This window comes from Paenibacillus lautus NBRC 15380 (assembly GCF_004000945.1).
GTDB classification, from domain to species: domain Bacteria; phylum Bacillota; class Bacilli; order Paenibacillales; family Paenibacillaceae; genus Paenibacillus_AQ; species Paenibacillus_AQ lautus.
Genome location: NZ_BIMF01000013.1, coordinates 1 through 115,343 on the forward strand (window position 1 = coordinate 1; position 115,343 = coordinate 115,343).

Below are 115,343 nucleotides of genomic sequence, written 5' to 3' on the forward strand. Positions count from 1 at the left end.
GCTCCATACATAAGCAGGACATCACCGTGTGTGATGTTTTTTTACATATTCACACGACTACCCTGCGAAGTGTTAATGTGCTAAAGAACATAGTTGGATCAAGGTTTATAGGACTAATGTCCATGGTATATGGGTATATCAATATCATGAGTTTTGTCGATTTGGCTAATTTTTTCGCCTGAAAAATGCAGATTTTCATGCGCTTTTATTGTATGATGTTAGGAAGGCGTTACGTCCTATAGACAAACTGCTGAAACGGGTGAGATGGGAGGAGTAGCATGACTGAACTTACAGTAACCGCAAAGAGCAATTCCAACAATCTGCTGCGGCGAGATGTACGGTTCCTTGGCAATATTCTTGGAGAAGTTCTTGTCCACCAAGGTGGCAATGAGCTTTTAGATATAGTTGAGAAAATTCGTGAAACGAGTAAATCGTTGCGATCCGTATTCCTGCCAGAATTGTTTGCAGATTTCAAAAGGATCATCAGCACATTGGAGCCCGACATTCGTCATCAGGTGATTCGCGCGTTTGCCATTTATTTTCAATTGGTTAATATCGCGGAGCAGAATCATCGCATTCGCCGCAAACGCGATTACGAGCGTTCCGCCGGAGAGAGTGTTCAACCAGGTTCCATTGAAAGTGCAGTCCAGGATTTGAAGGAGCGCAATATTACGTTTGAAGAAGTTCAAGAAATTCTCGAAAGTCTATCCCTTGAGCTGGTAATGACAGCTCATCCAACAGAAGCGATGCGTCGGGCTATTCTGGATATTCATAAACGGATAGCGGACGATGTGATGCACCTGGACAATCCGACCCTAACATTCCGCGAACGAGAGCAGCTTCGGGAGAAACTACTGAATGAAGTGATTACGCTATGGCAAACCGATGAGCTTCGTGACCGTAAGCCTACTGTCCTGGATGAAGTCAGAAACGGTATGTATTATTTTCACGAGACCCTGTTTCACATTCTGCCAGAGGTTTATCAAGAACTGGAGCGCTGCCTAAGTAAATATTATCCGGGTCACCATTGGCACGTTCCAACCTATTTGCGTTTCGGTTCGTGGATCGGTGGCGATCGGGACGGAAATCCTTCAGTGACGGCGGACGTAACATGGAGAACGCTTGAAATGCAGCGGAAGCTGGCGATTCGTGAATACCAACGGATTTTGCGTGAATTCATGAAATACCTGAGCTTCAGCTCGTCGATCGTGAGCGTTTCGGATGAATTGATTCAATCCATTGAAAAAGACCGCGAGCATGTAACACTGAAGAAGATGGAAATTTGGCACAATGAGAAAGAGCCTTATCGTGTTAAGCTGGTATATATGCTGGCTAAAATGAGTCATATTCTCGATGAGAACATGACTGGCAGCGAGCGTTATCAGTCCCCTGAGGAATTTATCGAGGACTTGAATATCATTGATCGAAGCTTGCGTTTCCATTTTGCTGACTATGTTGCAGATACGTATATTCAAAAACTGATTCGTCAGGCGGAGTTGTTTGGCTTCCATACAGCAACGCTGGATATCAGACAGCATAGCCAAGAGCATGAAAATGCCATGGCCGAAATTCTCCGTAAAATGAACGTGACTCAGGATTACGCCCAATTAAGCGAAGACGAGAAGATCGAGCTGCTTAACAACCTGCTTAACGATCCTCGTCCATTGACTACGCCTTATCAAGAGTACAGCGACAGCACCGAAGAATGCCTTGAAGTATACCGTACGGTATTTCGTGCCCAGCAGGAGTTCGGCGTGAAGTGTATTTCAAGTTATTTGATCAGTATGTCCGAGGGCGCAAGCGACGTTCTGGAAGTGATGGTATTTGCCAAAGAAGTCGGACTCTTCCGCAAGGACAATGATGGTTCTGTCATAGCTACTTTGCAGGCAGCGCCATTGTTTGAGACGATTGAGGATCTTCATGCCGCACCTAATATTATGCGTAAGCTCTTTAGCCTACCGATCTACCGGGAAGCGGTTAGCGCCATGAATGAGCTTCAGGAAATCATGCTGGGTTATTCTGACAGCAACAAGGACGGCGGAGCCATTACAGCCAACTGGGAGCTCCAGGTAGCACTCAAAGATATTACGGCTGCAGCCAATGAGTATGGCATTAAGGTGAAATACTTCCACGGACGCGGCGGATCGCTTGGACGCGGCGGGATGCCTCTGAACCGCAGCATTTTGGCTCAACCGGCATCAACGATTGCGGGCGGCATCAAAATCACGGAGCAAGGCGAGGTCATTTCTTCCCGTTATTCCTTGAAGGGAATTGCCTACCGCAGTTTGGACCAGGCGACTTCAGCACTTATAACGGCTTCTCTTAATGCCCGTTACCCTGAAAAAGAATCGACCGAAAAAGAGTGGGAAGAGATTTCCTCGAGCATATCGGCCGCTTCGCAGAAGAAATATCAGGATCTGATCTTCCGTGATCCGGATTTCCTGAGCTTCTTCAAGGAATCCACGCCGCTTCCTGAGGTGGGAGAGCTGAATATCGGTTCCCGACCATCCAAGCGTAAGAACAGTGACCGTTTTGAGGACCTCAGAGCCATTCCTTGGGTGTTTGCGTGGACCCAGAGCCGTTACCTGCTTCCGGCATGGTACGCGGCTGGTACGGGCTTACAGAGCTTCTACCAGGGCAAGGAAGAGAATATGAAGGTGCTACAGAAGATGTACACGAGCTATCCGTTCTTTACGTCGCTGATCGATACCCTTCAGATGGCTCTTGCCAAGGCTGATCTGATCATCGCCAAGGAGTATTCTCTGATGACGAAGGATGATCAAGCCCGCGAGCGTATCTTCGGTCTGATCCAAGATGAGTTTAACCTTACGAAAGAGCTTGTTCTTAAGATTACGGGACAACAGGATATTCTGGATAACCAGCCGGTCCTGCAGGAATCAATTCGACTCCGTAACCCTTACGTGGATCCGCTTAGCTATTTGCAGGTTCAATTGCTTAACGAGCTGCGCGAGCTGAGGGAGCAGGAGCAGGACGATCCGGATCTGCTTCGGGAAGTACTGCTGACCATCAACGGCATTGCGGCGGGGCTTCGTAATACAGGTTGATCCTTACAGGATGACAAAGCGGTTTGAAAGGGATAGTATAAGGCGAGGTTCCCTAGAGGGACCTCGTTTTTTCATCTATGAAGCAGCATAACCTCTGATGATTAGAGTATCGGCTGCAATATGATCGTCTTTGATAGGGAATAGGGATTCTTTTTGAATTATTGTTGATTTTTAGAAACAGTTGAATTACGATTTGAATGATGCTTTTTTAGACGTTACCCATCAGACCATTCTGGGGGAATTATGGTGGACAATTTGGATGTAAGACTGGCGAAGCTGGCCCGAAAAGGGGACCAGAGAGCTTTTGCCGAAATCGTAGAGCTTTATAAAGACAAAATTTTTCATTTGGCTTACCGGATGCTGAGTAACCGCCATGAGGCCGAGGATGTCGTACAAGAGACTTTTTTGCGTGTATATAAAAACCTTGATCGATACGACGAGAATCAGAAGTTCTCAACTTGGATATACCGAATCGGTACAAATCTTAGCATTGATCGGCTGCGCAAGCGCAAGCCGTCTTTCTCGCTGGACGCCGACCTGAATGAAAGCGAAGGTATGGACGGCTATTCCCTGATCCCGAGCGATAACCGTACACCTGAGAGTGAAATGCTGCTATCGGAGACACAGCGCATCATTCATCAGGCGATTGACGGACTTCCTGCCAAGTACAAGACGATCATGATTCTAAGGTACATTCAGGATTTATCCCTGCAAGAGATCAGCGAGATTTTGGACTTGCCTGTAACAACGATCAAAACACGAGTTCATCGTGGACGCGAATTTTTGCGTAAAAAATTAGAGTACAAATTGTAATGAAAAAAACGCCTATCGCCGTTCTTTGAGGAAGAGAGACCGCGTTTAAGGGCGCTTTTTTCTTGCGATGCCAGAAAGTCCGTATCCGCTATTTTTTTTCTGATTTTCTTTTGAAAAAATTGAAACATCCCCGATTCCGGCACGTATGAACAATAAGCAAGTCTTATGCCCCTACGGGGGAAGGGACCCAGCAAAGAGATTGAATGAAAGGATTGGCTCACAAATGGATTGCAAATTAGCCGTCTCTTTGATGCATGATTATCTGGATAATGACTTGTCCGACCCACAACAGCTGGAATTGCAAGAGCATTTGCTGGATTGTGCTGACTGTCGGAATTACTTCGAGAAGCTGGAGCATACCGATATGCTTCTTTATTCCTTAACTCATCATGCGACCAAGCCATCCGATGATTTAACGGAACGTATAATGGGTATGCTGCCGCAGCCCAAGAAACAAAAAGCTTGGGTCAAATGGGTTAGGAATCATCCTGCGCTCACGGCTGCAGCTTTGTTTTTGGTTGTCATGCTCTTCAGCACAATCAGTTTTTGGAGTCAGGATACTCAGCTGGTTGTAAAGAGTGATGAGTTCGAAAAGCTGGTGATTGAAGGAGATACCGTCATTATTCCTCCGGATCAAATCATCACGGGAGATATTACAGTCGAGAATGGAAAGACTAAGGTTTACGGTCAAGTGAATGGCAATGTGACCGTCATTGACGGAGAATTATTTCAGGCTTCCACCTCACATATAGCAGGTCAAGTGAAGGACATAGATCGGGCGATGGACTGGATCTGGTACAAGATCTCCACTCTGTTTACAGATGCCGCTTACCGCTAGGTGTAACCTGAAGCCTACTGAATAAAAGCGCCTCTTTTCAGTGAAAAGACGGCGCTTCTTTTGTTGATTTTATGATCTTTTTCATGAAAAGCGGAGGGCGTCCGCTTGCATCGGAAAGATTAACGTTATAACCTAGAGAGTGTAGAGTACATACTACATATATAAGTCTCATGCGTTATTAAAAAGGAAGTTCAAAAAGTCCCCGTGTGATCAGATGGAAAATGGAGAGCTGGTTCGGTCATTCGAATCTTAGCGTTCATTTTCGAGGAACCGGATTTTTTGGGCCCGCACTTTAAAGGAAATGACGGGGGTTGCTGTATGGAGTATTTCACAGATATGACCTGGGGTGAAACCATTAAAGATATCATCGATATCCTTATCGTTACTTATATAATATACCAGATGATACTGCTCGTCCGCGGTACGCGGGCGGTCCAGCTGCTCAAAGGGATTTTGGTGCTTGTGGTCATCTGGGCGCTCAGCACCTGGTTTGATCTGTACACGCTGAAGTGGCTGATGAATCAGATCTTTACATTTGGGGTGCTGGCGATCTTCATCATCTTCCAGCCTGAGCTCAGACGTGGTCTGGAGCAGCTCGGACGAGGCAAGCTGTTCGGGCGGACGGCGGATATTGACGAGGAGACCAATAAGTTAATCAGCGAAACCATTAAGGCGGTTAATTATTTGTCGCGGCGCAAAATAGGGGCTCTGATCGTCTTTGAGAGGACGACGGGCCTGAATGAGTATGTAGAATCAGGAATTCCGATGAGATCGGTGATCAGCTCGGAATTGTTTATTAACATTTTTATACCGAACACACCTCTCCATGACGGAGCCGTCATTATTCAGAACGGTCAAATTGCGGCCGCTGGCTGTTATTTGCCGCTATCGGAGAATCCTTTTATCAGTAAGGAACTGGGAACAAGGCACCGTGCCGCTATCGGAATCAGTGAGGTGGGGGATGCGATTTCGGTTGTCGTATCCGAGGAGACTGGGCAAGTATCGCTGGCCTTGAATGGACAAGTGGTTCGAGATATTAAGGAAGAGTCCCTTATCTCCAAATTGTATGAGGAGCTCAGGCCTGCCGCGTCCATTAAGGAGAAACGCACGTTCTTCTGGAAACGGAAGGGGGACGGCAGCAATGGATAAATGGATCAAGAATAACACGGCAAGCAAGCTCATTGCACTCGCTGTCAGTATTTTATTGTGGGCGATGGTTCATATGGACAGCGGAACGCCTGCACCGCCAACAACTTTTTATGATACCAAAGTCATTGAAGGCGTTAAGATTCAGACGTATGGATTTGATGACAGCGAATATGCGTTAACGGGTATCGATAAGGACCGCGTAAATCTCCAAGTTCGGGGAAAGAAATCCAATATCTCGCTTTTGACCGACGACTATAAGGTGAAGCTTGATTTGAGCAACGTCAGAGAACCGGGTACGCACACGCTTCCGCTAACCCCCTCCATCCCGAGTGGCGTGGAGATGATATCGATGGAGCCATCCACTGTTACGGTGACGGTAGAGCCGAGAGTGTCGAAATCCGTGACGGTAAGTATTGGAACCAAAGGCGAGCCTGCTAAAGATTACCGGGCCGGAACACCCGTGCTGATTGACCCAAGGCAAGTCACGGTTACCCTGCCTGAATCGTCCATGGCGAATCTGGGGCAGGTCAAAGGTAATGTGGAGCTTGATGGTGCCAAAGAGAAGATTACGGAGAAACGAGTCAAGCTAACAGCATATGATAAAGAAGGCAACGCGATGGAAGATGCGGTCATTGAGCCTGCTGCAGTAGCAGCTGAAGTGCCGATTGAACCTGCATTTGTCACCCTCCCACTGGAGATACAATATACCGGACGGCTGCCGGAAGGGTTTGTCCTATCCAAGGTGGACCAGAAGGTAAAAGAAGTGAAGCTGTTTGGCAGTAAAGAGGCGCTGGCAGGAGCTGAGACCTATGTCGAAGCTACGATCAATCTGGGAGAAGTTAGAAATTCGGGAACAACAGTGCTTACGGCCGACTTGACGCCGCCCGAAGGTTTTGAGAAAATCGAGCCGAGCTCTGTAACGGTGGATGTTACGGCTGTATCGCATGGTGAACGGGTGATTACGGGGATTCCGATAACGTTAAAAGGGGTTGCCTCCGGCCTGGATGCTGTCATTACAGATCCAAAAACGAAGACCATATCTTTAACGCTCACCGGAGCGCCTGACTTGCTCAATAGTCTGGAGCCGACAGATATCGGAGCTGAAGCGAACGCAACCGGGTTGAAAGCCGGCGTTCACGAAATTCCGCTGCAGATCACGCTGCCTAATTTTATTAACCGTACGGATTCGGAACGTCCTGTGATTAAGGTAGAGCTCAAGGATAACTCCAAACCCGTGACAACGGAGCCGGACACCTCGAAGAATGAGGGAACAGACAAAGACAAGCCTGTTTCACCAGGGACGGGAACGGGATCAGGAACAGGAACAGGCAATGATCAGGGGGAGAATACGGAGACGCCTCCTACTGATGAAGATACGGATAACTCCGGATCAGGAGAAAGCCCATCACATCCGCCGGGAGACGGATCGAGTGATGGAACAACGGGATCAGAAACGTCCAATGATGGATAATAACGAAGAGTAGATAAAGGAGTATATAAAACATGGGGAAATATTTTGGTACAGATGGAGTAAGGGGAGTTGCAAATCAAGAACTGACAGCGGAAATGGCTTACAGCATCGGTCGCTGCGGAGGCTATGTGCTTACTGGCGATAAAGAGAAGCCAACCGTCATCATCGGTATGGATACCCGGGTATCCGGGGCTATGCTGGAGTCGGCTTTGGTTGCAGGTCTGCTGTCCATCGGTGCACACGTCATTCGTCTGGGTGTCGTGAGTACACCAGCAGTGGCGTATATCACAAGACTTTTGAAGGCTGATGCGGGTGTTATGATCTCGGCTTCACATAATCCGGTACAAGATAACGGCATCAAGTTCTTCGGTGGAGACGGCTTCAAGCTGTCGGATGAGACAGAGCTTAAGATTGAAGAGCTGATGGATGCGGAAACAGATAATCTGCCGCGACCAATCGGGGCTGATTTAGGTGAATTGCTGGTTGATAACGAATCTAAATATAAATACCTTGAATATTTGAAAACGACGGTCAATAACCGGTTTGACGGTCTGAAAATCGTTCTGGACTGTGCTAATGGCGCAGCTTATGAGCTGGCTCCGAAGCTTTTCCGTGAATTGGGTGCGGAAGTGATCGCCATCGGTGCTGAGCCGAATGGCCTGAATATTAATGATCACTGTGGATCGACTCATCCGGAGAAACTCGTCGAGGCCGTACTCCAGCATGGCGCTGACCTCGGTCTGGCTTTTGATGGCGATGCGGATCGCCTGATTGCCATTGACGCAAAAGGCGAGGAAGTGGACGGCGATTTCATTCTGTGCATTTGCGGTGATGCCATGAACCGTGCCGGCAAGCTGAAAGAAGGTACCATCGTTTCGACTGTTATGAGCAACATCGGTTTCTATAAAGCATGTGACAGCTTGAAGCTGAAGACGGCCAAAACCGCAGTCGGCGACCGCTACGTCATGGAAGAAATGCGCCGCGGCGGATATAACCTGGGTGGAGAGCAGTCAGGACACGTGATTTTCCTGGATCACAACACCACAGGGGATGGCATCCTGACTGGAATTCAATTGGTGGATACGTTGGTGGCCTCCGGCAAGCCACTGCATGAGCTGAAGAGCAGCATGCGCAAGTATCCGCAAGTGCTGGTTAATGTTCGTGTCGGCGATAAGAGCAAGTACCAAGGCAATACCGTTATTGAGTCTGCGATTGCTGAAGTTGAAGGCATTCTGGGTGATAACGGCCGTGTCCTGGTTCGCCCATCGGGAACGGAATCCCTCATTCGCGTCATGGCGGAAGGCCCGGATAAAGAAGAGCTCGACCGTTATGTAACGCAGATTGCTGATGTGGTGAAGCGGGAATTGGCGTAAGACTAAGGGTGTATTTTTCAAGGAAAGCAGACTAATTTTTGTCAGGGCCAGTGAACTATGAGGTTTCTGTTCACTGGCCCGCTGTTTTCCATAATACCGGTCGAATGAAAGCGCAACACCTCTTGTCCTGCCTGCAAAGAGGTTCGTGTGCGGCATCGCTTGAGAAAATAGGTCATTCGGTGTCATTCATGTGGTTAATTATACGCAGAGCTTGGAGCTCCTAGGAAGCAGCAGAGTTGCCAAAGTCAGAACGCATGAATATAATAAAGGATGTCATTCAAGAATAGAAAGCGAGGATTGTGAGGTTACATCAAGCTTCATAAGCGCCAGAGCTTGTACCTGCGCGGGGATTGGTTATTGCTACGATAGGGATGACCAAACGGCAGAACGCAAGTTGACGAGGTAGAGGTGTTCGGATTGTTCGGCGGGGACCTCTCGGTAATGCACCAACCGTAAGCGAATCACGGAAAAGGAATGGGCGACCGTTCTTACAACGTATCCGCAGGTGCTAATTATCACTAATATACAAAACATGAATGTGCGATTTAGAATGCGACAGCGCGGTGGAAGAAGAGTGCATTCATGTCTGTTCAACTTTAGCAGCCTATATCTTGCTGGATATTTTGAACGTTGATAATTGAATAGATCATTCTTCTTTCCTCATACCGCACAGATGCTGCCGTGTTCTATTTCCGCCTACTATTATAGGGAAATTGAACGGAGGAATCATACTATGTGTGGTATTGTCGGATATATTGGAAATCAGAAAACGCAAGCGGTGTTGATCGAGGGATTGAGAAAGCTGGAGTATCGCGGATACGATTCAGCAGGGATTGCCGTCTTTACGAATGAAGGGCTGCGTGTAGCCAAGGCGCAAGGGCGTCTTGCCAATCTGGAGGAGAGACTGGAGTCTGCCCCACTCGTGGGAACTGCAGGTATCGGTCATACCCGCTGGGCTACGCATGGTCGGCCGTCGGACGTGAATTCGCATCCGCATACGGACGAAAGCCAGAAGTTCTCCGTTGTTCATAACGGGATCGTTGAGAACTATCTGGAGCTGAAGGAAGAGCTGATCAGCCAAGGACATCACTTTGTTTCGGAGACCGATACGGAAGTTATCTCCCATCTCATCGCCCGTGAATATGACGGGGATATCGTTAAGGCCGTGCAGAAGGCGATCTCTTACATGAGAGGCGCATTTGCCCTTGGCGTCTTGACCGAGTATGAGCCGGATCGATTGGTGGCTGTACGTCAAGCAAGTCCACTTATTATCGGTCTTGGCGAAGGAGAGAACTTCATCGGTTCTGATATTCCGGCTATTTTGAAATATACGCGGAACGTATATATTCTCAACGATGGAGAGATGGCTCTGCTGACAGCAGATGCTGTCGAATTAATGACCATTGAGGGGAACTTTATTTCTCGGGAAATGATTCGTGTCGATTGGGATGCCGTTACAGCGGAAAAAGGCGGATTCGATCACTTCATGCTGAAGGAGATCCACGAGCAGCCAAAAGCATACCGGGATACGATGCTGGGCCGTGTGGATGAGAGCGGACGTAAAGTCGTTCTGCCGGAGCTGAAGCTGACACAGGAACAGATTAAGAGCATTCGCAATGTGCAGATTGTCGCCTGCGGTACGGCTTACCATGCCGGACTTGTGGGACGCAGCGTGATCGAAGAGATGGTACGCATTCCGGTTGAAAATGATGTGGCTTCCGAGTACCGTTACCGTTCGCCGATCGTTACGCCGGAGACGCTTGTCATCGTGGTAAGCCAATCCGGCGAAACGGCAGACACCTTGGCTGCGCTTCGTGAAGCCCAGAGCCATGGCGCTCATGTCTTGGCCATCACGAACGTGGTAGGCAGCTCGATTGCCCGTGAAGCCAACGATGTGCTAGGCACACTGGCTGGCCCAGAGATCGCCGTAGCATCCACGAAAGCCTATACCTCTCAGTTGATTGCGTTCTATCTGTTTGGTCTGTACCTGGCTCAAGTACGCGGTACGATGACCGAAGACGCCGTTGCTGAAGTGATTGCAGCGATGGAAGCACTGCCTGAACAGGTAGAGTCCATGCTGACCAACGCAGAATCGATCAAGGGATATGCCGAGCAAATTGCGAAGCATGAGAACCTGTTCTTCATCGGTCGTGGTCAAGACTACGCCGTAGCACAAGAAGGCTCCCTGAAGCTCAAGGAGATCTCTTACATTCACTCCGAGGCTTACGCTGCCGGCGAATTGAAGCATGGTACGCTGGCCCTGATTGAAGAGGGAATTCCGGTCATTGCCTTGGCAACCCAGGAAGCGGTTCTGGAGAAAACGGTGAGCAACATCAAGGAAGTGAAGGCACGTGGTGCAGAAGTAATGGCGATTACGCATGAAGAGCATGTGGCCGGCCTGCTGAAATCCGTAGATCAAGCCTTCGCCATTCCGAAGACCCTGCCGATCTTGACGGCAGCCTTGTCTGTCGTACCGCTGCAGCTGCTTGCCTACTACGCATCGCTTGCCCGTGGAAACGACGTGGATAAGCCGCGTAACCTGGCGAAGAGCGTGACGGTGGAGTAAGATAGAGAGCGGGGAAATACTCGTTGTTCAGTGATAAAAAAGTGTGAAACCAGTAAAAAAACTGTGAAACCAGTAAAAAATGTGTGAAACCAGTACGTAGGATGATTATGCATCTAGAGGGTAGCCTGAAGAAGTCATTTCGGGTTGCCCTTTTTTATTTAGTGATCGTTAATTTCATTGAGTGGCGGTGTAATGGGTGAGTGAAATTGGATATAGAATAAAACGTATTCGTAAAGAAAATAATCTAAACCAATCTCAGTTTGCAAAAAGTATAGGGATTTCTCAAGGAAACCTGAGTGAAATTGAAATGGGAAATAGTAATCCTTCAGCGGAAACATTAATATCAATTAGAGCCCAATATAATGTGAATTTTAACTGGTTGTTAACTGGCGTAGATTCGGAAGATGGAATTACATATGAAGACTATGAAGAAATAAAGTTAGTTGAGATTTATAGGAACCTTAATGATTACGATAAGAACGAAGAGGTAGTACAACTGAAAATAAGATTACGATCAAATTTATGACATAATTCTCGGAAAAGTGTTTACCCGCTGGATAATTTCAGCGGTTTTTTGCGTTAACTGTCCTCAGCAATTATATAGGTAAAGTAAAAAAAGACGGGATGTCTATAGTGCTTCGAAATCAAAGTGGGAACAAAGGACTTCTTGCTTTTCCGCGAAGGGCTCGGGATCATCATTCGACCGTCTCGACGACCATCTAAAAAAGATCCGGTAAGAATCAAGTAGACTACACAAGTCGGGCTAAATAACTGAATGGAATCAGTTTTTCGACAAGTTCGTTGACTTTTTATACAAGGAGGAGTATACGATGAATATGAAGAGTAAAGTCGTCTTTGATATCAGCATGTCGCTGGACGGATTCGTTGCGGCATCGAACCGTTCGGCGGAAGAACCGATGGGAAAGGGAGGAGAGCGCCTGCACGAATGGTGATGGACAGCGAAGACAGCCGTAACCGCAAGCTTCTTGAAGAAGCCGGTCAAAAGCTGGGTGCGGTGATCACCGGACGAGTCACATACAACGACTCCATTCCTTGGTGGGGGGCGGACAGACCGATCGGACCCGCGCGCAGGCCGGTTTTTGTACTCACACATCAAGTTCCGGAGAAGGTTCCCGAGAATGGTGTGTACACGTATGTGATGAACGGAATGGAAAGCGCGCTGGAACAGGCAAAGAAGGCTGCGGACGGTAAGGTCGTTTGTATTATGGGCGGTGCGGATGTGGCCCAACAATTCATTGTGGCGGGGGTGGTCGATGAGATATCGATACATCTCGTCCCCGTACTGTTCGGCAGCGGGATCCGATTAACGATAACATCCCGTATAAATACTTTTGATCGTTTTCCAGTTCCGTACGGTAGCGGGTACGCCCAATTTTTCTACCTGATTCGCTAACCTGGAATTACGTATACTTTGGTGAAACAAAAGAAATATGTCCCTGCCCACAATCCAATATCGATCATCTTTAGCATCGAATGCCTCCAATTCCTGGAGGCGATCAGCCTGTGGCTCTTCCAAAAGCAGTGAAACATACAAGGACTCGCCCTTAGAGGAGGATTCCGCCTCGGCAATTTGCTCATCTGTAAAGGGACAACCCTCTACAATCTTTTTTAATTCCTCAGATGTTCTTATAACAACCTTGATTGAGAGACCGAAGTCCTCTCCTATTTTTTGTTCAATCCGCTGACGTAATATTTCCTCATCTTCGTTCGACTCAAACAAAATGTTGCCACTTTGAATATACGTTTGTACCCGTGCTAGTCCCAATGCTCCTAGCGCTTCCCTGAGATCTGCCATCTTGATGATATTCTTCCCGCCTACATTGATCCCACGTAGCAATGCAATGTAACTGGTCATTTTTCTCACCGCTTTCTATCGTTAATTTTAAGATTTTACCACATTCCGGTTTTCTATATCAGCCTGCATCCGAAGTATCGTCTGAAACACTCCTATAGAGGCATCCCATATCGTTGGTTGTAGTATATACTCTTTCGTAGAAGTGATCACTTCGTACCATACCATAACGGAAATTCTTAATGGCATGAATGATTGCATTTACGAAAGGAGAAATCGTAGTGTGCGGAAACGTTTTTTCAAGTCATTTCGACCGCTGCATTGGCGACTGACGCGATCCTATATGCTGATCAGTATTTTGGCCTGGCTCCTTGTAGAGGTTCTGCTCCTCTTGGCGCTCGGGTTGGGAATGTATATGTCGCGCTCATTCTTGCTAACGAGTGCTTTGAAAAGCAATGCGAATGTGGCCGGTTCTTTGCTGGCAGGAGATCATGGACCCGATCGTGCGGGCTTGATTCTTTGGCTCGAGCAGCAACAGCGAGTCGTTGACAAAGTGTTTTCTTACACGGGCATACTTGCTGTAGTTGACCGGCAAGGACATGTTCTCACATCGACAGGGGCCGGTGTCAGCCCTCCGTCACATGGAACTTTGCTGTCGGCTCAGCTCACAAATCAGGCAGCCGATCATTTGCAAACGTATCTCGATAGCCAGGGTGACGTCAAGTTGATAACGCATGAGAGCGCATCAACAGGAGTTCTCGCATTCATACCGCTAGGGACAACGGAGAAGCAGGTAGATGGAATTCTCGTTATGCAAGCTGAAAACCTCAAGATTCACCCCTCGTTATGGCTTGGAATCGGCGTGACTGTCTTGCTTCCAGCCTCAGTAATCATAGTTCTATGTGTTGGAGCGGCAGGCGCTGTGTTTGGTGCGGTCACTTCACGGCCGCTCATCCGGCGGTTCGGCACATTGGCGGATGCCGCCGACCATTGGAGTCGCGGCGATTTCTCCGTCTTGGTGGATGATCCGGGCGGAGATGAAATCGGACGGCTATCACGCCGCTTGAATCATATGGCTGAACAGCTCCGGCACCACGTACAGGTGCGCCAGGAGCAAGCGGCTATGGATGAGAGGGGGAGAATGTCGCGCGATTTGCACGACAGCATCAAGCAGCAGTTGTTCGCGCTATTCATGCAAATTAGCGGAGCGAAAGCACTTCTGCTACAGCGGAAAGAAGGTGCGCTCCCCCGTCTGGAACAAGCAGAGGATTTGCTGGGGCAGGTGCAGGACGATCTCACGAATCTGATCCATGAGCTGCGTCCCGCCATGCTGGAAGGCAAAAGGTTTCCGCAAGCGCTGCGTGAGCAAATCGAGCAATGGGCAGAGAGAACAGGGATCGATGCTGTTTTTCAAGTTCAAGGGATGAACCCGATCCCGTTGCAGCTGGAAGAAGCCTTATACCGTCTGACGCAAGAAGCGTTGTCGAATGTTGCCCGCCACAGTGAGGCGCGTGCCGTTCGTATTCAACTCATATTTGAACCGGATCAGACGACACTGGAAATATCCGATAATGGCCGAGGGTGTAATGTCTCAAGCAATATAGGAAAAGGAGTTGGTCTGCTTTCCATGTCTGAACGGCTCCTTCCATTCGGAGGAGAGGTTAGCTACCAGAGCAAGCCGAAGCAAGGGTTTGTCGTCACTGCAACGGTGTCGGACCATGGGCAGCAGGACAATGAAGCATGATGAAGCATAGTCCTATAAGAGAAAGGAGCGAGAATTACCGATGGAGGATGTCATTCACATTATGTTAGTTGATGATCATAGCTTGGTGCGCCAGGGAGTTCGTTCATTTCTCGAAACGCAATCCGATTTGCGCATCGTGGGGGAAGCGGCTTCAGGAGAGGAAGCGGAACGACTTGTAGCCGATCTGGTGCCCGATGTTGTCCTGATGGATTTGTCGATGCCGGGAATTGGCGGGATTGAAGCGATCCGCCGAATAAAGAAACGCAGCCCCCATTCCCAGATTGTCGTGTTGACCTCTTTTCAGGAGGACGACTATATTTTTCCCGCTTTGCGTGCAGGAGCTCTTTCATACGTATTGAAGAATGTTCAGTCGGGCGATCTTGCTGACATTATCCGAAAAGCGCGTGGCGGCGAAGCATTTCTCCATCCGCGCGTGGCCGCTCGGGTAGTGCAGGAGCTTCGCGAGGAACGAAAAGATATTCCCAACGTTTTTAACGATTTAACCGATCGTGAGCTTGAAGTATTGCGCCTTATCGCCCAAGGAAACGCCAATGCAGCAATCGCGCAATCGTTGGTCATCAGCGAGCAAACAGTGAAAGGCCATGTCAGCAATATCCTTGGCAAATTGCAGCTGGCGGATCGGACCCAGGCGGCGGTCTTCGCTTGGGAACAAGGCGTCGTTCAGCGCAAGCGAGGAGATGTATAAGATGCAGAGAAAAAGGAGTGCTGTGAAAATGAACGAACGAAATGAAAGGATGCAAACAACGGGTGAGAAATGGATAGGATACGGCGCGTTTGCCGCGGCGTTCGGGCTTGGCGTTCTCCATTTTATCGCCAACCTCATCGGCTTCATAAATGCTCCTGCTGCGGAACAGAAGATAGGACTGTTTATCGCATGGGGTATGCTTCCCAGCCTCATCTGTTTCATATTCGCAGCGGCTGCAATGGCGCTTGTCCGCTTCTGGGGCGGAAGAAGATGGTTCCGGGCAGCGCTTGCGCTCACATGGACCGCGTTTGCAATTATGAGCTTACACGATGTCTGGCATCTGATTCTCGCAGTGCAACGCAAAGACTTCACGATTTTCCTTCACATATTAGGGCCAGGTCCATGGTCTCTGATTGGAGCAGTCTTGTTTGGTTTTACCGCGTGGCGTGCACGGAGCAGATTGATAGACGGCATGACTAGGGAGGCGTGATAGATATGCATACGCAAACGCAACATACGCAAACAAAATCGTTGGTTTGGTCGGGTTACGCAGTTTTTATTTGGTCCATCGTTTATATGTTGCCACACCTTTATTGGGCTTTAGGCGGCAAGATGGGGGGGAGCCTACTAAAACCCAATACAATACAATCTATCCATTTTGATTTGATTAATTGGATTGCATCCGTATTTCTAACCGTTGCCGGACTTATTGGTCTTGCATTTATTTATAGGAGTAAGGGCAGAGTTTCTAGGTATATGTTGCTATTTATAGCCTGGGCAGGATGTTCGTTAGCCGCTTCGCACGGCATTTATGGCATTGTTTATCGCGTCCTTCAAATCAGCGGGGTAGTCGAATTGGAGACGGGATCATTTGACATCCATGAAGATGCCTTTGTGTTGTGGGATCTAGTGCTCTTTGAACCTTGGTTTTTAATCGAGGGGATTTTATTTGGCATAGTAGGGTACTGTTTCTTGAAAAAAGCACGCAGCAGAAAAATCTGGCTGGCGGCTTGCATTATCGGCATTATTTTCGGTTTGGTCACTGGGATTATGGGTGTGCGATTTGCATAAGCATCATCTTTGTGTTCCTGAAGGATGGGAAGGTGGACAGTAAAGGTCTGACAAAATCGTTTTGGGGGAAGTTATCGCATATTCTGCAAACTTTAGTGTAAGGATCGGATGAGGTACATTGGTGTTACTACCCATGCATAATGTCCAAAGGATGACAGGGCAAGTTGTCACTGGAATGCGTCTCCAATAGTTGAAGTCTGCATCTGTTAGATCCGAGAATCCCTTGGCTGGATAGCTAGGACGATATTGGCAGGTTCTAAAGATGGATTCCGCATTAGGGTTGTCATTACTCACTTTTAGACGGCTTCTTGAAGGCGTGAAGCCGAGTTGATATAGGGTTTCTAGTAGCGATAACTCCTTCGTAGGACTGCCATTGTCTGAGTGCAGCACAAGCGGCTGTGGCGAAGGCCTTCGCTGTTCGGAAAGCATACCTCGTCTAACTAGTAAACTAGCATTCTCAGCAGATTCTTCAAGCCATACATCCCATGTAATAATCTTCCGACTATATAAATCGAAGATGAGATAGAGATAGTAATAGATGCCTTTAGCCGGTCCGGGAAGCCAGCTGATATCCCACATCCAAACTTGATTGGGACCCCTTCCGCGATGGTGCTGCATATCTGCATCTTTTAGGACTCGGTAGAACATAGACTCTGATGCGATATAAACACCTTCGTCAGCAAGTCGAGGAACGATTTGACTGGGTGGAGGACTCTTGAACGCTGGTTGATTGACCGTCTGGACGATCGTTTCTCTTTCTTCATTGCTCAGCTTGTTTTTGGGCGTTGGTCGTTCCACTAGCGACGGCTGATCCTCATTTGGTATGAGTGAGGTCACTTCTCCAGCGTTGCAGGCTTCTCTGGCTAATGCCTAGCTCCTTACAAGCAAGTGGTTTTCTTGCTCCACTAACTGCTTCTTTAATCAGTATAATAGCTGTATCGCGATCTGAGGCACTGATCAGTCGTCCTCGTTGTCCGCATTGGCCTTTTTTCTGAGCACTAGCAGAGCAGCAGTTTCAGCAAGTGCCGCTTCCTTGCGCCGAAGCTCTCGACACAGGTTTCCAACTTTCTTTTTATGGAAGTTCCTAGCGGTTCCACACTTTCTATTTTAAGTGTTTATCACGTGCCGCAGCAAACTCAGCAAAATCAACGAAAATGGTTCCAGAGTTTTTTAACACCTGACACTCGTTTGCGCAAATGCAAAAATTTTATCTTAAGCAAACTAAAACCGTATTTGAGTAATTAAAAGTCAGAGTCGAGTAGATGCAGGAATATTTCCTGACATTTGCTCGGCTTTTTTTATTGAGGGGGAGAATTCAAAGATTTCTTGATGTAGCTTAGTATCAGTTGAAGCATTATAAAAATTCTTTGGTAATATATACCAACAGAGGTGATCCTCCGATAAAGACATATTGTTTCATTTGGTTCGGGGACAAAAAACGACATCATAGAATGTGTTTCACTAGCTATTACACTAAGTTATTTGCTGAATGAAGTAACCTGTATTCTATTCTATCGATTTCGTAAGTTACATCAGGGAGGTACTCCCTGATAAGTACATTAAGCGTTTTCTGATCTATCTCGTTATATCTAATCTCTGGAATAAAAATGACAAGGGCAAGAATAGATTCTAAAAAATCCAATATAGGTTTTAGATACTTCTCCCCACCGCCCTTTGTCCCAACATTATCCAAAATTAAATAAAATGATTCGCTCACTAAGGAAATCGGTGGGGCATCCTCGTTACTTTTAAAATCCTTAATTTCCAGTAATAGTTCATCATTTATATCCGATTTTATAGTTATATATAAAACTTCGTTGTTCAAATTAAAGGTTGCTTTGGCACTAGCATCAATAACTTTAAATTTATGAATAAGGTTTTCTCTTGATTGATATAAACGATTTATGAACATATAGCATTCCTCCTCATTTTCTAACTTCGTAAACTTATAACTCTGTTAATCTTTTAACTATAGATCGGATCGATTATTGTCCTTTAAGTACGAGTTATTTATTAAATCGGTTTTAATGCAGTGCTGTTCCCCGCTCACTTCATAACTATAATGTCACTGAACTCTGCTATTCAAATTTTATAAGAAAGTCAGAATTCATACAGCGTTGAATCATTTAAACAATACAACAAAAAGACTTCGCCCCTGATGATAAGAGGCGAAGCCTTTTTGTTTTTAAAAACCGTCTTACTCGATCGATTCAATCTGAATGACGGGCACCTGCTTGAGCTCACCGGATCCGGTGCGGTCACCATTCTCATTATTGCCTTGTTGGACATCCTCAGGATTGTCTGGATTGATTTCCTCAGTAGTAAGGGGATCGCTTGGATTGTCATCCATGGTATCTCCGTCGACTTGTCCAGTCTCCGGCTCGGCAGGGTCCGGAGCCGCAGGAGGCTGGCTGCTTGTTGGTAGTTCCAGCTGCTGATACTCGCCATTGAACGTTCCGATTAGGGTCGCGCTCCCCGCAGGGAAGTCCAAGTCTCCCCTTAAGATGATATAGTATCCATTACGTCCAGCAGCGACTTCGCCGTAGCCACCTTCCGGGATATGGACAGAGAAGCGTACTTTCTCATTCGCATATTTCTCGATGTTAGCGATATCGATGTCGGTATAATGGACCTGATACCCTGTGAATCCGTATTGGTCTCCCTGACGTTCGAAGATGGCGATCTCGTCCGGACTGGCTCCTTCCAGATTCGTCACCAGCAAAGACTTATCCGGCTGCACTTGATAGCCTTCAGCCGTGAACTGGAACAGCGGCGTCAGATTGTCATCTCTGGCTTCATAGGCTGAATACCATACCAGTTCGTTACCTGCATCGCCTTCTACAAGGATAACCGGATTCTTCGCGCTGCTAAGCGAATCCTCGACTGAAACCTGTTGGATGGCGATGTCGGACGGGTAATCATGGTTTTGGAATAATTGCACCGTTTCATCGGTATTCAAGACCGCTAAATAGATGATATTCCCCTCATCGACTCCAATGGCATAGGCCAATCCTCCGAAACGATTCCCGCCTCCGCTGACGTAGCTGAAGCTGCCTTTCAAACCAGCCATGTGGAACAAACGAATCGGATCGTGGATCGTCCAGGCCAATTCGGCAGCTTGCAATTTACCGCTCATATCCTGGTACCCCGACAGCGCTCCGTAGAGTGCTACCGCTTCCTCGTAGTTCTGGCTTTGTACCATCCCATCTGCAGCTGCGATCCACCGGTTCATCTGGTTCTGAATATACTCCATGATTTCCGCGTTCTTTCGTTCTTTCCGTTCCAGGTAGTCTCTATACCCCATGGCATGCGAAACAAAATCGGAGGGCCGTTCTCGCAGCACATCCTTTTGCAGCATGGTATACACAAGTTCATCGGTCTTGCCATTCAACCAGGCAGCCGGCAGCGATCGGTTGGCATATTCGGAACTCATGGCATGTGACCAATTCAGCAGATCCGTATACTGTCCGGCTCCTGCCAGACGGGTTAAGACCATTTCGTCATAACGCTGGAACAGATGGAGCAGCTTGTCATTCTTATGCTTCTCCCCGCCGTAGAATGAATCCGGAATGCGGAGCAAATTCCATTTGAAGCTGCTATCGTCATACTGCTGCTCTTCAAGCAGCTCGTCGGCCTGACGGTTAAACAAACCAATGAACTGCAGGAATATCCGTTTCACATCGTCGGGGATTCCGTAGAATGCAGCAATTTCATCGTAGTAGGAAGCATAAGCTCCATGCTGCCCCGCCAGCTTCTGCTCTGTATCAAGCAATTCGGCATATACGTTCATAAAGCCGGAAAAATCGCCTGCTTCCCCGACCCGGCTCAATCGATGATCAAGCGAGGAAAGGCTCTGCTTCATGGAAGTAATGGGTTCAAGCTCTTGTAATCTTGAAGCAAGCAGCTCTTCTTTATATAGAAGGGAGCGGTTATTTCGCGCTTTCTGATACCACTCCTCGGCCTGAACCATTTTTTTCTGAGCATACAATAACTCGGCTTGTGCCATCGATTCGATTTTCTGATAGATATGAAATCCCTTATATCCGATCAGCAGCAGAAGGACTATACATAAAAAAAGATACAAATTTCGCAGGGTTAGCGTGTTTTTCATCGTCATAACGGTATAGCCCCTCTAATCCCATTTTTGAAAATCAGGGTCCGAGCGGTAGTGTTCATTATAAATGGCCGATACCCGGTCCCGCAGGCCGTTCCACGACAAGCCGGGATTGCGGCGTACGATCTGATACAAGCGGAGGAAACGAAATCTTGGCAATCCTTCCGCATAGCGGCTAATAAAATCAGGGAACGTATCGATGTATTTTTTCTTCCGTACCGCTGCCCCGGCGGCGTCGATCATAATCTGCCTGCCTTGCTCCATCCGTAAAATGTCGGATTCATGGTCGAGCAGGTATTGGATCGCTTTGCTGTTGATCAACTCGCGTTTAATTTTGGCGATTTCACCGATATAGGCGGCCAGGTCCGGATCAAACTCATCCAGCAATAGCGGTTCGAGTTCAAGCTCCATATCCTTGCGCAGGCTGAAGCTTTGAAGGAGAACGATCTGCTGCAGACGGATGCGGTCATTCCGGACCAAGGAGGCAATTTCCCTGACGATTTCATACCCTAGCTGGGCATCTTCCTTGATGGCGGCAGAAGCCGTTGCTTTGTTCAGATCCAGGCCCTCAAGAATCTGAATTCGATGAGATCTTATAAACTTGTTCAGAGCATGCAGGGTCTCCGTTTGCAGCATCCGGCTCTGCATCAGCCATAACCATACAAGCAGGACCACCATACAAGCAAAGGAGATCACGATCTGCAGGAAGGTCTGACTAAGAAGTACAGCAGAGAGCCCTATAATGTAAAAGAGAAGTCGGTCACTCTGCATGGAACGCTTGGCCATTTTCTCTGCAAGTTCCATAACGGGGACAAGGGCATTGCGTTTACAGAAAGCGCAGCTGTCTTCCCAAAGAATCGTGAAATTGTGGCAATGTTTGCAAACCCTTAACTTTTGGTAGACATATCTCGTTTTACTATAGGGGCGAAGTTGTACAGGCTTTTTCTTATCCATGCTGTTCCCTCTGTGAGTTGGCAACTTCAAGCAGGGTCTGATGCAGCTGCTCCGGTGTCGGGGCGTTCTTCTTACGCTTGAAGTAGGCCGTGATCTTGATGATGACAAAAAGAAACAAAATCCCGAGACATCCGTATGTAATCATATATCTATTCCTTTCGGCATCGTATTTGTTCGAAAGTGGTGGGTGAGCCTTGTGTCCTAAGTCCGAGTGGTACGACTGATTATGTTGAACTTTGGCAGGTATAATTATATCATATGGACATAGTACTGGTATATTTTAGTGATTAGCATGGTATTTTCTATATAAATACACCAGAGAAATGGATGTTCCCGTTATTGTTTTTTAAGCTTTCTTTCATGTAATTTTAAGACTTATTGCCTACAGTTAGACTAATGGTCTGACAAACGAACCGAGGCATCCACCTGATGCTAGACTAAATGGATGAAGGAGTAATTCAATGCTACGTAAAAATAAATGGCTGCTCTCTTTGATGGCAGCGGTGCTGCTGATCTTGACCTGGAGCGGAGGAATCATACCCCAGGCAATGGCTGCCTCACAAGGCTCCAAGATTGATGCCGTACTGGTGATGGATGCCAGCAACTCGATGAAAACCAGTGATCCAGAGCGGATCAGTGGTGAAGCGATGAAAATGTTTATCGACATGCTGGCCACCACCGGCGACAAGGTCGGCGTCATTTCCTATACCGACCGGATTCAGCGGGAGAAAGCGCTGCTTGAAATTCAGTCGGAGGCGGACAAGACTGCGCTGAAGGAGTTTATCGATCAGCTTGATCGCGGCCCGTATACGGATATGTCCGTAGGCCTCGATGAAGCCGTGAAAGTGCTTAAGCAGGGAATGGACCCGGCGCATGCGCCGATGATCGTTGTTTTGGCCGACGGTAACAATGACCTGGATCCAAACACAGGCAAGACGAGCCAAGAAGCGTCAGACCAGTTAGATCAAGCCGTCAAGGAGGCCAAGGGAAGCGGCATCCCGATTTATACGATTGGGCTGAATGCCGACGGGAAGCTGAATAAAGAAACGTTGGCTGAATTGGCGAACCAAACGGGGGGCAAATCCTTTACCACCAGTTCGGCGGATGACCTTCCGCAAATATTAAGCGAGATTTTTGCCAGCCATCAGCAGCTTAAGATCGTTCCGGTACAATCGATTACCGGCAACGGAAGCTATCAGGAGGTTACGGTCCGTGTGCCGAATGCGAACGTGCTGGAGGCGAACATTTCCATTATGTCCTCCAGCCCCGTCGATGTGAAGCTGGTCGATCCTGCAGGCGCTGAGCAGACTATTCCTTCGGGCAATGTCCTGCGATCTACTTCCAATTCCTATTCGCTGCTCAAGCTGCTGAAGCCGAAGCAAGGCGATTGGAAGCTGCAGGTGAAAGGCGTATCGAAAGACAAAATCGATATTAACCTCGTATTTAACTACGACCTGGAGCTGACTATGGATCCTCCGCCATCCTCAAAGGTAAAGGCTGGCGACACGATCGATATTAAGGCATATCTCGTCAGCAATGGACAGAAGCTGCAGGACCAAGAACAGTATGGCAATATGACGGCCAAGCTGTTGGTTAAGGATCTGGACACGGGGGACGAGTCGGAGGTCAAGCTTGAGAATAAAGGCGGCAGCTTTGAAGGGAATTACAAGATTCCGCAGAAGCACGACTACGAGCTGAGGGTACGGGCGGAGGAGCAGAGCTTCTACCGCGAAAGCGCACCTGTGAAGATTAGCGCAAAAGCGGCAGCCGCGGACTCCGGAAGCGGTGGGAAGGAGATGACTGCGGGCGAGGATGCGAAACCTTTTCCATTATGGCCCGTAATCATTGGCATCGCGGCCCTGCTCATTGTTGGAGCGGCTGCATATTTCATACTCGGCGCGATTAAGAAAGCGAACAAAGGCTTTGTCGGTCAGATCGTGATCGAGATCAGGGACGAGAACACCGGCGAGAAGACATTCCCGCAATACAAGAAGCTGACTTCGTTCAAAGGGAAGTTCAATCTGCATCAGCTTCTGCAGCTTGCTCCCGAGCTGAAGGAGACCGAGAAAATCTTATTCATGCCGGGCAAGAACGACCGCATGATACTTAAAAACAATTCTTCAGCCGTGATTGAGAAATCCGGCCGCGCGCTGGATGCATCGAATGGCACGGAGCTTAAGAACGGAGACCGGCTGAGAGTTTCCCTGCAGCAGGCGGACAAAACGATATTATTTGAATATTTGGCTTAAAGTGCATGTTCAAAAAGGTCGGTTTTCAGCACCGAGAAGGTTGGATGAAACTAGGGACGTCAGGAGCGGAGCGTACGTTTTGGGTACGTGAGCACCGGAAGGCCCGGCTGAATTCAAGATTCGATGCCGAGCTGCTTCCTGATTCACTTCGTGATCAAAAGCGGACTTTTTGAACAACCTCTTAAAGCCATGACCTATCAGGAGGGGAAGTTATGAAACCGGTAGTTAGAGAACATATACAACAGCTTGACGTTTCACTTGGAGGCGGGATTGTCAGCGAGAAAATACGGGTCGATACCATCGACAATCCGATCCTTATCATTGGACTTGGAGGGACGGGAATCGATGCGCTGCTGCGCTTGAAATATCAGATTAACCGCCGTTTCAAGCTGCCGGAGGATCCGTTGTCCAAGAAGAGAATGGACAAGCCGGATAATGTGGAATTTCTGGCTTTTGAGACCAACGAACAGGATAAGAATAAACGCTATAAAGGCATCGGGCTTGATCCGATCAATGAATTCGTGCTCCTCTCTAATGCCGAGATTGGAGGCCTCCTTCAAAACCGAAGCATCCTGGAGCCGTATATTACAGATTGGCTGTCGCCAGAGCTGAGCATTACCGATGGCATGAACGGGGCAGCAGGCGTACGCCAAGCGGGCCGTTTGCTCCTGTTCACGAAGATTACGCAAGTGGTGCAGGCGATCGACAAGAAGATTAAGACGCTGTCGGTCGGCACGAACAAAAAGCTGATGGTTTTCCTGCTGACGGGGCTCTCCGGTGGTACAGGCAGCGGCTGCTTCTTGGACATTGCCTATATCGTTCGCGGCATTATCGAGCGAGACCACGGCTCTGCCGGCATTGACCGCGTGAACACGCTCGGCTATCTGTTTACGCCGGATATTAATCTGGCCAACAAAAGCTTGAGCGAGCATACGCGCGAATACATCAAGAAGAACGGGTATGCCGCCCTCAAAGAGCTCGATTACTGGATGAACGTGGATGCCAGAGGCGAGCGGTTCAAGCAGCAGTACGGCAGCATCCTGAACGTGAACTCCCCGCTGCCTCCGTTTAATCTGTGTCACCTGATATCCGCTACTAATACGGAAGGCAAACTGCTGGAGAACGCTTATGATTACTGCATGAACGTTACTGCGGAGAACATCACGAACTTCATGGCCAGCGAGGAAAAACAGTCCGGCGAAGAGTTTGCGATCCATGACTATATCAGCAACATCCGCACCAATATCGCGCAGATGAACAAGGCGTATCCTGCCAATTACGATTACAACATTATCGGGGCGTCTTCAGCCGTGCTGCCCATCGAAGAGATGACCACTTATCTGGCGTACCGCGTCTTCGGCAAAATGCAAACCATGTTCGAGAAAGCGCCGAGCCAGGAGGACGTCGAGAAATTCGCAAGCAAGCTGGGCATCGATCTGGACTCGATGACAAAGAATTTCGAGTCCCGCGTACCGGAGCCGCTCCCGGGTTATCAGAACAGCGAGCGACTCAGTTACGCAAACGTGGTGAAGAACCAGGTCATTAATATGGACACGGAGCTGGAACAGAATTTTCTGGCAAGAGCCCGCGAGGAATACATCAAAGCGAAGAAGCAGCTGCCGGGCGAGATCGTGGCTCAGTTCAGCGACCAAATCCGCCGCATGTTCCTGCATCCGCAGCAAGGACCGTTCTACGTATCCCGTTTGATTTATACGGAGAAAGGCTTCAGCCTGCTGAAGATGCTGCTGTCCTACATCGAAGCGCTGCGCGAGAATCTGACCCGCATTCCCCGTGATATCGAGTCGGCCAGAGAGCAGGCGGTCGATCGTCTGGGCGATGCGAAGAGCGCTTTTGTCTCCAAGGATAAGAAGAAGAATATCTATATTGAAGCCAAAATCAACGAATATTGGCTGGAAGCCGATGTGGAACGCACCGAGCAGATGATTGAATTCTATGAGGATTTATACGATCTGCTGAACCAGGAGAATAACCGGATTTATAGCGTATATACGGAAATTCTGAATGCGCTAAATTCGATTTTTGCCAAGAACGGTGACATTCTCGTCAACGGGGAAGAACAGCAGGATCATAAAGGGAACAAGACGTATTACTGGAACCTGGTCAGCGTGCCCGACATTTCCGATGTCATCAACAAAATCATGGATCAGAAGGATGTGGATGACCTCATCCGCGATTTTGCGCAAGAGCTGCTAAGCCATGCGAATCGTTGGACCCGGGAGCAGGAGATTGATATCGTCAGATCCATTTCGGAGTTTCTTACCGATAAATTCGGCGATCTGATCACCCGTTCGATGGAGGATTTCCTCGTCATGAAATTCGGGCAGGAGGATTCCATCGAAAAATTTGTCGAGCGCAATATCGCCAGCAAGCTGGATGACGAAGCCGTCCCGGTCTTCCATCTGAGCAACAGCGCAGGCAATTTGTACTTCCCTTCCTGGGGCTTTGTATCCGTGCCTGTACAGGCTCCAAGCATTCTGAAGGGGATTCGCAATTATCAGAATAATTCGGTCGGGAAGTCTCACTTCACCGTGAAAGAGAGCGAAGTGAAGAACCGAATCTTCTGGCTGAATACGAAGAACGGCGTGCCGCTGTTCGTCTACACGCCGCTTAAGGTTTATGAAGAGAGTTACGAACGCACGATCATGGACAAGGAAGGCGTGGGGCGTCACTTGGTGCAGACGGACCGTAACAACTGGACGTACCTGCCCTCGCCGATTCCCGAAAAATCCTGGGGGGATACCTACGTCAATCCGCGGGTTCAGGATTACAACGCACGCGTTCGCGCTGAATTTAATCAGGCCCTTGAGTTTAAGGTCATCATCCAGAAGGATGTCGACCAGAATACGAGCAGCCGCTACGCGGTTGTGTTCACGAAGCCATTTGATCTGAACGAGCTGCTTCGTGCTTATGATCTGCAGCTGGATAGCCCCAAGCCTAACCTTGGCGAGGTCAAGCGGGCATGGACCGAGCTGAAGCGATGGATGAACGAGGGACTGGAGCGGGTAGGCTCTAAGGATATTTTCAACAGCATCAACGAGGATATGGCCAAGGAGAATCTGATTCGTTCGCCGGAAATGATCCGCAGCGTGCGGGAAGAGCTGAAGAAATATGCAGCCATCGCAGCCAAAATCACGGAATTCGAGCTCTTGATCAGTGACAATCAGAATGAAGAGAAATGGCTGGATCAATTCATCGAGGCATTGTACACCGGGACGATCACCAAGAAGGGTGCGCTCTTCGTTTATGATCGCGATCCGGAGGAGGATTCCTGGGAGCCGTTTGCCAATCTGCTGAAAAGCGTGAATGACGTGGAGTATGAAGTCTACAAGCACTTCCGTCAGTTGGACGAGAAAAGCCGCAGCACGCTGCTTCGCAAATCCTCCCGCCGCGATCAGGAGCTGACCGCTTCTGAGGACATTACGCCGCTGCTCACGAAGCTGGAAGAATTGGCCGAACGGTTCCTGGAAACGCGCGACCGGCTCGAATACGAGAAGGTGGAGCTTGCGGACGGTGAAGAACGTTATCAGTTCTATAGACAGGTCTCTTCGAAATTAAATGACATCCGCAGAAGGTTGAAATAGCGATGAGGGAAATTCTTCGCCAGTATGCTGCGGGCTATGCCAAATCGGAAGAGCAGCTTACCTTGATGGAGGATGATCAGAGCAGCATCCACTACCCGGAGGTATACTTGTTCATTGGCGACAAGACAGCGTCCGCAATCGAACCGATCATGGAAATTCATGACCGCAAATGGGATAACAGCGCAAGCGTCGTTTATTTTCATGTGGGAACGGACCGGAGCGGAAGTCGGGAGCCGAAAGGCTCCGAATCCTCCGGTCGCCTTCACCGGTATCATCTGCAATTGCCGGAGTCAGACGGCGCATCCAAGTCCTTACGCAAGGAGCTGTACCAAGGCTTCTATCAGGACCCGCATCACCTGGCCGGGTTGAATAAAGCGATTCGGAAGCTGAGCCACCATATCTCAGACTATGGACGGAGCTATTCATCCTTTGATCGGATTCATCTGTCTGTCATAACACGGGTCGACGACCCGTTCAATGTGTTTATACCGGAAATTTCATTACTGGCCGAATCCATCTTCCAGCAGTCATTCAAGTCGGTGCAAATGGATATGTATGCGCTCATTAATGAAAGGGAGCAGATTGATTCCTATGGTTATGCGAGCTCTGTGGGCGTTGCCTTCCTGCGGGAGTTGGAGTTGATGCAGAGCCGGGAATACAGCTTCTCCGCGCCGCTGCAGGTCACGGAGGATGGGCTGACCATTCCGGTCGTTCACCCGGCCTCGCCGTTGTTTGATCTCGTTTATGTACTATCCGATAAGAATGAACGCGGCATATCGGGTTATGCTGGGATGCAGGATATCTACGATATCATCTGCCATCTGGGTTTGCTTAAGAACCGGAAGCAGAAGGATGAAACCTATGACGGAGTCCGGGGCATATACAACAATACGTCGTTCAAAAGCAATATCATGACCGAATCCGGCCGACAAGGCTTTGTCTCCGCTGGCTTTGCCCGGGTGAAGAGGCCCAATGAGCCGATCGCGCTAACGGTGCTCTATCATCTGTGCCGCGGGCTGCTGCTTCGCATGAAGGGCGGGCCGGAACCGGAGGTTCATGAATGCCTGACCTACTTCGGTCTCGACCCGGAAGCCGTATCGGCAAGAGCGGACCGGTTGCTGCCGGACGCAGAGCATCTGGAGGGGCTAAAGGGTATGATGTCACACCCCGTGAGTTTTGCAGGACTGAAGCGGATGAATGTTCGCGAGGCTGAAGAGGCGCTGTTCGGCGAAGGGTGTCGGCAATTTTTCCACAACAATTACGAGCTGGAAGTCCAGAAGAGAATGAGAGATATGAGCACTTCTGAAGATCTTCATCGTGCGCTTCGTCGCACCTTGGCGGATCATCCGCAAATCGGTTGTTATCAAATCGTGGCGTGGACGAGCGACAAGACGGGAGAGGGGATACTGCTTGAAGCGGTTCGTTCTCGTATCCGGGATCTCGGCAGCCTCCTGAAGACCGAGCAGGACGGACTAATCCGCTATTATGAGGAAAGCGTGGAAAGCCAGCCGTTCAAGAAGCTTCCTTTTCGGGACAAACAGAATGTGCGCCATTTCATTCGCTATTTCGTTGGTGAGGTCTATCGTCGTAAATATGAGCTGTTATTACTGGAAACGGAGCTTGCGCTGTACAGGCTCTATGAGGCGGAGCTTGAACGGATTCACCGTCATTACAAGCAGCAGGCGAACATGCTGGACCAGCTCGAAGCGGAATTGCTGGAAGCGGCCCAGTCGAGCATCCGTACCGCAGACGATTATATCGGCCAGAACCTGATGGAGTATTATGGCATGGTCACGGAAGAGCTGATGCTGGAATTGGAGAGTAAACGCGGCCAGGGCGTATTCTTCGAAGAACGGTATGTCGGCAATCTCTCCATCGTTACGCATGAAGGGATCGAACCGATTCTGTCGAGCATGATCCGGGTCTGTCTAAGAGATTTATTGACGGCAGAGCCGTTCGTGCAGACCTTCGAGGAAGAACTGCTGCGGCGGGCGAACGTAACCATCGACTACAATAACAAGCAGGTGCTTGCCAAGGAAGATCTGTTTAAGGTGCTTTACCGGATGCTGGAGGAGAACTCCGTTACGTTGGTCAGACTGCTTGACTATACGCAGGAGCATCGATACGAGGAGAAATATTTCTTCGGCGATGCCGACAGCGAATTCGTCCGTTATGCGATCCACGCCGATGAAGCTTTACGGGTGTACAAGCTTGGCATCGTGCATGAGAAGCGCTCAAGCGGGGTTGAGAAGCTGAACCTGATGGGAGGTTTCCACTTGGAGGATCTGATGTACTACCGGAATGGCAGAACCTACTACGAGACCTATACGGCAAACGGTTATGAATTTCATGGCATGGAACCGGCGCAACTTCCCGAGCTGCGCTAGCGTTCTTAGATTCTGATACAGAGAGTAGGCGTGTATTGTGCAACGAAAAATAAACCCTCTCCTGCTGCTGTGTAGTCTAGTCGGTGGGGGAATAGGATTTGCGATTGGGGAATTTTTGCTCCGCCAGTGGGGTATCGGGCTTCCCGTCATCGTGGTTACAGGGATCTATTTCGGAATTTTGGCCTTGTGCATCGGATTGGCCTGTTTAATCGCAGAACTGATCTCCCCTCGCTTGAATGGGAGCTCATGGAGACAGCGCTACACAGGCACATCATGGAAGCTGCTGATTCCATCCACTTTGGTGGCACTGTTCCTGCTAGGTATGTTGTTTGAGTGGGTGTATCAGTTGAACCCGGGCAGCGCCAAGCCCGTGAAGGACATCGTGCTGATCATTGATAACTCAGGCAGCATGAAAGAGACGGACCCGAATCAGGACCGATATACGGCGGCCAAAAATCTGATCAACCGCATGGACGAGGATAACCGTGTATCGGTTATGGTGTTTGATCATGCGACAACGTTACTGCAGCCGTTTACGCGTGTGAAGAACCAAGAAACCAAGGATGAGATCATCGCGGAAATCGACGGTTTGGCAACAACCGACGGTGGCACGGACATCAGTCTCGCGCTGGAGGATACCATGACGCATATCCAAGAGAGCCATGATGCCGGTCGAAGCGCCATGGTCATTATGCTGTCGGACGGCTTTAGCGAAACGGATCATGCGCGTGTGCTTGCGGACTATAAGCAGCAGCAAATCGCGGTGAATACGATTGGCCTCAGCCTTGTTAACCCGGACGGTGCCCAACTGCTTCAGACGATTGCTGCCGAAACGGGCGGGCAATATTACGATGTGCAGAACGCGGCAGATTTGTCTTTTGTTTTCCAGAAAATCTATGACGATGTCGGGGATCGTTCCCTGTTGACGAAACGTACGGGCGTTATGGAAGATAGCGTTTATTATCAGATTGTAAGAATTGCTGCGATGCTGCTCATTGGCGCTGCCATGGGCCTTGCCCTCGGCACTGTGTTTGACAACCGCCATCTTGCGCTTAGCTTCAGCATAGGCGGCGCGGTATCGGGCTTACTGGCAGGCATCGTTCTGGAATATGGTCTTTCCGGAGAGGAAATTGGAGATGCCTCCGTTCGTCTGATAGCCTGCCTTATTCTCGCGGGGATCATCGCCTTGTTCACGTTGGTGATTCCGGTTAAGGAGAGCAGCAAGATTATCCGCAATGTGCAGCGGCCGGGCCGTACGGGAAGAGGGCAGCGGCAGAATGATTCAACAAGCCGAGGATTTTAAAGCAGGGGGCGTTCGATATGCGGTTTAAAAATGCGGAGCCCGGAGAATGGGTCATTCAGGGATTAAGCTATCATGTAGACGATGGTTACTGCACGCTCCGCTGGAGCTGGCCGCCGGGTCTTCAAGCGGTACACATTCACCGTGCGATGGACGACGGATTCGGTCAGCCTGCAGGTGATCCGCTGCCTGGCGGAATGCGTCTATATACCCGAGACGAGTATAAGGCGAATAACGGGTACCGTGACCGGCTGGACGGGATTGGTCAGATTACGTACACGGTATACGCCTTGTCTTCCGACGACGGAGAGATGGCGCTAATCAGGCAGTCTGATGAAACGAACAGCATTCGATTCAGTACCGGCAAAGCCAGACTGGTCTACTCCATCCGCGAAAAAAGCCGCTGGCTGCAGCCCTATAAGACGATAGAAATTCAGGTTACGGCGGAAGTGCCGGTACCAAAGGAAGCTTTATGTTACGTGAAGAAGCAGGGGGCTTATCCGGTCAACAAGGAAGACGGCATCTTGTATCCGTTCGTGACGGATTTTGCTGCCGGACGCAACGTATTGCCTGCGATTGAGGTGGGCAAGAACGATTACGTGCGCCTGTTTTTTACGGATGGAAGGAAGTACGGACAACGATATGAGCTGGTGTATAGATAGAGATAGAGATAGAGATAGAAGATCACACAGTAAACACGATGAACGCGTTAGTGTGTAATTCATAGGGTTCAAAGGGAGGTACAAAGGATGGGCATTTTTGATATATTCAAGAAAAAACCGGAGCCGGAGCCAAGGCCGCTGTTCTATGATATTGTGTGCCCTTACTGTTTCAGTAAGTTTGCTCCGAAGGAAGTTGTCTTCCGGGCTGCCCACGACCGGGAGGATGACGAGGACTATGCGCTTGGGGAAGATGATGAGCTGAATCGGTACCGTGAACGCTTTGGGCTGGACTCCGTTTATGATATCGAAGCGATTATCCGTCCGAGCGACATACCGGAGGAGCAGCACATTTATTCGGATCACGTGCTGGTTGGATTGAATGACCGTTATGGAGTCGTCACGCGCAGACGATTGTGCCCGAAATGCCATAATGAGCTTCCGGTAACCGCCGGGAAGGTGCCAAGCAACATTATCTCAATTATCGGTGCTTCCCAAGTGGGCAAATCGGTTTATATGACTTCGCTCATTCATACGCTGCAGCATACGACGGCGGATCATTTTGATGCGGCCTGCATGCCGCTGAATGCCGAGATCAGCCGCAAGTTCCGTACGGGCTATGAGGAGCCGTTATTTGAGCGCGGAGATTTGCTGGCGTCCACGCAGAAGGAGAAGATGCAAGAGCCGTTCATTTTCCAATTCGTGTTCAAGGATGAATCCAAGCCGCCGTTAACGCTCGTATTTTTTGACGTAGCGGGCGAGGGCATGGTGGATGAGGATTACTTGGGACTTCACGGACAGCATATCAAGAATTCCGCGGGTATTCTGTTTATGGTGGATCCGCTCCAAATCCGCTCCATTCGGGAGAAAATTCGCCTGAAATTCGGTGACCAGCCCGGGGAATGGGTGTCCCAGTATGATGAGCCGCGGGATGTCGTGCTGACGATGTTCGGAGATTTCATCGCTTATGAGGACAAGGGCAAGACGGATATTCCGACGGCCGTCGTGCTGACCAAGAGCGACATGCTTCATGCGCTGAAGGATGAGGATGGCGAATACGTGAAGCTGAACAGCAACATCTTTAACAATGTGGTACACCGCAAGTTTTTGAATTTGACCGAATTTGAAAATATTGACGGCGAGATCCGCCGTTTTATCGAGAAGGTCGACCGCCCGTTCAAGGGAACGATGGATGTATACTTTTCCAATACAGCGTATTTTGCCGTATCGGCTCTAGGCAGCAACCCTGTCGATCAGAAGCTGCAAAGCGTCGTTAGCCCGATTCGGGTGGATGAACCGTTCATCTGGCTTCTGTACAAGCTGAAGTATATTCAGGGGAGGGAAGACTAGTGCCGGATTTCCCATCCCGAACCATACAGCAGCAGATGTACACGCGGGAGCGGCGAGGCATATTCCGCTCGGCCGAGGGCTTTGATACGGTGGCCCGTTCGTCCGGATTGGAGGCTTCCTTTATCAAAAAGGTGCTGCATCCTTTTTGCCAATACGAAGCTCCTGCCGAGCTGACGGCACGCAGCGAGCGGGACGCTGCGGCTTATCCGGCGGCCCTTCATCTGTTCCATACGGAAACAGGAGAAACGGTGCTGGGGCGAAGCGTGTTTCAGCCTGCGGATTTCACGGGACTGCGCAGTGCCTTTTTTACGCATCATTATGTCATTCCCGACGGTTTTCTTGTAGATGAGCATAACGCTTATCAGACTTGGCTCCAGGCCTCCTTTGCCGATCATTACGATATCGAAGCAGGCGTTGATCTGCCGCAGCTCCCTGCCATTCCGGTTCAGGGGGATTCTCAAGTGGCCATTTCATATAAGAAGGCGCCGACCTTATTGCAGGAGCTAGGGATCGACGAGAAGGTATTCAAACAGCTGCTTTATGCATGCATATCCGCGGCTGCCGGGAAGAAAAAGGTATACATCGTGCTGGACGTCCCTGTGGAACAGTTGTCCGCGAAGGCGGAGCAGCTGCTCTTTGTGTTGTTTGGCCGATTGCCCTATGCGCTGCGCCAGGTGCTTGGATTCGTAACCTATGCCAAGGAGCCGCAGAGCAAGAAGGGACTTCATCTCATGTTCGTGGAGAAGGGCAGCCTGCGCTTAAGCGACCGCAGCATCGAGAAGGATTATTTGTTTGAGCTCGCTGCCGGCAGGGTCATCAATGCCGATCTGAAATGGTCCGAGCAGCCTTATCTTGATTTTGCATGGGAGACGCTGTTGGACCCGGATCGCTCCGAGCGCTTTTTTGCCTTCGCCGAGCAGATGCTTGCGGATATGGAGCCGGGTCTGGGGATCTCGCTGGATAGCTACGATGATTTATGTGTGCTGTACCAGATTGAAGAAGGTCAAGTGGGCTTGTACCATGAGCATAAACATGCCGTGCTGCGTGCATTGCTGCTTTATTTGAAACCGGCAGGCGCCCTTGCTTCTAAGGAAAGGCTGGATCAGCTGTTCCACGCCCTGTTTGCCCAGGAATTCGAGCTTGTCAAAGGCGGACATGTTCCGGATGCAGTGATTGCCGGTTTCGTTAGGGATTATCACGGCATCAATCCCCGGCAGCATCATGATCTGATTGTGGAATATTTTATCCGCTCCTTAAATAACGCCTTATCGAAGCGGCGTCAGGATGTGACCGAGGCGATTTACGACTTGCTGGAGGGCAGCCCGGCCTTAAGCCGAGCCTTCTACTCCAGGGTGCTGACCAGTCCGGGACTGCCGGCGTTGATGTTTGATCCGTACATGAAAAAGCGCATGCAGCAAGCGGCGTCGCCTACAGACTTGGTAGATCTGATCGGTTTGTGGGTTCGGAATCACCCACTCCTGCTGGAACAGGAGAATTACATCAGGTTAGCCGAAGCGCAGCTTGTCGATAAGCTTAAGCAGGATTCGGATCCGGTGAGAGCGGTCAACGCCGTACTGGACCAATTGGATTCGCTGGAGCACCATTCTCAGAAGGGAATCGGTCGTTACCAAGGCGGAACTGCATTTGCAGACCGATTGATATATGCGGCAAACCTCTTCCTCTTGCGTGAGTTGGAGCCCGAGCAATTAAGCCAGAAACAGCTGCTGGATATCGGCTTTCTGCAAATGCCGAAGGAGTTCAAGGGCTGGGTAGAGCGGTTTGATTCCCGGATTCGGTCCAAAGCCGCGGTCATGCTGGCCCTTCACCAGTGGTCCAGCCGAGAAGAAGCAAGAGTGGAGGTGCTGGAGGATCTGTCAGCCGAGGAGCGGGAACGAACCCAGCATATCATGCGGAAATGGCTGCAGAACCATGTGGTGCCATCCAGCTTTGATAGCATTACCCTGGCCTTTTGCACGGAGATTCGTTCCAGTGCCGTAGACTATCGGGGCTTGCTTGATTATTTGCACAGATACGGCAACAGTCCGGAAGTGGTATACCAGTATATTAAGTGGTCTGCCGAGCAACCTGTATTCGTAAGACCGCGGGGGCTTGTTCCGGCTTATGCCACCGCCATCGTCGATTATTTCAAAACCTATGACCGTGAAGCCTTCAAGAATAAGGAATATGCGAAAACGTATTTCAATTCTCCTGCTCCAATCCTTAAACCGGTTTATACGAAGGTTAGGGCCGAATTAGCTTCGCCGTTGGTGCGATGGTTTCGACAGCATTCGCGGTTCGTAAAAATCACTTCATCTTTGCTTGCGGTGATCGTTATTGCTGGCGCTGTCTTCATGATGATCCAAAACGGCAAAGGACCTGCGGATGGCAATGCCGATCCGAATCCGGTCACTACCCCTCCGGTTACCGCACCTCCGGCTTCTTCCGATACCGTCCTTGAAAAGCCGTTACTGACGGCAACGGTGGTGGAGGAAGGCGAGCAGGAGGGCAAGACCGAGCTGAGTTTCCATTTTAAACAGCCAGCAGCTTGTCGGGATTTCAATGTGGATAAGATTGAGATTGTAGGCAAGGATGCAGGCACGCTGCTTGAGGCCGCTAGCCCTGAATTATCGCGGGTATGCGCCGATGACACAACGGGCGAAGCGGATACTGATCCATCAGGGACAGAGCTTGACTCATCTGGGAATCAAGCGGACCTGAGTACCGGGACAACAGAAGGGGAAAGCTCTTCTGAACCTGCTGAAGGTGAAGATGGGCAGTCATCGGAGAGCGTTGGTGACGCTCAGGAAAACCAGACGTACTCAAGTCAGGTCACCGTAAAGCTGGATAAGCCGCTTGACGTGTCCCTCGTCGAGAAGGTTGTTGTGGATGGCGTCTCGTATGAGCTGTCCGACGAAAGCGCGCTTTCGGAAGAGCAGACTCCGGATAATGAGACGGATGAAGGAGTTTAATATAGAAAACGAGCAGACGATCATTCGTCTGCTCGTTTTTTTTCGACGCCTCTTTATATGCACGACCGCCTATTCATGCTGGCAGCAGATTTGCTCTTCTCTTTCGAGGTTTTGAACGGTAGCATAGGTGTTGCCCCATTCACACATTGTATTTAATACAGGCACGAAGGATTGGCCCAGCTCAGTTAAACTGTATTCTACCTTAGGCGGGACTTCCTTAAATACTTCTCTTCGGACAAGCTCATCTCTTTCCAGCTGCTTTAATTGTTCGGTTAAAACTTTCTGCGTTATGGTCGGCATGAGCAGATAGAATTCCTTTGTTCGCCTTGGTTGTTGACTAAGAAAAAAGAGGATTAAACATTTCCACTTTCCTCCTACCGTATTCATAAAAATATTGATTCCCGTATTGAGGCTGTTCATTGTGTATTCCTCCTGAATAGGCACATAAAGGTGGCTAACCCACTTTATTGTGCGTTATTTTCTGCCACGTTACGGTCCATTATAATCGGATTGTGAAGCAAATAAAACATTTGGAGTGAACACAATGAGTGTGAGAGAGATATTAGAACAAAGACGTTCTGTCAGGCATTATGATCCCCATTATAAAATGGAATCGGAAACGTTGGCGGCATTGATTGAAGGAGCCAGTAAATCGCCCAACGGAAACAATATTCAAGCGACACGTTACCTGGTTATAGACGAGCCGAATTTAAGGAACTTAATACTACCCATTGCCTTTCATCAGCAGCAGGTAATAGAAGCATCGGCTCTAATCGTTATACTAGGCGATTATCAAGCATTTGAAAAAGAAAATATTATAAATATCCATGAAGACGGATTCCAAAAGGGTTATTTTGACGCATCCTTAAGAGACTATTTAGCCAACGCGGCAATCGATTATTATCTAAAAAAATCAAAAGATGATTTAAAGTTCGAATTAGTAAGAGACGCAAGCCTGGCATCGATGTCGTTCGTTTTATTGGCGAACGAGGCAGGCCTTGATACGATTACCATGTCCGGGTATGATTCCGAACAGTTAAAGTCGGCCTTACAAATTTCTGATAGGTATGAAGATGTGATGCTGATAGCCATTGGGAAAGGAATTAAACAAGGTCATAAAACCGTTAGACACGATGTGGACAAAGTCATTTATAAAAACAAAATATAATTCATGGAATGAAATATTAGTTTGCTTGTTGTTTGTTCATGCAGCGAGTGGAACAAAATGGGATTAACATCCGTCTAATAGATATGCTTTCTTCGATGTATTTCTATTAGGAGGGACTAGAAGGATGAGAAAAAGCCTGATTGCTGCAGCACTTATAGCAGTATGGATTGTCATAGGCTGTTATGAGAAGGAACAAGCAGCTCCGATCATAGATGAGGCAGTGGACGTGATCAACCAACATGGTGTGAACGTGAAAAATAGGGGGAAACTGGATGCCTTTATCGATCAGACGGAGGGAATGCAGCGTATTGTACATTATACGATTGAGGGAGATCCTGTATTTCATGAATTGAATCATATCGGAGATCGAATCGAGCTGCGTTATGACAATACGTGGGACAGGGAAGGGAATCAACAAGTTACTACCCGTATGTGCAGTGAGCTGAAGCGAGTCGAGACGGATACTTATCTTAGTTATGCGCTGACAGGTTGTGACGGTGAACGTTCTGAGGTGGAGATTCTGCGAATGGAGTATGAGCTAAGGCCGAAGGTAACGTTCGACTTGGAACTGAGGTTCGGCGTTAATCAGAGGAATGAAATCAGTACAAAGGAACGAACCGTCGTCAAGGATCTTCAGAATGGAGAGACTGCGGTGATCCGTGATTTCGAATTCACCGATAAGGAACGTCAGAGCATCTATAAGGCGTTGGTGCTTGCCGACTATCAAGAGGATAAATCGTTAACTACCGCGTGCAATAAAGAGCCGCATGAGAGCTTTGACCTGACGGTAAAGGTAGCGAACGGAAGTTACCACTATGCTTGGAGCGAGTGCGATAAGAGCGAAGACGGTAAACGGATGACCATGCTGGTTGAAGACATCGTCGGCACGTTAGAGGAGCTTGAGGAGTATAAGCGACTGCCCGCTGTGCAAGGATATTACGAATGAGGCCCCGGCGATGTTAAAGCAGCCGATCATAATGATCGGCTGCCTTTTTCTTATTGATTGAGATTTTTGAAGTTTTAACAGTAAGTTCTATATACACCTGCAATTTGAGTCTGATGTTATTTTGAAGAAAGAATGATGAATCGACTACGGACAATGGTTACCTCCAAAATGTAATCTTGTCAGGGCCTAATCGAACGGACTCATGCCCATTTTCTTTGGCTTTTCCTATTGAAATGATCATGACTGGAGCATAGCGTTCTTCATCTAAATCGAATGCTTTTGCTAACTGATCAGCTTCAAAGCCTGCCATTGGATTCGTATCATACCCGTGTGCACGAGCTACTAACATGAACTGCATGGCAAAGAGGCTGCTATCGACTTTTGCTACTTCAACTTTCATTTCTTTTGATAGAGTCGGGAACATGGATAGAATAGTTTCGAGTTGACGATCTCGTACTTCAGCTGGCATTTTTCCTTGTTCCACAGCTGTATTGTAAATTTCTTCAGCATATAAATAGCTTTGGGTATCGCCAAAAATTAATAACATGGCTGATGAAGTATCATTTTGTAATGTATTGAAACGCACAAGAGGTCTTAGCTTTTCTTTTCCTTCTGGAGTATCGACCACAATTACACGCCAAGGCTGCATATTTGCAGAGGATGGAGCCAGACTGGCTTCCGAAATCATGTCGCTTATCTCTTCTTTCGATATTTTAATGTTCTCGTCATAATTACGAACAGAACGTCGGCCCATAACGATATTGGCGAAATCGTTGTTTTGAATATGGTTAAACATAGAACCTCTCCTTTTGATAACATAGATTTTTTTGACAATGTGTATGTCGTTCGTTATCATATTTCGTATTATGAACTATGAACCTAGGTTTATAGCAAGAAATAAAGAGGTCCTATTATGAAAATAAACGATGTTTCAAAATTAACGGGTCTGCCCATATCAACATTAAGATTCTATGAACGTAAAAACCTAATTCCAGACAGTTATGTTAAAAGAGATGTTAATAATTATCGTGTTTATTCTGAAGAGGTTGTTGAGTTTCTAGATGATGTGAAGGCACTTTTATCCGTAGACTTTTCTATAGAAGAATTAAGTTTGCTAGTAAATCAACAACTTAATTTATCATACGAGGCAAAGACAAAAATGGTTGAACAAAAAATCAAAGAAATTGAAGAGATCCAGAAGCGATTGAAAAAGTCAAAGAAATTCTTGAATGCAGTCTTGGAAGGAAAGGCAAATTTTCAAACAAAATGTTAAGGACATTAACATAAACACAGATATATGAAAGTTAACCAGGAAAGATCCGTCATTGAACAAAATTGTACTATACTTTGTTTATTAACTTATATGCCTAGTTGAGGGGTGGAAGGGGGCGGAACGATGTCATATCAAAAGGCACTTGAGGCATACATAGCGGCTACGAATACGCATGATTTTGACAATGTAGCCCGGCTGCTCGACGAAGAAGCGGTCTATTGGTTTTCGGACCGGAGCTGTCATACTCTGAATGAGATTCGAGCATATTTCGAACACGCTTGGCATGTTATTCAGGATGAGGTATACCGGGCGGAGGATGTAGATTGGATCGCGAGTGATGCTTATTCGGCGGTATGTATTTATACCTACCACTTTGAGGGTTATCATCAGGGGACATTTATGTCCGGAAGCGGGAGAGCTACGAATGTGTTTGTTTGCGATGCCGATGGCATATGGAAATTAAAGCACGAGCATTTAAGTTCGATTCGTTAGATCGGTGTGATATCATTCAATAAATAAAAGAAAAAGAGCTCTTAAGGACTCTTTTTCCATCATAGTAAAAACGGGGTGCGGTTGGTCCATGAATGACCGCCGCGCCTCGTTCTTTTTATGATTACAATGTTTTCTTTTTCTGACTAATTACGTGTATGTATTTAATTGTGAGCTTCCATAACACTTTCCCCAACCAAAACATCAACACACCAATCACAATAGAAATGGGTAAGAACAGCATTGGGCTTGGTGTATATGCTCCCATTTCGATTGTTATTCCGGCAATATCGTATCCCATAAGATACCCAACAAATTTAATAATTCCGCCTATTGGTGTAATGACTCCACTAATCATTAAAGCAATGGAAAGAGTACTGATAAGAGGCAAAAGAAACATACCGCTGACGCCTGCAAAGCTGCTACAAAATGCAAATACAGCGCCGAATTTACGCCAACTGAATTTACTGTTCTTTGAAATGGCTCCACCTAAATATGCTCTCGCTAATTCTTTGGGGTTTCCTAACCGTTCGATGATTTGCTCAGAGGATAACCCATTATTTTGCAATTCAAGCATTACACTTTTGATTTCTTTGACAATGTCCATACGCTCGGAATCGGACATAGATTTCAAATACTTTTCAATTTTTTCAAGATAGTCATTCGTAATTTTATCCAAAATTTCACACTCCTTTAATTTCTGCTATAGCAATTAATAAATTATCCCATTCTAAGGACATAGCGTTTAAGTACTCGGTTCCTTTGTCTGTAATGGAATAATATTTTCTCGGTGGCAAACCCTCTGTACTTTCTTGCCAAGATGAAGATACATATTCTTCTTTTAATAATCTTCTAAGCAGAGGATAAATTGTATTTTCTTTTGCAGCAACAATAGGATACTGCTCTAACTTACTTATGATTTCATACCCATAATAGGGTCGCTGCTTTATTAGCAATAGAATACAAAATTCGAGTGTTCCTCGCTTAATTTGTGATCTCCAGTCTTCGACATTCATGATATTGTACCTCCTGCGGATACATCGTACAACACAGTACATCAAATATCAATAGTACTTCAGGATTTTTTTATTCAACGCAATAGAGGGAATCGCTTGCTGCATGTTGACTGATCCAAATACATAAAGCAGCCAAATCTCATGCGCCATCCTTTCCCATGGTTCTACAGAAAGAATAACGTTTTTCCTTTTTGCCTACTTGCTAAATTCAGCAAGTAAAATATTTTTAAAAGGATTAGGACTGTTATCTCTACCCAAGCTGTTCAAACTGACGACCAATGTATGCTTGCCTCCAAGTGTACCTCCAGCAATAGTAGAAAACCCTAGAATGCCACCTGTATGTCCCCATATCGAGACACCGTTTGGAAGCTTAAATTCAAAGATTCCAAGACCATATCCATCCATTCCTGCTCTTCCTGTAGGAACTGTAGTAAGCATTTGTTTTAGTTGCTGTTCCTTCAGTAATTTGCCACCGAGCAAGGAAGAGAAGAATTTATTTAAGTCGTCAGCAGTAGAAATCATATCTCCGGCCGAGCCACCTGCACTTGGGTTATAGTAAGTAACGTCTTTTATCTCACTTGCCTCGTCCGGTTGGGAATATCCCCGAGCATGATTGGTGCCAGGAATAACGCTTGAATTACCAGGTAGGAATGTATCCGACAGTTCAAGCGGTTCAATAATCCGATTTTCAATCTCTTCTGCGTAGCTGTTTCCGGTTACTTTTTCAATAAGAATACCCAGCAATACGTATCCTGTGTTTGAATAAGACCAGCCCTTTCCTGGGTCAAAGTCTGGGGGCAGAGAAATCCCCATCTTCACTATTTCTTCAGCCGTATACGATTTTTTTGTATCCATAAAATCAGCGTCTTTTGACCTTGAGTATTCAGCGATACCACTTGTATGGTTCAATATCTGCCGGATGGTAATCTGTTTACCATCATATCCGTTTCCTTGAATGACACCAGGCAGCCATTTTTCGATGGAGTCGTCTAGATTCAAGCGGTTCTCTTCAGCTAATTGAAGTACAACTGTTGCGGTGAACGTCTTTGTCACGCTGCCTATGCGAAAACGAAAATCTGTTTCCATTGGTTTCTTGGTGCTCAGATTCGCTACCCCAGCCGCATAACCCCATGTTTTTCCACCCTCAGAAGTTTTAGCAAGTATCCCCGGGAATCCAAGTTGCAATGTATCCCGCATGGCTTGCTTGACGGAACTATGATCTCGTTTAGTGCTTGTTTGTAACGAGCTAGATACATTTTGAGTGGGCTCTGCTTTTACTATTGAGGTTGGCGACGTGTACAGCAGGGAACTTCCAGTTATTAAAAGAGCCAGACTTGCAAATGTAATTTGACTACGTATTTTCATAAGGCATTCCTCTTCTCTATTCATATTGTATGGTGGTTGCTTGTTGTTCCACATTGATCACACAGCTATCATGTTTACCAATGACATCATTAAGTTTGTAATCATCTTCATAATTGTTGTTTTACCAACGCCATTCTGTCCTAGCAAGCAGTAAATTCCGCCTTTTTCACATGTATGTTAACCCCCTAAATTACTTATTTTTTCTCGAAATACCCTTGTTAACTGATTATTTTCCATATATCCGTCATATTTGTTCCGTCTTTCACACCTACCTTCCGCATATACATCGTACAACACAGTACCTCAATTAACAATAGTATATCAGAATTTATTAACATAATATAAAATTACAAGAATTTATCCCATGTTTATGGAAATGTATCCCTTCTCAATCGATAGTGTAGGTTCCATGATACAAATATATGAATATTTATTGAACAACAAGGAATTCAAGAAAGGAGGCTGTAGTAGGGCGTACGGACAGTGATTCAATCATGAGTAGAGAGGGGGGAGGGAACTCTACATAGTTGCGTTATACAAATATAAGTAACCGCTTTCAATACAAGTTAGATTTAAGCGATATGCGAAATTAGGCAAGTCATCAAAGAAACACTCGATGACACCGATGGACAGACATTCATTGAAATGCTGTATATTTGCAATCGAAATTTAATCAACAGAGGTGAAAACGGTGACACCCTTTATAACGAAAAAGCACCCGAAATGGGTGATATGTTTTTTGGCCCTTATTCTTATTTTTACACCACTCTTTAATGCTCCTGTATCCTATGCAGCAGAAGCTCCCCCTACAGACAGTTCTACTGACATTTCCACGGTTAGCTCCGGGCTAGAGCCCGCAACAGTAACGAACTCAACGTATAAAGCCCAGACCAATGAAGCCCAGGATCCGCTGGCACCGCAGAATCTTCGTATAGAAAGTGTATCTCATAATATGGCGATATTTCAATGGGATTTCAAACCCGTAGCGGATGACAATAATGTACAGGTGTGGGACGCGGATTCAGGCAAGTGGCTGGCTTGGGGCAATTATTGGACCCGTGCCGTGACCGGATTGACACCTGAAACGACCTATAGGATCTATATTACTTGGGATGGCGACGTGAAAAAAGAACACAGAAGCAATGTATTGGAATTCACCACAACCAAAGACGAAGCTGAATATAAAGATGCACCGTTGACTCCTCCAAGCCATCTTAAAATTGACGATGTAACGGAAGATACGGTTGCGCTGAGTTGGGGTTCGAGTCCCGGAGCCGAAGCTTATGACATTTATATTAATGGAGCATGGAAAGTCGGCACTTGGGAAAACTCCGTTACCACAGCCACCTATGGACCTTTGGAAGCAGGAGAGACTTATACTTTTAAAGTAGGTGCACAGAGAAACGTAAATGGAGCTTTGGAAGCATCCGCCAATAGTAATGCCGCTACTCTTAAGTGGGGGGAACTGGCTCAGCCCCAAGGTCTGCAGGTAGTCACGGCAACACGATCTACGATTTCACTGGGTTGGGCGCCGGTGCCCGGGGCCACAAGCTATGATATTTATCAGGACGGAATAAAGGTTGGTTCGAGTAGCGAGAGTCGGTATGTAGCTGCTGGATTGGAAGAAGGCAAGACCTATTCGTATAAGGTAGTGGGCCATAACGGCCTATGGACTTCGCCTGAAAGCGAAGCTGTGCCGGTTGTGCCTGGCAGCAACTATAACAATATTACGTATTTCACATCATGGTCGGCTAGTACCAAAGATCGTAATTTTCATCCTGGTGACTTGGATCTATCACAGATCACCCACATTAACTATGCCTTCGCAGATGTATGTTGGAAGAAATACGGTAGCGGACCGAGAGCCTGTGAAGATCCTAATATTCCTGCACAGGACCGATACGTCCATGATGGCGAAATTGTGATAGGAGATCCTACGTTTGATTTTCAGAATTTCGCAGCATTCGAATCCGTTAAGGCATCTAACCCCCACTTGAAGCTCATGATTTCCGTAGGCGGCTGGTCTTGGTCTAATAATTTTTCTAACGTAGCCATGACGGAAGAAACACGCCGTACTTTTGCTAACTCTGCTGTGAAATTCCTCCGGGACTACAAGTTTGATGGTTTGGACATCGACTGGGAATACCCGGTGGAAGGCGGGGAAGATGATAACTCCAGAGCACCGGAGGATACGGAAAACTTCACATTATTAATGAGAACCGTTCGCGAGGCGTTGGATGCAGCCGGATCAGTGGACGGAAAGTATTATCTGCTGACGATTGCTTCTGGGCAGGGAGATAATTTTGTTAAAAATGCAGATCTTGCGAATTCCGTGAAATATCTCGATTTCATCAATATCATGACTTACGATTTCAGTGGAAGCTGGGAGACGCTGGGTCATCATAATGCACCACTGTTCTATGACAAAGAGCATCCAAAGGCAGCCTCATCCGCTTCAAGAAATCATGTGCTCGGCGGATTGTTAGGCCATCTGAACGGTGGGGTGCCAACACATAAATTGATCGCGGGCGTTCCCTACTACGGTAAGGGATGGGATGATTGCCCCCCTACGGGTCAATATCAAACCTGTAAGGGTGGATCCTCATTAAAATCGTGGGAAGCGGGCATTTTCGACTTCAGTGACCTCGAGAATAACTACATTGACAAAAACGGCTATAAGAGATATTGGAACGAATCCGCCAAAGTGCCTTACCTGTACAACGACCAAAATAAAGTGTTCATCACGTACAATGATGAGAACACGATGAAGTATACGGCTTCCATCGTGAAGTCGTTGGATATTGCGGGTGTCATGAGTTGGGATATCAGCGGCGACCGCAATAAGACTTTGACGACTCAACTCATTCACGACTTGCCGATCGACGGCAAAGCCAATGCTTCAGCACTCCCGGCTCCGGCGAATCTCGCAAGAGTAAGTGTCGGCGAAAGCTCCATTCAGGTGAAATGGGATGCTGTGGCAGGTGCAACGGGATACGAAGTATATGTGAATCATGCTTTATCAGGTTCGGGTACAGAGAATAGTTACACCATTCATGGCCTTAATGCTTTAACTAATTACAAAATTCATGTACTTGCAGTGGATCGAACGGGAGATGAGATTAACCGCGTCTCCAGCGCTTCGAATCTGCTTAGTGTAACGACTTCAAGCAGCGGTTCCGGTGGATCTGACGGTTCCGGCGGATCAGGAGGTTCGGGAGGCTCTGGTTCCCAAGCGCCTTCGACACCACAACCGCCTAAAGCCAAAGATCAGCTAGAGGCAAAAGTCACGCTTCATGGCGATAAGGCTGTGGTTACCATACCTACGGCTGCAGCTGTTAACAGCATTAACCTTTCGGATTCCTCCAACTTCCAGATCCATGCAGGTACAGGTGCGAAGCAGGCAGAGGTTGAGGTTCCGCTGGAAATCATCGCAGCTCTTGCGAAAAAAGGAGCCAACGCAAGTCTCTCCATTAACGTGAACGGCACAGAATATCGGATTCCGGCTTCGCTGATGACGGTTCCCGGTCCTGTGAAAATCTCGATTGTTTTTCCAGGGGCTGCCGATGCAGCAAGCGTGGAGACACTGCTTAAGGGAAGAGAAGTACTAGCCGATCCGCTGTTGTTCAAGCTTGAACAAATAAACGCGGATAAGACGACGACCGAACTGAAGCATTTCGGCAAAACCCATGTGAGCGAATTTGTGACCGTAGATGCGAAAAAGATAAATATAAAACGAGCCACCGGAGTGGTTTATATACCAGGTACTCATGAGCTTCGATCCATTCCGACCTTGTTTAAAGTTAATACGGATGGTACCGTAACCGTTGAAATCAAAAAAACAGGCAGCGGTATTTATGCTCTGGTTCAGCAAGATATCCGGTTTAGCGACTCGATCCCTTCTTGGGCACGAGAAGACGTGGCGCAGGCTGCTGCCAAGCTGATCGTATCTGGAGAAAGTAACGGAACATTCGGCGGGGATCAACACATTACCCGTGCCGAGATTATATCCATTGTGGTGAAAGCTTTGGGTATTCTGCCTGACGACAGTGATTCCAACTTTAAGGATGTAGATCCGAAATCACGATATGCTAGAGAGATTGCAGCGGCGAAAGCGGCAGGTTTAGTGAAGGGACGCTCAGGCGATACCTTTGATCCAAACAGCTTGATTACGCGTGAGGAATTGGCCGTCATGCTGAGTAATGTGCTGAATTATGCCGGCAAGAAGAACGAAGCCAGCCAAGGAATGTTAAACAAATTCAAAGACCACTCCAAGATTTCGTCCTATGCGAAGTCGTTCGTCGCCTTCGTAGTGGAGCAGAAGATTATGCAAGGCGTATCCGCCTCCAAGCTGGATCCGCAATCCCATGTAACCAAAGCTCAGACGGTGGTAACCGTCATGAGATTGCTGCGGGCCGTGGGTTTGTCTAACGAACATAGCAATTGAAGAGAAATACCGTGCTGCTGCTCATGCTAAGATGAATCTATCAAATCGACGAGGTGATTCGAAATGGCTTTGAAAAGCGACAATATTTTTGTGAACTTACCTGTAAAGGACCTGGAGAGAACGAAGGACTTTTTCTCGAAAATCGGCTTTGAATTTAACGCCCAATTTACGGACAAAAATGCGGCTTGCCTGGTCATCGGCGATAACATCTTTGCCATGCTGCTCACCGAGGATTACTTCAAGACGTTCACCAAGAAAGATCTGTCGAATGCCGCCAACACAACGGAAGTGATTCTGGCATTATCCGCCGAAAGCCGGGAGCAGGTGGACGAAATCGTCAATGCCGCGCTTTCCGCAGGAGGGTCGCCTTCCAATGATCCGGTGGATCATGGATTTATGTATGGTTGGAGTTTCCAGGATCCGGATGGCCACCTGTGGGAAGTCATGTACATGGATCAGAGCCAGGTCGAATAAGAAGCATTGAAGCAAACAGATGCAGGATCTTCAACATGAAGAAGCATACACCCAATAAAATGAAGCGGCAGCGGTCTCCGGGGGTTATGGGGGAAATCTGCCGCTTTACTTTTATTTGGAAATCCATTATATTTGTATGTGCAAACAATAAATGGTGATTCAACAGGATGAACTCAGCGAAGGAGGTAGCCGTTATGTTAAACACGTATATCAAGGAATGCCTTTACTTCACTGCCAATCGTCTTAGCCGGGTCATTACCAAGATGGCCGAAGACGAGTTTGCCGCAAGCGGCTTGTCACCCACATATGCTTATTTGCTTATGGCTGTATATGAGAAGGAAGGGATCTCGCAGAAGGAATTAGGCGAAATTCTTCATCTTCAGCCTTCTACCGTAACCCGACTGGTTGAGAAGCTGGCCGTTAAAGGGCTGGTTTATAATCGGGTGGAAGGAAGGATGTCACTGATCTATACAACCGATAAAGGGAAGGCTTTGGAGAAAGTGATTCACGAGTGCTGGATGAATTTGCGCAGTCGTTACGGCGCTATATTAGGTCATGCCGAAGGTGATGAATTATCGCTGCGTTTATACGAGGTGAGTGATCAATTGGAGAATAAGGACTGAGGTCTTTATTTTCGCAGAACAATAATTGTATGCACAAACAATCTTTGTATAAAAGCAGGATTGGATTAAGCATATGATTCTGATCGGGAGGTGAGTCAGGGCTGGCAAGCTAGCTGGTGACTTTGTTGTCCACAAAATAAAAGGAGTGTTGTTTATATGGAACGCGTACTCGTTATTAATGCACATCCGAGGGTAAGAAGCGAGAAATCCTTGAGCTTGCAGGTGCTGGAGCATTTCGTAAGTAAGTATGCAGCGCAGAATCCGGCCAGTCTGATCGAACAGATTGATCTATATCGGGAGGACGTACCCGCCATTGACACAAGTCTGCTGAACGGGTGGGAAAAGCTTGAGAGCGGGGAGCCGCTAACAGAAGGTGAGGAGAAGGTGATGGGGCGGATGGCTGAAATCCTGCAGCAGTTCAAAGGAGCATCCAAGTATGTAATCGCCATGCCGCTGCACAATTTTAACATCCCTTCCAAGCTGAAAGATTATATGGATAATATCATCGTTCCGAAGGAAACGTTCAGATATACGGAAAGCGGGTCCGAAGGACTCCTTACCGACGGAAGAAGTATAGTGGTCATTCAGGGCAGCGACGGCATATACACGGAGAATGATTGGTACCGAGAGGTTGAATATTCGCATAAGTATCTGAAATCCATGTTCGAATTCCTTGGCATTACGGATTATGAGATCATTCGTGCACAAGGCCGCGCCATGCTCGATGTTAAAGATATTTTGGACACAAGCCGATTGGCCGCAGCGGAAGTCGTGGAACGTTGGAGTTCCAAATAAATCACGCAAAAAAGGCCCTCCAAGTGAAACTTGAAAGGGCCTTCTAACATTAATTGACTTGGACTTCTGTCGTTACCTGCCACAATACGCCGAACTTGTCTTCCAGCACCCCGAACAGCGCTCCCCAGAATTGAGTGTTCAGCGGATCAATCACCTTACCGCCCTCGGCCATGCGATCAAAAGCTTCATGTGCTTCAGCATCGCTCTCAAACGACAGGCTCAGATGAATCCCGTTCCCGCGCTCCAAGGTTTGGAATATGGAGTCCGACATAAAGATGGGAATTCCTCCGGCTACCAGACTAAGATGCATGACCTTGTCTTTAAGCTCTTCCTTGGTTCCGGGAATCTCGCCATGGGTTTGCACGGACAGGATCTCCCCGCCCAATGCTTGGGTATAAAACTCAGCTTGCGCTTTTGCATCCTTAGAGAAAATATACGGTGTCAGTTTAGCCACGTTCAACATCCTTCCCAGTTTTAAAATGATGGATTTGTTTTCCTTGGCTTTAGTATAAACGGTCTGAGTCTCCCGCATTTCTTCTGGATTGCTAAATGTTGCGGCAGCGCTAAGGCTTGTTTTACAGAATAGGGGACAGCAAGCGTGAGATGGATTCCTTGAACTTGATCCACCTTGACCGCTCCAGATACTGCTTCATCGTAAGCTGGCTGGATACCTGCAGATCCTGATGGAAGATGTGGGTCAGCTGTTTTGATAAATTCTCATCGTACAGGAACGCATTCACTTCAAAATTCAGCTTGAAGCTTCGAACATCGATATTCGCCGTGCCGACGGAAGAAATCTTCTCGTCAATGATGATTGTCTTGGCATGAATGAAGCCATTATTGTAGAGATACACGTTAGCCCCGGTTCTGAGCATTTCCCCGATATAGGATAAGGTCGCCCAATAGACAAAGGGATGGTCCGGTTTATCGGGAATCATCAGGTGAACCTCGACGCCGGACAGCGCCGCAATGCGGAGCGCATCCAGGAGACTGGCATCGGGAATAAAATAGGGCGTCTGAATATGAATCGATTTCTTGGCGGACGAAATCATTTTGATGTAACCATTCTTGATGTGTTCATATCTGGAATCCGGGCCGCTGGTCACAATCTGAATCCCGACATTGCCCGGTGAATTGATCTTGGGAAACAGATTCGATTCATAAAAGATATCGTTATGGTGCGAAGCCTGATTCCAGTCGAGAATGAAGCGAACCTGCATCGCATAAACAGCTTCACCTTGAATACGCAGATGGGTGTCCCGCCAATATCCGAACCTGGAGTTGAGACCCAGATATTCATCCCCAACGTTAAATCCGCCGACATACCCGATGTCGCCATCAATGATAGCGAGCTTCCGATGATTCCGGTAATTCAAGCGCAGATTAATGAAGCGCAGCTTGGACGGGAAGAAGGCCTCGGCTTCTCCGCCGGCTTCGCGAAATGCTTTGAAGAAGCCCTTGGTTAATTGACGCGAGCCCAGCTCGTCGTATAGAACCCTTACCTTCACGCCTTCTTTTGCTTTTTTGGTCAACAGGGATATCAGCTTCTTGCCCAGCTCGTCGCGACGGATGATGTAGTATTGAATATGTATGTAGACTTTGGCTTCCTCAATATCCTGAAACAAGCGTTCGAATTTCTTGCGTCCATCCGTGAAAATTTCAACGTGGTTATCGTCCGTAAGGATCGCCTGATTCTCATTGATATGCATATGGATCAAATCGCTGCTATCCGCCGCCGCTTGATTGCTGAACGGGTATTCCCCGTTATTCATCCTCTCCATTTGAGACAGCAATACCTTCTCAATTCCCGTTTTCTGCAGATCATCCCAATGAAAGAGACGGATTCTTCTTAAATTTTGGGCGAACAACAGGTACAGCGCAAAGCCCAGAATCGGGATAAAGGACAGCACCAACAGCCATGCCCAGGTGGAGCCGGCATCCCGCCGTTCCCTGAACACCACGAACATGGAGAACACGATATTCAGTACGATGATCAGACCAAGAATGATGGATGTAACATGCAGGTTCATAATATCCTCCTAAACTATATCCTTGCCCTTGTAATCCATCATATTATACGTGAGGCGTTAGGAGAAGTATATATCGGCAGGATGAAGTGAACCGAATGGTTATAAAAGTGATGGCGTTACGCTCCGACATCCTATGCCAGTGCAGACGCAAGCGATTTGTATATGCACACATGGTCATGATACGATGGTGAAAAAAATAGGAGAAGGGGCATGCTTTTTGCTGAAAATGAACAAGTTTTTCAAATTATGTCTTGCCGTGATCCTGGTCCTCATTATTATTTATTTGGGATCGCTGGTGGATTTTATATTCAGACCGGTACTTTCGTTCTTCTCGATCATCCTTGTGCCGTTGATGCTGTCAGGATTCTTCTATTACCTGCTCAGGCCGCTGGTGGATTTTCTCGAAAAGCGCAAGATAAATCGCTCGCTGGCCATCCTGCTCCTATATGTCGTGTTTGCAGGCATACTTACAGGTTTTATTATTGGGGTATGGCCATCCCTGCGGGATCAGATCGTGGCACTTGTACAGAATGCCCCCGCATTGTTTGCTAAGCTTGGCGAGCAGCTTCAGGAATGGGAGAATAACGGCTTCTTCAAGGATATATTTCCGGAGAACGCCAATCCGCTTACACAGCTGACCGATTATTTGAACCAAGGCTTCACGTTCCTCACGAATTATATTATGAACCTGTTTTCGTTTGTTTCGAATTTTGCCATCGTTTTATTTACGTTCCCGATCATGCTGTACTACATGCTGAAGGAAGGCGGGAAGTTCGGGGAGATGATTGTCAGCTTTTTGCCTAACCGATTCAAGGAAGTGGGAGCTTCGGTGCTGAATGAAATCAATAACGCACTCAAAGGGTTTATCGTGGGTCGGGTCCTCATCAATCTGGCGCTGGGCGTCTTGATGTATATCGGCTTCCTGATTATTGGTTTGCCTTATGCGCTGCTGCTGACGGTTGTTGCGGTCATTGCGAATTTCATACCGTTTATCGGAGCCATTCTATCCTCGATCCCGATCGTGATCATCGGGTTCATCCAGTCCCCAGGGACGGCGATCTGGTCGCTTGTTGTCATCCTGGCCGCCCAGCAGATTCAGGATAACCTGATTGGTCCGTATATTTTTGGCAAACAGCTGGCAATCCACCCCATTACGATCATTATTCTGGTTTTGGTTGGACAGGATCTCGGCGGAATTATAGGGATTCTGCTGGTGGTACCGATTTACATGATCATTAAGATTATCGTAACGAGAGTGTATCAGCTGTTCTTTAAAGAAAAATGGCAAAAAGCATAGACGCGGGATAGATATGTGGCCGCAGCTAGCTACTGAAGCCGCCTAAGAGCGTGGAATCGTTCTTGGCGGCTTTTTGTATGCCCGAGGTATGGAGGGGCGCTTGACAATGATATGAAAAATATATAATCTTAAATTAAAGATATTAAATTTAAAGATTGTGTGATTTAATTGTACGAACCGGAATCAAGCTTGGAAACATTGGGCTGGACACGAAACCATGAGGAGGCGATGGATATGGCATTACATACGGCAGGCATTCATCATATTACCGCATATGCGCAGGACCCGCAGAGAAATGTTGATTTTTATACGGGTGTGCTGGGGCTCAGAATGGTGAAGAAGACGGTGAATTACGATGCGCCCGAGGTTTACCATTTGTATTTCGGGGATGAGGAGGGGCACCCGGGAACCATTATTACCTTCTTTCCGTCCTCTGCTTCGCGAAGAGGGATACGTGGAGGAGGGCAGGTTGGGTATACAACATTTGTTGTCCCTACGGGTGCCCTGCCTTATTGGGAACAGCGATTACGGAGCTTCAGCGTCCCTGTCATGAAAGCATTCCGATTTAATGAACACTATCTTCAGTTCTCCGATCGCGATGGACTTTCTCTGGAGCTGGTCGAGCGGGAAGACGGACCGAAGAGCAGTTGGTCTGTGGACGATGTGACGCCGGAAACAGCGATTAAGGGATTTGGCGGTGCGGTCCTGTTCAGCAACAAATGGAAGGAAACGAAGAAAGCGCTGGAGGAGGTAATGGGGCTGACCTTCATGGGAGAGGACGTTAACTATGCACGGTTTCAGTCTGCGGGGTCCTTCGGCAACGTGATTGATTTACCGATGCGGGACATCCCGTTGGGCGCCGGAGGTGCCGGAACGACCCATCATATCGCATGGCGGGCCCAAGAAGATGGTGAGCACGGCAAATGGCACGAATGGGTGAAACAGCATGGTTTTCACCCTACGGATATTAGGAACCGGAACTATTTCAAAGCATTATATTTCAGGGAACGAGGGGGGATCTTGTTTGAGATCGCAACGGATCCGCCTGGATTTACGGTGGATGAAGATTTGGACTCGCTAGGGGAACAATTAAAGCTTCCTGCCTGGTTTGAACCGGAGCGAGCCCGTATTGAGGAAGATCTGGAGCCTATACAAGTCAAAATACAGGAGAGGGGCAACTCAAGTGATATCCATTGACCCGAATACCCAAAGCGAACGGGACACATACAAGCTGCTGATCGGGAGCGTTGTTCCGCGGCCGATCGCTTTTGTTACGACATTGTCGGAGGATGGCGTGCTGAATGCGGCGCCGTTCAGTTATTTTTCCATTCTGTCGAGCAATCCCCCTCTGCTGTCCGTTTCCGTTCAGCGGAAGAACGGCACGGCGAAGGATACAGCGAGAAATGCCATGCAAAGCGGCGAGCTTGTCATCCACATCGTGGACGAAGACAACGTTGAAGCCGTGAACGAAACGGCGGCGAACCTGCCTCCGGACGAGAGTGAGCTTGACCGAACCAATTTAACCACGGTCGTAAGCGAGGTTGTTAAGGTTCCCGGCGTTCTGGAATCCAAGATTCGCATGGAATGCGTGCTGGAGCAGGTCGTCACGTTGAATGGCGCGGACCAGCTGCCTGCTGCCGATCTGCTGATTGCCCGCGTAGTCCGCTTTCATGTTTCGGAGGAGCTATACGAGCAAGGCCGGATTGACGCTGCCAAGTTGAAACCTGTTAGCCGGATGGCGGGAAATATCTATTCATCACTGGGAGAGATGTTTACGATCGAGCGGCCGGTATAACAACGGACGGGCTGGATAAAGGGTTAGGACGCAGCGAATATCAAGTTGTGACGTTCCTATGCCGTTATTCGATAGTACGTAGGTCTATGAAAGAAAAGGAGCTTGTGGAATATCATGCCTGAAATATGCAAACTCTACATGAATGTGGGGCTGATATAATGAATTCAATATAGGAGTGGTCGACAAATGAAGTTTGAATCCAAGGTTGTCATTGTGACGGGAGGCGCCAGCGGGATCGGTGAAGCAGCGGTAAGGCTTTTTGTAGAAGAGGGAGCCAAGGTTGTTATCGCCGATTATTCGGACCGGGGACAGGCAGTTTCCGATGAGTTAAGAGGAGCAGGCTTTGAAACGCTGTTCGTTAAGACGGATGTAACCCAAGAACAGGAAGTTGCGAATATGGTGAAGCAGACGGTTGAGCATTTTGGCCGTGTCGATGTATTGTTCGCCAATGCAGGCATTGCTCATGATGCCCCTGCCGATCAGTTGTCGATGGACAACTGGCAAAGAACGATTGATATTAATCTAACAGGAGTGTTCCTGTGCGATAAATATGTAATCCAGCAAATGTTATCCCAAGGAACCGGAGGGGCGATCGTAAACTGCGGCTCAATCCATAGCCATGTCGGAAAAGCGGGCGTTACCGCCTATGCTTCCGCTAAGGGAGGCGTTAAGCTGTTAACCCAGTCGATGAGCGCGGATTACGCTCCTAAAGGGATCCGGGTTAATGCCGTATGTCCGGGATATATCGATACTCCTCTTATTCAGGGAAGAACAGAAGCGATCACCCAGCACCTGGTCGGCCTTCATCCGATGGGCCGCTTGGGACAACCGGAAGAAGTAGCCAAAGCCGTGTTGTTCCTCGCCAGTGAAGATGCGTCCTTCATTACAGGCACGAGCTTGCTGGTGGATGGCGGATATACAGCCGTATAAATGAAGAAAAGCCCCGGTATTAGAATCGGGGCTTTTTTTGCAGGAGGAAAGCGAAACTTATATAATGCTGACGCCAGCGCTGCCGTAACCCGCCACTGCAGTGATAAGAGTTGTGCCAGCAGCTGTTGCCGAGAATACCATTAACAAACGGGTATTGGCTGCTACCGGAATGGCCAGGCCTTCTACGAATCCATTGCTTACCGTTCCGAGACTTACAACGCCTGTGAGCGGCGGAGCCAGCGTAACAAGAGCGCCTGGTATTGGTGCGAAAGTATTGCTCGTAGCCGGCGCACTGTACAGTTGGGCTGTGATTGTAACCGTGGTTCCTGTCAGGGTAAGCGCCGCAGTAGTGCTAAAGGTAGCGGACAGTGCAGTTATGGTACCAGCTCGTGGCGTGTTAAATGCGAAGTCAAGTGCAGTACCTGCTGCTCCCGTAAGGTCGATCGTTCCGCCAGCGAGGGTAACGGTAGGGCCGGAAATACCAAAGCCCACCAGACCGATTGTACCTACTAATCCGCCTAAAACGGTCGTCAGAGCAAGCGGTGTACCTGATGCGAATGGGATGATGGCTCCTCCGGCAGGAGCTCCTGTAGCCCCTGTAGCCCCAGTAGCTCCAGCAGGTCCGACGGCTCCAGCCGGTCCGACAGGTCCGACAGGCCCGACAGGTCCAGCCGGTCCGGCAGGTCCAGCAGGTCCAGCAGGTCCAGCAGGTCCAGCAATACCGGTTGTCGGTCCGGCAGGTCCGACAGGCCCGATAGGTCCAGCCGGTCCAACCGGTCCGATAGGACCTTGAGGACCTACAGGTCCACGGATAGCTCTTGGGCTTCGACGCTTTTTAACAACACAGACATGGTCACCATGACCATGAGACGGGCATTTCTTTTTCTTAGCGTGAATTACATTTTTCTCTATTTTTTTTAGGGTACACAATATTTTCTTTCTAGAAGAACGATCCAAGTAAAGCACCTCCTTTAGATTTGTTTTATACTACGCAAATGTTTTCTGTACTGCATGGGTTAATAGCGTATAAATGATAGATAAACACCTATAATTTCCAGAATGTACGCTAGCCCCGGAGGCATTCATCTATTGACGAATAGCAAAAACCATAGGGTGAATTTCAAATTTCCATACGAAGTTCATAGGCTTATTACGCAGCGTTTCAAAAAAAATTAGGCATTACATGTAAAACAAGCTGGAATCGGAAGTGAGAAGTTATTGCCGAAGCTTTCAGACGGTTTTTGACAAAGCCCGGAATGCAAAGCTGTGGGATACGCAGGGCAATGAATACATTGATTTTTTTGCGGGAGCCGGCGCTTTAAATTACGGACATAACAATGAGAAGATTCGCGAGAAGCTGGTCGACTACATCTTGAAGGACGGCGTCACGCATAGCCTGGATATGGCTACGGATGCGAAGGAAACCTTTCTGACCCGATTTCAGGAGGTCATCCTGAAGCCGCGCGGGTGGGATCACAAAGTGATGTTTCCGGGTCCGACCGGAACGAATGCCGTAGAGGCAGCGCTCAAAATCGCACGCAAAGTGACAGGACGCAGCACGGTTCTGTGCTTCACGAATGCCTTTCATGGCATGTCGCTGGGATCGCTGGCGGTTACCGGCAATGCCTTCAAGCGCCAAGGCGCCGGCGTCGATTTGAACCATTCGGTATTTATGCCGTATGACGGTTACTTTGGCGACGACGTGGATACGATGGCATATATGGAGAAGCTTCTGAATGATCCGGGAAGCGGCATTCCGCTTCCGGCCGCGGTGATCGTCGAGGCGGTGCAGGGGGAAGGCGGATTGAACGCCGCCAGCCGGGAATGGCTGCAGAAACTGGCACTCATTTGCAAGGATAAGGGGATGCTGCTTATTCTGGATGATATTCAGATGGGCTGCGGCAGAACCGGACCGTTCTTTAGTTTTGATGATGCTGGCATTGTGCCGGATATTGTATGTCTTTCGAAATCGATCGGCGGCTTTGGCTTGCCGATGGCGATTACGCTGATCAAACCGGAGATCGATATATGGGAGCCGGGGGAGCATAACGGTACCTTCCGGGGTAATAATCTCGGATTCGTTGCCGCGGCCGAAGCGCTGAATTATTGGAAAACAAAAGATTTTCAGCTTGATATCGGCATTCGGGAGAATCGGATCCGCCAATCATTGGAAGGCGTTGTGAAGGATTACCCTCGGCTCGGCGGCGAAATCCGCGGCAGAGGCATGATTCAAAGGGTTGCTTTTGCTAAGCCGGAGCTCGCAGGAAGGCTGTCCGAAATGGCCTTTGAGCAAGGACTGATTATGGAAACGTCAGGCCCGCATAGCGAGGTAGCGAAGCTGATGCCGCCGCTGACGATTGAAATGAACACATTGGCACAGGGATTGGGGATATTTGAGAACAGTATGAAACAATTAGCTGCAGAGGAGAGGTTGTCATGATCGTTAAACATTTGGAAGAGATCGTGGATACCAAGGACGATATCGATACCCAGACATGGAATTCGAGAAGGCTGCTGCTGACCAAGGACGGCATGGGCTTTTCTCTCAATGATACCCTCATCAAGGCCGGAACGGAGACGCTGATCTGGTACAAAAACCACGTCGAAGCCGTGTACTGCATCGAAGGGGAGGGGGAAATCGAGGTTATCGGGGGTGAAACCTACTCGATATCTCCTGGGATGATGTACGCGCTGGACGGTCATGAGAAGCATTATTTGAGAGCACGTTCGCAAATGCGGATGGTCTGCGTATTCAATCCGCCGCTTACCGGTGCTGAAGTTCACGATGAAGAAGGAACCTATCCGCTGCTCGCCCCAATTTCAGACTAAGGAGATGATATGCGATGAGTAATAATCATGTGTCGGCCCTTCAGGAAAAAGAACTGGACGTTTATCCTTCAAGAGTGCAGATGCCGCGGAGCAATATTTTTATGGTCTATAACAGCGTGGAGAATAAGGTCAAGCAGCCGTACTCGGGCCAGAAGCCAAGACCGGAGTATATCGCCACTCGTGATTCTCTATGATCTCGCTGCCGCTTATCGGCTCCATCATCGGCATCAACGTGGTCTATGTCTCAATCTTTTCGCTGCGGCTGATTCTGATGATCAAAGGCAGAAGGGGGATCGCCTCCCTTCTGGCCATGCTCGAGGTATTCGTCTACTTGCTCGGCCTCAATCTTGTCCTGCAAAATCTGGACAATCCCTTTAATATGGCGGCCTATTGCCTGGGCTTTGGCCTCGGTGTATATGCCGGCAGCCGGATTGAGGAGTATTTGGCGCTTGGATATATCGTGGTACAGGTCATTGTCAATTCCGTTGAGACGAACCTGGCGATGAACCTGCGGGAGAAGGGATATGGCGTGACCGCCTGGGAAGCGGATGGCAAGGATGGCAAACGGCTCGTGCTTCAAGTTCTCGTGAAACGGAAGAACGAGCGTCGGTTGATGGAGTCACTATCCAAAATGTCGCCGCAGGCGTTCATTATCTCCCATGAACCGAAAAGCTTTAAAGGCGGCTTCTGGGTACGATTGACGGAAGGACGCAAATTGTAGCGCGCCTTTAACAGGATACAGGAAAGCCTGCTTCGGAACCCGGTTCTGGAGCAGGCTTATTTCGGTGCGGCATTTGTCTGCATGCTAACAGGGAGGAATTTCCGGATCAGGGACGATTGCCGATATGCAGCGAGTCATTTAGGTAAGAACCAACTCCGGTTCACTCTGGTACCAAAAAAAAGCGTAGTCGGTCATCGCTGAGGAGCTCCCGAGCTGCCGCAGCATGGCGGCAATATTTCCACGATGGTAGGTGCCGTGGTTCACGACATGCAGCATGATCTCGGACAGGCGGGTATCCCGGATGCCGGCATAAGGATTATCCAATCGGATCATCCGCTCCATATCAGGCTGCTGGCGGAGAAAGGCCGTGAATCGCTCTGATAGTTCGATAAACCTGAGGTTTAGGTCCTCCAGTGAAATGGCCTCAAGCTCCTCCCGAAGCTGGAAGGCTTCTGCTAAAGCAAGGCTCATGTCCATCCCGGACAAAATGTTCATCCATCCGAGATCTGCCGTGTAGATGTGAATCAACGCTTCGGATACGGTTGGGAAAATGCTCGTTATTTTCCGGTTGTACAATTCGCCCGGCAGCTCCAGCAGACGGTTGAATATCGCTTGGTTGGCCCATACATGGTACTCATACATTTTTACAGGATAGTTCATCGTGATCGTCCCCTTTGGCTTCGTGTTTTTGCTTTCTTGGGAACATTGTAAATAAAAAAGTATGACAGCGGACTGTCATACTTTTGCGTAAACCTGCAGCATTTTTTCTAATTTGGATTGCATGCGCGTTCTTAAGTTAGCGGGCTCGATGATCTCGATATCCTCGCCAAAGCTCAGCAGGGTAGACCAGAACCACCAGGAATCCGGATGTTCGACCTTGAACGTGAGACGGAGCGAGCCGTCATCATGAAATTCCCGCTGTACATCATAGAATTGATCCATCGCTTTGGCCAAGGCACGGGGGGATACGTGAAGGATAACTTCTATCGCATCGGATGAAGGTTCCCAGCTGTGCTGCTCCCCTGGGTGGAACGGATTCTGCTCTTGAAGATGGGGCCCGTGCGTGTGCTCCTCCGAATGCTGGTGCTGAAAGGGCTCGGCGGATGTGGACAGCTCCGACATTCTCGAAATGCGGAATTCGCGGTAATCGGCCCTTGTTCTGCAGAAACCGTACAGATACCAGGATCCGAATTTATACATGAGTCGCAGGGGCTCGACTTTACGGTGAATGCGTTCATTCTTGGCGCTTATGTATTGAAAGGAGATCACATGCTTGTCGGTAATGGCTCGGCGAAGGAGACGGAGGCTTTCGTTGTAAGAGCGCCAGCTCCCGATATCCATGGACAATCCCTGCGATGCGGAATTGGCGGAACGATCAATGGTCTGCAGACGCTGAATGGTATCCATGGCCCGTTCATCCTCAAACACCGTTGACATGCTGTGCAGGATGGTGATCAGGGCGCTGACATCGTAGGAGCCGAGCAAGCTTTTGTCCATCTTGTATTGCTCCATAATGCCATACCCGCCGTTCACCCCTTGATACGATACAACCGGAATGCCGGCTGCGCAGATCGCATCGATGTCGCGGTATATGGTTCGCTGGGACACGTTATATTTCTCTGCCAGGGCAGACGCCGACAGAATCTCGTTGTTCAGCAGCATGTAAATCATGGATATGAGCCGCTCCAGTTTCATCGGTACACTCTCCTATCATAATTGGATCTATTCTCCAATGATTCCGTATTATATCATAGGTTTTATTAAGTAAGGAGAGGAGATGCCGGGTGAGACGGAAAATGAAATCTCTACTGTTATTAACGAGAAGGAATATACTGCAGGGATCGTTCATGCGGAGTGGCGGATCCTGAGCGACTTTTGTTCCCTTTCCACCAATTTTGCCGTACAATATAGGGAATTCTATAATACAAGGAGTGTGAGCCTCATGGCCCGTACCAAAACGCAAAAAGCGCTCCGCAAAGCGGAACGTGCCGGAACATGGTCAGCCATCTCGATGAGAAAGACCAACGAAGATTACAGTGCGCTGTCACAGCATGTGAGAGTGAAGCCGACCAAACAGGAACAATGGAATAAGATCAAACACAGAAAGCGGATCGGAGACGATGGCGCTTTTTTTGTTGGTTTCGAAGGATGTGATATAGTACGCTAGAGAGGTTAGTTCAGGATGGAGGTTTATGATGGCGAAGCAAAAATATTATGTAGTCTGGGTAGGTAAAGTGCCCGGAATTTATACAAGCTGGGGCGACTGCCAACAGCAGGTAAATCAGTTTACAGGCGCGAAGTTCAAGGCGTTCGAATCCCGAAGCGAAGCGGAACAGGCTTATGCGGCAGGTTATAAAAATTACTGGGGGCAGCAGTCCGGAAGCAAGTCGGGCAGCTCAGGCTCCAAGAGCTACAAGCGCAGCAGCACATCTGCCGCTGAAGAACCGGGTGAGATCGATTATGACAGCATCTCCGTAGATGTGGGGACGCGGGGAAACCCGGGACCCGTCGAGTATAAAGGCGTGGATACGCAGACGGGTGATATTCTGTTCTCGTGCGGACCGATTTCAAAGGGAACGAACAATCTCGGCGAGTTTCTGGCCATCGTTCACGCGCTGGCTTACCTGAAGAAAATCGGCAGCACCAAAACGGTGTACAGCGACTCCATGAATGCGCTCAAATGGCTGAAGCAGAAGAAGGTGGTCTCCACGCTGCCGCGCGATGCGTCCACCAAAGAGATCTGGGATCTGGTGGACCGGGCCGAGCACTGGCTCCGTACCAATACATATGAGAACAAGGTACTGAAATGGCAAACGAAGAGCTGGGGAGAAATAAAGGCCGATTACGGGCGCAAATAAAAGAGCAGTAGGAAACCGTTCGAAGTTGTATAAAGCCGTAGTTTTGATATCGACGTCTTTGTTGTCACTGGGCGGCACCCTTACAATTATAAAGCGAAGACAGGGAGGGCTTCCCTGTTTTCGCTTTTTTTTGATACTCCATGGATCTAGGACTCAAATGCAAAAAAGTCCAAATCAAAGCATGTGGATAATTCAAACGAAGGGCGCATGCTACACACCGGAAGGACTGTGCATAACACGATGAATGAGTTCGTTATACACAGAGTTATAAACATTATCCCCGTTCGTTCCGCATAAATCGAATTTCGATCTTATATTTCATGGAAGTTATCCAGCGTTTGTGAACAAATGTGGAGAAGTGCAAGCATAACTCCCCATTAACTCGAGGGAGGAGACGGGTTATCCCCAAGGCCGGTGGTCAGGCGCAACGCTTGCTGTGGATCTATCCACGATACGATGACCTTTATACCGGGAGCCAGCGACGAGCACACTTAACCTTATTCCTTCTCGCGGACCTGCTTATAGTATTGATTGGGGGACATGCCGACATATTTTTTGAACACCTTGCTGAAATAAAACGGATCCTCCAGGCCGGTTAGATACCCGATCTCTCCGAAACTGAGGTGCGTGGCCTCGATTAATTCCTTCGCATGATTGATTCGTACCTGATTCACATATCGCATGATCGTATGTCCGGTAAGCTTGGCGAACACCCGATTGATGTAATCATAATTGCATTCGAAACGCTGTTCGATATCCGAGCTGATGATTTTCTCGGCGTAATGTTCATGGATGTAGTCAAGCAGCGCATGCACCTTCATATAGGACTTGGTGTGCGGGCTGTTTTTCTCCAGCTCATCGAATAGGCTCTCACGGGACAGCTCGATCAGCATTTCCATGAATTTGAGCGCGGTCAAACTGCGGTTAAAGTGCTCCCGTCTGTACAGCTGCAGCATTTCGCCAAGAGCATGGTACATATGATGAAGGCTTTTTTTCTGGGTTAGCGTGCAGGTCTTGGGGAAATATAGCTGTCTGCTGTCGTCCTTGCCTGTCGTCTGGCTCTCGCCCATGATCCATTGCTTGGCCAGCAAGGATAAGGGGCGCTCGGGCGTTTGATGAATATCGGGGTGTTCAAAATGAATATAGTAGTAGTCGCACGGATGTCTCTGGGTTCCCTCGTGGTCCAGATGCGGTTCAAGGACCAGCAAGTCGCCTTTCTTGAGCACATGGGAAACGCCGTTCTCCCGCATATGAAGCTCGCCGCTCTTCACGAAATACAGAATATACTCGTGTGTGTTCCGCTTGAAATGAATCCAGGGGTTTTTGTAGGAGACAAATCCCATCAGTTTGATTCTTGGCACATAGTCAGCGTTCATCGATAGCACGAATTCCACCCTCTCCCCAAAAAAACGTGAAGTCGTTTTTGTACAAAAAGAGTAACTTTCACACATTCCCGTTCATTGTAACACAGCCTATACTTGGGATGAATGTATAAGAGGTCTTACGGATGTCACCAGAGAACGATGGTTTCCAGCTGGACGGAAGAGCGTAGGAAATTAATATTAAAGGAGGCCATACTCTTGGCTAATATCAATGTAACGGTATGGAATGAATACCGGCACGAGAGACATAATGAACAGATCGCAAAGATTTACCCCGAAGGCATCCACCGGACGATTGCTGATTTTCTGGAGAAGGATACACAATTTGACGTACGCACGGCCGTGCTGGATGATCCGGAACACGGATTAACAGATGAAGTACTTGCTTCAACGGACGTCCTGATCTGGTGGGGGCATGTGGCTCACGGCGAAGTACGGGATGATATTGTGGAAAAAGTGCGCCAGCGCGTATTGGACGGCATGGGGATCATCGTGCTGCATTCCGGTCACGGCTCGAAGATTTTCCAGCGCCTTCTCGGCACGAACACAGGCGCACTGAAATGGCGCGATGACGGCGAGAAGGAACGGTTGTGGGTCATTGATCCCAGCCATCCAATCGTTAGCGGACTTGGAGAATATATCGAGGTTCCGCAGGAGGAAATGTACGGTGAGCGCTTTGAGATCCCGGCACCGGATGAACTGGTGTTTGTCTCCTGGTTCGAAGGCGGGGAGGTATTCCGCAGCGGCTGCTGCTACAAGCGCGGACGCGGCAAGCTGTTCTATTTTAGACCGGGTCATGAAGCATTCCCTACTTACCATCAACCTGAAATTCAACAGGTAATTACCAATGCCGTCGCCTGGGCAGCGCCGATCCAAGGCGCCAAGACCTCCTATGGCCGGGTATCTCCGCTCGAATACGTTCAGCCGGTATAGGCCGATCCCTTGCAAGCGTCCGTCGTCAACATTGTATTGCCTGAGATGTCAGGAATACGATCGTTGATCGGGCGCTTGTTTATTTTGATCATAACGGCGGCTATCGAAATCCGCCTAAGAACAATGTATAATGTACCCAATTCGGTTACGACATAAATAAAAGTGGGTTGGATCATGGATCAGGATAAACAGCGCCTTAGCATCGAGGCCGCAAGATTGTATTATATGTCGGATTACAGCCAGCAGGATATCGCGACAAGGCTCGGCGTTTCACGTCCTACGGTCTCCAGGCTTCTTCAGCACGCCAAGGAGCAGGGCTACGTGCAGATCAGCATTGTGGACCCTCTCGAGGACCTGGACGCTTTGGGCGAAAGGGTGAAGAAGGAGTACGGACTGGAACAGGTGCTGGTGAGTTATTCTCCCATCAATGAATACCGCGAAATCCAGAAGCATATCAGCAAAAGGGCGGCCGATTACCTGCATGAAACGGTCCAGGATGCCGATATTATCGGCGTGACCTGGGGAACGACCATGCATGCCGTGGCGCTTCAGCTGCAGCAGAAGCCCGTTCGGGGCGTAGAGGTCGTGCAGTTGAAGGGCGGCGTCAGCCATTCGCATGTGAACACGTATGCCGCAGAGATCGTCAATCTATTTGCCGAGGCATACCACACGATGGCGAGATATTTGCCGCTGCCCGTCATCTTTGACACCACGGAGTTGAAAGAAATGGTGGAGAGGGACCGGCATATCCAGCGGATTATCCAATTAGGCAAACAAGCCAACATCGCCATGTTCACGGTGGGTACCGTTCATGAGGACGCGCTGCTGTTCAGGCTCGGCTATCTTAGCAAGGAAGAACAGAAGCTGCTGCAGCGGATCGGCGCGGGCGATATTTGCTCCCGTTTTTTTGATGCGGAGGGCACGGTGTGCAGCGAGGATATTAACAATCGTACGGTAGGCATCGATTTGGATGATCTCAGGCACAAGGAGAAATCCATTCTCGTGGCAGGTGGGCAGCGAAAGGTAGATGCCATTCGAGCTGCGCTGATCGGTAAGTATGCAAACATCCTGGTGACGGACCAGTTTACGGCGCAAGCCTTGTTATCATGAAATGCTCAACTTGATATGGATATTTTATAGACACCTCGTTTTAGGGAGATTAGAAGCCGTTACAGCTTCGTGCCTCGCCTGGAGGAGGTGTTTTTTAGTGCGTTAAAAATAGCTGTCATAACAGGAAACGGATCTTATTATCTGATTATGTTTACCCTGATCGGGTATAGAGCATAGTAAACGTAGTGAATTGTTAGATTATTCCTGAATGATCAATTGTCGGTTTAGTCAACAATGATAAATATCATTGCCATAAATCGGAATGAACATATTTTCAATATGTATTTTACATATGTTCAAGGCTATGATATGATGGTCCCGTCTAAAGGATTAAGCGTTATGATAGCGCTTTTACAAGATTGCTAAAAATACAGTTTAAGGAGTGTTTTAACCAGATGAATATAGCAGGAATGATCGACCACACGCTCTTGAAGGCGGATGCAACCCAAGCCGAGATTACGAAAATTACAGAAGAGGCCAAAAAGTACGAGTTTGCTTCGGTTTGTGTGAACCCGACTTGGGTATCCTACTGTGCTGAGCAGCTGGCGGACACCAACGTCAAAGTATGCACGGTTATCGGTTTCCCTCTGGGAGCTGCAACATCCACGGTAAAAGCTTTTGAAGCGAAGGACGCTATTGCTAACGGGGCTGCGGAGGTTGATATGGTCATCAACATCGGAGCGCTCAAAGATCGCAACGATGAGCTTGTATTGAACGATATTCAGGCAGTAGTGGACGCAGCGACGCCGGAAGACGTAGCCTTGATGCGCAAAACCGTTGGCGAGAACATCGGCGTTAAGGCCTCCGGCGGCGTGCGCAGCAAGGAAGATATGGACCGCATGATCGAAGCGGGTGCAACGCGTATCGGTGCCAGCTCCGGCGTGAAAATTATGGAGGGCGGCCAATCCAGCTCTTCCTACTAAATGCTTTTGTGAATATCCGGTTTTCGATGATTCTATAGCCGTGTCATATCAAAAAAATCACCTATGGGGGAACAACGACGATGAAATATATAATCGCCATACTAGGTTTGCTGGTCGTATTCGGTCTTGCGTTCCTTATCAGCAATGATAAGCGCAACATTCGTTATCGTCCGCTGGCTGTCATGATTGTGCTGCAGCTGATCCTTGGATTTATCCTGCTGAACACCAATGTCGGCGAGTATCTTGTTAAAGGGATAGCGAATACGTTTAAAGCACTGCTTGACTACGCCGGAGCCGGAATCGGGTTTGTATTTGGCGGCTTTGCCATTGAAGGTGATGGTCCGTTCTTCTTGAATGTCCTGCTGCCAATCGTGTTTATTTCCGCATTGATTGGTATACTTCAATATATTAAGGTACTGCCGTTTATCGTAAGATATATCGGTCTCGTCTTGAGTAAAGTCAACGGCATGGGCAAGCTGGAGTCTTACAATGCGGTAGCTTCCGCGATCCTGGGGCAATCCGAGGTGTTTATATCGGTTAAAAAACAGATCGCCTTAATACCGAAGCACCGTATGTATACGCTCTGTGCTTCCGCGATGTCCACGGTATCGATGTCGATCGTCGGGGCATACATGACCATGATCGAGCCGCGGTATGTGGTGACCGCGCTTGTACTGAACCTGTTTGGCGGATTTATCATTGCTTCCATCGTCAACCCCTACAAGGTGGAGAAGGAAGAGGATATTCTGGAGGTGCAGGAGGAGGAGAAGCAGTCCTTCTTCGAGATGCTGGGCGAATACATCATGGATGGCTTCAAGGTCGCGATTACCGTTGCGGCGATGCTCCTCGGCTTCGTTGCATTGATCGCAATGATCAACGGCATTTTTGATATTATTTTCGGAATCACCTTCCAGGAGCTGTTAGGTTACATCTTTGCTCCATTCGCCTTTGTGATGGGCGTGCCTTGGAAAGAGGCGGTGGATGCAGGCAGCATTATGGCTACCAAGCTGGTATCGAATGAATTCGTCGCGATGCTCGATCTGGCCAACTTCACGAATATGTCCGAACGCACCGTAGGTATCGTATCGGTATTCTTGGTGTCCTTCGCCAACTTCTCCTCGATCGGCATCATTGCCGGCGCGGTCAAAGGCCTGAACGAGAAGCAGGGGAACGTGGTTGCCCGCTTCGGCTTAAAGCTGCTGTACGGGGCGACGCTGGTAAGCGTGCTGTCGGCCACCATTACCGGACTGTTCCTGTAAGCCTGGCAGGAAACGAACTACTACAAGCGAGCCTTATGGATAGTTTGATTAAAAACTCATATATGAGGGGGAGCAATGGATATGGAACGTTTTGACCGAATTCACTTGATCGTATTGGACTCTGTAGGTATCGGTGAAGCACCCGATGCGGCTGACTTTGACGATATCGGATCCGACACGCTGGGTCATATCGCCCGCGAATGCGGCGGGCTCAACATGCCGAATATGGCAGCGCTCGGTCTGTCCAACATTCGGGAGATCGAGGGAGTCCCGGCCTCGGATCAACCTCGTGCTTACTATACGAAGATGCAGGAAGCTTCGAATGGCAAAGACACCATGACGGGGCACTGGGAGATCATGGGCTTGTATATCGATACGCCTTTCCGCGTGTTCCCGGACGGGTTCCCGGACGAGCTGATCCAGCGCATTGAAGAAAAGACCGGACGCAAGGTCATCGGCAACAAGCCGGCCAGCGGAACGGAGATTATCGAAGAGCTTGGCGAAGAACATGTAAAAACGGGGGCTCTAATCATTTATACTTCGGCGGATTCCGTGCTTCAAATCGCTGCGCATGAGGATATCGTTCCACTGAAAGAGCTGTATGAAATCTGCGAGTTCTGCCGCGAAATCACGCTGGAGGATCCTTATATGCTCGGCCGGATCATCGCCCGTCCTTTCATTGGCGAGGTCGGGAGCTTCAAGCGTACGGCGAATCGGCATGACTATGCTTTGAAGCCTTTCGGACGTACCACGATGAACGAGATGAAAGATGCTGGTCTTGACGTCATCGCCCTCGGGAAAATCTCCGACATTTATGATGGCGAAGGCATTACGAAGGCGGTCAGAACCGTATCGAATATGGACGGCATGGATAAAATGGTGCAAACCCTGGGTGAATCCTTCAAGGGTCTGAGCTTCCTGAACCTCGTGGATTTCGATGCCGTGTACGGACACCGTCGCGATCCGAAAGGATACGGCCAAGCGTTGGAGGATTACGATCAGCGCTTGCCCGAAGTGTTCGAGAAGATGACGGAAAAGGATCTGCTGATCATCACGGCCGACCACGGGAATGATCCGACCTACAAAGGAACGGACCACACGCGTGAATACGTGCCGCTGCTTGTTTATTCTCCACGTTTTGCGGAGGGTAAGGAACTGCCGCTTCGCAAGACCTTTGCCGACATCGGCGCCACGGTTGCGGACAACTTCGGCGTGAAGCTGCCGGAGCACGGAACAAGCTTTTTGAATGATTTGAAATAATCGAAAATGTGGAGGAATGGGACATGAGTACACATATTGGAGCGAAACCGGGAGATATCGCCGAGTCGATTCTGCTGCCAGGCGACCCGCTGCGGGCTAAATTTATTGCCGAGACGTATCTGGAGGATGTGACCTGCTACAACGAAGTGCGGGGCATGCTCGGATTTACGGGAACCTACAAAGGAAAACGCATCTCCGTGCAGGGTTCGGGCATGGGCGTGCCTTCCATCGGGATTTATGTTAATGAACTCATTCGGGATTATGGCGTAAAAAACTTGTTCCGTGTTGGAACCTGCGGCGCGATGCAGGAGCATGTTCGTGTACGCGACGTCATTCTGGCCCAGGCGGCTTGCTCGGATTCCGGCATGAACCGTCACCACTTTAACGGTTATGATTTCTCTCCGATCGCCAGCTTCCCGCTGCTGCTTGGCGCGTATGAGCGAGGCAAGGAGAAAGGCCTGAAGATGCATGTCGGCAACGTGTTCACGTCCGATGTGTTCTACCGTGAGGACAAGTCGGTGGTTGAGAAGCTGATGCAGCACGGCGTGCTGGGCGTGGAGATGGAGACAACGGCCCTCTACACGATTGCCGCACGATTCGGCGTAAATGCCCTGACGATCCTGACCGTAAGTGACCACTTGCTGACAGGGGAAGAGACTTCTTCCGAGGAGCGCCAAACGACGTTTAACGAGATGATGGAAGTCGCACTGGATACGGCGATTTCGTTGTAAGGAAACGGCGCCGAAGAAGAAGGCGGATTTGTTTTGGTGAAGCGAAGCGGTTGCCTTTGCCCATGGATTCCAACAGTATTAACAATATATAAGGAATCTGGGGCAACAGCGATCGGAAGAACGATCTGCAATTGTTATGAGGCTCTTTTTTGTAAGGAACACAATCATCGCAAACAGTGAGGAGAATGTACGATGAGAATGGTTGATTTAATTGCGAAGAAACGAGACGGCAAGGAACTGACAACAGAAGAGATCAATTTCTTCATCGACGGATATACCAAGGGTGATATTCCCGACTATCAGGTGAGCGCCATGAACATGGCGATTTATTTTCAGGACATGACTGACCGGGAGCGGGCGGACCTGACGATGGCGATGGTAAACTCCGGCGAAACGATTGATCTGTCCGCAATTGAGGGAATCAAGGTCGATAAGCATTCCACCGGGGGCGTAGGCGACACGACGACGCTTGTGCTGGCCCCGCTCGTAGCGGCACTGGATATTCCCGTAGCGAAGATGTCCGGCCGCGGCCTCGGCCATACCGGAGGAACGATCGATAAGCTGGAGTCCATCGAAGGATTCCATGTGGAGATCAGCAAAGACGAATTTGTGAACCTTGTGAATCAACATAAAATCGCCGTCATCGGCCAAACCGGAAACCTCACTCCGGCGGACAAAAAACTGTACGCGCTCCGGGATGTGACGGCCACCGTCAACTCCATTCCGCTGATTGCCAGCTCCATCATGAGTAAGAAGATCGCCGCTGGCTCGGACGCAATCGTCCTGGATGTGAAAACCGGAGCAGGCGCGTTCATGAAAACCGTGGAGGATGCCAAGGAATTGGCGCATGCCATGGTTAGCATCGGCAACAACGTAGGCCGCAAAACGATGGCGGTCATCTCCGATATGAGCCAGCCGCTTGGGGCCGCGATCGGCAACTCGCTGGAGGTGCAGGAAGCGATTGATGCTCTTCGCGGCGAGGGTCCGAAGGATCTGGAGGAGCTGTGCCTGGCTCTGGGCCGGCAGATGGTTTACCTCGCTCAGAAGGCAGATTCGCTTGAAGATGCCGAAGAGAAGCTCAGAGAGGTTATCCGCAACGGCAAGGCATTGGAGAAATTCAAGGAATTCATCCAGAACCAGGGCGGGGATGCGTCCGTGGTGGATCACCCCGACCGGCTGCCGAAGGCGAAGTACCTTATTGAGCTTCCTGCGCAGCAGGACGGTGTTGTCGCTGAGCTGGTAGCGGATGAGATCGGTACCGCAGCGATGCTGCTTGGTGCCGGCCGTGCAACGAAGGAATCCGAGATTGATCTGGCTGTAGGCCTGATGCTGAACAAGAAGGTCGGCGATGCCGTGAAGAAGGGTGATTCCCTTGTAACCATTCATGCTAACCGCGAGAACGTGGATGACGTGAAGCAGAAGCTGTATGAGAGCATTCGGATTGCAGATCATGCGGATGCGCCTGTATTGATTTATGACATCGTGACGGAGTAAGGGAAGCCTAATCCGAAGCGAGTCATAAACGGAACACTGGGAGCATCGGGGTGAGGGTCTACTGCTCCGTGAGAATAACACATCTCATCCCCATATCTGTGTTCATTATCCAAGGTATGCCGATGCAACCTGCCTTTCCGTGTTTTATGAACGGGGGCAGGTTTTTTGGCGGCCCCCGTCATAAAACGGGTGGGAGCCCTCATAAGATGGTAGTGGGGAAAAACGTAAGGCATTTAACGGGAGAGGGAGATGTGTAGCCCGGGCAAGAGCCATCCTGCTTGAAGGAGGCTTTTGGCCATGACCATCGATCAGTTGATTGCTTTGCTGGCACTTATCGTTATGATCATCGGACTTGCGGTGAAGAAGGAGTCTTAACCTGTGAGTCCGGGAGGGCTGCTGCTAAGTAGAAATTCTACTGATGCTGCAGTCTTTTTCTTTTGATAGGTTGATAGAGTTCGATATAAGTCATATACTTAGAATGCAATGTTCTCCATTATTCATCATTTATTGGGAGGAAACCATGCTCTATTTTGCAGCGTTTGTCATATCCATGGTGCTGGTATTGGTACTGATTCCGCCATTTCGCAAACTTGCGATCAAGCTTGATTTTGTGGACAAGCCAAGACCGGACAGCGAGCGGAAAATACACCGCGAGCCGATACCGCTGACAGCGGGGGTCGCCATATTTATCGGATTTTTCATCACCTATTTTGCGCTTACCGGCGCCATTTCAAGGGAAGCGGTAGGCATCTTTATCGGTAGTGCTCTTATTCTTGGCATTGGACTCGTGGATGATTGGTATAAGTCCCAAGGCAAGGAACTGGCTTCGCTGCCGAAGCTCATTGTACAGGTCAGCGCAGCCGTCGTTGTATACAGCTATGGCATCGCGTTTGAAGGATTCAACAATCCGTTTACGGGTCAGTATATTAACCTGCCGGAATGGCTGCAGCTCATCTTAACGATTCTGTGGATTTTCGGTGTAACGACAGTCATTAATTTCTCGGATGGCATCGACGGTCTTGCTGGAGGGCTCTCCGCCATATCCGGAGGCACGCTGTTTGTTGTGGCGATTACGCTGGGCAGAGGCGAATCCGCGCTGCTAGCCGTCATTCTTGTAGGTGCTGCGCTGGGATATTTACGATATAATAAGCCGCCTGCCCGAGTGTTTATGGGAGATGCAGGCGCCACCTTCCTCGGGTTCATTCTCGGGATCATTGCCCTGGATGGTGCGTTTAAAGGTGCAACCCTGGCGTCCTTATTCGTTCCAATCTTCGCTCTGGGCGTGCCGATCTTCGATAATATTATTGTGGTCATCCGCAGAATGCTTCAGTCCAAGCCGATCTATCAGGCCGATGCATCCCAAGCGCATTATCGTTTGCTGGCAACGGGACTCAATCAGAAGCAGACATTAGTATTTCTATGCTTGCTGAATCTCTGTTTCGGTCTGGCTGCCATCATACTTGCGATGAATGGCGGAGCCTGAGGCGTTTAAGCCTGACATAAGCTTTTTCCAGTACGTTATTTAAGTCTCGTCTCCAAATCGATGTTGGTGGCGGGGCTTTTTTTTAGAGATAAGAAAGTATAAACTTCAGAGGCTTACCATCCTTATCTCGCAAGAAAAACTTCCGCTAAATGTGGTCTGTCTTCTGAGAAAGTACGTCGATAGTCGTTTTTCTTATTAGAATGGTAGCAGGTAGACGAACAGGAGGTCAGCGGGATGAATGACATGATTGGAAAGATCATCATCGTAACAGGAGCCAACTCCGGCATGGGCCTGGCTGCGACGGTGGAGCTGGCAAAAGGCGGAGCGCATGTGATCATGGCTTGCCGTAGTCAATCGAGGGGCGAAGCGGCTCTTCGGCAAGCGTTGCAGGAGAGCGGCAGCTCGAAAATCGAGCTGATGACGCTGGATTTGGGGTCTTTTGATAGCATTAGGGCATTCGCTTCCGATTATAAGGCCAAATACGAGCGGCTTGACGTTCTCGTAAATAATGCTGGCGTGGTCACCATCAAGCGGGAACTAACGCAGGACGGATACGAAGCCATGATGGGGGTCAATCATCTGGGGCATTTTTTGCTGACGAACGAGCTTCTGGAGCCCCTTCAGCACGCCCGGCAGGGGAGGGTCGTGAATGTATCCTCTGGCGCGCATAAAGTGGGCAGCATCCATTTTGATGACCCTAATCTCGGTAAGGGATTCCATGTGGCCAAAGGTTACGCGCAGTCCAAATTGGCTAACATCCTGTTTACCAAAGAGCTGGCCCGCCGGCTGCAGCCGACGCGGGTAACGGTTAATGCGCTTCATCCCGGTGCCGTCAGCACCAGCATTGGCGTGAACCGGGACACGGGCTTTGGCAATGCGGTCCATAAGCTGCTTCGTCCGTTCTTCTTAACGCCGCTCGAAGGAGCTCGGACAACGATTTATTTGGCTTCAAGTCCTGAAGTGGAGCATGTGACAGGGGAATACTATGTCAAATGCAAACCGGCGAAGACCACCGACAAGGCAAGGGATTCGAAGCTGGCCGCTCGTCTGTGGGAATGGAGTGAACAACAGGTAGGCTGGAAGCCGGACAAGGGTCGATGAATTTACGCATTCAAGAAGGCCTGGTTCCAAGAACGGGGTTATAAGTGAATGATCCGATAAGAGCATGATCGGGCAACAATGAACGAGGGGGCGAATCGGCCCATCAACATGATGACTGCCAGTAAATGAAGGACCAAGACTGGCGAACGAATAAACGGGATATCTCCAGATCAACATGATCTGAGGATATCCCGTTTCATTTTACGATAGATGTTCATCATAGGCCATAGAAGTTTATGTTACTTCGTCGTTTTCATATCGATCGCGCTGCGCACAAATCCGCTGGTACCGTCAAGAAGTTTGGACGCTTCCGCGGCACTGACATTAGCCAGCAGCATCACGATGGCAGTTTTAACATGGGCGCCGGCTTCATGGTACGCCTTTTCCACATCCTCCTCAGAGGCTCCCGTTGCAAGGGTTATGATGCGTTTGGCGCGATGCACAAGCTTATTATTGGACGGGTTGAGGTCGACCATCAGATTTTTGTACACCTTGCCGATCCGAATCATGGCGGTCGTTGTCAGCATGTTCAGAATCAGCTTTTGCGAAGTACCGGCCTTCATACGCGTGGAGCCCATGATCACTTCGGGTCCGACAACAGCTTCGATCACAAAATCCGCATATTGATGCATCGGCGATTCGTAGTTATTACAGAGTCCGATGACAACGGCTCCACGCTCCTTGGCGCGTCTCATCGCCCCAAGAACATAGGGCGTACGGCCGCTTGCAGCGATACCGATGACAACATCCTTCTCATTGATACCGTTTTCATTGATATCCTGCTCACCTAACTCTTCGCTATCCTCGGCACCTTCGATAGCTTCCTTCACGGCTCTGAAACCACCTGCAATCAATCCCTGCACCATGGAAGGGTCGGTCCCGTAGGTAGGCGGACACTCGGATGCGTCCAGAATACCGATTCGGCCGCTGGTACCGGCACCTATGTAGAACAATCTGCCGCCCTTCTGGAAAGCGTCCACGACGAGATCTGCCGCTCTGGCTATAAGAGGAATAAGTTCGCGGATCGCATCGGTGATCAGGCTATCCTCGCTATTGATGAGGATCATAATTTGTTCTGAGCTCAACTGATCAATGTTCTGCGTATTTTCATGAGGCTGTTCGGTTGTCAATTGACTTAGAATATTCGTCATGAGACAGGTCTCCTTTTTTGCCTTGGAATATGGACGGGCACTGATGTAAAGCTACAGCAAGTCAGAGACGCCGTCTGTAAATAGCTTGTAGGCTAACAGGGCCGCACCATGGGCTGGTGTACGTTCACGATTTCCTTCTGGGAACCGGAGGCGGGGATAACGCGATAGCAGAATGCCGACGTACGTTTCCCGAAACAATGGCGAATGCTTGAAGATCGAGCCGATCCGCACGAGTTCACTCTCAGCGAATTCAGCTTGCTGCCTGATGAGAGCGCTTGTTGTATCGGCCAGTTCTGCTGCCTGCTGCCGGATGATACGGTCTGCCGCTTCATCACCGGCTTCGGCTGCTTCTATGCAGCAGCGGGCGAAGGAAGCGATATCCTGTTTCGTTATAGCGGGCTGATAAATGTAGGATTTGAGATCGGTAATATGCTGGAGAGGATAGGCTGCAACAATTAAGCTGCTCATGATGGTGGGTGGCAAAATGCCCTCGTGGCTCTTAATGACAGTTTTCAGAGTCTGAAGTCCGATCTGATAACCGCTGCCTTCGTCTCCAAGAAGATGTCCCCAGCCACCGACGCGGTGGATGTCTCCCGATTTGGTTATAGCGTAGGTATTGGATCCGGTTCCCGATATCGCAAGGATTCCATACTGACGTTCCAGTACGGCCATTAATGAAATTTCGGCTTCCGAGCGCATGTAAATACGCATCGAGAGCTGCCGCTGCTGGAAATAGGAATGAAGGAAAGACTGAACACGACGTCGTTCTTCTGCAGAGCTTATACCTGACATTCCAAGACATATTGATGTGAAAAATAATGACTTATTAAAAAGAGGTGCCAAAAGCCCATCCAACACCGTTCGGAGTTCCTCCATCGCTTTATCAAAGGTTACAATGTAAGGATTGGTGGAACCTCCGGTATACCGGGAAAACACTTCTCCAGCACTATTGATAGCGGTTGCTTCGGTTTTGGTACCGCCACCATCAACACCGATAAAAATTTCCATATTGAACCACTTCGCTTTCTATATCCAGTATAGGAGAAAACGGAAGTGTTGTAAAATAAAATTTTAAATCATGAATTAAGTATTGAAATATAATTTCATACAATTTATAATGAACTCAATCCACTGATATTGAAAGCGATACCAGTCATGCTTTCATCCAAGTTGTGTAAGGTAATGTTACATAGAAGTGATCGTCAGAGGATGATTTGTAAAGGGGGGGCAAGAAATGAACGGCGGATTGGTTCGATTGCGTGAGGTGTATGATTCATTAAATCCGTCCGAGCGCAAAGTTGCAGCCTTCATTTTGCAGGAACCGGCAGAGATGATACAGATGTCGGTCGCGGATCTTGCAGTCCGAAGCGGTTCCAGTCAGGCTGCCATTGTACGCCTGTGCAAAACGATGGGTTTCAAAGGCTATCAGGATCTGAAGCTGAAGGTAGCTGGAGACTTGCAGGAGCCATTAGCCACCGGGTATCAGGATATCCGGCCCAATGACAGCATTTCTGCAATTATACAGAACGTCTCGAACAACAACATTCAATCGATTCGGGATACGATGAAGATTATGGAGGAAGGGAAGGTGGAAGAGGCCGTTCTGGCCCTCGATCAGTCGAAGCGCATTTTCATGTTCGGGGTAGGGGCTTCCAATCTGATCGGGATGGATGCCCAGCAGAAATTTTTGCGGATTAACAAGGTATGCATATCGTTTCCGGACCCTCATGTTCAGCTCACCTCGGCGGTGCTGCTGACTCCAGATGATGCGGCCGTATGCATTTCCTACTCCGGTGAAACGGATGAAGTGATCCGCGCAGCAGCTATTGCGAAGGAGAAGGGATGCAAGACGATTGGCATTACCAAATACGGTGATTCTACCTTGAGCCGATCGGTGGACATTCCCTTGTACACTTCCTCCACGGAGAACGAGATTCGCAGTGGCGCGATGTCCTCTCGCATTACGCAGCTTAATCTTATCGATATTTTATATCTTGGCGTCGCCAGCCGGAATTACGAGAATTCAGTGAAATACCTGGATGAGAGCCGGCAAGCGATCAAACGGTTGTAGTTCATAGCGAAAACCACAAATATATAAATGATAAGGGGAGTAGTACATGAAGAAAAAAGGTTGGCTTACATTGTTGGCTTCTTTAATGCTCGTGTTTACCGCAGCTTGCGGCGGTTCCGGCGGGGCGAAGACTCCGGAAGGCGGAACAGGAACCACTTCGGAAGGAAATGGTGAAGCCGCACCGAAGCAGGATACGGTTGTCGTCTGGACTTATCCGGTTCATGGTAAATACGAAGATGAGTTGAAAGAGCATGTAGCGGATCTGAAAGAAAAATATCCGCACATTACAGTCCAAACCGAAGTGCTCTCCTGGGCTGAGGGTCCGAAGAAGTTCGATGTGGCCTTGAATGCCGGTAACCCGCCTGACCTCTATTTCCACGCGGTGGATGGAGCTTATGTGGATACGGGCCTTGCACTGGAGCTTACCCCTTATATTACAGACGAGATCAAAAACGACTACCTGCCGGGAACGCTTGAGCTGGGCCAAATCCAGGGTAAACAATATGGACTTCCGCTGTACCAATCCCTCTGGGCGTGGGGCGGCAACAAGAAGATTCTCGAAGAAGCCGGCATCGACTGGAAGGCTATTCAAGAGAACGGCTGGACTTGGACTGAATTCAAGGCAGCTGCCGAGAAATTGACCAAGAAACTTCCGAACGGCAATACGCAGTATGCGCTGGTGACCGACGGTACTTCCCTGGACTTCATGGAAATGCTGACGCGCAGCAACGGCATGCCGGACGTTCTGAATGATAAAGGCGAGTTCCAATGGAACGACGAGCGGATTCTGGATACAATGACATTCGTGTCCGATCTGATGAAAGCCGGGCATTTGCCTGCCGAGACCGCAGCGATTACGCCGGCCAAACGGATGGATCTGTTCTATGCAGAGGAAGCCGCGATCGTGTCCAAAGCGATTCCTTACTATGACGTAATGCTCCAGAACCGCGCGAAGGATATTGACAGCGGTACTGTACAGGGCGCGAAAATCGATTTCGTCCTGCTGCCGGTTCCGCATAACGACGGGGCTGAGCGGAAGACCTCCATGTTTGGTGAAGGCTACGTAGCGTTCAAACAGAAGAAGGATAAAGGCGAAGAGCACGCAAAGAACACGTTCCTGATCATGGAAGGACTGAGCGGCGCGAAAGCCGGTAATTCCGCGAATGAACTGGTGCTGCCTTTCGTTCGTAAATCCCAAGCGGAGTTTTATGAAGGCAAAGGACTCGGTACGGAATCCACCATTAAAGCAGCGGAAATTTTTGCGAACTTCAAAGAAATTCCGGTGACCCTGAACCTCGATGCAGAGGCTTCAGGTAACCAGAAGAAATTCAAGGAGCAAGTAGTGAAGCCGAACATTCAGGCGCTGTTCTCGGGTGAGAAGACACCGGAGCAGATCGCGCAGGACTTCAAGGATAAAGGCAAACAAATTCTAGGACAGTAATTGAAGTTATAAGGGGGTGTCCCGTTGTCCTTAGCAGGAACAAAACGGGTCACTCCCTTTTTAAACCAATTGATTTAAGGTTCAAAAGGCTTCATGAAAATACTTCACCTGTGCGCAAAGGAGGAAATCAAATGCAGACTGCCCCGGCGCAAACCCGGCCTTCGCGTCCCCCAATGAAGGGTTATCTACGCGAATATGGATGGGCGTATTTATTCATTCTGGCTCCCGTACTGTTGTTCTTGATATTTACGCTTTACCCGGTCGCCTCCGCTTTTCTGATGAGCTTTCAGGAATACAGCGTGATGGGCTCTGAATGGATTGGAACTGACAACTATACACGGATGGTACAGGATGAAGTGTTCTGGAAATCCATGAGGAATACGGTTTTATTCACGATCGGTACCGTTCCGGTGAACATTGTCATCACGTATGCTTTATCCTTTTTTATTTTTCAGATGAAGAATAAATGGCAAACGTTCTTCAAGGCTACGATGTATTTGCCGGCCGTTGCTTCCGGCGTCACCATCTCGGTGGTATGGCTCGCAATTTACGATCCGACCCATGCCGGGCTGTTGAATCGCTTCATTGGATTATTCGGATTTGACCCGGTCATATGGCTCGGCAAATCGAACACCGCGCTCTTTTCGCTTATCTTGATGAACTGGCTCGGTTCGCATGGTGCGGGCATTATTCTTTATTTGGCCGCCATGGGCGGGATTCCCAAATCGCTCTATGAAGCCGCGGATATTGACCATGCTAGCGGTTGGTCCAAATTCTGGAGCATTACGTGGCCGCTGATGAAACCAACCACATTGTATCTGCTGGTGACGGGCGTCATTACGTCCTTCCAGGTGTTTATCTCAGTGTATCTGATGACGCAGGGCGGTCCGAACTTCGCGACGACAACCATCGCCTACCTGATTTACAGCACCGCATTCAACTTCTATGAATTTGGACTCGCGGCAGCGCAATCTTTTGTATTGGCCGCATTGATTATTGTCATTTCCGTCATTCAGTTCAAATACTTCTCGTCCGACGTGGAGTATTAATGCATATTTCTGAAGCTAAAAGGGGGTGCACCTATGAAATCAAGATCAAAAGTGATCATGCTGATTGTGGCTTCGGTCATCCTGGTGGTATGGAGCGTTCTGACGATCATTCCGATGTACTGGATGTTGATTGGCTCTGTGCAGGACACCAAGTCAGCGGCTTCGTTTATCCCGAAAATGATTCCGGACGTATTTTCCGTGGCCCCGTACGAGCGTTTTTTTGGCAAAACCAACGTCATGAGGTGGCTCTTTAACTCCTTATTGATCTCATCCATCCTGACGGTGACCAACGTATTCCTGGCCTCGCTCGCAGGTTATGCCTTTGCGAAGCTGAAGTTCCCGGGGAACAAAGCGGTATTCTGGGTTTTGCTCAGCACGATGATGATCCCGGCGCAAGTGACGCTGATTCCGCTCTATATTTTGATGATTGACGTATTTGATCTCGGGAATACATACACGGCTATTCTTCTTCCCGGCATTGTAAGCGTGGGCAACATTTTCTTGATGAAGCAGTACATGTCATCACTGCCTACCTCTCTGATTCATGCAGCTCGTATCGACGCTTGCGGCGAATTCGGCATCTTCTGGAAGGTCATTCTCCCAATGGCCAAACCGGGTCTTGCCGTGCTGGCGATTTTCACGTTCGTTGCATCCTGGAACGATTTCTTCTGGCCCTTCCTCGTGACCAATTCGACGGAAATGAGGACCATTCAAGTCGGTCTTGCTTCCTTCGTTTATGCGGACACGACCGATTTCGGCGCACTTATGGCTGGAGCAACCGTCGCGGCACTGCCGATGATGATCCTGTTCTTCTCGCTTCAGCGCTATTTCCTGCAAGGCATCACCATTGGAGCCGTTAAAGGCTAGAAGGAGGCAAAGTTATGGCACGCGTAGAATTCCGTAATATACGAAAAGAATTTGTAGACGACAACAAAGGGACGTTTACCGCTGTAGCGGGGTCGGACTTTGTGATCAATGATAAAGAGTTCGTGGTATTTGTCGGTCCTTCCGGCTGCGGCAAAACCACCTCGCTGCGCATGATTGCCGGGCTGGAACGTCAAACCTCCGGTGACATCATCATCGGCGACAGAGTAGTAAATAATCTTCACCCGAAAGATCGGGATATCGCGATGGTGTTCCAGGATTATGCGCTGTATCCTCATATGACCATTCGCGAGAATCTCTCCTTCGGCTTGAAGAACCTGAAGAAGCCCAAGGCTTATATTGAGCAAAAGGTATCGCAGGCAGCCTCCATTCTCGGCTTGGAGTCGATGATTGACCGGAAGCCGCGCGAGCTGTCCGGCGGACAGCGTCAGCGTGTTGCGGTAGGGCGGGCCATCGTGCGCGATCCGCAGGTGTTTCTGTTTGACGAGCCGCTTTCGAACCTGGATGCGAAGCTTCGCGTGCAGATGCGGGTAGAGCTGTCCGAGCTGCACAAGCGTCTGGAAGCTACCATTGTATACGTAACGCATGATCAGGTTGAAGCGATGACGCTCGGTGAGCGGATCGTCGTGATGAACAACGGCATTATCCAGCAGATCGCTTCGCCGACGGAGCTGTATGCGAATCCGCAGAACATGTTCGTAGCCGGCTTTATCGGTTCCCCGCCGATGAACTTTATCGATGTGCATAAGGAAGGGAACGTCCTCCGTATGGAAGGCGGGGCATTTACTATTCCGGATGCGATGGCGGGTGCGCTGAGCAAATACGAGAACAGGCATCTTATCCTGGGCGTCCGTCCCGAGCACATTACGGGTGAGGATCTGCCAGGAACAACTAATCTGGATTACAAGTACTCCACCAAGGTTCAGGTTGTTGAACATCTCGGTTCAGAGAACCTGGTGTACTTCCGCGTTGGAAACCGGACGGTTACCGCGAAGGTTCACCCGGAAACGACGGGTTATCCGGGCATGGACAAAACCTTCATTTTCAATTTCGATAAGGTGCATTTCTTCGATCCTGAGACGGAACAGCGTATCGATTGGTAAACAACGACGAAGAGGAGAGGAAAGCTATGCGCAAGCTGAATGATGTGTTGAAGAAGACAGGGGTTGAGATTTACCGTGAGATTACGGCGGTGGCCTTATACAGCATGATTACCTCACTGGTGCTCGTGACGGTGGTCATGTTTGTGCCGCTGTGGGCAGCGCTGGTGCTGCTGCCGATTCTGTATATGCCGCTCTTTTATGGTGTTTGTTATGCGTATCACCGCCGAACAGAGCGGGGCAAGTCAAGACTTAAGGATGTGTTCCAAGGCGCGATCAAGGGACTCGGACCTGCCGTAATCATGGGCTTCTTCTTTGTGGTGATGGCGCTCATTTTGTGGTCCACCTGGTGGTATTACGGGGGCAAAGAAGGAATCGGCTATCTTGCGATTGGCGTGTTCCAAACCTATTTTGTCATCATGGCGCTCATCTCCCAATTCTACACGTTTCAGCTTGTCATTCAGGAAGGGATGGGCATCTTCAAGGCCATGGCCCACAGTGTCAAGCTGTTCCTGAAATATCCGGCCTATACGCTGGGCGCATGCTTTCAAGCCTTCTGCGTTGCGATCCCGCTGCTGGTAACGGTCGTTGGTTTTGGATTTTTGTTTAACGGCATGTGGGCCATATACCAGCATAAGGTTACGTATAATGTACTGAATCCGGAAGAGGCCAAACCGGCGGAAGACGGTCTGGTAGCCTCGGAAGCGAGAGGTGTAAGCATATGATGAGAAGCAATGTGCGGAGCGGAATTGATATGCTGCCGAGCATCAAGCATGAGAAAATCACGGGTCGTCGCCTTGGCGTCATCACGAATCCGACGGGGCTCACGTCGGATTTTCGTTCATCTATCGAGGTGATTGCAGGCTTGCCCGAGTCGGAATTAACGGCGTTGTTTGCCTGCGAGCATGGGCTGCGAGGTCAGCTTCAGGCAGGCAAACACGTCGATGATGAAGTGGACCCTGTATTCGGCGTGCCGGTTTACAGCCTGTACGGTTCGCGGCGCAAACCGGACGCTGACATGCTGAAAAACGTGGACACGGTCATCTTCGATATTCAAGACCTTGGCGTGCGTTTTTATACGTATATGACGACGCTGCTGTATGTCATGGAGGCATGCGCCGAGCATGGCAAGAGCCTGCTTGTCCTGGACCGGCCGAATCCGCTGGGAGGCGAGCGCTGCGAAGGCGGCTTGCTACAGCCGGGATATGAATCCATGGTGGGTGGATGGCAAATTCCGATTAGTACCGGGATGACCATCGGCGAATTCGCGCGCATGGCCAACGACTTGCGGGGAACGGGCTGCGATCTGGATGTGATTCAGCTTGAAGGCTGGACGCGCGACATGGTTTATACCGACACGGGTCTTCCGTGGGTGCTGCCTTCGCCGAACATTCCCACGATGGATACGGTTCGGCTGTACAGCGGAACCTGTTTCTTCGAAGGGACCAATCTTTCGGAAGGCAGGGGAACGACCCGGCCGTTCGAATGGATCGGGGCTCCATGGGTGAATGGCGAAGAGCTTGCGAAGGCATTCAACGTGTACGGACTGCCGGGCGTGCATGCCCATTCCATGTACATGACGCCTACCTTCTCGAAGCATCAGGGCGAAGGCTGTGGCGGGGTGATGCTGTTTGTAACGAATCCGGCAGAAGTGGAAGCTGTGCGAACAGGACTTGTGCTGCTGCACCTGTTCAGCCGGATGTACCCGGATCAGTTCCAGTGGCTTACCCCACCGGAGGGACGTAACCGGTATTTTATTGATTTGCTTACGGGTAGCGAGGATGTCCGCCGGCACATCCACGAAGAAGCCGGACTTCAGCGCATTGTTGCCGAGTGGGGCAAGGATGCGGAGCAGTGGAGAACGATGCGGGCTCCTTATCTGCTGTATGGGGAGGCGTAAAGGATGTTCTCACCATGGAAGGATGGAGGGCCGACCGTTGTGGTCGGCCTGATGTCAGGTACTTCGCTTGACGGCATCGATGCGGCCATCGTCCGCATACACGGAAGCGGCCTTGAGGCATCGGTTGAACTGCTGCATTACTATAGCAAGCCTTACGAACCGGAGCTCCGTCAGCGGCTGCGCGATTTATGCAGTGAAGAGAAATCCAATAGCGCTGCTGTTTGCAGCATGAATGCATACCTGGGGTATCAGTTTGGAGCGGCAGTTCTGGAAGCGGTTGCCGATGCCGGCATGCAAATCGATGAGGTGGATTTAGTAAGCTCCCATGGACAGACGATTTGGCATCAGCCTGTACCCGAACAAGGTGATCCCTATGCTGTCGCTTCGACTCTACAGATCGGCGATATTTCCGTTATCGCCAAGCATACTGGCAAACTTACGGTAGGAGATTTCCGGCCCGCAGATATGGCGGTAGGGGGGCAAGGGGCCCCGTTTGCTCCTTACGGAGATTTGATCCTGTTCCGGCACCCGCAGCGGGGAAGGCTGCTGCAGAACATCGGCGGGATCGGCAATTGCTCGGCGCTGCCCGCAGGGGCGGATCCTGCGGATGTGCTGGCCTTTGATACCGGGCCTGGCAATATGATCATGGATGCCGTAGCCCATATGCTGTCCGAAGGGCAGCTTTCATATGACGACAGCGGAAAATGGGCTGCCCGAGGCAACCCGGATCAGGTCTTGTTAGGCGAGATGATGGAGCATCCTTATTTTCACATGGAGCCGCCCAAATCAACAGGAAGAGAAGTGTTTGGTCACAATTACGCGGTTTCATTCTTGGAACAAGCCAGGCTCAGGAAGCTTTCGGATGAGGACGTGATGGCAACGGCTACGGCGTTTACCGCCCGTACCATTGCGGATAGCTATGTGAGATATGTGTTTCCCCGTTACAAGATCGATGAAGTGATCGTGACCGGCGGAGGAGCGCACAACAAGACACTGCTCTCCATGTTAAGCGAGCTGCTGCCTGAACAGAAAGTCATGACCTCCAAGGCGCTGGGCTTGGATGACGATGCGAAGGAAGCCGTGATTTTTGCACTGTTAGGTAATGACTTCATGCTCGGCGTTCCTAACAATTTGCCTGCTGCTACGGGAGCCGACCGCTCAACCGTTATGGGGAAGCTGGCCCTGCCATAGCGGAGGATGCATAGACATCAAATCACCGTGATCTGTACCTCGCCGGCAGAAATGTTCGCATCAAGCCGGATTGCCAGAGTCATAGGTTTTGCCAGGTTCTCCGTGTATAAACCATGCATAAGCCGTGGATAAAGCCGTGGATAAAGCCATGCATAAACCCATGCATAAACCCATGCATAGACCGTTCATTAAAGCCCGCGGGACGGAAGTACCAAGCGAAGGTGTATAGATAATGTTAGGCAGCGATCTTGGAAAGAAAAGTGATTATCTTTATTGTAGTCAAACCCGTATAGGGGAGGGGGAAACAACACGTGCTGGAATCTGTTATTCGCGAGCAGCTGGCCGCCGTGGTTGGCGGGAAGTGGTTCAAGGACGATCCGGAAAGTCTCGTCTCTTACAGTTATGATGCTACGCCGCTATATCAAGCGATGCCGGACGGGGTTATCTTTCCTGGAAGCACGCAGGAAGTATCCGACATCGTCAAAATTTGCTCAAAACACCGCATACCCGTTATTACGCGGGGCGCAGGCAGCAATCTGTGCGGCGGGACCATTCCGCTTCAGGGCGGTCTGATCGTGGTTATGACCCGAATGAATAAGCTGCTGGAGATCGATTCGGATAACCTGACAGCCACCTTCCAGACCGGTCTGAATACGAAGCAGTTTCATCTGGCGGTTGAACGGACAGGACTGTTCTATCCTCCGGATCCAAGCAGCATGATCATCTGCACGATGGGTGGTAATATCGCCCTGGGGGCTGGTGGCCTGCGTGGCTTGAAGTATGGAACGACCAAGGATTATGTCCTTGGCCTGGAAGCCGTATTGCCGGATGGCAGCATCCTGCGCACGGGCGGCAAGCTGGTGAAGGACGCGGCAGGGTATGATTTGACCCGGCTGTTGGTAGGATCGGGCGGTACGCTGGCCATTCTGACCGAGGCCACGGTCAAGTTGATTCCGAAGCCTTCTTACAGGAAGGCCATGGTTGCCGTCTATGACGATCTCAACGCGGCGGCTCGAACGGTGTCGAATATTATAGCGAATCATATTTTCCCGTGTACCTTGGAATTCATGGATCAGCCGACCCTCCAGGTGGTTGAGGATTTTGCCAAAATCGGACTGCCGGTTCACGCCAAAGCGATGCTCGCGATTGAGCAGGACGGCAGCGTCGATGATGTGGAGCGGGATTTGAAGAAGCTGGAAGAGATATGTCTCGCCTCCGGCGCGGTTCAGCTCAACATCGCCAAGACACCGGAAGAAGGGGCGAAGGTAATGGAAGCGAGACGGAGCGCGCTTGCTGCGCTATCTCGATTGCGGCCGACCACGATCCTGGAGGACGCGACGGTTCCGCGTTCGAAGATTGCGGACATGGTGCTTGAAGTTCAGCGTATCGCACAGAAATACGATGTGCAGATTTGCACATTTGGCCATGCCGGGGACGGCAATCTGCATCCGACCGCGATGACGGATGCCCGTGACCCGGAAGAGATTCACCGTGTGGAGCAGGCATTCGCCGAAATCTTTGAGGCGGCGATTGCCATGGGGGGCACCATTACCGGTGAGCATGGCGTCGGTATCGTGAAGGCCCCTTACCTGGAATGGAAGGTGGGCGCTGCCGGCATCCAAATGATGAAATCCATTAAGGATGCGATCGATCCGCACCAAATCATGAATCCCGGCAAGCTGTTTGCGGAAACCCGGAAGCGGATTGTCTTCCAGGATCGGACGGAGCAGGCAGAGCGGGACTCGATTTCGGATCAGGATCAGAAGATCCAAACATCGTGAGAGGAGGCGAGAGCGCATGAATTCAACCCATGAGAAGCTTGCTCAATCGCTGAAGCTGACGCTGGACGAGGATCAATTGACGAACTGTATGCGCTGCGGGTTTTGTCAGACCGCCTGTCCGACATTCCTCGAGACAGGGCTCGAAGCTGCCTCCCCGCGCGGGCGGATTGCGCTTATGAAAGCGGTTGTGGATGGTTTGATGGAGCCGGATGATAGCTTTCGGAGCCAGATGGATCTTTGTCTGGGCTGCAGAGCCTGTGAGCCTGCTTGTCCTTCCGATGTGAAATACGGCCAGCTGATCGAGCAGACCCGGGCAGCTATTGCTGCCGAGAAGCCGTATTCGCTGCCGGTGCGGATCGTTCGCAAAACATTCCTGCAAGGGCTATTCCCGCATCGCGGAAGGTTGAAGCTGATCGGCAAGACGCTTTCCTTTTATCAGAAATCTGGCCTTCAAAAGTTTGCGCGCAGTTCCGGAGCCATGAAGCTGTTTCCCGACCATCTTCAGCAGCTGGAGAAGGCGCTGCCTCCCGTAACGGGCGACGGCCTGGAAGAGCTGTGGAGCAAGGCTGGCTTGCCCTACCGCCGCGAGACGACAGACAGCGGTTCAAGGCTTATGGTTATCCCTGCGGCCGGGGCTAAGGTTGGCCGGGTCGGCATGTTCCGTGGCTGCATCATGGATGTCATGTTTGCATCCACGAACGTGAACACCGTACGGCTGCTACGTCAGGCCGGGTTCGAAATTGTCGTTCCGGAGGAGCAGGTATGCTGCGGAGCGCTGCATGCGCATGCCGGTGAGATGGGCGATGCCAAGCAGCTGGCCGGTCAGAACATATGGGCTTTCGGGGAAGCGAACGTGGATTACATCGCAAGCAATGCTGGAGGCTGTGGCGCACTGCTGAAGGAATACGATCATCTGATGCATGCAGAGCCGGATGAGCGGCTTCAGCAAGCGGCGGTTCGTTTTGCAGATCAGGTGAAGGACATCTCCGAGCTGCTGCACAGCTTCGGTCGGCCGCTTACGCCGATTCATGCGGAGAGCGCACAGAACGAGGCCATAACGGTCACCTATCAGGACTCTTGCCACTTGCGAAATGTGATGAGGGTACAAGGCGAGCCGCGCCAGCTGATGGAGCACCTTCCTGGTGTACAGATGTGCGAGCTACAGGGGGCCGAGGTATGCTGCGGTTCCGCCGGCATTTATAATCTGACCCAGACAGAAATGTCGACCACGCTTTTGGATCGCAAAATGGAGCATGTGGAGGCTACCGGAGCCAAGGTTATCGTGACTTCGAACCCGGGATGTCTGCTGCAGATGAAGTGGGGGATCGAGCGTGCCGGTAAACAAAATGGCGTAGAGGCCGTTCATCTCGCGGATTTTCTGGCAGAGCAGGTGCTGATTGAGGATAAGCGTGACTAATGGTACAAATGGGGCAACTTCATGGTCATTATGATCGTGGGGATGCCCTTTTTAGTCTGGTTTATCATAAATCAGCGTGTTCATTGCGATCAATTATTATATATAATGGTTCCGAAACAGCATTAATCGTATCGATACCGTGATAGAAGGATCGATACAATGATATAAACCGGTTTACATCGTTCCCTATCAACGGTATGGTAGACCGACAGGGGGAGTTCTCCCCCTCACTGGGTTCATACAAGTACATATAAGCAAAGTGCAATCATGCGAGGAGGAGAGAGATACCAATGAAAGAGAGCTTTGATCCGTCACTCATAGACCGATTGGAAAGTCCGGAAAGGAAGAAGGAGTTACCGGCATCTTCGCTGCTAGAGAAGCTCCAAGTGAATGGCGAGGTGGATGTCCTTGACATCGGGGCAGGTACCGGCTATTTTTCCATACCGGCAGCCTCGTTAACGAAAGGCACGGTTTACGCGCTGGATACCGAGCCAGCCATGCTGGAGATGATGAGGGGGCGGGCACAGGAACAGGGACTCACGAATATGAAGGTAATGGAGGGCATGTTGGAAAAGCTTCCTTTCCAGCATGAAGCTGTGGATCGGGTCATTGCCTCCTTGATCCTTCATATTACCGATCAGCTGGAGGAGTCCATCCGTCAGATGGCAAGGGTGCTGCGGCCAGGAGGACGATGCATGTGTCTGGAGTGGCAGGAGGATCCAGCCGAGAAACGGGTTCCCCGTCCGAACCGGGTTGATCCGCATGTGATGAAGGCTTTGTTGGAGCAAGCAGGGCTGCATGTGGAAGGAATCGAGTATCCGACAGAGCGTCATTATCTGATCATCGCCAGTAAATAGCCAATGCCGATGGAGCCTCTTGCGGGGTCTCCTCTCCCTTTAGATAACCGAGATAACCACCCCTTCCAGTGCCTGCCTCACCGTGTTCTGTGGAGGTAGATCCCAGATCGGTTCATTTATTGATATCTGGAACATTTTGGAGAAGATGGCCGTCTAAGGAATGAGGTGATTCATTTATGAGACAATCCATGGTTAGGATTATGCTTAGCTGCTTGCTGCTGCTCGTGAGCCTGTACACGGTCAAACCAGCTGACGTATTTGCTTGTTCCTGTGCGGGGTCGCCTACGGTTGAGGAGAGCCTGGAACGGAGTGCAGCGATATTTGCAGGCAGAGTCACCAAGCTGGTTGGCCCGAAGCCGAAGCTGGTGATGTCATCCGCAGATCCGGTTCAGGTTACGTTAGAGGTAACGGAAGTATGGAAGGGCGAATTAGCCGGAATGACGGAGCTTACAACGGCTGTGTCATCAGCCAGCTGCGGTTATGATCAGTTTGCCGTAGGAAGCGATTTTTTGGTGTTCGCGTCTGCAGAATCGGGTCAGCTGAGAACAGGGATGTGTGATGGCACGAAGCTCCTCTCCACCGCAACTAAAGAGCTAACCGAGCTTGGAGATGGATATCCACCAGACGATGCATCTGCTCCGGGTGAATCCGGGCTCGATACGCTTGCGGAGGGGGTGCCACCAGGCGAAGGCCAGAATGCTGGTCAATCTCAATTCTCACTGAAACACGTCCTGTGGGGGGCTGTTGTAGTGCTGCTGGCAGTGGGGCTATGGCTCTATTTTTGGAGGAAGAGAAAGGGAAATGTAAAGCCAATGTAAAATTTTTGAAGATCTATTGGCGGTAGTAAACGGCCATGCTATAATTCTTGTATTCAAGTAAAGGGGAGTAGCAGTCGCAGCAAAGTCGTCAATTCGTGACACGAACGTGTCTCCGGCTTTGTTGGCAACGAAAGTTGTTTGCGAGACCTTTGCCGATTCGGTAAAGGTGCTTATTCCTACAGCCTATTTCTGGGTAGATACCTTTATCGCCGATTTTCGGGATAAAGGTTTTTTGTTTCCTTCCACCTTTTGAAACGAAAAATCGGATCATTCAAAAAAAAGAAGGAGAGATTGCGTTTGGAAATGGGACTGTTGCTCGAATATGGGTGGGTGCTGCTGGTGTTGATTGGACTCGAAGGGATTCTCGCAGCCGATAATGCACTCGTCATGTCCATCATGGTTAAACATTTGCCGGAGGATAAGAGGAAGAAGGCACTATTTTACGGGTTGGCCGGAGCTTTTGTATTCCGTTTTGCCTCACTCTTTATTATCTCATTCTTGGCGGATGTCTGGTACGTACAGGCGATTGGAGCCTTTTACCTGCTGTATATCAGTATCAATCATATTGTCAAACAGTTCTTTGTGAAGAAGAAGAAACATTTGAATGAAGCCGAAACGAAACAGGAAAATTTCTGGGTTACCGTATTAAAGGTGGAACTCGCGGACATTGCATTTGCGGTCGATGCGATTTTGGCTGCCGTTGCCCTCGCCTTGACTCTGCCGGAAACCGGTCTCCCGAATATCGGGGGCATGGACGGTGGACAATTCCTCGTTATCCTGACAGGCGGAATTATCGGCTTGGTGATCATGCGGTTCGCCGCATCGTATTTCGGAAAGCTGCTCGTTAGAAGACCCGGCTTGGAAACGGCTGCATTCTTGATCGTGGGATGGGTAGGCATTAAGCTGGCCGTCTATACGCTCGCACACCCGGATATCGCTGTATTGGAAAAGACGTTTCCGAAAAGCACCGGCTGGAAGCTTATATTCTGGGGCGTATTAATCCTAATCGCGGTCCTCGGCTGGTTCTTGTCCAAGGAGAAGAGTGATATGACCCAGAAGGAGCGGAAACAAGTGGAAAGCTAACGAAACGACCCTTTTGATATAATGAACATAGGAAAAAAGAAAGGAATTGTGATCTCGCGTGTAAAATTATCGTTTCTGCGCAACCTTAAATTATACTTTATGATATGAGGAGAAACGATTGTCATTGGATAAATGAAGTTCGAAGTTAGATAAAATGCTGCCTGCCCTGATTCTGTTCATGGTCATTGAAAGTCATATGACGTTCTGGGTTACAGCCGAGTTGAAGCTGCCCCCAAGGATGCAACAAGCATACGCCTCGGCTCCCGTTCCTGCCCGAGTGTAAACCGAAAGGCAGACCTTCATCATGGAAATCATTGAGGTTCCTTTGGCTTAGGAGTAGAATAAGATGATGTAGGGCGCTTTTAGCTTTTCTTTTTCTGGATACAAGACAAGAAGAAAGCAGATACACCTTGTGATTGTGAATCAGCCTTATTGGCCGGGGAGTGAGGAGAGGCGGGTGCCTGTCCTCAACAATCTTCGGTCAGCTAAGGCTTTTTGATTTGAATAGGAGATAACAGCCCATGGAGAAGGAGTGAGCAGGATTGATAATCCTCAAAACACAAGAACAAATCGCCAAGATGAACAAGGCCGGGGACATTCTCGCCGAATGCCACCGGCAGATTGCCAAGATGATTAAACCGGGCGTGACGACACTGGAAATTGATCAATTTGTCGAGCGGTTTCTGGCAGAGCGCGGCGCGACACCGGAGCAGAAGGGATATCACGGATATCCATTTGCCACCTGCGCGTCGGTGAATGACGTGATTTGCCATGGTTTTCCGAACCATGAGCCATTGAAGGACGGGGATATCGTTACCATTGATATGGTGGTGAAGTATGATGGCTGGCTCGCCGATTCCGCTTGGTCCTATCCGGTCGGAAACGTGTCCGAGGAAGCGCAGCATCTGCTGGACGTAACGAAGAAATCCCTGTATCTCGGCATTGAGCAAGCGGTGATCGGCAATCGAATCGGAGACATCTCCCATGCGATTCAAACCTATGCCGAATCTCAAAATTTATCGGTCGTCCGCCACTTCGTGGGGCACGCTATCGGCGAAAATATGCATGAGGAGCCGCAAGTGCCGCATTACGGCCCACCCAACCGTGGGACACGGCTTAAAGAGGGCATGGTCATCACCATTGAACCGATGCTGAATCTTGGCACATATCAATGCAAGATCGACTCAGACGGATGGACCGCGAGAACAGTGGACGGCAAATGGTCCGCGCAGTATGAGCATACCCTCGCCATCACAAAGGATGGCCCGGTGATCTTAACGGAACAATAAGATGCAGGATGTCACTCCGTAGGGGGCTTTCGCTCCCTATTGGGTGCGGAACGGTACAAGCTATAAAACTCATACATGCGTAGTGATGCAGTCACATCCGGGAGTATGCCTATCTGACATCGTAAATAGACGCAAAAGTGAATTTTTTTCAGGGGTTAAAAGAAAAACTCCAACGGAGCAGGCGGAATTGTTCTGGAGAAGCGAAGCGTGCGCCTTTGCCCCCAGATTTCAACGATGTATGTCGTGATTCAAGGAAATCTGGGGGCAACAGCGATCGGAAGAACAAACCGCATGCGAGTTGATGCATAACTCTCAGAATTCGCCGGTTTTAAAAAAAATGCTCCAACGGAGCAGGCGGAATTGTTCTGTAGAAGCGAAGCGTGCGCCTTTGCCCCTGGATTTCAACGATGTATATCGTGATTCAAGGAAATCTGGGGGCAACAGCGATCGGAAGAACAATCCGTATGCGGAGTGGTGTATAACTCTCAGAATTCGCCGTCTGAGAAACGACGGTAAAGTGAGTTTGTCTCTTTAAAGTTTTTAAAAAAAAATGCTCCAACGGAGAAGGCGGAATTGTTCTGTAGAAGCGAAGCGTACGCCTTTGCCCACGGATTTCAACGATATATATCGTGATTCAAAGGAAATCTGGGGGCAACAGCGATCGGAAGAACAATCCGTATGCGGAGTGATGTGATATCTCTCAGATTCGTCTTTGAATAGTCGCATACGAATTCGACGCATCAATGAATAGACGCCAATCGGAGTTTTTCTTATAATAGAGTAATCATTTTACAAGCGAAGGGAACATGGAACATGACGATACGAAAAGCACTAACAGTAGCGGGCTCGGATACGAGCGGCGGCGCTGGCATCCAGGCTGATCTGAAGACGTTTCAGGAATTTGACGTATACGGAATGACCGCACTGACCACGATTGTCTGCATGGAACCGAAGACATGGGATCATCAGGTTTTCCCGGTGGCGCTAGATATTGTAGAAACGCAGTTGAAAACCGTGCTCGAGGGCATTGGCATCGACGCGATGAAGACCGGCATGCTCGGATCCGTAGAGATCATCGAGCTCGTGTCCCAGTATATCGACCGCTATAACCTGGAACGGATCGTCATCGATCCGGTGATGGTCTGCAAAGGCACGGATGAAGTGCTGCAGCCGGAAAATACGGAAGCGATGCTGGAGTTCCTTCTCCCGCGCGCCGATTTGGTAACGCCAAACCTGTTCGAGGCGTCCCAGCTGGCCAAGTCCGGTCCAATCACGACCCTGGATCAAATGCAGGAGGCTGCGGCCATCATTCACGAGCGCGGCGCGAAGAATGTGCTGATTAAAGACAGAGGCAAGATCCGCGAAGGCAAAGCGATGGACCTGCTCTATGACGGAAACAGCTTTGAATGGTTCGAAGCCGATACTATTGTAACGAAGTATACCCATGGTGCGGGCTGCACGTCATCCGCTTCCATTACAGCTAATCTTGCCAAAGGCTTGACCGTTCGAGAGTCGGTACAGCAAGCGAAGGCATTCATTACACAAGCCATCTCCAATGGCTTCCCGCTAAATGAATTCGTAGGTCCGACAAGACATTCCGCGCATCGCAGTTTATCTGCAAATTAAACAAAATACACTTTTTTGCAAGCTTATTCATGTATGATATTCGGCTTGCAGAAAGTGACCAAAAGCCTTTCTTCCAAGAAGAAAGGTTTTTTTGTTGTTAGTCGAACTCGCTGCATATAGTGTATAGGAGCAAAGGCATGCTTCGTACTACGCGTTTTTTCCGCAGGGATAGAGCGGCTTAGGTCCTTTCCAGTATAATTATGTGCTATACTTTATAAAGGGTCTGATAGAAAAAGGAAGAAAATATTTAGGGGTTGAGACATGTTTCAGGACATTTTGGAATTTTTTAAAAATTTTGGTCCATGGGGATTGTTTATTCATTCGTTTGCTGATGCTGTAATTTTTCCGGTTCCCGCCTTTTTTCTGCAGGTTTCGCTTAGCATCATGCATCCGCAGGATGCGCTGTGGCTTGCAACGTATGGCTTTATCGGGTGCTTGCTGGGGACGCCGCTGGGTTATTTAATCGGAAGGCTGCTTGGGAAGTCGGTACTATACAAGATTTTGAAAAAAGAGTGGATTGACGCTGCTACGAACATGTTTCAGAAAAACGGCGAGGCCGCTATATTGATTGGTTCATTTACGCCGGTACCCTTTAAGGTGTTTACGATTCTATCGGGATGTTTGAACTTCCCGTTATGGAGACTTCTGGCTTATGCCGCTATAGGCAGAGCTACCAAGTTTTATGTTGTAGGTACCTTGTTTTACCTGTACGGTAACGCGGCAGAAGGCATGGTAAAGGATGTATCGTTATATATTGCGCTTATTGCCGTTCCGCTTCTGTTGATCGGCGTGTACTTTAACCGCAAACGCAAGCGTAAGAAAATGGAGCAGGTAAAGCTGGCTGAATCTACGAGTGAATCTAGTCCCGTTGTGGTCGAAAAGACGGTACTGGAGCAGACGTCGGACCAGACTCCATCGGCTTAACGCTAAACCTGACGTGGGGGTTACCCCCGCGACGATCATATAAAAAAGCAGCCGGGTGAGAGCCCGGCTGCTTTTTTCCAAGGTATCAGAGAAACATATTTATATGATAGCTACATATTTCAGGATTAACCTGTTTTTCCGAATCTGAAAAACTTGCCTCGGCCTTTCGTTGTCACAGGAGTAAACGTCGGTGATGGGGATAGCGGGGATGTCATGTCTTGAGCAAGATACCCGTGGAGAGGTCCACGGTAGACTTCATTCAACTGCGATGAATGGGAGAAATCCTCCGGCGTTACAAGATGACAAGGCTTGTTCACAGGCCGCAGGCCTGCTTGCTCCAGCACCGTAGCAACAAAGTGGGAGCAGAAAAAAGCATCGTCACGATCAATATGAATCCGAAACAATATACCCAGCAGCCCTAGCAGATTATATTTGTAGCGGTCCTGATCACGCATCATCTCTTTGACAAGGTTGTGCATGCGTTGATAGTCTTCATTACTAACGCGGAAGCGATATACCGCGCATTCCGAAGTGTAGAAGAAGGGGTCGCGGAGATTCTCGCGAACCAAACCGCCGTCAAACGGATTGTTCGCCTTCTTTCGCCCAAAGCTGTACACTTCGCGTAATTCGGAATCAAACGCGATGGATGCATGGTTGAGTGGGGCCTTCGTGAAATATTGGATCATTCTGCTGAACCAGGTGCCCGTGCCTGTAAGCACAATCCAAATATCTTGTTCCGTGTACATACTCGCAAACTCCTTTGTTAACGGTCCTAACGACTAGCAATTGTAAATGACTTGCTTTCTTTCACAATAAACGAAAAAGCCATAGCGTTCAAGTCAAAAAAAACCATTTTCTCTCAGTTTCACTAGAATAGCTCTGGGATTGTCACCAAAAATTAGAAACCTCATCACAATATATTCGCCCTATGTCCAAATTATCCTTTGGTTTGCAGTATTTATATTTTTCAATAGACGAGAGTAAAGGAGAAGCAATCCGATATCTCGAAATATGTAAAACGATTGAACAATGAAAGACAGGAGGGATCTCCAAATGATGATGAATAGTGAAAGTCTCAGCTATGATTTTATGGTCCAAGCGATTGAAGTAGCGCCGATTGGAACGGTATTCATCGATTCAGAGGGGAGCATTATCAAAATTAATCCCGCTGCTTGCGTCATGCTGGGGTATGAGGCGGAAGAGTGTCTGCATCATCCCTATAACGATTGGATTTATCCGGAAGACTTAAATGAGGACAGGCAAATTCTGGAGAAGTTAAAGTCAGGAAGGATCTCTTCCTTGCAAATGGAAAAGCGATTGATACATAAACAAGGAGATATCAGGTGGGTATCTTGCATGCTAAGCACAGCTCGCAGCAGGGAAGGAAGAACACTGGGCTATGTGGCGCATTTTACGGATATTACCGACATGAAAAAGGCGGCCCATCAAGAAGAGGAGCGGCTGATCCAGTCCGATAAGCTGTCCATGGCCGGTCAGCTCGCGGCAGGGATCGCCCATGAAATCCGTAACCCCATGACCTCCATCAAAGGGTTCGTGCAGCTCATTCGCTCCGGCGCCGGCCGAAAGGATGAATATTTCGATATTATCTCCTCGGAGATCGAAAGGATCGAACTGATCGTAAGTGAGCTTTTGTTTTTGGCGAAGCCGCAAAGCGTGAAATTCGAGCGTGCCGATATCCGGCAGCTTCTGGACCAAGTAATTACTCTATTAAATACCCAGGCCATCATACATAACGTTGAGATTATAACGGATTTCGGAGAGCGAGAGGCGAATGTAGAGGGGGATGTGAATCATCTGAAGCAGGTGTTCATCAACTTTATTAAAAATGCCGTGGAATCCATGCCGGGCGGCGGGGAGTTGACCATTCGGCTGGAGAGAGGCGATGACCATACCGTGGCCATCTATTTCACAGATAATGGCTGCGGGATTCCAGAAGCGATTCTCTCCCGTCTCGGGGAACCGTTCTTTACCACGAAGGAGAAAGGGAATGGCCTGGGATTCATGATCAGCAAAAAAATGATCGAGGACCACAAGGGGCAGGTTCACGTGTCCAGCAAGCTTCAGGAAGGAACGACCATAAAGGTAATCCTGCCGCTCAGCATAATCTAGCTTGACCGGACGTATGGTTCGCTCTACATTATAGAAAGATATAGGAGAGGGGGCGGCCAATATGGGCAATATGCAATTGTTAAAAGAGCCGAAGCGGCGCAAGCTGCTGTTCAGTGCGGGTGCCAGCTGGATGTTCGATGCGATGGATGTCGGGATGATTTCGTTTGTTGTTGCGGCACTGGCAGCGGAATGGTCGTTGAGCTCGCAGCAGGTAGGTATTCTGACAAGCACCACCTCGATCGGAATGGTATTCGGCGCGGCCATGGCTGGATTCCTGGCCGATAAATATGGACGGAAAAACATTCTGCTGTGGACGCTGCTCATATTCTCGATCGCCAGCGGTCTTTCCGCGCTGGCTACCGGTTTTATCATGCTGTGTTTGATGCGCTTTATTGCCGGCTTCGGACTTGGCGGAGAGCTTCCGGTTGCATCCACGCTGGTATCGGAAAGCATGCCGGTTCATGAACGGGGAAGAGCGGTTGTGCTGCTGGAAAGCTTCTGGGCGGCAGGCTGGATACTATCCGCGCTTATAGCCTATTTTGTCATCCCGGATTACGGCTGGCGGGCAGCCTTTGTTATTGGGGCTCTGCCTGCTTTTTATGCGCTCTACCTGCGGCGTGCCATCGAGGATTCGCCAAGGTATATCGAGCAGAAAGCCAAGGCCGCCCGTAAGCTGACCTTCGGGCAGCGAGTGGCTTCGGTCTGGTCGGTGGAACATCGTCGTACCAGCATCATGCTGTGGGTGCTCTGGTTCACGGTCGTATTTTCGTATTACGGCATGTTCCTGTGGCTTCCGACCGTCATGGTCGATAAAGGATTCAGTTTGGTCAGGAGCTTTCAGTATGTGCTGATTATGACGCTTGCCCAGTTGCCGGGCTATTTTACGGCCGCGTACTTTATAGAAAAGTTCGGGCGGAAATTCGTTCTCGTTACCTATTTGGTGCTCACGGCCTTTAGCGCAATCTGGTTTGGTTACGCCAATACGGAAGGCTCGCTGCTCGCAGCAGGCATTTCCTTGTCATTCTTTAATTTGGGAGCATGGGGAGGTTTATATGCCTACAGTCCGGAACTCTATCCGACGAAGGTTCGTTCAACGGGGGTAGGGCTGGCAACGTCTTTCGGACGGATTGGCGGCGTTATTGCACCGCTGCTCGTCGGTGTGCTGAAGCAAAATGGCACCCGTATCGAATTTATTTTCGTGATGTTTTTCGTGACGATCCTGATCGGTGCGCTTGCGGTACTGGTGCTTGGCAAGGAAACGAAAGGGCTGGAGCTTGCGGACTAAGGCTGGAGACCGCGTGTAGATAACGTTTTTATTCCGAATCAGGAAGGATATGCTTCGAAGTGTATACTTTCCGATATCTGAAGAAAGGGTGGATCCGAAGGTTTAAATTACCTTGGATCCACCCTTTTTATGTTGAGATACAGTTAAGGCTCAAGTGACCGGAGCCTTATACTTCCATAATGGAAGGCATAATGTACGGGCTTCGGCCCAGTTCCCTTTTAAAATAACGGTTGAGTGTGTTGTTTGTCATCTGTTCCCAGGCAGCGCGGTTGTATTCACGCTGTTCACCGGCTTTGTTCAGCTGTTTCCGCAGCATCGCTTCAGCTCGGCGTAGAAGAGGCTTGGAGTCCTGCATATATACGAATCCGCGGGTAATCAGCTCCGGCCCGGAGAGCAGCTTGCGCGTCTCGCGATGGATGGTAATGGCGACGATGACAACGCCATCGTGAGCGAGCTGTACTCGTTCCTCGAGCAATTCCTTCTCATGGGTACGCAGCTCTCCATTGTTGATGTAGACGTCTCCGGAGGGGATATTCCGCCCTTTACGCGCATAGTTGCGGAATAGGGACAGCGTATTCCCAATGTTCATCAAATAAACGTTGCTGTCTGAAACCCCAACCTGCACGGCGAGGTGACGATGATTAAGCATCATTCGGTATTCCCCGTGGATCGGTACAAAATATTTTGGACGCAAACTGCTGATCATAAGCTTCAAATCTTCGCGGCAGCCGTGTCCCGACGTATGGATATCGAGAATGGAACCGTATTTAACTTCAGCTCCTGCCCGCATCAAGAGATCAATGCTGCGATTAACGTTCTGGGTATTCCCAGGAATCGGCGAAGACGAGAAAATAACGGTGTCCTCCGGATGAATCTGGATCGAACGATGGGCACCCGAAGCGATGCGTGTCAGCGCTGCATTGGGTTCACCCTGGCTGCCTGTACAAATAATCAGCACCTGGTCGTCGCGATAACGGTTAACGGCTTTCACATCAATCATCATGCCGTCCGGTACGCGAATATAACCAAGCTCCTGACCGATCACAAACACCTTCTCCATGCTGCGGCCAACGATGGCGATTTTGCGGCCTGTTCGGATGGCAGCTTCAACAACCTGCTGCAGACGATGAACATTCGATGCAAAGGTGGCAAACAGGATTCGTCCGGGACATTCCCGGAACAGACGCAGTATGGAATCGCCGACGGTTCGTTCCGAAGGGGTAAACCCGTCCCGCTCGCTATTGGTGCTGTCAGCCATCAAGGCCAGGACGCCACGCGCGCCGATATGCAGAATTTTATGCAAATTGGCGGGCTTGTCCTCCGGCGTAAAGTCAAATTTAAAGTCTCCGGTATGTACGATCGGCCCGTACGGGGTTTCCACAACGACCCCGAAGGCATCCGGAATGCTGTGGGTGGTTCTGAAGAAATGAACGGAAAGATGACGGAATGAAATCGTTTCGTCTTCATGGAATACGCGCAGATCACTCTGATCCAGCAGCCGGTGCTCTTCCAGCTTCGCACGAACCAGGCCGATGGTCAGCGCCCCGCCATAGATCGGCATCTGGATTTGACGGAGCACATAGGGAATAGCCCCAATATGATCTTCATGACCATGGGTCAGGAACATACCTTTTACTTTATGTTTGTTATCCAGTAAATAACGAATGTCCGGAATAATGTAATCGACGCCACTCATTTCGGCATCCGGGAATTTCAGCCCGGCATCGATGATAATGATCTCATTTTTGAATTCCACGCCGTACATGTTCTTGCCGATCTCGCCAAGCCCCCCAAGCGCAAAGATGCGCACGGGTGGAGCGGAAGGCCTCGGTTTTTTGGCGGGTTTGGCCGTTTGAATCTGATCTGTTAGCAGGGGTTTAGACATAATGTGAAAGAATCCTCTCTATGGTAATTAAGGCATAAGCCTGGTCATTTTAATTTCTTCTCTACTTAAGATATCAGAAAGTTCAAGCTTTTGGGAAACGCTTTTCGAAATTCATGTGCATTTCGCCCGTGACAGTCACCTATTTTTACCCACTCTTATATGCTGTAGAAGAGGAGGACTGGTAATGAGCGGTTTATTAAGGTTGGACGATATGGATGCTGTCCATGGATTGCAGGAGGAATGGCAGCGGAAAGCGATAACCAAGCTGACCGAGAAAATGACGGACCGTGACGCCAAATTCCCCTGTATTCCGGCAGTGCAAGGACATGCACTGAATCATTTTAGATACGGCTTTATCCATCAAGGCGAATCACAGGCCGCGGCGGAACAGCTGGCTGCTCTGCTGCGCGAGTTCGGGCTCGGCTCCAGGGACTTCGGGCCATATACTTCACTTGTCGTCATGATCTATACGGAGCCGAGCAGAGATAACCTGGAAGGCGCCCAGTATTATGAGCGCTTGTTCTGGCAGCTGTTAAGCCGGACAACCGAATACGATACGGAGCCTTGGCCGGCGGATCTGCCGGAGGAGCCGACGGATCATCTGTGGGAATTTTGTTTTGCGGGCGAGCCTTATTTTGTTTATTGTGGCACACCGGCACATGAGCTTCGCCAGAGCAGATACTTTCCCTACATGATGCTTGCTTTTACACCTCGTTGGGTTCTGAAGCAGTTCAATGCCCGAACAAGGCAAGCAGAACACACCAAGAGATTGATTCGTCAGCGGTTGGCCCAATATGATCCCGTACCACCGCACCCTGACTTGAAGTTCTACGGGGCGGATGATAACTATGAATGGAAGCAATATTTTTTGCGGGATAACACGGAGTCACTATCGAAATGTCCGTTTGCAAGGCGGCACAAAGAGATCAATCCATAATAAGAAATAACACGTTGCTATCATCATACCCTAAATCCGAGTCAGGGTTAAACATGCTTTCTATTAAAGAGCTGTCTCATATGCGGTAATCCGCAGTATGACAGCCTTTTTTACGTGGAAGCGTGGATAGGTCAGGGTATAGGATTTTGCCCCTGAATTAGTAAATCTTATCCTTGTTGTACAAAAAATCACCAAGTTACACTTAAAGTACGTCATATCATTTCATCTGTGTGTGTTAGGAGGTGTTTAAGGTAAGGAGCTTTCACCAGCTTTGAAACCGCTTTAATGAACGAAATTAATTGGCGAAGGAGTTGTTTGATGAATGACAAGGTTGTCCAGAACGATGAGAGGATGGATTCTCGGATTCATCGCCGTGCTGGTGCTCAGTATGTTCCCTGTGTACAAGGCTCAAGCCGCTGAGGTTTGTGCGGAGCCCGCTTGGAGCAGTTCCGCCATATATGGCGGGGGCAATATGGTATCCCATAACGGTCATGCCTGGAAAGCGAAATGGTGGACGCAGGGCGAGGAGCCTGGAACGACAGGACAATGGGGGGTATGGGAGGACCTTGGAGCATGCAATCCCGGGACACCGCCCGTCGATCCCCCGGTGGATCCACCAGTAGACCCTCCTGTAGACCCTCCGCTGCCTGGTGACCGTATGTATGTCGCTTACGCGAGCTCTTGGAACACCAGTATTTACGATTTGACTACCGCCAACATTCCCAATTACATCACCCATCTCAATCTTGCATTCGTAAGGCCGGACACCACCTATACCCAAGGGTCCTATGCGTTTGATCAAGCCGTTGCGGGCTTGGAATTCGTGGAAGGAGCCACGACGCCGAATGGGCAGCGTACATTTACAGCCCAGCAGTCTCAGGATCTGCGTAACAACATCGCATCTCTCAGAGCCCGCGGAACGAAAGCGTTCCTATCGGTAGGAGGCTGGTCATACAGTCAAGGTTCACAGTGGTCCAGATTCAATGCCAAGAACATTGTGGATTTGGCTCTTGATCTAGGCGCTGCCGGAGTCGACATTGACTGGGAATCCAGCGGCAGCAGCTGCAACAAAGGAACAGCCGCCCAGTTCAGCTGCACCAAGGATGGAGAGATCGCTGGGATTATTACGAGTCTCTATAATGAAATCCATGCAAGAAACGCGAATCTGCAGATTTCCATCGCCGGCTGGTCCACGGGCGCTTATTACGTGAAAGGAACGCCGTTTGAGGAAGGCAAGGTCCAATGGGGATCACCTTTCGGAGGTACCATGTACCGCGTAGTCAAGGACCATGGCAGCAAGATCAACTTCATCAATCTGATGTCCTACGATGGCGGTATTTATTACGATCCGCGTGAAGGCTATGAATCGTATAAGGCGATATACAACGGACCTATCAACATGGGCATGCAGATTGCGCCGGAGGGATCCGGCGGTGCGGTCCTGCAGCTGAATGCCGCACCGGGCACGGTCTACGATGCCGACATGATGAACGGTCAGAATAATATCGCAACGCCCTATTATAATGTAGAAACGATGGTGAACTATATGAAGAATAAGGGAAGGGCGAATGATGGATTCATGCTGTGGCAGCTCTGGAAACAACGGGTTCATCAGCCGGCCCCGTCAGGTGCAGCGAATGAGAACAGCGCGGGCCAGTACGTATGCCGAAACCTGCCGCTTCCTGGAGATTGCAATCAGACCATACCAAGTCTGCCGAAATTATAATTTTTTCCGATATTCCGAAGGCGTGCAGTCCATGATCTTACGGAAGACCCGAACAAAATAACTGATGTGCCCAAATCCGACATCGAGTGCGATGTCGGATATTTTATTGTCCGGCTGACGAAGGAGCTCAGCCGCCTGGCGAACGCGATAGGAATTCATATAGTCCACGGGCGTTTGCCCGGTCATGGATTTGAAGAAGCGGCAGAACTGGCCTTCGCTCATCGGGATCAGATCAGCCAGCTCACTTAGCCGGATGGGATGGTGATAATGATTCTGGATGTAGAGAATGACTTTCTTCAAGCGTTCCGTTTTCACCATATCCGCTGCTTCGCTCCGGCTCCGGTTGACCAGTCGGCCAGAGGATGCGGCCTGAAACAACATGAGGAACAGATGTCCCTTAATAGCGACCTCATAACCGGCAGGTTTGTGCTTCGACAGCAGCGTCATTTCCTTTATATGCTGAAGCAGCTGCTCGTCGGTCTCGGGCGTCATCCATCTTGGAAAGGTGGCTCTCCGCTCCTGAAAGGGAACAATCATTCCTTCCTGTACAAGATCATAGCTGCTGCTTGCAAGCATGCCGAAATCGAACACCATCGCACAGAAACTGCAGCCTTGATCGCCCCGGGCGTGACCGGTGTGAAGGTCTCCTCCATCGATAAATATGGCTTCACCCGCCCGGACAGGGATATATTCCGAGTCGATCTGAAACAGAACCTCACCTTCCATCACGTAGAAAATTTCTGCTTCCTTATGCCAATGGGAGTCTACCACATGGGCCCCGGGGGCAAATTGATACCAGTAGGCACCAAACGGGAAGCGTTCATTCCCGTGGACGGTGCTTTCTTTTAACGACTGGCGAAAGGATTGATCCATGATGTACCTCCTTGGAAATGAATAACCGCTTGAATGATGTCATCTTGTATCAAAATTGTGCTATAAAACAATGGAATACTGTTAGATTGGCTTAAAACAGATCAGTATAATGATATTATAACGCTTACATCTTAAAGTTCAATTTTCATAATATAGAAAGGCGGATTAAAAAATGAAATTTACAGACGGCAACTGGCTTATCCGGGAAGGATATTCCGTTTCGGGAGCGGTTCAAGCTTATGATTTTGCGGTAAAAGGAGATACGTTGACAGCTTATGCCTCCACGGCTCCGATTCCGGGCAGAGGAGCAACCATTAATGCACAGCTGATCACCGTGCAATTTCATTCTCCGGCACCCGGCGTCATCGGTGTAAAGCTGGTTCACTATGCGGGCGTAAGAGATCGTGGACCTGCATTCGAGTTGTACAAACAGGAAGGCGACCATACAGTCATTGAAGAGAATGATCAGGAAGCGGTTCTTCGCAGCGGCAATTTGAGCGTTGTGATCAAGAAAGGTCCGGAATGGTCGGTTCAGTTCTATAGAGGAGAAGAACGCATTACGGGCAGCCGAGCCAAATCCATGGCACATATCGTGGAAGATGGCGGACAGACCTACATGCGCGAAGAGCTGGATCTGGGCGTAGGCGAGTGGGTATACGGTCTTGGTGAGCGATTCACTTCGTTTGTGAAGAATGGCCAGGTCGTGGATATTTGGAACCAGGATGGCGGTACAAGCTCCGAGCAAGCCTATAAAAATATTCCGTTCTATCTGACGAACAAGGGCTATGGCGTGTTTGTCAACCAACCGGACCTCGTATCCTTTGAAGTGGCTTCGGAGAAAGTGAAGAAGGTGCAGTTCAGCGTCCCAGGCGAGTCACTGGAGTACTTTGTTATTGATGGGCCTGATCCGAAAGGCGTGCTGGACAAATACACGAATCTGACAGGCAAACCGGCATTACCACCGGCTTGGACCTTCGGATTGTGGCTTTCGACCTCTTTTACAACTCAATATGACGAAGCAACCGTAAACTCCTTTGTTGACGGTATGCTGGAACGCGATATCCCGCTGGAAGTGTTCCACTTTGACTGCTTCTGGATGAAGGGTCTCAACTGGACGGACTTCCAATGGGATGAAGAGGTGTTCCCGGATCCTGAAGGCATGCTGAAGCGTTTGAAAGAAAAAGGCTTGAAAATCTGCGTGTGGATCAACCCGTATATCGCGCAGCGCTCGCGTCTCTTTGAGGAAGGCCGTGAGAAGGGCTATCTGGTGAAAAAAGCGAATGGCGATGTGTGGCAGTGGAATCTGTGGCAGCCGGGCATGGCGCTGGTGGACTTCACGAATCCGGACGCGTGTGAATGGTATGCAGGGTACCTGCGCGAGCTGGCAGATATGGGCGTCGACAGCTTCAAGACAGATTTCGGCGAACGCATTCCGACGGATGTGGTTTATTTTGACGGCTCCGATCCGCATAAAATGCACAACTACTACACCCAACTCTATAACAAAGTGGTCTTTGATGTGCTGGTGGAGAAATTCGGCAAGAATCAGGCGGCAGTATTTGCGCGCTCTGCAACCGTAGGCGGGCAGCAGTTCCCTGTTCACTGGGGCGGCGATTGCTATGCGGATTATGAATCGATGGCAGAGAGCCTGCGCGGCGGCTTGTCCCTCGGTCTCGGCGGCTTCGGCTTCTGGAGCCATGACATCGGCGGCTTCGAAAATACGGCTCCGGCGCATGTATTCAAACGCTGGCTGGCATTTGGCTTGCTGTCCAGCCACAGCCGTCTGCACGGCAGCAGCTCTTACCGGGTGCCGTGGTCTTATGACGAGGAGGCTGTAGACGTTACGCGCTTCTTCACGAAGCTGAAGAGCCGTCTGATGCCTTATCTGTTCCATACCGCTGTACAGGCATCGGAGCAAGGGGTGCCAAGCATGCGCGCCATGTTCTTGGAATTCCCGGAAGACCCGGCCGTCGAAATGCTGGATCGTCAGTACATGCTGGGAGATTCCCTGCTTGTGGCACCGGTGTTCAGCGAGAACGGCGACGTGAAGTACTATCTGCCAAAGGGCCGCTGGACGCATCTGTTAACCGGAGAAACGGTGGATGGCGGAACCTGGCGTATGGAAACGTACGATTTCCTCGGGCTGCCGTTGTTTGTACGCAGCAACTCGTTCCTCGCCTTGGGCGCAAACGACACCCGTCCGGAATATGACTATGCAGACGGGGTTGAGCTTGGCTTGTATGCATTGGAAGACGGCAGCGCGGCTGCGGTCACCGTTCGCAACATGAACGGGGAGAGCGAGCTGGTTGTACGGGCTGTACGTGCAGGCAGCCGGATCGACTTTACGGTGGAAGGCAGCGGCAAGCCATTCTCCGTGAAGCTGTATGACACGGGAGTAATTTCATCTGTGGAGGGCTCGGGAGTGAGCCTGCAAGAAGGCAGCGTTCAAGTGGAAGCCGGACAACAAGCGGTGACCTTCACGGCAGCTCTGGAAGGGTAAGCCCGGGAAAAGCCTGTTTGATAAAAGAAAAAAAGCATAGCGAAGATGAGCCCGGACCAGCCTTATGCTGGAATCGGGCTTCTTCCATATTTTAGCTGGCCTTGAACAAACGGCAATGCTGATATAATAGGCCTGCGGCAGGTTTATTCACGAATGGTTGTAACCGTTTTCTTTTAAAGGCTGCCGAAGATTAAAGGACAGGAGCGAAGACGGTCCGATGTTATCTTATTTCATTCAACTTGTGAATGACATGAAAATCCGCAACAAATTGATATTGTCTTTTGTGGTCGTGGTCTTTGTGCCGGTAGCCATCGTGGGGATATTCCTTACGGGCGAGCTCCGCAAATTTGCTTTCAACAATGCGTTGGAGCAGGCTTACCAGAACGTGGACCGGGTCAAGAAACGTTCAACCGAAGTCATCAACGTGGCAGACGATTTATCCTATCGGCTATCCTACGACGAGCGTCTGAGAAATCTTGCTAACCGGCAATATGAAAGCGTATACGACGTGTTTGTGGCTTACAGGGAGTATCCCGATTTACAGCAGGCGATTCTGATGTACAAGGAAATATCGAATATCCGTTTCTACAGCGAGAACCCCACCATGCTGAACAATTGGGAGTTCCTTTATCCCGAGGATGAAATCAAGAGAACGGAATGGTATCAGCGAGCCGAGGATGATATCGGCGTCATCTACTGGGACTATATTACGGATGAACGCGATCAGAAGGTGTACCTCAGCTTAATCAAGGGGGTTGATCTTGGAAGCAAGGACAACCGCGGCGTACTTGTCATCAATGTCAATACGGGCATGCTGAACACGATCCTTAGCCAGGAAACGTTTGACACCATGATTGTGGACAGCAATAACAATATTGTCGCCGCTAACCGTCCGGAGCTGTACGGGAAAACGCTAGCCGAGATTCAAGATGCCAGCGGGGTTGTATACCATGCGAGCGGAAGTTATGAATCGGTCATACATGATGAGGCCTCCAAGGTGCTGATTGAACCGTTGAATACGGAATCCGGGGTGAACGGCCTGCGCATTATTTCCATATTTTCGATTGATAGCATCGTCGCGGACGCCAACCGGATCAGCAAACTGGCGATGACGGTCATCATCATCAGTCTGCTGCTGGCCGTTCTTCTGATCTACAGCTTTTCTTCACTGATCTCTAACCGGCTGCTGCGCCTCAGCAAGCATATTACGAAGGTTGGTACAGGCAACCTCGGGGTTGCCATGGAAATTGACGGCAAGGATGAGATCGGGCAGTTATCCCGCCAATTCAACTCCATGGTGGGTAATATTAACGACCTAATGAACGAAGTGCAGGAGTCCAATGAACAGAAACGGTTAATGGAGCAGAAGCAGAATGAAATTAAATTCAAAATGATGGCCAGTCAGATCAATCCGCACTTTTTGTTTAATGCCTTAGAGTCTATTCGTATGGAGGCGCATCTCAAGGGTGAGGACGAAATCGCCCGGATTGTGCGGCTGCTCGGTAAAATGATGCGAAGCAATCTCGAGATAGGCAGCGGAAAAACAACGATAAAAGACGAGATCGAGATGGTGCAGTGTTATCTGGATATTCAAAAGTTCCGCTATGAGGATCGTCTGAAATATGAGCTTCTGGTGGATCCCGAGGCCGATCGGGTAAGAATCCCGCCGCTGATCATACAGCCGCTTGTGGAAAATGCGGTCATACATGGGATGGATCACAAGGAAGAGGGAACTTTCATCAGGGTGAGGGTCACGGCCAGCGAAGGGAAGCTGCACGTCATAACCGAGGATAACGGAGCGGGCATAACCTTGGAGCGGCTGCGGATGATCTATGGTTATTTGAACGATACCGATGAGAAGGACGGAGGACGGATCGGGCTCCGGAATGTTCATGTTCGTCTGCAGCTTACCTACGGCCCTGAAGCGGGTCTGATCATTTATAGCGAACCGGGGATTGGAACGCGCATTGAATTCACTATTCCGACAGGAGGAGAGAACGATGATGAAAGTGTTGATCGTGGATGACGAGCCCAAGCTGCGCGAAGGACTGAAGAGCATCGTGCCATGGACTGAGCTTGGGTTTCAGGTTGTAGGCACCGCAGCCAACGGGAGCGAAGCGCTGGAGAAGCACGGGATGTACGACCCTGACTTGATGCTGATTGATATTCGGATGCCAGGAATGGACGGGTTGCAGCTGATCGAAGCCATTCGGAACCTGGATTCTGAGATTCATCTGCTGATCCTAAGCGGATATGCCGATTTTGATTATGCCAAGCGGGCGATTTCGCATCGCGTGGACGGCTACCTTTTGAAACCGGTGGATGAGGACGAGCTGAGCAAGTATTTGCTTCAGATTAAAGAAGCCATCGAGCAGGAACAGGAGAGGAAGGCACTGAATAGGGCAGCTTCCGATATGAGCCGCGAGCAGTTCATTCAGACATGGTTCAATCCGGAGAGTAAGCTCGATCCGGCGGCTTTACGGCATATCGCCGAGCGGTCAGGACTGTTATGGAACCATTACCAAGTGCTCATTATTCATAATAACGGCTACGATGAATCCGGTGAAGGAGCCGACGACCGGTTGAAAAACCAGCTGATCGAAGCATTTGAAGAGAACGGGCGCGGCACGGTCTTTTACATGCATGGACTACTCGGCGTTCTAATGCCCACGCCGGTATTGACGGCAGGAGGACGAAAGGAATTGCTGCAGACGGTGGAGGAAGCCGCAAGTCAGGCTGGCACGGCAATTACGGCCTCATTGGGACGTCAGGTTCACCGTCTGGAGGATGTAGCCGATTCGTACCGTTGTGCGAAGGAACGGATACGCGAACGCTTCTTCTATGCTCCCGGCGAGTTGTTATTCCCTGAATCCAAGCGGTTTGCCGGTGACATCGCGGGTGAAGATCTGCAGCCTTATGATCCGGAGCAGCTGATGGAGCAGCTCTATTACGCCGTGGACGTAGGCAATGTCGAGGTGCAGCGGAAGCTGCTGTTTGCTGCTGCGTATGCCATGGTGAATGAGGAGTATACGGAGGAGAGAATGAAGGGTGCGTTCGTGGAGCTTCTCACCGGCGTGCACAACAAGCTGATACAACATCAACCGGAGCTGCAGTCCCGCACGAAGGAATATTCGGATCGGATTGCCGCGATATTTCGCCAGCGTACGGCCCATGATTTGTGCCGCCATTCGTCCCAATTCCTGGAGGAGCTGATCTGGCAGGCGGGCAATGGCGGACGGGATCAGGAGATGAAGCGGATCATGGATCTGATTCAGCGCAATTACAATGAGAATCTTAAACTGGAAACACTGGCCTCCGTATTTAATTACAACAGCGCCTATCTGGGGAAGATGTTCAAGAATACAACCGGAGAATACTTCAATACGTACCTCGACAAGGTCCGGATCAACAAGGCTAAGGATTTTCTGAAGCAGGGCATGAAGGTGTATCAGGTCGCGGAGAAGGTCGGTTATACGAACGTAGACTATTTTCATAGCAAATTTAAAAAGTACGTCGGTACCTCTCCATCCAATTTCCGCAAGGAGCTGGACCTGTAATTAGTCGTCATTCCGTAATGCTGATTTGCACAACGTGACCGAGCCCGGATGTGGCGCCGAGGTTATACAGCCCATTGTGACCAGAGCATCGCATGAGGAACCGGGAGCTGGCGCACCGACAAACAGGCTTCAAGCAGCTGCGCTTCGTCTGATGCCGTATTCTAAATGGTTAATGACTGTTTCTCCAATAGTATCCACTTACCATACAACCAGACTAAACATAAGTACTTTCATATCGCTGCCCTTTAAGACGCGACTAAGGTACGCGTCTTTTTGTTTCCTTTTTTTCTCCCCCTAAGGCATTATCGGGGGAGCCAAATGCTGCGAAGCATAGAGCGGAGGGGCCGGAATCGTATCGGAGAAGCGACAGCGGTCGCCTTTAAAGCCGGGAAACCACCTCACCGTATCATCCGAAGTTTCCCGGTTTTAACAGCGATCGGAGATACGATCCGGACACGGAGCGAACCCAACTGTCTTTCAGCATTTTTTCCCTCATGTAATGTCTAATTTTTATATGATTTTTAAGCCAATCCTTCGGGTACTTCCCCGCCTCTGCTTGGTTTATCATCAGGATATACAAGAGAGGAGGGGTTGGTTTGAAAGCGGTAACAAAGACGGAAAGCAGCATCCAACCTGCCGCAAAGAAAAAGAAAGGCTTTTGGACCACTTTCAAAGAGCAGAAAGTACTGTACGGAATGTCGCTTCCATTCATCGTCATTGTATTCATCTTCAGTTATTTGCCGGTGTGGGGCTGGCTGATGGCATTCCAGAATTACAAGCCGGGCAAAGAGATATTCGAGCAAAAATGGGTGGGCCTGGACCATTTCGTAGCACTTTTCTCGGACGATAAGTTTTATCTGGTGTTGCGAAATACACTCGCCATGAGTTTCATGGGATTGATCGTTGGATTCACGATTCCGATCCTATTCGCAGTCTTGTTGAATGAGCTTCGTGGAAGCGTATTCAAGAGGACCGTACAGACGATATCTTATCTGCCGCATTTTGTGTCCTGGGTCGTGGTTGCCGGTATCGTGACCAAAATGCTGTCTACAGATGGAGGCGCTGTCAATCAGCTGCTGATGTGGCTGGGGTTCATTGATCAGCCGATACAGTTTATGGCTCAAGGGAACCTGTTTTGGTACATCGTAACAGGCTCTGATATATGGAAGGAAATGGGCTGGAGCGCGATCATTTATTTGGCAGCGATTTCAGGGATTGATCAGGAGCAATTCGAAGCAGCCAAGGTTGACGGCGCGAGCCGACTTCGCCAAATATGGCATATTACGCTGCCGAGCATCGCCCCTACGATTGCTATCCTGCTGATCATGTCCATCGGTCATCTGATCAGCATCGGCTTCGAGAAGCAGTTCCTGCTCGGTAATCCGCTGGTGGTGGATTATTCCGAAGTGCTGGACCTGTATGCGCTGAATTATGGCCTTGGCATGGGACGTTTCTCATTCGGTACAGCGATCGGAATGTTTAACTCCATTGTAAGCATCATCCTATTGCTGCTAGCCAACGGCGCTTTCAAAAAATTCACGAAGCAATCGATTATGTAGGGGAGGGAAGCAGCATGGCACGAACCAAAACAGCATTCAAGCCCTCGCTCTCCGACCGGGTGTTTGATATTGCAAACTTTACATTTATGGCACTCGTCATGATTGTCACACTATACCCGTTCCTGAACGTTCTGGCGATATCGCTGAATGATTCCGTCGATACGGTGCGCGGGGGAATTTACATTTGGCCTCGGGAGTTTACGCTTGAGAATTACGTACAGATCTTTAAATACGACGGTCTGATAACAGGGGCCAAAATTACGATTCTCCGTACGCTGGCAGGTACATTCCTGGGCTTGCTAAGCGGCACGATGCTGGGCTACGTCCTCAGCAGGGTGGACTTTCAGGGAAGAAAGTTCATGTCGACCTTTCTTGCGCTGACGATGTACTTCTCCGGCGGGATGATTCCGGTGTTCATTCTGATTCGCGACTTGAACATGATGAATTCGTTTCTGGTCTACATCATCCCGGGCATGGTAAGCGCGTTCAACGTATTCGTTATCCGGTCTTTCATCGACAGCCTGCCTTACTCGCTGCAGGAATCGGCGAAGCTTGACGGGGCCAACGATTTCACGATCTATTACAAAATCATTCTCCCGCTCTGTAAGCCCGTACTGGCTACCATCGCCTTGTTCCTGGCCGTCGGGCAGTGGAACTCATGGTTCGATACGTATCTTTATAACGGCAACGCCCCCCATCTCACGACGCTCCAATTCGAGCTGATGAAGGTGCTGCAGAGCACGCAGGGACAAACCAGCGGCATGATGTCCGGCCAGAATATGGCCGAGATCGTGAAGCAGGTGTCGCCGGAGTCGATCAAAATGGCAATCACGATTGTGGTAACGGTTCCAATATTGCTCGTCTATCCGTTCCTGCAGCGGTATTTTGTGAAAGGTATGACGCTTGGAGCGGTAAAAAGCTAAGCGCATGTACGGTATCAGCAGGCATAACGTCCTGTTATACGATAAATGATCAAAAATCGATTTAGGGGGTATAGCTATGAAACATAAGAAGAGATTGTCGCTCCTGCTCGCGATCATGATGATGGCTACATTCGTTCTGGCGGCGTGCGGCAACGGCGACAGCAACAATAGCGCAAATGGCGGCGAAGAGGGCAGCGGCGGCAGCGATACGAAGCAGGAAGAGAAGCTCGAGCCGATGACCATGACGTATTACAGCGCGGATTCCAATGCGAACTGGGCCAACATGCAGGATGCGGTCGGGAAAAAGCTGACCGAGAAGACCGGCATTACGATCCAGGCTGAATACGCGGTGGACGGCTCCAATCAGAAGCTTCCGCTGATGGTGGCGAGCGGGGAATACCCGGACTTGGTATTTGCCAAGGGGGACGCCAATCTGTTCGTGGATTCCGGGGCGTTTATCGATCTGACGGATCTGATCGAAGAGCATGCGCCAAACATCAAGAAGGTGTACGGAGAATATATGAGTCGCCTGAAATGGAGCAACGAGGATGAGGCCATCTATGTCCTTCCTACGCTTGCGGCAGTGGACCATCAGGCGCTCGATGCCGGCGGCACGTTTCAGATCCAGCACGAAGTGCTGAAAGAACTCGGATACCCTGAACTGAAGACGGTGAAGGATTATGAGAAAGCGCTGAAAGACTATGCCGAGAAAAATCCGACCATTGACGGCCAACCGACGATTCCGCTGACGCTGAATGCGGACGGATGGAGAATCATGATCTCGGTAACGAACCCGGCGTTTATCGCGACAGGTGTATCGGATGACGGCGAGTACTATATCGACCCGGAAACAACCGAGGCGAAGCTTCATTACAAGCGGCCGGAAGAGAAGGAATACTTCCGCTGGCTGAATCATATGAACGCCGAGGGCTTGTTGGATAAAGAAACGTTTGTGCAGAAGACAGACCAATACGAAGCTAAAATTTCCTCCGGCCGCGTCCTTGGCGTCATTGATCAGGAGTGGGGCTTCGGCAATGCAACGAACGCACTGAGAACTTCCGGCAAGGAAAACCGCACCTATGCGAGATTCCCGATCCAGCTGGATGAGTCGACGAAGGATGCAACGTTCCAAGACACGGGTTACGTCGCCGGATGGGGCGTAGGCATTACGACATCCGCGAAGGATCCAGTTCGCATCATCAAGTTCCTGGATTATCTGGCTTCCGAAGAAGGGCAGGTTTTGATGAATTGGGGTATTGAAGGCGAGCATTACAACGTGGTGGACGGAAAGCGCGTTATTCCTGAGGACGTCCAAGAGCGCAAAACCTATGACAACGCCAACTTCACCAAGGAAACAGGAATCGGCTTGTATAATGCGATGTTCCCGCGTTATGGCGACGGCGTGAAGGATTCGACGGACAACTATTACACAACGAACTTCCCGGAGACGATCATAGAGAACTATACGCCATCTGCGAAGGAGACGCTGAAAGCATACGGCGCGGAAATGTGGAAAGACCTGTGGCCGAAGCAAGAGGAATTTGATGTGAAGCCGTGGGGCGTTGCTTACAACATTCCGGTACCGAGCGACTCCAACATCAATATCACCTACAAAAAGGTGGAAGAGATTACCCGGAAACGGATTCCGGAAGTCATTCTTGCCGATCCGGCGAAGTTCGATGCGCTGTATGATCAGTTCATCAAAGAACTGAATGATGCCGGCGCCGAGAAGATGGAGCAGGAATACACCCAATTGGTACGCGAACGCGTGGAACTCTGGAATAATTAAGGTAGTGGTGAATAGAAGGGGCCGGCTGTATGCGGCCCCTTTTACCGCTATTCAAGGTAGTTGCAGCTAACGGCGGGCCTTAAGTTATTCGAAGAAATACAACATAAGATGAAGGATTTAAGGTGTTTTTCGAGAAGACCTTTATCAAATTGGAATAAGGGGGGATTACACTGAATTCAGTACAGCAGCAGACCTCAACATTGTGGTACCGGAAGCCTGCGGCCAAGTGGGAAGAAGCGCTTCCGCTCGGAAACGGCCGTCTTGGCGCCATGGTGTTCGGCGGCGTGCAGGAAGAACGCATTCAATGGAATGAAGATACGCTTTGGTCCGGATTTCCCCGGGATACGAATAATTACGAGGCCCGCCGGCATTTGGCAGCGGCAAGAGAGCTGATTGCGTCCGGAAAGTATGCCGAAGCCGAACAGTTGATTGAGGGCAAGATGGTCGGCAGAAGCACGGAGTCCTTTTTGCCTTTAGGAGATCTGGTCATCAGGCAGTCGGGAATAGGGGATCATTGGACGGACTATAGGCGCGAACTGGATTTGGATAGAGGGATTGCATCCACTCACTTTCGAGCCGGCGGCTCCAATGATATTTTCAGCAGGAACATGTTCATCAGTGCGGTTGACCAGGTCGCCGTTATCGGTTATGCGAGCACGGGCGGCGCACCCATCCAATTGGAGATTGGGTTAAGTTCACCGCTGCAGCATCGTACACGCGCAGAGGAAGACGGAACCCTGGTCATGTATGGACATGCTCCAACCCATATTGCTGATAACTACAGGGGCGATCACCCCGGGTCGGTACTCTATGAAGACGGGCTTGGCATACAGTATGAAATGAGGCTGCTGGCCCTGACGGATAGCGGGCAGGTAACGGTGGATGACAGCGGCATACGCATCAACGGCGCAGGTTCGGTCACGCTGCTGATTGCGGCAGCCACGAATTTTGAAGGCTTCGATCGTTCTCCGGGTTCTGGAGGAACCGATCCGTCCGGGATATGTAGGGGGAGACTTCAGGAAGCGACGCGGCATGGTTTTGCAGAATTGCGCTCACGGCATATCAAGGACCATCAAGCCTTGTTCAGTCGGGTCGAGCTTCAGCTTGGCCGTCCAGAGGCTGAGGGTTCTGCACAAGCATTGGCCACCGACGAGCGGATGAAAGCGTACCGGGAGGGACGGGAGGATGCTGCTCTTGAGGCACTGATGTTTCAATTCGGAAGATATTTGCTCATCGCCAGCTCCCGGCCAGGTACACAGCCCGCCCATTTGCAGGGTATATGGAATCCACATGTACAGCCGCCATGGAACAGTGATTATACAACGAATATCAATACCGAGATGAACTACTGGCCCGCAGAGACGACCCATCTGAGCGAGTGCCATGAGCCGCTGTTCCAGATGATCCGGGAGCTTAGCGTAAGCGGTGCCCGGACGGCGAAGATTCATTACGGCGCCCGCGGATGGGTCGCTCATCATAACGTGGATCTATGGCGAATGGCCAGCCCGAGCGATGGCAGAGCTATGTGGGCTTTCTGGCCAATGGGCGGTGCATGGCTGTGCCGGCATCTATGGGAGCGTTATCAATTCCACCCGGACCTCGAATATTTGCGGGAAACGGCTTATCCGCTGATGAGGGATGCTGCATTGTTTTGCCTGGATTGGCTTATTGAAGGCGGGAAAGGGCATCTGGTGACCAGCCCGTCGACATCGCCGGAGAATCAGTTCCTTACCGCAGAAGGCTTACCTTGCAGCGTGTCGGCAGGCTCCACCATGGATATGGCCATCATTCGGGATATATTCCATAACTGTATCGAAGCATCACAGCTGCTGGAGCAGGATGATGAACTGCGGGAGGAATGGAGGGCAGCGGCAGCGCGGCTGCAGCCTTACGCCATCGATACAGAGGGCAGGCTCATGGAATGGAGCGAGCCTTATCCGGAAGCGGAGCCCGGACATCGGCACGTATCTCATTTGTACGGATTGTACCCCGGCTCCGATATTACCCTGCAGGATACGCCGCAGCTTGCGGAAGCCGCTTACCGTACGCTTATGTCGCGGATCGACCATGGTGGGGGGCACACGGGGTGGAGCTGCGTATGGCTGATCAACCTGTTTGCCCGACTGCAGCAGCCGGACAAGGCGTATGATTATGTCCGGACGCTGATTTCCCGTTCCATGCATCCTAATCTGCTCGGAGACCATCCTCCGTTCCAGATCGATGCGAATTTTGGAGGCACCGCTGGACTTGCGGAAATGCTGCTTCAGAGTCATTTGGGCGCCATTCAGCTGCTGCCGGCGCTGCCGAAAGCGTGGGCAGAAGGCTCCGTAAGAGGATTAAAGGCTCGCGGCGGGTTTATTGTGGACATGGAATGGAGTGAAGGCCTCCTAACGTCTGCGAGCGTAACCTCTACGCATGGCCGAATCTGTAGAATTAGCTATTCCGTGCCTTTCGCCGTTAGAAGGGAAGACGGAAGTGTAGTGACGACGGATGACCATGGCTCGTTTGAAACGGTGAGCGGAGCGACTTATCGGATCACGCCAGCCACCGAAGAAGGCAGCGTGAACACGAACGGATTGAACAAGGCTTTCTTTGAACTGAACGAGATTTGAACTGAACCAGATACGGAATTTATGAAGCTAAAGGAGCTGAACCCTAGATGATTAACGAAAAG

At 49.6% G+C, this 115,343-nt stretch carries 99 protein-coding genes and 1 pseudogene (1 of these 100 running past the window's edge); 76 read left to right on the forward strand and 24 right to left on the reverse strand.

The annotated features are described in order from the left end of the window. The first annotated feature begins 278 nt into the window (after positions 1 to 278). From ppc to PLA01S_RS20715, 10 genes are all read left to right on the forward strand, one after another. Positions 279 to 3,065 (forward strand): phosphoenolpyruvate carboxylase, encoded by a 2,787-nt coding sequence (gene ppc, locus PLA01S_RS20675; RefSeq protein WP_127593840.1) that lies wholly within the window; start codon positions 279 to 281, stop codon positions 3,063 to 3,065. Between the two features lie 243 nt (positions 3,066 to 3,308). Next, a complete protein-coding gene (sigW, locus tag PLA01S_RS20680) occupies positions 3,309 to 3,878 on the forward strand; it encodes an RNA polymerase sigma factor SigW (protein WP_009589526.1) in 570 nt (189 codons plus the stop codon). Positions 3,879 to 4,101: 223 nt separating this feature from the next. Beyond that, positions 4,102 to 4,716, forward strand: coding sequence for a zf-HC2 domain-containing protein (locus PLA01S_RS20685; RefSeq protein ID WP_100541376.1), 615 nt, complete (start codon positions 4,102 to 4,104; stop codon positions 4,714 to 4,716). Positions 4,717 to 5,034: 318 nt separating this feature from the next. After that, the gene (gene cdaA / locus PLA01S_RS20690; protein ID WP_071221881.1) at positions 5,035 to 5,865 is read left to right on the forward strand and encodes a diadenylate cyclase CdaA; all 831 of its coding nucleotides are present in this window, start codon (positions 5,035 to 5,037) and stop codon (positions 5,863 to 5,865) included. After that, positions 5,858 to 7,336, forward strand: coding sequence for a CdaR family protein (locus PLA01S_RS20695; protein WP_127593841.1), 1,479 nt, complete (start codon positions 5,858 to 5,860; stop codon positions 7,334 to 7,336). The genes cdaA and PLA01S_RS20695 overlap by 8 nt, the downstream gene beginning before the upstream one ends. Positions 7,337 to 7,368: 32 nt before the next feature. Continuing rightward, the gene (gene glmM / locus PLA01S_RS20700) at positions 7,369 to 8,709 is read left to right on the forward strand and encodes a phosphoglucosamine mutase (RefSeq protein WP_127593842.1); all 1,341 of its coding nucleotides are present in this window, start codon (positions 7,369 to 7,371) and stop codon (positions 8,707 to 8,709) included. A gap of 733 nt (positions 8,710 to 9,442) precedes the next feature. Then, the gene (gene glmS, locus PLA01S_RS20705) at positions 9,443 to 11,275 is read left to right on the forward strand and encodes a glutamine--fructose-6-phosphate transaminase (isomerizing) (protein WP_127593843.1); all 1,833 of its coding nucleotides are present in this window, start codon (positions 9,443 to 9,445) and stop codon (positions 11,273 to 11,275) included. Positions 11,276 to 11,471: 196 nt separating this feature from the next. Next, positions 11,472 to 11,801, forward strand: coding sequence for a helix-turn-helix domain-containing protein (locus tag PLA01S_RS20710; protein ID WP_127593844.1), 330 nt, complete (start codon positions 11,472 to 11,474; stop codon positions 11,799 to 11,801). 304 nt (positions 11,802 to 12,105) lie between these two features. Then, positions 12,106 to 12,228 carry a hypothetical protein gene (locus PLA01S_RS32875; protein WP_272868164.1) on the forward strand — a complete coding sequence of 41 codons (123 nt, stop codon included), beginning with the start codon at positions 12,106 to 12,108 and terminating at the stop codon, positions 12,226 to 12,228. Then, positions 12,222 to 12,689: a dihydrofolate reductase family protein gene (locus PLA01S_RS20715; protein ID WP_218033662.1), complete on the forward strand. Its 468-nt coding sequence runs from the start codon at positions 12,222 to 12,224 to the stop codon at positions 12,687 to 12,689. The genes PLA01S_RS32875 and PLA01S_RS20715 overlap by 7 nt, the downstream gene beginning before the upstream one ends. On the opposite strand, the gene PLA01S_RS20720 is transcribed toward PLA01S_RS20715, so the two are convergent. Next, positions 12,600 to 13,151 carry a DUF1697 domain-containing protein gene (locus PLA01S_RS20720; protein ID WP_127593845.1) on the reverse strand — a complete coding sequence of 184 codons (552 nt, stop codon included), beginning with the start codon at positions 13,149 to 13,151 and terminating at the stop codon, positions 12,600 to 12,602. The two genes, PLA01S_RS20715 and PLA01S_RS20720, sit on opposite strands and share 90 nt — an antisense overlap. A 220-nt stretch (positions 13,152 to 13,371) precedes the next feature. Here PLA01S_RS20720 and PLA01S_RS20725 point away from each other — a divergent pair, with 220 nt between their 5' ends. The 4 genes from PLA01S_RS20725 to PLA01S_RS20740 are packed head-to-tail and all read left to right on the forward strand — an operon-like array spanning position 13,372 to position 16,609. Beyond that, the gene (locus PLA01S_RS20725) at positions 13,372 to 14,832 is read left to right on the forward strand and encodes a sensor histidine kinase (protein ID WP_164817484.1); all 1,461 of its coding nucleotides are present in this window, start codon (positions 13,372 to 13,374) and stop codon (positions 14,830 to 14,832) included. Between the two features lie 40 nt (positions 14,833 to 14,872). After that, positions 14,873 to 15,538, forward strand: a complete 666-nt coding sequence (locus PLA01S_RS20730; RefSeq protein WP_127593847.1) for a response regulator — start codon at positions 14,873 to 14,875, stop codon at positions 15,536 to 15,538. Between the two features lies 1 nt (position 15,539). Then, complete coding sequence (locus tag PLA01S_RS20735) at positions 15,540 to 16,028, forward strand: hypothetical protein (RefSeq protein WP_127593848.1); 489 nt, start codon at positions 15,540 to 15,542, stop codon at positions 16,026 to 16,028. A gap of 5 nt (positions 16,029 to 16,033) precedes the next feature. Then, a complete protein-coding gene (locus tag PLA01S_RS20740) occupies positions 16,034 to 16,609 on the forward strand; it encodes a DUF3995 domain-containing protein (RefSeq protein WP_127593849.1) in 576 nt (191 codons plus the stop codon). Positions 16,610 to 16,612: 3 nt separating this feature from the next. On the opposite strand, the gene PLA01S_RS20745 is transcribed toward PLA01S_RS20740, so the two are convergent. The 5 genes from PLA01S_RS20745 to PLA01S_RS32070 form a co-directional block, all read right to left on the reverse strand. Continuing rightward, positions 16,613 to 17,407 carry a DDE-type integrase/transposase/recombinase gene (locus PLA01S_RS20745; protein ID WP_127593850.1) on the reverse strand — a complete coding sequence of 265 codons (795 nt, stop codon included), beginning with the start codon at positions 17,405 to 17,407 and terminating at the stop codon, positions 16,613 to 16,615. Positions 17,408 to 18,077: 670 nt separating this feature from the next. Further along, on the reverse strand, positions 18,078 to 18,521 hold the full coding sequence (locus tag PLA01S_RS20750) for a hypothetical protein (RefSeq protein ID WP_127593851.1): 444 nt from the start codon (positions 18,519 to 18,521) through the stop codon (positions 18,078 to 18,080). 285 nt (positions 18,522 to 18,806) lie between these two features. Further along, positions 18,807 to 20,726: a hypothetical protein gene (locus PLA01S_RS20755; protein WP_127593852.1), complete on the reverse strand. Its 1,920-nt coding sequence runs from the start codon at positions 20,724 to 20,726 to the stop codon at positions 18,807 to 18,809. Between the two features lie 15 nt (positions 20,727 to 20,741). Continuing rightward, positions 20,742 to 21,527: a hypothetical protein gene (locus tag PLA01S_RS20760; RefSeq protein ID WP_246059716.1), complete on the reverse strand. Its 786-nt coding sequence runs from the start codon at positions 21,525 to 21,527 to the stop codon at positions 20,742 to 20,744. 142 nt (positions 21,528 to 21,669) lie between these two features. Then, on the reverse strand, positions 21,670 to 21,822 hold the full coding sequence (locus tag PLA01S_RS32070; protein ID WP_164817485.1) for a hypothetical protein: 153 nt from the start codon (positions 21,820 to 21,822) through the stop codon (positions 21,670 to 21,672). Between the two features lie 316 nt (positions 21,823 to 22,138). On the opposite strand from PLA01S_RS32070, the gene PLA01S_RS20765 reads away from it, so the two are divergent. From PLA01S_RS20765 to PLA01S_RS20795, 7 genes are all read left to right on the forward strand, one after another. Continuing rightward, complete coding sequence (locus PLA01S_RS20765; RefSeq protein WP_127593854.1) at positions 22,139 to 23,926, forward strand: vWA domain-containing protein; 1,788 nt, start codon at positions 22,139 to 22,141, stop codon at positions 23,924 to 23,926. Between the two features lie 212 nt (positions 23,927 to 24,138). After that, positions 24,139 to 27,528, forward strand: coding sequence for a tubulin-like doman-containing protein (locus tag PLA01S_RS20770; RefSeq protein WP_127593855.1), 3,390 nt, complete (start codon positions 24,139 to 24,141; stop codon positions 27,526 to 27,528). A gap of 2 nt (positions 27,529 to 27,530) precedes the next feature. Further along, positions 27,531 to 29,915: a transcription initiation factor TFIID gene (locus tag PLA01S_RS20775; protein WP_127593856.1), complete on the forward strand. Its 2,385-nt coding sequence runs from the start codon at positions 27,531 to 27,533 to the stop codon at positions 29,913 to 29,915. A gap of 37 nt (positions 29,916 to 29,952) precedes the next feature. Continuing rightward, positions 29,953 to 31,218: a vWA domain-containing protein gene (locus tag PLA01S_RS20780; RefSeq protein WP_127593857.1), complete on the forward strand. Its 1,266-nt coding sequence runs from the start codon at positions 29,953 to 29,955 to the stop codon at positions 31,216 to 31,218. Positions 31,219 to 31,235: 17 nt separating this feature from the next. Continuing rightward, positions 31,236 to 31,877, forward strand: coding sequence for a beta-mannanase (locus tag PLA01S_RS20785; protein ID WP_127593858.1), 642 nt, complete (start codon positions 31,236 to 31,238; stop codon positions 31,875 to 31,877). Positions 31,878 to 31,964: 87 nt separating this feature from the next. Then, positions 31,965 to 33,224, forward strand: coding sequence for a hypothetical protein (locus tag PLA01S_RS20790; RefSeq protein WP_100541387.1), 1,260 nt, complete (start codon positions 31,965 to 31,967; stop codon positions 33,222 to 33,224). Further along, complete coding sequence (locus PLA01S_RS20795; protein WP_127593859.1) at positions 33,224 to 36,193, forward strand: GAP1-N2 domain-containing protein; 2,970 nt, start codon at positions 33,224 to 33,226, stop codon at positions 36,191 to 36,193. The genes PLA01S_RS20790 and PLA01S_RS20795 overlap by 1 nt, the downstream gene beginning before the upstream one ends. A gap of 69 nt (positions 36,194 to 36,262) precedes the next feature. Here the strand turns inward: PLA01S_RS20795 and PLA01S_RS20800 are convergent, their stop codons facing one another. Further along, a complete protein-coding gene (locus tag PLA01S_RS20800; RefSeq protein WP_371860445.1) occupies positions 36,263 to 36,637 on the reverse strand; it encodes a winged helix-turn-helix transcriptional regulator in 375 nt (124 codons plus the stop codon). Between the two features lie 100 nt (positions 36,638 to 36,737). On the opposite strand from PLA01S_RS20800, the gene PLA01S_RS20805 reads away from it, so the two are divergent. Next, on the forward strand, positions 36,738 to 37,361 hold the full coding sequence (locus tag PLA01S_RS20805; RefSeq protein WP_127593861.1) for a nitroreductase family protein: 624 nt from the start codon (positions 36,738 to 36,740) through the stop codon (positions 37,359 to 37,361). A 124-nt stretch (positions 37,362 to 37,485) separates the two neighbouring features. After that, positions 37,486 to 38,307, forward strand: a complete 822-nt coding sequence (locus PLA01S_RS20810; protein ID WP_127593862.1) for a DUF4362 domain-containing protein — start codon at positions 37,486 to 37,488, stop codon at positions 38,305 to 38,307. A 157-nt stretch (positions 38,308 to 38,464) separates the two neighbouring features. Here PLA01S_RS20810 and PLA01S_RS20815 read toward each other — a convergent pair whose 3' ends face one another. Continuing rightward, complete coding sequence (locus PLA01S_RS20815) at positions 38,465 to 39,103, reverse strand: nitroreductase family protein (RefSeq protein ID WP_127593863.1); 639 nt, start codon at positions 39,101 to 39,103, stop codon at positions 38,465 to 38,467. 117 nt (positions 39,104 to 39,220) lie between these two features. On the opposite strand from PLA01S_RS20815, the gene PLA01S_RS20820 reads away from it, so the two are divergent. After that, positions 39,221 to 39,580 carry a MerR family transcriptional regulator gene (locus PLA01S_RS20820; protein WP_100541392.1) on the forward strand — a complete coding sequence of 120 codons (360 nt, stop codon included), beginning with the start codon at positions 39,221 to 39,223 and terminating at the stop codon, positions 39,578 to 39,580. Between the two features lie 123 nt (positions 39,581 to 39,703). Continuing rightward, positions 39,704 to 40,072 carry a YybH family protein gene (locus tag PLA01S_RS20825; RefSeq protein WP_127593864.1) on the forward strand — a complete coding sequence of 123 codons (369 nt, stop codon included), beginning with the start codon at positions 39,704 to 39,706 and terminating at the stop codon, positions 40,070 to 40,072. Between the two features lie 121 nt (positions 40,073 to 40,193). Here the strand turns inward: PLA01S_RS20825 and PLA01S_RS20830 are convergent, their stop codons facing one another. From PLA01S_RS20830 to PLA01S_RS33070, 4 genes are all read right to left on the reverse strand, one after another. Then, positions 40,194 to 40,748 (reverse strand): DUF1700 domain-containing protein, encoded by a 555-nt coding sequence (locus PLA01S_RS20830; protein ID WP_127593865.1) that lies wholly within the window; start codon positions 40,746 to 40,748, stop codon positions 40,194 to 40,196. Positions 40,749 to 40,752: 4 nt separating this feature from the next. Beyond that, positions 40,753 to 41,085: a PadR family transcriptional regulator gene (locus PLA01S_RS20835; protein ID WP_127593866.1), complete on the reverse strand. Its 333-nt coding sequence runs from the start codon at positions 41,083 to 41,085 to the stop codon at positions 40,753 to 40,755. A gap of 195 nt (positions 41,086 to 41,280) precedes the next feature. Next, a complete protein-coding gene (locus PLA01S_RS20840) occupies positions 41,281 to 42,450 on the reverse strand; it encodes a serine hydrolase domain-containing protein (protein WP_127593867.1) in 1,170 nt (389 codons plus the stop codon). 57 nt (positions 42,451 to 42,507) lie between these two features. After that, entirely contained in the window at positions 42,508 to 42,597 is a 90-nt protein-coding gene (locus PLA01S_RS33070; protein WP_246059719.1) for a hypothetical protein, read from the reverse strand. 805 nt (positions 42,598 to 43,402) lie between these two features. On the opposite strand from PLA01S_RS33070, the gene PLA01S_RS20850 reads away from it, so the two are divergent. The 4 genes from PLA01S_RS20850 (at position 43,403) to PLA01S_RS20865 (ending at position 48,786) form a co-directional block, all read left to right on the forward strand. Beyond that, positions 43,403 to 46,894 carry a glycosyl hydrolase family 18 protein gene (locus tag PLA01S_RS20850; RefSeq protein WP_246059720.1) on the forward strand — a complete coding sequence of 1,164 codons (3,492 nt, stop codon included), beginning with the start codon at positions 43,403 to 43,405 and terminating at the stop codon, positions 46,892 to 46,894. A 63-nt stretch (positions 46,895 to 46,957) separates the two neighbouring features. Then, a complete protein-coding gene (locus PLA01S_RS20855; protein ID WP_100541395.1) occupies positions 46,958 to 47,368 on the forward strand; it encodes a VOC family protein in 411 nt (136 codons plus the stop codon). 194 nt (positions 47,369 to 47,562) lie between these two features. Beyond that, the gene (locus tag PLA01S_RS20860; protein WP_100541396.1) at positions 47,563 to 47,991 is read left to right on the forward strand and encodes a MarR family winged helix-turn-helix transcriptional regulator; all 429 of its coding nucleotides are present in this window, start codon (positions 47,563 to 47,565) and stop codon (positions 47,989 to 47,991) included. 156 nt (positions 47,992 to 48,147) lie between these two features. Further along, the gene (locus tag PLA01S_RS20865) at positions 48,148 to 48,786 is read left to right on the forward strand and encodes an FMN-dependent NADH-azoreductase (protein ID WP_127593869.1); all 639 of its coding nucleotides are present in this window, start codon (positions 48,148 to 48,150) and stop codon (positions 48,784 to 48,786) included. A 49-nt stretch (positions 48,787 to 48,835) separates the two neighbouring features. On the opposite strand, the gene PLA01S_RS20870 is transcribed toward PLA01S_RS20865, so the two are convergent. Both PLA01S_RS20870 and cls read right to left on the reverse strand, forming a co-directional pair. Then, on the reverse strand, positions 48,836 to 49,240 hold the full coding sequence (locus PLA01S_RS20870; protein ID WP_127593870.1) for a VOC family protein: 405 nt from the start codon (positions 49,238 to 49,240) through the stop codon (positions 48,836 to 48,838). Positions 49,241 to 49,361: 121 nt separating this feature from the next. Beyond that, positions 49,362 to 50,810: a cardiolipin synthase gene (gene cls / locus PLA01S_RS20875; protein WP_127593959.1), complete on the reverse strand. Its 1,449-nt coding sequence runs from the start codon at positions 50,808 to 50,810 to the stop codon at positions 49,362 to 49,364. Between the two features lie 223 nt (positions 50,811 to 51,033). Between cls and PLA01S_RS20880 the strand changes: the two genes are divergently transcribed. From PLA01S_RS20880 to PLA01S_RS20895, 4 genes are all read left to right on the forward strand, one after another. Beyond that, on the forward strand, positions 51,034 to 52,113 hold the full coding sequence (locus tag PLA01S_RS20880; protein WP_127593871.1) for an AI-2E family transporter: 1,080 nt from the start codon (positions 51,034 to 51,036) through the stop codon (positions 52,111 to 52,113). Positions 52,114 to 52,347: 234 nt separating this feature from the next. Continuing rightward, positions 52,348 to 53,310: a ring-cleaving dioxygenase gene (locus PLA01S_RS20885; protein ID WP_127593872.1), complete on the forward strand. Its 963-nt coding sequence runs from the start codon at positions 52,348 to 52,350 to the stop codon at positions 53,308 to 53,310. Further along, a complete protein-coding gene (locus PLA01S_RS20890; RefSeq protein ID WP_127593873.1) occupies positions 53,297 to 53,908 on the forward strand; it encodes a flavin reductase family protein in 612 nt (203 codons plus the stop codon). Before PLA01S_RS20885 ends, PLA01S_RS20890 begins: the two co-directional genes overlap by 14 nt. Before the next feature lie 186 nt (positions 53,909 to 54,094). Beyond that, positions 54,095 to 54,838: an SDR family NAD(P)-dependent oxidoreductase gene (locus PLA01S_RS20895; RefSeq protein ID WP_127593874.1), complete on the forward strand. Its 744-nt coding sequence runs from the start codon at positions 54,095 to 54,097 to the stop codon at positions 54,836 to 54,838. Between the two features lie 57 nt (positions 54,839 to 54,895). Here PLA01S_RS20895 and PLA01S_RS32880 read toward each other — a convergent pair whose 3' ends face one another. Beyond that, on the reverse strand, positions 54,896 to 55,795 hold the full coding sequence (locus PLA01S_RS32880) for an exosporium glycoprotein BclB-related protein (protein WP_272868165.1): 900 nt from the start codon (positions 55,793 to 55,795) through the stop codon (positions 54,896 to 54,898). Positions 55,796 to 56,045: 250 nt separating this feature from the next. On the opposite strand from PLA01S_RS32880, the gene ectB reads away from it, so the two are divergent. The 4 genes and pseudogenes from ectB to PLA01S_RS20920 all read left to right on the forward strand — a co-directional run bounded on the left by ectB (position 56,046) and on the right by PLA01S_RS20920 (position 58,388). Next, complete coding sequence (gene ectB / locus PLA01S_RS20905) at positions 56,046 to 57,278, forward strand: diaminobutyrate--2-oxoglutarate transaminase (RefSeq protein WP_246059722.1); 1,233 nt, start codon at positions 56,046 to 56,048, stop codon at positions 57,276 to 57,278. Further along, positions 57,275 to 57,667, forward strand: a complete 393-nt coding sequence (locus tag PLA01S_RS20910) for an ectoine synthase (RefSeq protein ID WP_127593877.1) — start codon at positions 57,275 to 57,277, stop codon at positions 57,665 to 57,667. Before ectB ends, PLA01S_RS20910 begins: the two co-directional genes overlap by 4 nt. 80 nt (positions 57,668 to 57,747) lie before the next feature. After that, positions 57,748 to 57,861 (forward strand): annotated as a pseudogene (locus PLA01S_RS20915) (ectoine hydroxylase); the annotation flags it as partial. Further along, positions 57,858 to 58,388: a DUF2179 domain-containing protein gene (locus PLA01S_RS20920; protein WP_100541409.1), complete on the forward strand. Its 531-nt coding sequence runs from the start codon at positions 57,858 to 57,860 to the stop codon at positions 58,386 to 58,388. The pseudogene PLA01S_RS20915 and the gene PLA01S_RS20920, both read left to right, overlap by 4 nt. A gap of 138 nt (positions 58,389 to 58,526) precedes the next feature. Here PLA01S_RS20920 and PLA01S_RS20925 read toward each other — a convergent pair whose 3' ends face one another. Together PLA01S_RS20925 and PLA01S_RS20930 are read right to left on the reverse strand one after the other, a co-directional pair. Continuing rightward, positions 58,527 to 59,048, reverse strand: coding sequence for a DinB family protein (locus PLA01S_RS20925; RefSeq protein WP_127593878.1), 522 nt, complete (start codon positions 59,046 to 59,048; stop codon positions 58,527 to 58,529). 75 nt (positions 59,049 to 59,123) lie between these two features. Further along, positions 59,124 to 60,083, reverse strand: a complete 960-nt coding sequence (locus PLA01S_RS20930; RefSeq protein WP_127593879.1) for a helix-turn-helix transcriptional regulator — start codon at positions 60,081 to 60,083, stop codon at positions 59,124 to 59,126. A gap of 247 nt (positions 60,084 to 60,330) precedes the next feature. Between PLA01S_RS20930 and brfA the strand changes: the two genes are divergently transcribed. Together brfA and rnhA are read left to right on the forward strand one after the other, a co-directional pair. After that, positions 60,331 to 60,555, forward strand: a complete 225-nt coding sequence (brfA, locus tag PLA01S_RS20935) for a ribosome rescue factor BrfA (RefSeq protein ID WP_127593880.1) — start codon at positions 60,331 to 60,333, stop codon at positions 60,553 to 60,555. Positions 60,556 to 60,583: 28 nt separating this feature from the next. Continuing rightward, a complete protein-coding gene (gene rnhA / locus PLA01S_RS20940; RefSeq protein WP_127593960.1) occupies positions 60,584 to 61,246 on the forward strand; it encodes a ribonuclease H in 663 nt (220 codons plus the stop codon). A 497-nt stretch (positions 61,247 to 61,743) separates the two neighbouring features. Here the strand turns inward: rnhA and PLA01S_RS20945 are convergent, their stop codons facing one another. Next, positions 61,744 to 62,622 carry a helix-turn-helix transcriptional regulator gene (locus PLA01S_RS20945; RefSeq protein ID WP_127593961.1) on the reverse strand — a complete coding sequence of 293 codons (879 nt, stop codon included), beginning with the start codon at positions 62,620 to 62,622 and terminating at the stop codon, positions 61,744 to 61,746. Between the two features lie 204 nt (positions 62,623 to 62,826). Between PLA01S_RS20945 and PLA01S_RS20950 the strand changes: the two genes are divergently transcribed. Then, the gene (locus PLA01S_RS20950) at positions 62,827 to 63,561 is read left to right on the forward strand and encodes a ThuA domain-containing protein (protein WP_127593881.1); all 735 of its coding nucleotides are present in this window, start codon (positions 62,827 to 62,829) and stop codon (positions 63,559 to 63,561) included. Here the strand turns inward: PLA01S_RS20950 and PLA01S_RS32075 are convergent. Continuing rightward, entirely contained in the window at positions 63,549 to 63,737 is a 189-nt protein-coding gene (locus PLA01S_RS32075) for a hypothetical protein (protein ID WP_164817486.1), read from the reverse strand. The two genes, PLA01S_RS20950 and PLA01S_RS32075, sit on opposite strands and share 13 nt — an antisense overlap. Here PLA01S_RS32075 and deoR point away from each other — a divergent pair. From deoR to PLA01S_RS20990, 8 genes are all read left to right on the forward strand, one after another. After that, a complete protein-coding gene (gene deoR, locus PLA01S_RS20955; protein WP_127593882.1) occupies positions 63,736 to 64,671 on the forward strand; it encodes a DNA-binding transcriptional repressor DeoR in 936 nt (311 codons plus the stop codon). The genes PLA01S_RS32075 and deoR overlap by 2 nt on opposite strands. A gap of 395 nt (positions 64,672 to 65,066) precedes the next feature. Continuing rightward, positions 65,067 to 65,594: a deoxyribose-phosphate aldolase gene (gene deoC, locus PLA01S_RS20960; protein WP_127593883.1), complete on the forward strand. Its 528-nt coding sequence runs from the start codon at positions 65,067 to 65,069 to the stop codon at positions 65,592 to 65,594. An 80-nt stretch (positions 65,595 to 65,674) separates the two neighbouring features. Beyond that, on the forward strand, positions 65,675 to 66,853 hold the full coding sequence (locus PLA01S_RS20965; RefSeq protein ID WP_127593884.1) for a NupC/NupG family nucleoside CNT transporter: 1,179 nt from the start codon (positions 65,675 to 65,677) through the stop codon (positions 66,851 to 66,853). An 81-nt stretch (positions 66,854 to 66,934) separates the two neighbouring features. Further along, positions 66,935 to 68,113 (forward strand): phosphopentomutase, encoded by a 1,179-nt coding sequence (gene deoB, locus PLA01S_RS20970; RefSeq protein WP_127593885.1) that lies wholly within the window; start codon positions 66,935 to 66,937, stop codon positions 68,111 to 68,113. 23 nt (positions 68,114 to 68,136) lie between these two features. After that, on the forward strand, positions 68,137 to 68,844 hold the full coding sequence (deoD, locus tag PLA01S_RS20975) for a purine-nucleoside phosphorylase (protein WP_076325327.1): 708 nt from the start codon (positions 68,137 to 68,139) through the stop codon (positions 68,842 to 68,844). A gap of 192 nt (positions 68,845 to 69,036) precedes the next feature. Beyond that, entirely contained in the window at positions 69,037 to 70,338 is a 1,302-nt protein-coding gene (locus PLA01S_RS20980; protein ID WP_100541419.1) for a pyrimidine-nucleoside phosphorylase, read from the forward strand. A gap of 520 nt (positions 70,339 to 70,858) precedes the next feature. Continuing rightward, a complete protein-coding gene (locus PLA01S_RS20985) occupies positions 70,859 to 71,821 on the forward strand; it encodes an MraY family glycosyltransferase (protein ID WP_100541420.1) in 963 nt (320 codons plus the stop codon). Positions 71,822 to 72,055: 234 nt separating this feature from the next. Next, the gene (locus tag PLA01S_RS20990; protein WP_174819234.1) at positions 72,056 to 72,922 is read left to right on the forward strand and encodes an SDR family oxidoreductase; all 867 of its coding nucleotides are present in this window, start codon (positions 72,056 to 72,058) and stop codon (positions 72,920 to 72,922) included. Between the two features lie 239 nt (positions 72,923 to 73,161). Here PLA01S_RS20990 and murQ read toward each other — a convergent pair whose 3' ends face one another. Further along, positions 73,162 to 74,073, reverse strand: a complete 912-nt coding sequence (gene murQ, locus PLA01S_RS20995; RefSeq protein ID WP_127593886.1) for an N-acetylmuramic acid 6-phosphate etherase — start codon at positions 74,071 to 74,073, stop codon at positions 73,162 to 73,164. Positions 74,074 to 74,124: 51 nt separating this feature from the next. Further along, positions 74,125 to 75,081, reverse strand: a complete 957-nt coding sequence (locus PLA01S_RS21000) for a BadF/BadG/BcrA/BcrD ATPase family protein (RefSeq protein ID WP_127593887.1) — start codon at positions 75,079 to 75,081, stop codon at positions 74,125 to 74,127. Positions 75,082 to 75,307: 226 nt separating this feature from the next. Between PLA01S_RS21000 and PLA01S_RS21005 the strand changes: the two genes are divergently transcribed. The 16 genes from PLA01S_RS21005 (at position 75,308) to PLA01S_RS21085 (ending at position 93,505) form a co-directional block, all read left to right on the forward strand. Further along, positions 75,308 to 76,144, forward strand: coding sequence for a MurR/RpiR family transcriptional regulator (locus PLA01S_RS21005; RefSeq protein ID WP_036643553.1), 837 nt, complete (start codon positions 75,308 to 75,310; stop codon positions 76,142 to 76,144). Between the two features lie 46 nt (positions 76,145 to 76,190). Further along, positions 76,191 to 77,585: an ABC transporter substrate-binding protein gene (locus PLA01S_RS21010; protein ID WP_100541423.1), complete on the forward strand. Its 1,395-nt coding sequence runs from the start codon at positions 76,191 to 76,193 to the stop codon at positions 77,583 to 77,585. Positions 77,586 to 77,716: 131 nt separating this feature from the next. Then, entirely contained in the window at positions 77,717 to 78,634 is a 918-nt protein-coding gene (locus PLA01S_RS21015) for a carbohydrate ABC transporter permease (RefSeq protein ID WP_100541424.1), read from the forward strand. A gap of 33 nt (positions 78,635 to 78,667) precedes the next feature. Beyond that, positions 78,668 to 79,501: a carbohydrate ABC transporter permease gene (locus PLA01S_RS21020; RefSeq protein ID WP_100541425.1), complete on the forward strand. Its 834-nt coding sequence runs from the start codon at positions 78,668 to 78,670 to the stop codon at positions 79,499 to 79,501. 14 nt (positions 79,502 to 79,515) lie between these two features. Further along, positions 79,516 to 80,622 (forward strand): ABC transporter ATP-binding protein, encoded by a 1,107-nt coding sequence (locus tag PLA01S_RS21025; RefSeq protein ID WP_127593888.1) that lies wholly within the window; start codon positions 79,516 to 79,518, stop codon positions 80,620 to 80,622. Between the two features lie 26 nt (positions 80,623 to 80,648). Continuing rightward, positions 80,649 to 81,344: a hypothetical protein gene (locus PLA01S_RS21030; RefSeq protein ID WP_127593889.1), complete on the forward strand. Its 696-nt coding sequence runs from the start codon at positions 80,649 to 80,651 to the stop codon at positions 81,342 to 81,344. Further along, a complete protein-coding gene (locus PLA01S_RS21035; RefSeq protein WP_127593890.1) occupies positions 81,341 to 82,519 on the forward strand; it encodes a DUF1343 domain-containing protein in 1,179 nt (392 codons plus the stop codon). Before PLA01S_RS21030 ends, PLA01S_RS21035 begins: the two co-directional genes overlap by 4 nt. Before the next feature lie 3 nt (positions 82,520 to 82,522). Next, positions 82,523 to 83,710: an anhydro-N-acetylmuramic acid kinase gene (locus tag PLA01S_RS21040; protein WP_127593891.1), complete on the forward strand. Its 1,188-nt coding sequence runs from the start codon at positions 82,523 to 82,525 to the stop codon at positions 83,708 to 83,710. Positions 83,711 to 84,021: 311 nt separating this feature from the next. Next, positions 84,022 to 85,491: an FAD-linked oxidase C-terminal domain-containing protein gene (locus PLA01S_RS21050; RefSeq protein WP_127593892.1), complete on the forward strand. Its 1,470-nt coding sequence runs from the start codon at positions 84,022 to 84,024 to the stop codon at positions 85,489 to 85,491. A 16-nt stretch (positions 85,492 to 85,507) separates the two neighbouring features. Continuing rightward, on the forward strand, positions 85,508 to 86,908 hold the full coding sequence (locus tag PLA01S_RS21055; RefSeq protein ID WP_127593893.1) for a (Fe-S)-binding protein: 1,401 nt from the start codon (positions 85,508 to 85,510) through the stop codon (positions 86,906 to 86,908). A 290-nt stretch (positions 86,909 to 87,198) separates the two neighbouring features. Next, a complete protein-coding gene (locus PLA01S_RS21060; RefSeq protein ID WP_127593894.1) occupies positions 87,199 to 87,765 on the forward strand; it encodes a class I SAM-dependent methyltransferase in 567 nt (188 codons plus the stop codon). Between the two features lie 176 nt (positions 87,766 to 87,941). After that, positions 87,942 to 88,583 (forward strand): hypothetical protein, encoded by a 642-nt coding sequence (locus PLA01S_RS21065; RefSeq protein ID WP_127593895.1) that lies wholly within the window; start codon positions 87,942 to 87,944, stop codon positions 88,581 to 88,583. Positions 88,584 to 88,880: 297 nt separating this feature from the next. After that, positions 88,881 to 89,666: a TerC family protein gene (locus tag PLA01S_RS21070; protein WP_127593896.1), complete on the forward strand. Its 786-nt coding sequence runs from the start codon at positions 88,881 to 88,883 to the stop codon at positions 89,664 to 89,666. Positions 89,667 to 90,208: 542 nt separating this feature from the next. Next, positions 90,209 to 90,955 (forward strand): type I methionyl aminopeptidase, encoded by a 747-nt coding sequence (gene map / locus PLA01S_RS21075; RefSeq protein WP_127593897.1) that lies wholly within the window; start codon positions 90,209 to 90,211, stop codon positions 90,953 to 90,955. Between the two features lie 813 nt (positions 90,956 to 91,768). Next, positions 91,769 to 92,581, forward strand: coding sequence for a pyridoxine/pyridoxal/pyridoxamine kinase (gene pdxK, locus PLA01S_RS21080; RefSeq protein ID WP_076325345.1), 813 nt, complete (start codon positions 91,769 to 91,771; stop codon positions 92,579 to 92,581). A gap of 261 nt (positions 92,582 to 92,842) precedes the next feature. Further along, positions 92,843 to 93,505, forward strand: a complete 663-nt coding sequence (locus PLA01S_RS21085) for a YqaA family protein (RefSeq protein ID WP_127593898.1) — start codon at positions 92,843 to 92,845, stop codon at positions 93,503 to 93,505. 125 nt (positions 93,506 to 93,630) lie between these two features. Here PLA01S_RS21085 and PLA01S_RS21090 read toward each other — a convergent pair whose 3' ends face one another. Continuing rightward, positions 93,631 to 94,251, reverse strand: a complete 621-nt coding sequence (locus PLA01S_RS21090; protein ID WP_098749017.1) for a hypothetical protein — start codon at positions 94,249 to 94,251, stop codon at positions 93,631 to 93,633. A gap of 307 nt (positions 94,252 to 94,558) precedes the next feature. Here PLA01S_RS21090 and PLA01S_RS21095 point away from each other — a divergent pair, with 307 nt between their 5' ends. After that, positions 94,559 to 95,635 (forward strand): ATP-binding protein, encoded by a 1,077-nt coding sequence (locus tag PLA01S_RS21095; protein ID WP_246059725.1) that lies wholly within the window; start codon positions 94,559 to 94,561, stop codon positions 95,633 to 95,635. A 61-nt stretch (positions 95,636 to 95,696) separates the two neighbouring features. Next, positions 95,697 to 96,920, forward strand: a complete 1,224-nt coding sequence (locus PLA01S_RS21100) for an MFS transporter (RefSeq protein ID WP_127593899.1) — start codon at positions 95,697 to 95,699, stop codon at positions 96,918 to 96,920. 166 nt (positions 96,921 to 97,086) lie between these two features. Here the strand turns inward: PLA01S_RS21100 and rnjA are convergent, their stop codons facing one another. Then, positions 97,087 to 98,805, reverse strand: coding sequence for a ribonuclease J1 (rnjA, locus tag PLA01S_RS21105; RefSeq protein ID WP_127593900.1), 1,719 nt, complete (start codon positions 98,803 to 98,805; stop codon positions 97,087 to 97,089). Positions 98,806 to 98,989: 184 nt separating this feature from the next. Here rnjA and PLA01S_RS21110 point away from each other — a divergent pair, with 184 nt between their 5' ends. Then, positions 98,990 to 99,742 (forward strand): YqcI/YcgG family protein, encoded by a 753-nt coding sequence (locus tag PLA01S_RS21110; protein ID WP_127593901.1) that lies wholly within the window; start codon positions 98,990 to 98,992, stop codon positions 99,740 to 99,742. 322 nt (positions 99,743 to 100,064) lie between these two features. Beyond that, positions 100,065 to 101,468, forward strand: coding sequence for a glycosyl hydrolase family 18 protein (locus PLA01S_RS21115; RefSeq protein ID WP_127593902.1), 1,404 nt, complete (start codon positions 100,065 to 100,067; stop codon positions 101,466 to 101,468). Here the strand turns inward: PLA01S_RS21115 and PLA01S_RS21120 are convergent. Beyond that, positions 101,463 to 102,341 (reverse strand): helix-turn-helix transcriptional regulator, encoded by an 879-nt coding sequence (locus PLA01S_RS21120; protein ID WP_127593903.1) that lies wholly within the window; start codon positions 102,339 to 102,341, stop codon positions 101,463 to 101,465. The two genes, PLA01S_RS21115 and PLA01S_RS21120, sit on opposite strands and share 6 nt — an antisense overlap. A 172-nt stretch (positions 102,342 to 102,513) precedes the next feature. Between PLA01S_RS21120 and yicI the strand changes: the two genes are divergently transcribed. The 8 genes from yicI to PLA01S_RS21160 form a co-directional block, all read left to right on the forward strand. Next, on the forward strand, positions 102,514 to 104,841 hold the full coding sequence (gene yicI / locus PLA01S_RS21125) for an alpha-xylosidase (RefSeq protein ID WP_127593904.1): 2,328 nt from the start codon (positions 102,514 to 102,516) through the stop codon (positions 104,839 to 104,841). 217 nt (positions 104,842 to 105,058) lie between these two features. Further along, positions 105,059 to 106,867, forward strand: coding sequence for a sensor histidine kinase (locus PLA01S_RS21130; protein WP_127593905.1), 1,809 nt, complete (start codon positions 105,059 to 105,061; stop codon positions 106,865 to 106,867). Continuing rightward, positions 106,842 to 108,398, forward strand: coding sequence for a response regulator transcription factor (locus PLA01S_RS21135; RefSeq protein ID WP_127593906.1), 1,557 nt, complete (start codon positions 106,842 to 106,844; stop codon positions 108,396 to 108,398). Before PLA01S_RS21130 ends, PLA01S_RS21135 begins: the two co-directional genes overlap by 26 nt. A 596-nt stretch (positions 108,399 to 108,994) precedes the next feature. After that, positions 108,995 to 109,957 (forward strand): ABC transporter permease, encoded by a 963-nt coding sequence (locus tag PLA01S_RS21140; RefSeq protein WP_127593907.1) that lies wholly within the window; start codon positions 108,995 to 108,997, stop codon positions 109,955 to 109,957. A 14-nt stretch (positions 109,958 to 109,971) separates the two neighbouring features. After that, a complete protein-coding gene (locus PLA01S_RS21145) occupies positions 109,972 to 110,880 on the forward strand; it encodes a carbohydrate ABC transporter permease (RefSeq protein ID WP_127593908.1) in 909 nt (302 codons plus the stop codon). Positions 110,881 to 110,956: 76 nt separating this feature from the next. Beyond that, on the forward strand, positions 110,957 to 112,669 hold the full coding sequence (locus PLA01S_RS21150; protein ID WP_127593909.1) for an ABC transporter substrate-binding protein: 1,713 nt from the start codon (positions 110,957 to 110,959) through the stop codon (positions 112,667 to 112,669). 200 nt (positions 112,670 to 112,869) lie between these two features. Further along, positions 112,870 to 115,281 (forward strand): glycoside hydrolase family 95 protein, encoded by a 2,412-nt coding sequence (locus tag PLA01S_RS21155; RefSeq protein WP_246059727.1) that lies wholly within the window; start codon positions 112,870 to 112,872, stop codon positions 115,279 to 115,281. 47 nt (positions 115,282 to 115,328) lie between these two features. Further along, positions 115,329 to 115,343: the 5' end (the start) of a beta-galactosidase gene (locus PLA01S_RS21160; protein ID WP_127593911.1), read on the forward strand. The gene runs 2,019 nt beyond the window's last position; only the first 15 of its 2,034 coding nucleotides appear in the window; the start codon lies at positions 115,329 to 115,331; its stop codon lies off the right edge, out of view.

Excerpts from the sequence above, each read along its gene's own strand:
- ppc (WP_127593840.1), top strand. The coding sequence starts at position 279 with ATGACTGAACTTACAGTAACCGCAAAGAGCAATTCCAACAATCTGCTG.
- sigW (WP_009589526.1), top strand. The coding sequence starts at position 3,309 with ATGGTGGACAATTTGGATGTAAGACTGGCGAAGCTGGCCCGAAAAGGG.
- PLA01S_RS20685 (WP_100541376.1), top strand. The coding sequence starts at position 4,102 with ATGGATTGCAAATTAGCCGTCTCTTTGATGCATGATTATCTGGATAAT.
- cdaA (WP_071221881.1), top strand. The coding sequence starts at position 5,035 with ATGGAGTATTTCACAGATATGACCTGGGGTGAAACCATTAAAGATATC.
- PLA01S_RS20695 (WP_127593841.1), top strand. The coding sequence starts at position 5,858 with ATGGATAAATGGATCAAGAATAACACGGCAAGCAAGCTCATTGCACTC.
- glmM (WP_127593842.1), top strand. The coding sequence starts at position 7,369 with ATGGGGAAATATTTTGGTACAGATGGAGTAAGGGGAGTTGCAAATCAA.
- glmS (WP_127593843.1), top strand. The coding sequence starts at position 9,443 with ATGTGTGGTATTGTCGGATATATTGGAAATCAGAAAACGCAAGCGGTG.
- PLA01S_RS32875 (WP_272868164.1), top strand. The coding sequence starts at position 12,106 with ATGAATATGAAGAGTAAAGTCGTCTTTGATATCAGCATGTCGCTGGAC.
- PLA01S_RS20715 (WP_218033662.1), top strand. The coding sequence starts at position 12,222 with ATGGTGATGGACAGCGAAGACAGCCGTAACCGCAAGCTTCTTGAAGAA.
- PLA01S_RS20720 (WP_127593845.1), bottom strand. The coding sequence starts at position 13,151 with ATGACCAGTTACATTGCATTGCTACGTGGGATCAATGTAGGCGGGAAG.
- PLA01S_RS20730 (WP_127593847.1), top strand. The coding sequence starts at position 14,873 with ATGGAGGATGTCATTCACATTATGTTAGTTGATGATCATAGCTTGGTG.
- PLA01S_RS20735 (WP_127593848.1), top strand. The coding sequence starts at position 15,540 with ATGCAGAGAAAAAGGAGTGCTGTGAAAATGAACGAACGAAATGAAAGG.
- PLA01S_RS20740 (WP_127593849.1), top strand. The coding sequence starts at position 16,034 with ATGCATACGCAAACGCAACATACGCAAACAAAATCGTTGGTTTGGTCG.
- PLA01S_RS20750 (WP_127593851.1), bottom strand. The coding sequence starts at position 18,521 with ATGTTCATAAATCGTTTATATCAATCAAGAGAAAACCTTATTCATAAA.
- PLA01S_RS20755 (WP_127593852.1), bottom strand. The coding sequence starts at position 20,726 with ATGACGATGAAAAACACGCTAACCCTGCGAAATTTGTATCTTTTTTTA.
- PLA01S_RS20760 (WP_246059716.1), bottom strand. The coding sequence starts at position 21,527 with ATGGAACTTGCAGAGAAAATGGCCAAGCGTTCCATGCAGAGTGACCGA.
- PLA01S_RS32070 (WP_164817485.1), bottom strand. The coding sequence starts at position 21,822 with ATGATTACATACGGATGTCTCGGGATTTTGTTTCTTTTTGTCATCATC.
- PLA01S_RS20765 (WP_127593854.1), top strand. The coding sequence starts at position 22,139 with ATGCTACGTAAAAATAAATGGCTGCTCTCTTTGATGGCAGCGGTGCTG.
- PLA01S_RS20770 (WP_127593855.1), top strand. The coding sequence starts at position 24,139 with ATGAAACCGGTAGTTAGAGAACATATACAACAGCTTGACGTTTCACTT.
- PLA01S_RS20775 (WP_127593856.1), top strand. The coding sequence starts at position 27,531 with ATGAGGGAAATTCTTCGCCAGTATGCTGCGGGCTATGCCAAATCGGAA.
- PLA01S_RS20785 (WP_127593858.1), top strand. The coding sequence starts at position 31,236 with ATGCGGTTTAAAAATGCGGAGCCCGGAGAATGGGTCATTCAGGGATTA.
- PLA01S_RS20790 (WP_100541387.1), top strand. The coding sequence starts at position 31,965 with ATGGGCATTTTTGATATATTCAAGAAAAAACCGGAGCCGGAGCCAAGG.
- PLA01S_RS20805 (WP_127593861.1), top strand. The coding sequence starts at position 36,738 with ATGAGTGTGAGAGAGATATTAGAACAAAGACGTTCTGTCAGGCATTAT.
- PLA01S_RS20810 (WP_127593862.1), top strand. The coding sequence starts at position 37,486 with ATGAGAAAAAGCCTGATTGCTGCAGCACTTATAGCAGTATGGATTGTC.
- PLA01S_RS20815 (WP_127593863.1), bottom strand. The coding sequence starts at position 39,103 with ATGTTTAACCATATTCAAAACAACGATTTCGCCAATATCGTTATGGGC.
- PLA01S_RS20820 (WP_100541392.1), top strand. The coding sequence starts at position 39,221 with ATGAAAATAAACGATGTTTCAAAATTAACGGGTCTGCCCATATCAACA.
- PLA01S_RS20825 (WP_127593864.1), top strand. The coding sequence starts at position 39,704 with ATGTCATATCAAAAGGCACTTGAGGCATACATAGCGGCTACGAATACG.
- PLA01S_RS20835 (WP_127593866.1), bottom strand. The coding sequence starts at position 41,085 with ATGAATGTCGAAGACTGGAGATCACAAATTAAGCGAGGAACACTCGAA.
- PLA01S_RS20840 (WP_127593867.1), bottom strand. The coding sequence starts at position 42,450 with ATGAAAATACGTAGTCAAATTACATTTGCAAGTCTGGCTCTTTTAATA.
- PLA01S_RS20850 (WP_246059720.1), top strand. The coding sequence starts at position 43,403 with ATGGCGATATTTCAATGGGATTTCAAACCCGTAGCGGATGACAATAAT.
- PLA01S_RS20855 (WP_100541395.1), top strand. The coding sequence starts at position 46,958 with ATGGCTTTGAAAAGCGACAATATTTTTGTGAACTTACCTGTAAAGGAC.
- PLA01S_RS20860 (WP_100541396.1), top strand. The coding sequence starts at position 47,563 with ATGTTAAACACGTATATCAAGGAATGCCTTTACTTCACTGCCAATCGT.
- PLA01S_RS20865 (WP_127593869.1), top strand. The coding sequence starts at position 48,148 with ATGGAACGCGTACTCGTTATTAATGCACATCCGAGGGTAAGAAGCGAG.
- PLA01S_RS20885 (WP_127593872.1), top strand. The coding sequence starts at position 52,348 with ATGGCATTACATACGGCAGGCATTCATCATATTACCGCATATGCGCAG.
- PLA01S_RS20895 (WP_127593874.1), top strand. The coding sequence starts at position 54,095 with ATGAAGTTTGAATCCAAGGTTGTCATTGTGACGGGAGGCGCCAGCGGG.
- PLA01S_RS20910 (WP_127593877.1), top strand. The coding sequence starts at position 57,275 with ATGATCGTTAAACATTTGGAAGAGATCGTGGATACCAAGGACGATATC.
- PLA01S_RS20920 (WP_100541409.1), top strand. The coding sequence starts at position 57,858 with ATGATCTCGCTGCCGCTTATCGGCTCCATCATCGGCATCAACGTGGTC.
- PLA01S_RS20925 (WP_127593878.1), bottom strand. The coding sequence starts at position 59,048 with ATGAACTATCCTGTAAAAATGTATGAGTACCATGTATGGGCCAACCAA.
- PLA01S_RS20930 (WP_127593879.1), bottom strand. The coding sequence starts at position 60,083 with ATGAAACTGGAGCGGCTCATATCCATGATTTACATGCTGCTGAACAAC.
- brfA (WP_127593880.1), top strand. The coding sequence starts at position 60,331 with ATGGCCCGTACCAAAACGCAAAAAGCGCTCCGCAAAGCGGAACGTGCC.
- rnhA (WP_127593960.1), top strand. The coding sequence starts at position 60,584 with ATGGCGAAGCAAAAATATTATGTAGTCTGGGTAGGTAAAGTGCCCGGA.
- PLA01S_RS20945 (WP_127593961.1), bottom strand. The coding sequence starts at position 62,622 with ATGAACGCTGACTATGTGCCAAGAATCAAACTGATGGGATTTGTCTCC.
- deoR (WP_127593882.1), top strand. The coding sequence starts at position 63,736 with ATGGATCAGGATAAACAGCGCCTTAGCATCGAGGCCGCAAGATTGTAT.
- PLA01S_RS32075 (WP_164817486.1), bottom strand. The coding sequence starts at position 63,737 with ATGATCCAACCCACTTTTATTTATGTCGTAACCGAATTGGGTACATTA.
- deoC (WP_127593883.1), top strand. The coding sequence starts at position 65,067 with ATGAATATAGCAGGAATGATCGACCACACGCTCTTGAAGGCGGATGCA.
- PLA01S_RS20965 (WP_127593884.1), top strand. The coding sequence starts at position 65,675 with ATGAAATATATAATCGCCATACTAGGTTTGCTGGTCGTATTCGGTCTT.
- deoB (WP_127593885.1), top strand. The coding sequence starts at position 66,935 with ATGGAACGTTTTGACCGAATTCACTTGATCGTATTGGACTCTGTAGGT.
- deoD (WP_076325327.1), top strand. The coding sequence starts at position 68,137 with ATGAGTACACATATTGGAGCGAAACCGGGAGATATCGCCGAGTCGATT.
- PLA01S_RS20980 (WP_100541419.1), top strand. The coding sequence starts at position 69,037 with ATGAGAATGGTTGATTTAATTGCGAAGAAACGAGACGGCAAGGAACTG.
- PLA01S_RS20985 (WP_100541420.1), top strand. The coding sequence starts at position 70,859 with ATGCTCTATTTTGCAGCGTTTGTCATATCCATGGTGCTGGTATTGGTA.
- PLA01S_RS20990 (WP_174819234.1), top strand. The coding sequence starts at position 72,056 with ATGAATGACATGATTGGAAAGATCATCATCGTAACAGGAGCCAACTCC.
- murQ (WP_127593886.1), bottom strand. The coding sequence starts at position 74,073 with ATGACGAATATTCTAAGTCAATTGACAACCGAACAGCCTCATGAAAAT.
- PLA01S_RS21000 (WP_127593887.1), bottom strand. The coding sequence starts at position 75,081 with ATGGAAATTTTTATCGGTGTTGATGGTGGCGGTACCAAAACCGAAGCA.
- PLA01S_RS21005 (WP_036643553.1), top strand. The coding sequence starts at position 75,308 with ATGAACGGCGGATTGGTTCGATTGCGTGAGGTGTATGATTCATTAAAT.
- PLA01S_RS21010 (WP_100541423.1), top strand. The coding sequence starts at position 76,191 with ATGAAGAAAAAAGGTTGGCTTACATTGTTGGCTTCTTTAATGCTCGTG.
- PLA01S_RS21015 (WP_100541424.1), top strand. The coding sequence starts at position 77,717 with ATGCAGACTGCCCCGGCGCAAACCCGGCCTTCGCGTCCCCCAATGAAG.
- PLA01S_RS21020 (WP_100541425.1), top strand. The coding sequence starts at position 78,668 with ATGAAATCAAGATCAAAAGTGATCATGCTGATTGTGGCTTCGGTCATC.
- PLA01S_RS21025 (WP_127593888.1), top strand. The coding sequence starts at position 79,516 with ATGGCACGCGTAGAATTCCGTAATATACGAAAAGAATTTGTAGACGAC.
- PLA01S_RS21030 (WP_127593889.1), top strand. The coding sequence starts at position 80,649 with ATGCGCAAGCTGAATGATGTGTTGAAGAAGACAGGGGTTGAGATTTAC.
- PLA01S_RS21035 (WP_127593890.1), top strand. The coding sequence starts at position 81,341 with ATGATGAGAAGCAATGTGCGGAGCGGAATTGATATGCTGCCGAGCATC.
- PLA01S_RS21040 (WP_127593891.1), top strand. The coding sequence starts at position 82,523 with ATGTTCTCACCATGGAAGGATGGAGGGCCGACCGTTGTGGTCGGCCTG.
- PLA01S_RS21055 (WP_127593893.1), top strand. The coding sequence starts at position 85,508 with ATGAATTCAACCCATGAGAAGCTTGCTCAATCGCTGAAGCTGACGCTG.
- PLA01S_RS21060 (WP_127593894.1), top strand. The coding sequence starts at position 87,199 with ATGAAAGAGAGCTTTGATCCGTCACTCATAGACCGATTGGAAAGTCCG.
- PLA01S_RS21065 (WP_127593895.1), top strand. The coding sequence starts at position 87,942 with ATGAGACAATCCATGGTTAGGATTATGCTTAGCTGCTTGCTGCTGCTC.
- pdxK (WP_076325345.1), top strand. The coding sequence starts at position 91,769 with ATGACGATACGAAAAGCACTAACAGTAGCGGGCTCGGATACGAGCGGC.
- PLA01S_RS21085 (WP_127593898.1), top strand. The coding sequence starts at position 92,843 with ATGTTTCAGGACATTTTGGAATTTTTTAAAAATTTTGGTCCATGGGGA.
- PLA01S_RS21090 (WP_098749017.1), bottom strand. The coding sequence starts at position 94,251 with ATGTACACGGAACAAGATATTTGGATTGTGCTTACAGGCACGGGCACC.
- PLA01S_RS21095 (WP_246059725.1), top strand. The coding sequence starts at position 94,559 with ATGATGATGAATAGTGAAAGTCTCAGCTATGATTTTATGGTCCAAGCG.
- PLA01S_RS21100 (WP_127593899.1), top strand. The coding sequence starts at position 95,697 with ATGGGCAATATGCAATTGTTAAAAGAGCCGAAGCGGCGCAAGCTGCTG.
- rnjA (WP_127593900.1), bottom strand. The coding sequence starts at position 98,805 with ATGTCTAAACCCCTGCTAACAGATCAGATTCAAACGGCCAAACCCGCC.
- PLA01S_RS21110 (WP_127593901.1), top strand. The coding sequence starts at position 98,990 with ATGAGCGGTTTATTAAGGTTGGACGATATGGATGCTGTCCATGGATTG.
- PLA01S_RS21115 (WP_127593902.1), top strand. The coding sequence starts at position 100,065 with ATGACAAGGTTGTCCAGAACGATGAGAGGATGGATTCTCGGATTCATC.
- PLA01S_RS21120 (WP_127593903.1), bottom strand. The coding sequence starts at position 102,341 with ATGGATCAATCCTTTCGCCAGTCGTTAAAAGAAAGCACCGTCCACGGG.
- yicI (WP_127593904.1), top strand. The coding sequence starts at position 102,514 with ATGAAATTTACAGACGGCAACTGGCTTATCCGGGAAGGATATTCCGTT.
- PLA01S_RS21130 (WP_127593905.1), top strand. The coding sequence starts at position 105,059 with ATGTTATCTTATTTCATTCAACTTGTGAATGACATGAAAATCCGCAAC.
- PLA01S_RS21135 (WP_127593906.1), top strand. The coding sequence starts at position 106,842 with ATGATGAAAGTGTTGATCGTGGATGACGAGCCCAAGCTGCGCGAAGGA.
- PLA01S_RS21145 (WP_127593908.1), top strand. The coding sequence starts at position 109,972 with ATGGCACGAACCAAAACAGCATTCAAGCCCTCGCTCTCCGACCGGGTG.
- PLA01S_RS21150 (WP_127593909.1), top strand. The coding sequence starts at position 110,957 with ATGAAACATAAGAAGAGATTGTCGCTCCTGCTCGCGATCATGATGATG.